A 112,862-nucleotide genomic window follows, 5' to 3' on the forward strand; every position below is an offset into this window, starting at 1 on the left:
CCGCCGTCCTCGCGCTCGCCGGCACCGGGCTTGTCGTTCTGGGCGGCTGGCTCAGGCTCGGACCGCTCGCCGCGGATCTCGGCACCCAGACGGGCCGCGCCGCGCGCGAGTTGCACGAGATCGTCGCCTTCGCCCTTCTCGGGATGATCGCCCTCCATGTCGGCGGCGTGATCTTCGAAAGCCGCCGCGCGCGCGAGAACCTGGCGGGCGCGATGCTGACCGGCCGCAAGGAGGCGCGCCCCGGCGACGCCCGCCCCGTCGAGGCCCGCCCGCAGGGCCGCCGCGCAGTCAAGGTCGTCGCCACGATTGCCGGAATCCTCGTTCTTGCCGCGGCCGCGCTTTCGGCCCGCCCGGTGCCGGACATGCCGGTGTCGCGGATCGACCCGCTCACCGCCGAGGAATGCGGCGCGTGCCACATGGTCTACCACCCCAGCCTGCTGCCGGCCGCCTCGTGGGAGGCGCTGGTCGCCGGGCTCGACGACCATTTCGGCGAGAACGCCTGGATCGACGCGGGCGATGCCGCGGAGATCGAGGCCTGGCTGACCGCGCACGCCGCCGAAACCGTGGACACCGCGCCCGCGCGGATGTTCGCCCGCACCGATCCCGACGCCCCGGCCACGCTGACCGAAACGCCGGCCTGGAAACGTCTGCACGGCGACCTGCCCGACACGCTCTTCGAGGGCGCGCCGGTCTTCAGCCGTGCCAATTGCGCCGCCTGTCACGCCGATGCCGGGTCGGGCCGCTTCAGCCCCTTTGCCATTTCCATTCCAAAGGAGAAGACCGAATGAGACACCTGATCTTCCTCGCGGCCCTCGTGCCCGCCGTGCCCGCGCTGGCGCAGGACACCTCGCCCGCGCAACTGATTGCCAGCTACGAGTCCCAGGCCGGCCGCGCCGCCGACCCGTCTGCGGGCAAGGCGTTCTTCATGGCGCAGCACGCGGGCGGCAAGCCCGAGACGCCCGCCTGCACCACCTGCCACACCAAGGATCCCCGCGCCGCGGGACAGGCCCGCACCGGCAAGACGATCGAGCCGCTCGCCCCCTCGGCCAACCCCGCGCGTCTGACCGAAACCAAGGAGGTCGAGAAATGGCTGGGCCGCAACTGCGACAGCGTGCTGGGGCGCGAATGCAGCGCCGCGGAAAAGGCCGACATCATCGCATGGCTTGCAAGCCTATGACACGAAAGGAGAAAATATGACCCGTTTCCTGACAGTCGCGCTGGCCCTTGCCGCCGCGCCGGCGCTCGCCGACGACGACTACATGCCGCCGGTGACCCATCCCGCCACGCTGGAGGAATGCTCCGCCTGCCACATGGCCTATCCCGCGGGATTCCTGCCCCGGCGGTCCTGGGTGGCGATCATGGGCGACCTGAAGAACCATTTCGGCGAGAACGCCCAGCTCGACGCGGCCACCCGCGCCGAGATCGAGGCCTATCTCGTCGGCAACGCCGCACCGCGCATCCGCGGCGTCTCCGAGAACCAGACGCCGCTTCGGATCAGCGAATTGCCCTGGTTCAAGCACGAGCACCGCGAGGAGGTCAGCCAGCGCATGATGCGGAAGGCCAAGTCGATGGCGAATTGCGCGGCCTGCCATCGCGGCGCCGAACGCGGCTATTTCGAAGACGACTGACGCACGCACCGGATCGGGCTATACCGCCCCGGCGACTTCGAGGGAGTCGCCGGGGCGTCGGTATGTGCGGATGCGCGTGGTGAGTGGAGCGGGATGCCGAAGCTGAACGAAGAGACATGGCCGCTGGTGCTGACCGGCGTGACGCTGGCGGGCATGGTGCTGGCCGCGGTCGCGCATTGGGCGCTGCCCGACGGCCCCTGGACGCAGGCTCTGCTGGGCGCGGCGCTGCTGGCGGTCTACGCGGCGGGCGGCCTCCCGGCGGGGGCGCGGGCGCTCGCCGCCCTCTGGCAGGAGCGCGAACTCGATATCGACCTGCTGATGGTGATCGCGGCGCTCGCCGCGGCGGCCGTCGGCGCGCCGTTCGAGGGCGGCGTTCTGCTGACGCTTTTCAGCCTGTCGACCACGCTGGAACACCGCGCGATGGGCCGGGCGCGCCGCGCCATCGAGGCGCTGATGGAACTGCGCCCCGACCGCGCGCTGCGCCGCACCGCCGAGGGCACCGAGGAGGTTCCGGTCGAGGATCTCTCCCCCGGCGAGGTGGTGATCCTGCGCCCCGGCGCGCGGGTGCCCGTGGACGGGGTGATCGTCGAGGGCGAGGGCGCGCTCGACGAATCCACCATCACCGGGGAATCGGTGCCCGAGCACAAGGCGCCGGGCGCGCTGGTCTTCGAGGCGACGGTCAACATGCACGGCGTCCTCGCCGTCGAAGTGGCCCGGCCGCTTTCGGAAAGCACCGTGGCGCGGATGATCGCGCTGGTGACCGAGGCGCAGGCCGCCCGGGCGCCGTCCGAACGGTTCTCCGAATGGTTCGGCCAGCGCTATACCGTCGCGGTGCTGGTGGGCGCCGTTCTGGCCTTTGCGGTGTTCCTTGGCATCGGCCTCGGCTGGAGCGCGGCGCTCTACAAGGCGGCGACGCTGCTCGTCGCGGCCAGCCCCTGCGCCATCGTGATCTCGGTCCCCGCCGCGATCCTTTCGGCGCTGTCGGTCGCAGCGCGGGGCGGGGTTCTCTTCAAGGGCGGCGCAGCGCTCGAGACGCTGGCCCGGGTCGACAGCTTCGCGTTCGACAAGACCGGCACGCTCACCACCGGGCGGCAGGAGGTGGTCGATCTGCACTGCGAGGGCGACGAGGCGGCGTTTCTCGCCCGCCTCGCCGGGCTCGAGGCGCATTCCGAACACCCCATCGCCGACGCGATCCGCCGCGCGGCCGAGGCGCGGCAGATCGCGCCCGTCACGGTGCGCGAGGCGCGCGCGGTGCCGGGCGAGGGGATGGTGGGGCTCGACGACGAGGGGATGATCTGGGCCGGGAACGCCCGGCTCGCCGCCCGGATGGGCGCCCACGGCGAAGGCGACGCGCTGCCCGAACTCGTCGCCCGGCTGCACGCGACGCCGCAGACGCTGGTGCTTCTGGGCCGCGGGGCAAAGGTGCTGGGCGCGGTCGCCGTCGAGGACCGCCAGCGCGACACCGCGCGCCCCGGGCTCGCCGCTTTGCGCGCCCGCGGCGTTCCGACCATCGCCATGCTGACCGGCGACCGCCGCGCGGTGGCCGAACGCGTGGCCGCCGATCTCGGGATCGCGGCGGGTGACGTCCATGCCGACCTCCGCCCCGAGGACAAGGTCCGCATCGTCGCCGATCTCGCCGCCCGGGGCCGGGTGGCCTTCGTCGGCGACGGGGTGAACGACGCCGCCGCGCTGGCACGGGCCGATGTGGGCATCGCGATGGGCACGGCGGGGTCCGAGGTGGCGCTGCAGGCGGCCGACGTGGCGCTCTTGTCCGAGGATCTGGGCCGGCTCGCCGCGGCGCACGCGCTGTCGCGCCGGACGGCGCGGATCATCCGCCAGAACCTGGTCTTCGCGATGGGCGCCATGGCCGTCCTGGTCATCACGGGGCTGTTCTTCCACCTGCCGCTGCCGGTCGCCGTGGTCGGTCACGAGGGCGGCACCGTGCTCGTCGTTCTGAACGGCCTGCGGCTGCTGGCCGATCCGATCCGGTCGTAGCACCCTTGGGAGGATCTGTGTCGCGCGGCGAATGGCGACCATTCAGCCTGGTTTCCGCGCACCACTTCGACAGGCCCTCGTCCGGCTTGATCGCTCCGATGCCATCGCAAGGGGAAGGTTGCGTCCGTTGATCGGCTGCGGGCTGACAGGGGAAACGGGTCCCCCCGATGCCTCGATGGCATCTTCTGCCATTCGTCGTCCGCGTGCGAAGCGCTGACCTGCCCCACGCTGCGGGCATTGGCCTGCGATCGCATTCCGCAGGCGCAAAGACGGTCTTCATCGGCGCGCTGCGCAGCAGAATCCGAAGACGCCTTCGGGGCCATCCGGGTCATGCAAGGGCATTCGGCAAAGCCCGGGGCCTGCGCCTTGCCGCCCCTCGTCAACGGCGCAGCACACGGGACTTCGGGCTCAAATCAGCCGCCCCACAAAACAAGCACCCCGGACCCAAAGGCCCGGGGTGCCCGATTGTCCGGTCCTGCGGGCCTGTGTCAGCCGCGCAGCGCCTCCAGCATCACGGTGACGTTCTCGGGGTCGGCGTCGGGCGTGATTCCGTGGCCGAGGTTGAAGATGTGCGGGCCCTTGGAAAAGGCTTCCTTGATCCGCTTGGTCTCGTCGATCAGCTTCTGCCCGCCGGTGACCATCAGCTTCGGGTCCATGTTGCCCTGCACGCAGCCGTCTACCTGCACGTTCTCGGCCGCCCAGCCCGCATCGACCGAGTTGTCCAGCGCCACGCAATCCGCCCCCGTCGCCTTGGCGAAGCCGACATACTGCTCGCCCGCCTCGCGCGGGAAGGCGATGCAGGGCAGGCCGGGATGGCGCGATTTCAGTTCGGCGATGATCCGCTTGGCCGGTTCCAGCGCGTAGCGGGTGAAATCCTCGCCCTTCAGCGACCCGGCCCAGCTGTCGAAGATCTTGACCACCTCGGCGCCGGCCTCGACCTGCTTGGACAGGTATTCGATGGTCGACGCGGTCAACAGCTCCATCAGCGCGTCGAAGGTTTCCCGGTCCTCGGCCTTCAGCTTGTGCGCGGGGGCCTGGTCCGGCGTGCCGCGCCCGGCGATCATGTAGGTCGCCACCGTCCAGGGCGCGCCGGCGAATCCGATCAGCGTGGTTTCCTTCGGCAGTTCGCGCGACAGGATGCGCACGGTTTCGTAGACCGGCGCCATGTGCTCGTGGATGTCGTCCTTGCCCTTGAGGGGCGCCAGCCCCTCGGCGCCGGTGATCGTCGACAGCCGCGGGCCCTCGCCCGTGACGAACCACAGGTCGGCGCCCAGCGCCTGGGGAAGCAGCAGGATGTCGGCGAACAGGATCGCCGCGTCGAAGCCGTAGCGGCGGATCGGCTGCAGCGTCACCTCGGCGGCCAGCTCGGAATTGTAGCACAGCGACAGGAAGTCGCCCGCCTCGGCCCGGGTGGCGCGGTATTCGGGCAGGTAGCGGCCCGCCTGCCGCATCAGCCATGCGGGCGGCACGTCCTGAACTTCCCCCGCCAGCGACCGCAACAGTTTTTTGGTTTCCGCCATCGTCTTCCCCGTTTATTGGTGCGGCCTGTCGTCCCCTGACTGCGTCGGCATGTCAAGACGGGGCGAGTTGTCAGGACGACGTGACGCGATTAGAGGTTCGGCGCATGGCTATCACACTTCCTTCCCCCGCTTCACCCCTGAAGATCGGCACCCGCGGCTCGCCGCTGGCGCTGGCCCAGGCGCACGAAACGCGCGACCGGCTGATGGCGGCCTTCGACCTGCCCGAGGACGCGTTCGAGATCGTGGTGATCCAGACCATCGCCGACAAGGTGCTGGACCGGGCGCTGAAGGAAATCGGCGGCAAGGGGTTGTTCACCAAGGAGATCGAGGACGCCATGCTGGAGGGCCGCATCGACATCGCGGTGCACTCGACCAAGGACATGGCGGTGGAACAGCCCGAGGGGCTGGTGCTCGACACCTACCTCCCGCGCGAGGATTTCCGCGACGCCTTCATCTCGCACAAGGTGACGGGAATCGCGGACCTGGAGGAGGGCGCGGTGGTGGGCACCTCGTCGCTGCGGCGCCGGGCGCAACTGCTCAACCGGCGCCCGGACCTGAAGGTGGTGGAGTTTCGCGGCAACGTGCAGACCCGGCTGAAGAAGCTGGAGGACGGCGTGGCGGTGGCCAGCTTCCTCGCCATGGCCGGCCTGAACCGGCTGAACATGAGCCATGTCGCGCAATCGGCCATCGAACCCGAGGAAATGCTGTCCGCCGTCGCGCAGGGCGCCATCGGGATCGAGCGGCGCGCGGACGACGCGACCGCCGCCCACATGCTGGAGGCGCTGCACGACCGCGAGACCGGCGAGCAGATGGCCTGCGAACGCGCCTTCCTCGCCGCGCTGGACGGCTCGTGCGAGACGCCCATCGGCGGGCTCGCCCGCCACGAGGGCGGGAATATCTGGCTGCGCGGCGAGATCCTGCGCCCCGACGGCTCCGAGAGCATCCAGGGCGAGGACCGCGCGCCGATCGCGGACGCCGCCGAGATGGGCTGGGCGCTGGGCAAGCGGCTGCGCGAGCAGGCGGGCGAAGGCTTCTTCGACTGGATCGAGGACTGAGACCCGCTCTTCCCCGCAGCTCTCGATGGCGCCGGAGCGGCAAGCCCGCCCCGGCGCCTTTCCTTTCGCGGATGTCGCAGGAGGCACCGGCAAGGGTCGCGCCCTGACCAGAGACGCCCGAGGCGCGCCCCTAGCCTGACCGGGAAGGAGGCCGCCCATGTCCACCGATCCGCTGCTGACGCCCTACCGCCTGAAGCACCTGACGCTGAAGAACCGGCTGATGTCCACGGCGCACGAGCCCGCCTATTCCGAGGACGGGATGCCGAAGGCGCGCTACCGGCTCTACCACGCGGAAAAGGCGAAAGGCGGCATCGCGCTGACGATGACGGCCGGGTCCGCGGTGGTCTCTCAGGACAGCCCCGAGGCGTTCGGCAACCTCCTGGCCTACAAGGACGAGATCGTGCCCTGGCTGGCCGAGTTGACCGACGCCTGCCACGCCCACGGCACGGCGGTGATGATCCAGCTCACCCATCTGGGCTGGCGCACCGGCTGGAACAAGGGCGACTGGCTGCCGGTGATCGCGCCGTCCGCGCTGCGCGAACCCGCCCACCGCGCCTTCGCCAAGGCGATGGAGGACTGGGATATCGACCGCGTGGTGGCCGATTTCGCGGCCGCCGCCCAGCGGATGCAGGCGGCCGGGCTCGACGGGATCGAGATCGAGGCCTATGGCCACCTGCTGGATGCCTTCTGGTCGCCCCACCAGAACCGGCGCGCGGACGCGTGGGGCGGGTCGCTCGACAACCGGATGCGCTTCACCTGGGCGGTGATCGACGGGGTCCGCGCGGCGGTGGGGCCGGAGTTCATCGTCGGGCTCCGGATGGTGGCCGACGAGCAGTTCGAGAAGGGGCTCAGCCGCGCCGAGGGGATGGAGATCGCCCGGCGGCTGGCCGCGAGCGGCAAGGTCGATTTCCTCAACCTGATCCGCGGCCGCATCGCAACCGATGCCGAGCTGACCAGGGTGATCCCGATCCAGGGCATGGCCTCGGCCCCGCATCTGGACTTCGCCGGAGAGGTCCGGGCCGAAACCGGCCTCGCGGTGTTCCACGCCGCCAAGATCTCCGACGTCGCGACCGCGCGCCACGCCGTCGCCGAGGGCAAGCTCGACATGGTGGGGATGACCCGCGCCCACATGGCCGACCCCCATATCGGCCGCAAGATCGCCGCCGGGCAGGAGACGCGCATCCGCCCCTGCGTGGGCGCCACCTATTGCCTCGACCGGATCTACGAGGGCGGCGAGGCGCTGTGCGTGCACAACGCCGCGACCGGGCGCGAGGGCTGGATGCCGCACGACATTCCCAAGGCCGACACGCCGCGCCGCGCGGTGATCGTCGGCGCCGGGCCCGCTGGACTGGAGGCCGCCCGCGTCGCCGCCGAACGCGGCCACCGGGTGACGCTTTTCGAGGCGGCCGACCGGGCGGGCGGGCAGATCAACCTGCTGACCGGCAATCCGCGCCGCCGCGAGATGGCGGGAATCGTCGACTGGCGGGTGGCGGAACTGGACCGGCTGGGCGTCGAGATCCGCTACAACACCTATGCCGAGGCCGACGACCTGCGGGCGCTGGACCCCGAGGTGGTGGTGATCGCCACCGGCGGGCTGCCCCAGCCGCCCGAGATCGCGGGCGCCGGGCTCGCGGTCTCGTCCTGGGACATCCTCTCGGGCGAGGTGAAGCCGGCGGGCCGGGTGCTGGTCTATGACGACCATGGCGGCCATGCGGGGATGAGCGCGGCCGAGGTGCTGGGCCGGGCGGGCGCCGAGGTGGAACTGGTCAGCCCGGAACGGTTCTTCGCGCCCGAGATGGGCGGCATGAACCACGTGCCCTATGCCGCGAGCTTTGCCGAGACCGGCACGCGGGTGACGATCAACACGCGGGTGACCGCCCTCCGACGCGAGGGCAACGAACTGGTCGCGGAGCTGGGCTCGGACTACGCCCCCGGCTGGTCCGACGCGCGCCGGGTGGACCGGGTGGTGGTGGAGCACGGCACCGAGGCGCTGGACGAACTCTACCACGCGCTCAGGCCCGAGGCGCGCAATCTGGGCGCGGTCGACTACCCCGCCCTGACCGGGCAGGGCGACCCGTTCCCCGAGAAGAACCCGGAGGGCGCCTTCCTGCTCTACCGGATCGGCGACGCCATCGCCGCGCGCAACATCCATGCGGGGATCTACGATGCGCTGCGCTACGGGCTGAGGTGGTGACGCCTGCCAGAATGCGCGCCTTCGGCGCATTCCCTTCCTCTCGGGCCCGGCCTTGCGGCCGGTCCCTCGGGCGGGCGCGCCGCCCCGGTCACAGGATCAGCACGCGGACGGCGAGGAAATAGATCGCGAGGCTCGCGGCGTCCTGGATCACCGTGCAGATCGGCCCCGAGCCCATCGCCGGGTCCGACCCGATCCGCTGGAACGCCCAGGGCAGGGCGAAGCCGACCACCGAGGACACCGCGCCGCCGCCCAGCACGGCGAGACCCACGGCCAGCGCCAGCAGCCCGTCGCCGAAGCTGGCCAGCACGCCGAGCCCCGCGATGGTGCCGAGCGCCGCGCCGATCCCGAGGCCGATCAGCGCCTCGTCGCGCATCAGAGGCCGGAGCGCGACATCCGAGGTCGAGAGCGCCCGGACCGAGACCGACACCGCCTGGGTGCCGATCGCGCCCGCGATATAGACGAGGGCCGGGACGAAGAACGCCACGGCCACGTTCGCGGCCAGCGCCTCCTCGAATCCGACCATCACCAGCGTGACCACGGTCGAGGCCGCGAGGCCCAGCACCAGCCAGGGCAGCCGCCGCGACAGCCGGTCGCGAATCGGCGCGTCCAGCGCCGCCGCCGGCCCGCCCTGATGCGCGCCGATCCCGGCCAGCCGCTGGAGGTCCTCCATGTGCTCGTCGCGCAGGATGCGGAACAGCGCCTCGGGCGGCACCGCGCCGATCAGGCGGCCGGTCTCGTCCACCACCGGCACCACGATCATGTTCAGCCGGATCGCCAGTGTCGCGATCTCCTCCTGGTCGGCCTCGACGGTGACGGCCTCGTGTTCGGGCTCCATGATCTCGCCGATCAGTCGCCCGGCATTGGCGAAGAGATCGTTGATGCGGACGATGCCGATCAGCCGCGTGTCGGCATCGGTGACGAGGATCGTGTCGGCGCAGTCGAAATGCTGCCCGCCCAGCGCCGCGATGAGGTCGGCGGCGCGGGTCTCGGGGCGTGCGGTCGGCACCGAGGCGACGAGGTGGGTCTGCGCGGTCTCGCGCCCGTCCTGGGCCGGGCTCGTGTCATCGGGGCTCATGCTGGTCTCCGCCGCCATCGCTCGCGGCGTTTTCTAGACCCGCGCCGGGGCCGGGGCCAGCCTTTCCGCGGCGGGGTTGGGCCGGGCCGGTCCGAAAAAAGTCCGACGGAATTCCGATGAAAGTCCGATGGAATTCCGATGCCGCGACTCCGCGCTTTCGGCGCCTACCGCGCCCGTTCGACAAGCTCCAGCACCGTCGGCCCCATCGCCTCGACGATCAGGGCGACGCCTTTCGCGGAGGGGTGGATGCCGTCCTCCTGCATGTAGTCGCGCATCGCCTGTCCGCGGTCGGGCAGGTCGCTCAACCCCTTGAGGAAGCTTTCGAAATAGAGGGCGTCATAGTCTTCGGCGAGATCCGGGTACATCGAGTCGAAGGCGGCCTTGTAGTCCGGGCCGTAATTGCCCGGCGCGTCGAGGCCGACAAGCAGAACCTCGACCCCGGCCTTCCGCGCCGCGGTCAGGATGCCTTCCAGGTTGGCGCGTGAGGCGGCCGGGTCGATTCCGCGCAACAGATCGTTCCCCCCCAGCGCCACGATGATCGCGTCCACCTCGGGCGTCAGCGTCCACGCGACCCGCGACAGCCCGCCCGCGGTGGTGTCGCCCGAGACGCCTGCGTTCAGAACCTCGACATCGGCCCCTTGCGCTGCCAGCCAGGCTTCGAGCTGCGGCACGAAGCCTTCGCCCTGGGGCAGCCCGTAGCCCTGGGTCAGGCTGTCGCCGAGCGCGGCAATCGTGACCTCTTCGGCCTGCGCCGCGGTGGCGCTCGCCGCGAGGCTGATGGCCAGGGCAAGCTTGAGCGCGCGCGTCCATGCCCCATATCCCAGAAGACGTGCAATCCCCAGAAGGCCTTCCATGACAGACCCTGTCCTTTCGCTGTCCGACGTCACCCTGACCCTTGCCGGGAATGCCGGGCCGGTCGAGATCCTGCACGGCATTTCGCTGAACGTGGCGAAGGGTGAAACGCTGGGCCTGATCGGGCCGTCGGGGTCGGGCAAGTCGTCGCTCCTGATGCTCATGGGCGGGCTGGAACGCGCCAGTTCGGGCCGGGTCATGGCGCTGGGCCGGGACCTGACCGCGATGAACGAGGATGCGCTCGCCCGGTTTCGCAGGGATCATATGGGCGTGGTGTTCCAGTCTTTCCACCTGATCCCGACGATGACGGCGCTGGAAAACGTGGCCACTCCGCTGGAACTTGCCGGCCACCGCGATGCCTTCGACCGGGCCGAGGAGGAGTTGCGCGCCGTGGGGCTCGGGCCGCGTATCGACCACTATCCCAGCCAGATGTCGGGCGGCGAGCAGCAGCGCGTGGCCCTGGCCCGCGCCGCCGCGCCGCGGCCGCATATCCTTCTGGCCGACGAGCCCACCGGCAACCTCGACGGCGCGAACGGCGCGGCGATCATGGATCTGCTCTTCGGGTTGCGCGACCGGCATGGCGCGACGCTGGTCCTTGTGACCCATGCGCCCGACCTTGCCGGGCGCTGCGACCGGGTGGTGGGCCTGGCCGACGGGCGCATTTCGGGCGAAGAGGCACGGAGGGCGGCGGAATGACCCTCGCCGTCGCGGCCCGGATCGCCCGGCGCGAGTTGCGCGGGGGACTGAGGGGGTTCTACATCTTCCTCGCCTGCCTCGCGCTGGGCGTTGCTGCCATTGCTGCCGTGGGATCGGTGCGCGAGAGCATCGAGGCCGGGTTGAAGCGCGAAGGCGCGGTGCTGCTCGGCGGCGATGCGGAGATGTCGCTGACGTACCGCTATGCCGAACCCGCGGAACGCGCCTGGATGGAGGAGGTCTCGACGGAGCTGTCCGAGGTCGTCGACTTCCGCTCGATGGTGGTGGTCGAGCGCGACGGCGAGACCGAGCGCGGGCTGACGCAGGTCAAGGGCGTGGACGATGCCTATCCGCTCTACGGGGCGGTCGACCTGGAGCCGGCGATGCCGCTGGGCGCGGCGCTGGCGGGCGACGGCGCGGTCATGGAACGCGTGCTGGCCGACCGGCTGGGGCTGGTGCCCGGCGACGGCTTCCGGCTGGGCACCGCGGATTACACGCTTTCGGCGGTGCTGCTGCGCGAGCCCGACGGCGCCGGCGACGGGTTCGGGCTTGGGCCGCGGCTGATCCTGCGCACCGAGGCGCTGGAGGGCTCGGGGCTGCTTCAGCCCGGCACGCTCTTCGAGACGAAATACCGCCTCGCCCTGCCCGAGGGGGCGGACATGGCGGCGCTGGAGGCGCGTGCCGACGCGGCCTTCGCCGACAAGGGCATGCGCTGGCGCGATGCGCGGAATGGCGCGCCGGGAATGACCCGTTTCGTCGACCGGATGGGGTCCTTCCTGGTGCTGGTGGGGCTTGCCGGGCTTGCCGTGGGTGGTGTCGGCGTGTCGGCCGCCGTGCGCGCCTATCTCGACGGCAAGACCGAAGTGATCGCAACGCTCAAGACACTCGGGGCCGAAGGGCGGACGATCATGCTGGCCTATCTGATGCAGATCGGGGCGCTCGCGGGCCTGGGCATCGCGATCGGCCTGGTGCTGGGCGCGCTGGCGCCGCTGGCCTTCGCGCCGTTCATCCAGGCGCGGCTACCGGTGCCGGCAGAGATGACCGTGCATGTGGGGCCGTTGGCCGAGGCGGCGCTTTACGGGGCGCTGACGGCGCTGCTGTTCACGCTCTGGCCGCTCGCACGGACCGAGGAGGTGCGGGCCGCGGCGCTTTTCCGCGACGTGTCCGGTCGGGTGCGGGCCTGGCCGCGGCCGGTCTATGTCGGCGCCACGGTGGCGCTGGCCGCGGCGCTGATCGGGGTGGCGGCCTGGTTCTCCGGGGTGCCGGAACTGGCGCTCTGGTCGGCCTTCGGGATCGTCGCGGCGCTTGGGCTCCTGGTGCTGGCGGCCTGGGGCTTGCGCCGGCTTGCCCGGCGGCTGGCGCGGGCGCGCGCGGTGCGCGGGCGGACGGCGCTGCGGCTTGCGCTTGGCGCGGTCGGCGGACCGGCGGGGGAGACGACCTCGGTTGTCCTGTCGCTGGGGCTGGGGCTGTCGATCCTGGCGGCGGTCGGCCAGATCGACGCGAACCTGCGCAGCGCCATCCAGCAGGAACTGCCCGAGGTCGCGCCCTCCTATTTCGTGGTCGACATCCAGGGCGATCAACTCGACGGGTTCCTCGACCGGCTGGAGACCGACCCGGGCGTGAGCCGTGTCGAGACCGCGCCGATGTTGCGGGGGGTCATCACGCGGATCAACGGGCGGCCGGCCAAGGAGGTCGCGGGCGATCACTGGGTGATCCGCGGCGACCGGGGCGTGACCTATTCCGCGACGCCCCCCGAGGGGACCATCGTGAACGGCGGCGAGTGGTGGCCGGGCGACTATGACGGCCCGCCGGTGATGAGCTTTGCCGACGAGGAGGCCGAGGAGATCGGTCTGGAGATCGGCGACGAGGTGACGGTGAACATCCTCGGGCGAGATATCACCGCGGAGGTCACGAGCTTCCGCGAAGTGGATTTCTCCACCGCCGGGATCGGTTTCGTGATCGCGATGAACCCCGGTGCCTTGCAGGCGGCGCCCCATACCCACATCGCCACGGTCTATGCGGAGCCGGAAGCCGAGGCCGCGATCCTGCGCGACCTCGCCTCGGCCTATCCGAACATCACCGCGATCCGGGTGCGCGACGCGGTCGACCGGGTGGGCGAGGTGCTGGCCTCGCTGGCCGCGGCGATCACCTACGGCGCCTCGGCGACGCTGGTGACCGGCATCATCGTGCTGATCGGCGCCGCGGCGGCCGGAGAGCGCACGCGGGTGTTCGAATCGGCGGTGCTGAAGACGGTGGGGGCGGTGCGGGGCCAGGTGCTGGCCTATTTCGCACTGCGTTCGGCGATGCTGGGCGCGGCGGCGGGCGCGGTGGCCATCGTCGCGGGCGGCTTGGCCGGCTGGGCGGTGATGGAATTCGTGATGATGGGGGGCTATGACTTCGAGCCCGTTTCGGCCCTGGCCATCGTGTTGGGCGGCGCGCTCGCCACCCTTCTGGCGGGCCTTGCCTTCGCCTGGCGCCCGCTGGCCGCGCGCCCCGCCCGCGTGTTGCGCGCGCGCGAATAGGGCTGCGCCCGGCTCTGGGCCGGCCGCACGCTGGTGCGCGCGGCGCCTCCGGCGGGAGTATTGGGACCAAGAAGAAGGTGGCTCACCGCCTGTCCTGCAGCTTGCGCATCCGGGCGACGAGGATCGGCAAGGCCAGGGTGAGCAGGAGCAGCCGGAACACGTGATGCGCCGCGACATAGGCCGGATCTGCGTTCAGGAGCAGGGACATCGCCATCATCGTTTCGAGGCCGCCCGGGGCGAAGGCGATGAGTGCGGTGAGCATCGGGATATCGAGCAGGCGGGAGACCAGCGCCGCGGCGCCGAGCGAGACGATCACGGCGAAACCGGTCAGCAGGCCGGAGGCGCGGAGGGCAGAGACCACCATCCGCGGCGTGACGCCCGAAAACCGTGTTCCGATCAGCATGCCCATGGTCACGAAGGCGGGGGTCGACAGCCAGGCCGGCACCGCGCCCTCGACCAGGCCGCTGGCGTGTCCGCTGGCCGACACGGCCATGCCGCCGAGCAGCAGCGCGGCCGGGATGCCCAGTTTCCGGAAGCCAAGGCCCAGCAGCACCGCGCCGGCCACCAGCGGCCCCAGCGCCGCAAGTGCCATCGGATCGGGGCCGGGCGGCGTCGTCGGCAGCGTGCCCTCCACTAGAAGCGGCGCGAGGAAGGGCACCAGCAGCGTGAGGGCCAGCACCCGGAGCGTCTGGATCAGCGTCACCCGTGGCAGGTCCGCCCGGACGTCGGTCGAGAGGCTGAGCACGAAGCTCAGATGGCCGGGCGTCGCGGCGAGCAGGGCGCTCATCGGGTCGAAGCCGAAGCGGCGGCGCAGGAGTCGCGCGCCCAGGCCGAGGATCGCGGCCAGCGCCGCGGCGAGAAGCAGCAGGCTGACCGGCCAGCGGGTTGCGGTGGCCATGGCCTCGGGCGTGACGCCTGCGCCCATGTTGACCCCGATGGTCACGAAACAGGCATCGCGCAGCCAGGGCGGCAGCCCGACCCGCCCCCCCGCGAGGGCCAGCAGCGTCACGGTCAGGGCCGGGCCGGTGAGGAATGGCGCCGGCACGCCGAGGCGCGTCGCGAGCAGGGCGCCGGCCGCGCCGGCGGCGAGGGTGAAGATGGCAGGGACCATGGCAGGTTCGGATCTTGCGGGCGGGACCGGTCGTGTCCGGTGGGGGTCCAGAATCGAGGGCCGCGCCGGAATGTCAATTCCCGGGCAACGCTGGCGTGTCCGACCGCCACAGGCAAGCCCGCGATGGCCCGGCCCGCTTGACTTGGGCCGCGCCCTGTCGCATCGGCAGGGCGTCTGCATTCGCAACAGGGTATTGCCATGAAGATCGCGATGATCGGGACGGGCTATGTCGGGCTCGTCTCTGGCGTGTGTTTCTCGGATTTCGGCCACGAGGTGGTCTGCGTGGACAAGGACCCGCGCAAGATCGAGATGCTGGAGCGCGGCGAGGTGCCGATCTACGAGCCCGGGCTCGAGGAGGTGATGGCGCGGAACGTGGCCGGCGGGCGGTTGTCTTTCACCGGGGACCTGGCCCGGGCGGTCGACGGGGCGGACGCGGTCTTCATCGCGGTGGGCACGCCCACCCGGCGCGGCGACGGCCACGCCGACCTGACCTACGTGATGGCGGCGGCCGAGGAAATCGCCCGCGCGCTGACGGGCTATTGCGTCATCGTCACCAAGTCCACCGTTCCGGTCGGCACCAATAGTCAGGTCGCGGCCACGGTGAAGGCCGCCAACCCCGCGGCCGAATTCGACGTGGCCTCCAACCCCGAATTCCTGCGCGAGGGCGCGGCGATCGACGATTTCATGCGCCCCGACCGAGTGGTGGTCGGCGTCGAGTCCGACCGCGCCCGCGACGTGATGGCCGACATCTACCGGCCGCTTTTCCTGCGCGAATTCCCGATCGTCTACACCGACCTCGAATCCGCCGAGATGATCAAGTATGCGGCCAACGCCTTCCTCGCGGCCAAGATCACCTTCATCAACGAGATGGCGATGCTGTGCGAGAAGGTGGGCGCCGACATCAAGGCGGTGTCCAAGGGCATGGGGCTGGACGGCCGGATCGGCAACAAGTTCCTGCATGCCGGGCCCGGCTATGGCGGGTCCTGCTTTCCCAAGGACACCTCGGCGCTCGCGCGGATCGGGCAGGATCACTCCTGCCCCTGTCACATCACCGAGACGGTCATCGAGGTCAACGACAAGGTCAAGCGGCGGATGGTCGACAAGGTGGTCGATCTTTGCGGCGGGACGGTCAACGGCAAGATCGTCGCCGTGCTGGGCGTGACCTTCAAGCCCAATACCGACGACATGCGCGAGGCGGCGGCGCTGACCATCGTGCCGTCGCTGGTCGGCGGCGGGGCGCGTGTGCGGGTGGTCGACCCGCAGGGCCGGCGCGAGGGCGAGGCGCTGTTGCCCGGCGTGAGCTGGGAAGACGACCCCTACGAGGCCGCCCGCGGGGCCGACGCGGTGGTGCTGCTGACCGAGTGGAACGAGTTCCGCGGGCTCGACCTTGCACAGATGGCGGGCGCGATGGCCACGCCGCGCATGGCGGATCTGCGCAACATATACCCCGTCGAGGACGTTCGCACGGCGGGGTTCGAGGCCTATATCGCGGTGGGCCGGCGGGGCTTCGGTCTCGCGGACTAGCGCGATGGGGGACGTGTTCTTCGTCGCCTCGAAGATCGCCTGGGGCCTGATGCGGGTGGACAGCCTGATCCTGGCCCTGCTGCTTGTCGGGACGCTGGCGCTTTGGCTTGGGTCCTGGCAGACGGGGCGGGTACTGGTCAGCCTGTCGCTTCTGGTGGCGGCCGTTGCGACGCTCTCGCCCTTGGGGGGCGCGATGCTGGCAGCGCTCGAACGCCGGCACGCCGTGCCCCGGATTTCCGGGCCAGTTGCCGGAATCGTCCTGCTCGGCGGTGCCGAAGACCCGGTGTCGACGGCCCTCCGGGGGCAGCCGTCCGTCAACGAGGCCGGCGAGCGGTTCCTTGCGGCGCTGGACCTTGCCCGGCGGTTCCCAGAGGCGCCGGTCATCTTCACCGGCGGCAGCGGGCGGCTCATCCCCGCCGCGATTCCCGAGGCAGAGGTGGCGCGGGCGCTGCTGACCGGGGCCGGGCTTGCGCCGGAACGTCTGCTTCTGGAAGGCGCGTCGCGCAACACCGCCGAGAACGCGCGGTTGTCGGCAGACCTGGCGCCCGAGCGCGACGGCCAGTGGCTGCTGGTCACGAGCGCGTTTCACATGCCGCGCGCGGTCGAGACCTTCTGCGCCGCGGGCTGGCGCGACATCACCCCCTATCCGGTGGATTTCCGAAGTCGTGCCGGGGCGCCGTTCAGCTGGGACCCGGCCGGTCGGCTGGAGGCGTTCAACACGGGCTTTCGCGAATATGTCGGGCTGGCGGTCTATCGCGCGACGGGCCGCGCGGCGCATCCCTTGCCCCGCGGTTGCCTTTACCGCGGCTGAGCCCCCTTTCGTCGCGGCCGCGCGGCGCCTATAGAAGAGCGCCATGCCGGTCACGCTCTCCACCCTGTCCGATCTCGACGCGCTGGATGTCGACGAGATCATCGATGTCCGTTCGCCCGCCGAATATGCCGAGGATCATATCCCCGGCGCCATTTCCTTGCCGGTCCTGTCGAACGAAGAGCGCGCGCGCGTCGGCACGATCTACACGCGGGAAAGCCCGTTCAAGGCGCGCAAGCTGGGTGCAGCGCTGGTGGCGCGCAACGCCGCGCACCATATCGAGACCGCGCTTGCCGACCGGCCGAAATCCTGGCGCCCGCTGGTCTATTGCTGGCGGGGCGGGCAACGTTCGGGCAGTTTCGCGCTGATCCTGGGCCAGATCGGCTGGCGGGCCGACACCGTTCTGGGCGGGTGGCGCAGCTACCGCCGGCTGGTGCAATCGGCGCTCTACGAGGCGCCATGGCCGTCGCCGGTCGTGGTGCTGGACGGCAATACCGGCACCGCCAAGACCGAACTCCTCGGGCTGCTGAATGCGGCGGGGGTGCAGGTGATCGACCTCGAAGGGCTGGCGAACCACCGCGGGTCGGTGTTCGGGGCGGTTGCGGGCGGCCAGCCCGCGCAAAAGGGGTTCGAGACGGCGCTGGCCATGGCACGGGATCGTCTCGACCCGGCCCGCGCGGTGGTGGTCGAGGCGGAATCGAGCAAGATCGGCCGGATCAACCTGCCGCCCGGCCTGTGGGAAGCGATGAAGGCCGCGCCGCGGCTGGTGCTGCAGGCGCCGCTGGAGGCCCGCGCCGCCTATCTGGCGCGGCGCTACCGCGACCTGACCGACGATCCCGCGCGGCTCCTCGCCACCATCGACGCCCTGGGCGCGCAGCATGCGCGCGAGCGGATCGAGACCTGGCGGGTGCAGGCGGAGGCGGGTGCGTTCGAGGCGCTGGCCGCCGGGCTGATGGCTGCGCATTACGACCCGCGCTATGGCCGCCAGAGGGCGCGTTTCGAGGACCGGCCCGCGCGCGCCGTGCATCTCGACCGGCTCGACCCCGAGGGGCTCGCGGCGGCCCTGCCCGATATCGTCGCGGCACTCGAGGCGCTCAGCCCAGCGTGATCCGGGGTGGGCCGCCGGTAATCGTGCCGACGCGCGCCGCGCCCGGCCCAAGGCGTTCCAGGATCGCCCCGGCCGCCTCGGCGGGCAGCGCCGCGAGCAGGCCGCCCGCCGTTTGCGGATCGAACAGCAGGGCGCTGCGCGGGTCCTCCAGGGTCGCGCCTTCCATTCCGGTCGCAAGCGCCGCGTTCTGCGGAAACAGCGTCGAGCGGATGCCGAGGCGGGAGAGCCGCAGCGCGCCCGGCATCAGCGGGATATCCTTGGGCCGCAGCTCCGCCCCCACGCCCGAGGCGCGCAGCATCGACATCAGATGCCCGGCCAGCCCGTAGCCCGTCACGTCGGTCATGGCGTGTGCCTTGGGGGCCAGAGCCGCCGCGGCGTCGGCCTGGCCCTGCTGCATCGAATCGAGCGCGGCCAGCACCTCGGCCCCTCCGGCGCGCCCTTGCATTTCAGCGGCGAGAATCGTGCCGCTGCCGATCGGCTTCGTGAGGATGAGCACGTCGCCGGGGCGTGCCCCCTCCAGGCCAAGCGGCGCGCCCGCCACAAGCCCCGTCACCATGAACCCGATCGTCAGTTCCGCGCCGGTGGAACTGTGCCCGCCGACGAGATCGGCCCCGGCCGCGCGCAGGACTTCCTCGGCCCCGGCAAGGATCTCGCGCAGGGTGGCGGCCTCCATCGCCTCGGCCATCCGGGGCAGGATCACCGTGGACAGGGCTGCCTGTGGCGTCGCCCCCATCGCCCAGATGTCGCCCAACGCGTGCGTCGCGGCGATCCGCGCCATGGCGTAAGGGTCCTCCGTCACCGCGCGCAGATGGTCGGTCGTCAGCACCTGCGCGCCCACGCCATGGGCCAGGATCGCGGCGTCGTCGCCCGCCCCGCGCACCACCTCGGGCCGCGCCGGTGGGGCAAGGCCCGAGAGCGCGCCGGACAGCGTCGCCGCGCCGGGCTTGGCCGCGCAGCCGCCACAGGGCGGCTGGCCCCCGCCCGCAAGCTCCTCCACGCCGAGGGCGGCGCCGCGGGGCACCTTCGGGCCGGCGTCCATTGGTGGCAACTCGTGAAACTTGCGCATGAACTTGCGGTCGATACGGTCCTTCCACCACCAGACCCAGCGCCCCTCGACGCGCAGCTTCAGCCGGTCGGCGGCCGCCCGTCTGGCCCCCATCGAGATGAGCTTCAGATAGTCCTTCTGCGGGCGGTAGCGGCGCATGCGTGCGCCCGTCGCGGCCGCGCGCAGGTTGGCCAGCAGTACCGGCGCCTCGCGCACCGCGTAGACTCCGGCCTTGGGCCGGGGCGCATGTGACAGGTGCGCGCAGTCGCCAACGGCGAAGATGCGCGGGTCGGTGACCGAGCGCAACGTGGCATCGACCGTGACGAAGCCCCGGGTCAGGTCGAGGCCGGTGCCGCCCAGCCAGTCCTGCGGCCGGGCGCCCGCCGCGCCGATCACAAGCCCGGCGGGAATCGTCTCGCCGCTGTCGAGCACCGGCCCCTCGGCGGCGATCCGGGCGATGCGCGCCCCTGTCCGGAGGGTGACGCCCTGTGCCGCGAGGCTGTCCATAAGCGCGGCCCTTGCGCCGGGGCGCACGTCGCGCAGCACCTCGTCGGCCGCGTCGATCAGCGTGATCTTGGGGGCAAGGCCCGCCCGCGCCAGCCGGTGCCGCGCGGCGAGCGCGAGTTCCACCCCGGCGACGCCTGCCCCGATCACGGCCGCGCGTGGGGCGACCTCTGCGCGCTGCGCCCTTTCGACGAACGCCTCCCAGGCGTCGGCGAAGGCCCCGAGCGGCTTGGCGGGCACGGCATGGGCGGCAAAGCCCGGCAGGTCCGGCAGGTCGGAACTGATCCCGATATCGAGCGAGGCGATGTCGTACCGGATGGGCGGACGCCCGGGCACATGGACGAGACGCGCCTTGCGGTCGATCCCTGCGGCGCGGCCGACCACAAGGCGGGCGCCGGCATGCCGTGCAAGCGGCACGAGGTCGATCTCGAGCTGGTCGCGCAGGTAGTGCCCCGCCACCAGCCCCGGCAGCATTCCGGAATAGGGCGCGGTGGGCCCCGGGTTGATGACGGTCAGCCGCACGCCCGGCACCGGCGTCATGCCCCAGGCGCGCAGCACCAGCGCGTGGGTGTGGCCCCCGCCGATCAGAACGAGTTCGCGGGTCAGCGGCAGGGGGTGGTCCATGCGGGCTCCGGTGACTGCTTCGGCCCCGATATAGGCCGTCCGGTCTACGGAAGACAGGGGCCGCGAGGCGCGCGCCTGCGGCGGCCCGGCGCCGCGGGATCGAATGGGCCGGGCGTCAGGGTGCGCACCATTGCCCCGCCCAAGCGTCCTCGGCATGGAACCGGGCGCGGCGGTGGGGGGCGGCGGCCAGGTGCAGCGTCTCGATCTCGTCGATCATGCCCTGCAGGGCGCAGAACGCGGCCGGGTCGGCTTTTGCGTTGTGTTCTTCGGGCTGGCCGATGGGCGTGCCGGGGGGCGGCATCGCGCCGTAAAGCGCGCGGGCCGCCGCCGGAAGCGCGTCCCAGCGCGCCGCGGCAGGCGGGTCGTCGAGGGGGTGGAACCGTGCGCGCAGCCGGATCTGAAACAGCGCGTCCGGGTCCCAGACCAGCAGGCTGGCCCGCGGTTCGGCGGCGAGATCGCGTATTTTCGCGCTGCGCCGGTCGGTGAAAATCTCGACTGTCGCCTGGGCGCGCTCGGCGGCACGCAGCACCACCATGCGCACCTCCGCCCCGCAGGTGCCGACGGTGGCGAGCACCGGGTGGCGGGCAGGGGCTGCGCGGTCGCGCGGCCCGGCCTCCAGCCGCGCCCATACCGCGTCGAGCGTGCCGGGCAGCGTCGCCAGCGGATCACTCATAGCCGGTCATCTCCAGATAGCCGCGGCCGCCATGGCTCCCCGCTACCTTGACCGGCCCCTCCCAATAGGAAACCAGCGTATCCATCCACGCCTCCGCGTACAGCGCGTCCAGCGTCACGTCGACATCCCGGTCCGGAATCGTGACGCGCCAGCGGACCGGGATGTCGCGCCCCGCCACCTGCGCGGTGTCCAGGGGCGCAAGCGACACCGAGCCGGGCGCAAGCGGCGTTGCCGCGCCGTCCGGCGCGATCCAGGTGCCGGTGGTGTAGTCGCCCGAGTCCGCGCGCAGGCGGAAGGCCATCAGCTTCGCCCCGCCGTCGAGATGCAGCGAAATCCAGTCCCACCCCTCCTGATCGCCGGCCAGCGGCTGGCTGGACCATTCCCGGTCGAGCCAGGCCTCGCCCGTCACCTCGACCGGGCCGTCCGGCAGGGTGAGGGTGCCCGCGACACGGTAGAAAGGCTGGGAATAGTAGTAACTGGCCGTGCCGCTTTCGGATTTCACCGAGTAGCCGTCCTCGCCGTGGCGGACCAGCGGACCCGTCGCCGTCAGCGCAAGGTCATAGGCGAAGTCGGTCCCCGTCGCGGCGAGGTCGAGTGCGGACAGCGGGTCGACGTCGCGGGGCGCGGCGCTGTCCATCCGCCAGTCGTCGATCCACGCCCGAAACGGGTCCAGCGTGACGCCCGCCTGGCCCGTCCCGCCCCGGCCCAGCCGCTCGGCCGAGAAGTGCCGCTCGGGCGTGGTCAGCCCCGCATGCCCCATCCAGGCGCGCGCCTTCTGCCAGCCTGCGCCGGGGTCGCCGGGGGCCAGCGCGTTGCGGAACAGCGTCCACTGAACGCCGTAGTCCCGACCGTCGGCGCCGGTCAGGTTGGCCGTCAGATACCACCACTCGATCCGGAACCCGGGATGCGGGCCGTGATCGCGGGGGAACTCGAGCTCCGTGCCACGCTGCGGCAGGGTGTAGCCGTCGGACGTCTGTCCGAGGCCGGCGAACCCTTGGGCCAGCGCCGGCAGCGGCAGGAAAAGCAGCAGGATCAGGGCTCTAGCGTTCATCGGCAAACACCTTGACCAGCGTCGCGGGTTCGATCCGGGCCAGCCGCCAGGCGGGCCAGGCGGCGGCCAGCCCGCCCGCGGCCAGCGCCAGCGCGCCGAGCCACAGCCAGTCGGCCGGGAAGACATGCATCGGCAGCCGCCAGCCGAAGGCCGCAACATTGACCACGGCCAGCAGCACCCAGGCGAGGACCAGGCCCACCGGCACCGCAAGCACCATCGTCAGCGCCGCCAGCAGCACCGCACGGAGGAGTTCCAGCCGGGCGAGGCGCCTGCGGGTCAGCCCCAGCGCCCAGACCGGAGCGAGCTGGGGCAAGCGCATGGTCGAGAGCGTGAGCAGGCTGGTGAACATCGCGAATCCCGCCACCCCCATCGTGAGCACGTTCAGCGCGGCGGTCACGGCGAAGGTGCGCTCGAAGACGCGGAGCGAGATCTCCTTCACCGCCTGCTGGTCGATCATGTTGTCTTCGGGCAGGCCGAACTCCTCGACGAGCCCGGCGCGCAGGTCCCCCACCGCATCGTCGGCGATGCGGATGGCATAGCGGCGCCGGTCGAGATCGGGGAATTGCGACACGAGATCGTCCACCCCGATGATGACTTGCCCGCGCGGGTTGCCGTAATCGGAATAGACGCCGACCAGCGGGCGGATCGCGCCGCCCGGCAGCGGCACCGGGTCGCCCAAGGAAAGGTCTTCGCGCCGCCAAAGCTGTTCGTTGACGATGGCGCCCTCGCCGCGGGCCAGCCGCGCCCAGACATCGGGCTCGGTCACGAGCATCGGCCAGTTGTCGGAATAGGTCCGGTGGTCGGCCACGCCGTAGATCTCGACCGGCTGGCCCAGCACCGGCCCCTCGACCCGCCAGATCGGCAGGAGCGCATCGACGCGCGGCTCCAGCCAGGCGCGCAGGCGGTCCGCCTCGGCCTCGGTCGATGCGGTCACGTAGAGCTCGGAGGGCAGGCGCTGGTCGAGCCAGGCGGTGAAGGTCAGCCGGAAGCTCGCGACCATCGTGCCCACGCCGATATTGGCCGAAAGCGCGAGCAACAGCGCCATCAGCGCCAGCGACAGGCCCGGAAGCTGTTGGCGCGTGTCGGCCCAGAACCACTGCGAAAGGACGCCGCGGCTGGCGTGCTCTGCCCCGCCGAGGACCAGCGCCAGCGCGACGGGCAGGGCCAGCGCGGCCGACAGAAGCAGCGCGCCGAGCAGGACGAAGCCGCCGACCACGCCCGTTCCGAATAGCCCGGCAAGGATCGCGACCACGGCCAGCGCCGCGGCGAGCCCCCCCTGCCAGGCAAGCGCGCGGGCCGAGGCCCGCGCCCAGGCCCGTGGCTGGGCCGAGGCCAGCAGCGGCATCCGCCAGAGCCGCCAGAGGCTTTGCGCCGCCGCGACGCCCGCCCCCATGAGCGCGATGGCGAGCCCGCCGAGCCACCATTCCGGCCTGAGCGACAGCGAGCCCGACAGCGTCGCGCCGTAGAGCCCGCGCAGGGTCGCGGCGACATCGGGCAGCAGTGCGGCCGCGATGACGTAGCCGAGCGCGATGCCAACGAGCCCGGCGACCAGCGCCAGCAGCATCACCTCGGCGGCCAGAAGCCCCACCAGGGTCTTCAGCGGCAGCCCCAGCGCGCGCAGCGTGCGGAACATCGCCCGGCGCTGCTCGAAGGCAAGGCCGATGGCGGAATGGACGATGAACAGGCCCACGGCGAAGGACAGGAACCCGAACGCGGTCAGGTTCAGGTGAAAGCTGCCGGTCAGTTCGGCCACATCCGCGGTTTCCTGCGGGGCGCGACGCTCCAGCCCAGGGGCGATCTCGTCCAGCGGCCGTCGGCCCAGCGGCTGTTCTTCGGCCAGCAGCAGGCGCGAGACCTCGCCCTCGGCCCGCAAGAGCGTCTGCGCGAGGGCGATATCCATGAACAGGAAGCCCGGCGGCACGCCCTCGGCCGCGACGACCGGTGGCAGGTCTTCGGCGCCCTCTAGCTCGGCCGCGGTCTCGGGCGCCGCGAAGGCTTGGCCCGGTTCGGTAATGAAGCCCAGGATGTCGCCGCTGGCCGCGACCGGCTCGGGCAGGGCGCCCGTTGGCGCCGTGAAGGGGTCGATCCCGTAAACCTGCACCGAGCGTCCCGCCCGGCTCCAACGCCCCTCCACCACCGGCGACACCAGCCACCCCGCTCGGCGAAGGTCGACAAAGAGCTGTTGCTGCACCCGCTGGCCATCGGCGGGCACGAGACTTTCCAGCCGGTCCTGGCCCAGCACCTCGGCCGCTTGGTCATAGCTGGCCCGCGCCTCGGCATTTATGGCCTGCACCCCGGACCAGAGCGCCGTGGCGAGCGCGAGGCCCAGGAGAAGGCTGGCCAGTTGCAGCGGGTGCCGGCGCCAGTGCGAAAGCAGCGCGGAAAGGGCCGCCCGGCGCATCAGGCGAGCTTTCCGCCCGACAGGTGCACCCGGCGCGAGAGCCGGCCTGCCAGCCGCGGCGAATGGGTGACCATCAAGAGCCCCGCACCGGCCTCGGCAACGAGGTCGAGCATCAGGTCCAGTACCTTGTCGCCGGTGGCCTCGTCGAGATTGCCGGTCGGCTCGTCCGCGAGGATCAGCGCAGGGCGCGCGGCGAGCATCCGGCCGATCGCGACGCGCTGCTGCTGGCCGCCCGAGAGCTGTTCTGGGTAACGGTCCATCAGCCCCGACAGCCCCAGCCGGTCGGCCATCCGGGCGGTCCAGTCGGGGTCTTCCCGTCCGGCGAGGCGCGCCTGGAAGGTCAGGTTGGCGGCGACATCCAGCGAGGGGATCAGGTTGAACTGCTGAAAGACGAGTCCCACCGCCTCGCGCCGCAGCCGTGCCAGCGTGCGGTCGTCCGCGCCGGTCAGGTCGCGATCGGCCACCGTGATCGCGCCGCTGTCGGCCCGGTCGAGCCCCGCGCAAAGGTGCAGAAGCGTGCTTTTCCCCGATCCCGATTCGCCGGTCAGGGCCACGGTTTCGCCGGGGGCAAGCGACAGGTCGACCCCGCGCAGGACCTCGACGCGCGCGCCGCCGCTGTCATAGCTTTTGCCAACCTTGTCGAGATCGAGAAGCATCTGCCATCCTCCGCGCCGCCTACCTAGCGCGGGCGGCCGTGGCGGACAGCCCCGAAACGCGGGACGGGGTGCCGCAGGGCGGGCTCACTCGAAGGCGGTGCCGGACTTCACCCCGAGCTTCTTGAACACGATGGCCGCCGGGCAGAAACCGGTGAAGGAACTCTGGATCATGTTCACGCCGATGAAGGCGGTGAAGAGGTACCACCAGCCCGACACCCAGGTGCCCAGGGCAAGCGATAGAAGGATCATGAAGCCTGCGAACATCAGCACGGTACGGTCGAGGGTCATCGGATGTCTCCTTTTGCGCCTAAGGGCCCGGAGGGGCCATTGCGAAAGGATATGCGGGCGCGAAAACAAATTCAAGAACATGAATGTTTTTCTGCGCGTCTGGCCGGCCTTGACCGCGCCGGCGGGAGGCTGTCCCTTGGCGGGCGATGTCAGAAACCGCCTCGGGAGACCCCGCATGAAACTGTTGCCGGCCGCTATCGCCCTGCTCGCCATCGCCGCCGCCCCCGCCTTTGCCGAGACGCGCGTGACCTACAAGTCGGCCAAGTCGGGCTCGTCCTACTACCAGATGGGCGTGCAGATCGCCGAAGCGATGAAGGCCGGCACCGAGGGCGAGATCATCGTCACCGTCGAGGAAAGCCAGGGCTCGGTCCAGAACGTCATGGAGGCGCGCGCGCGGGGGGCCGACTACGTCTTCACCACGCCGCCGGCGCTGGTCGGGCTTGCGCAAACCGGCAAGGCGATGTTCGAGGGCAGGGGCGATCCGAGATTCGACGAGATCCGCGCGCTGTTCCCGATCCCGTCGCTGACCATGCATTTCGTGATGTCCGAGGACAGCGGCGTGACCGATTTCGCAGGGATCGAGGGCAAGACGATCCTGCTGGGCAAGGGGTCCTTTGGCGCGCGCGAGGGGGAGAGGTATCTCGGCCTCTTCGGGCTGGAGGGCAAGGTGGACATCGCCGATGTGGAACTGTCGAACGCCGTTCCCGCGCTCAAGAACGGGCAGATCGACGGGTTCGTGACCACAGGCAGCTGGCCCGCGCCGAACGTGATCGAGGCGGCGGCCTCGACGGGCGTGCACGTGATCTCGATGAGTGACGCGCAGATCGCCGAAACGGGCCGGACGCGGCTGGTGATCCCGGCGGGCGCCTATGCGGGCCAGGACGAGGACATCGTGACGACCTCGCTGCCGGTGGTCGCCTACACGACGACCGCGATGGACGATGACACCGCCTACGAACTGACCCGGACCTACTGGGAGCAGAAGGCGAAGATGGCCGACAGCGCCCGCTGGTGGGATGGTGTGGATCAGGGTCTGATGGAGAACATCCGCGGGAAGATTCACTCTGGCGCGTTGCGCTACTACCGCGAGGCGGGCTTTCCACTGACCGACGGGCAGATGTAAGACGGGTCTGATCCCTCTATACGGCCGGGCCCCGGGCGGTCCGGCCTTTTCCTTGCAGGACGCCCATGCCCGCCGCATCCAACGACATATCTGCGACCAGCCCCGCGCGCTGGCTCTGGCTGGCGCTCGCGGTGCTGCTGATCGCCTTTCACCTGGGGCTGATCTTCTCGGGCCTCGTGCCGAACCTGGTGGCGCGGCCGCTGCACATGGCGCTCATCCTGCCCTGGATTTTCGTCTTTGCGGCCCGGTCCGCCCTGGGGCGGGCCACCGGGCTGCTCTGGTCGGCGCTCGGGATCGGCGCCGCCGGCTGGATCGCCTTGAACCAAGAGCGGCTTGCCGACCAGTACGGCTTCCTGGAGGGCACCGGACAGGTTGCCATCGCCATCGTTCTGCTGCTGACCGTGCTCGAGGCCGCGCGCCGCGCCATCGGTTGGCCGCTGCCCACGGTCGCGGCGCTGGCTTTGGCCTACGGCTTGTTCGGCCAGCACATCCCCGGCGAGTTCGGTCATTCCGGCACGCCGCTGGCCAGTTTCCTGGGCACGCTGACAATCGCCGAGGGCGGGCTTTGGGGCAGCCTGACAGGTGTCTCGGTGGGCATCGTCGCGGTCTTCGTGATCTTCGGGGCAGTGCTGAACGCGGGCGAGGCCGGTCAGGGCTTCATGAACGTGGCGGGTTACGCCGCGGGGCATCTCAGGGGCGGGGCGGCCAAGGTGTCGCTGATTTCCTCGGCGCTGTTCGGGTCGATCTCGGGCTCGGCCTCGGCCAACGTTGCGTCCACCGGCGCGATCACGCTGCCCGCGATGGCCCGGCTTGGCTATCCGAAGCGGCTCGCGGGCGCGGTCGAGGCGGTGGCGTCCTCGGGCGGGCAGATCATGCCGCCGCTGATGGGGGCGGGGGCCTTCGTCATGGTGGAGCTGACCGGCGTGGCCTACACCGGCATCATGGCCGCCGCGCTGATCCCGGCGCTGCTCTACTTCTTCACCGTCTGGGTGGGGATCGACGGCTATGCCCGCCGCCACGATCTGAAAGGCTTGGCCGAGGAAGACCGGCCGCGGGGCCGCGACGTGGCGATCACCTCGCTGTTCTTCTTTGTCCCCTTCACCGTGCTGCTGTGGGGCATGTTCGCGCGCGGCGTGACCGCGCAATACGCCGCCGCCCAGGCGATCTTTGCCGGTGCGGTGCTGTTGCTCTTCAACCGGCGCCTGCGGGTGGTGCCGCTCGAAGCGGCGCAGAGGATGGAGCGCGCCTGCCTGACCGCCGCAAGGCAGGTCTCGATGATCGCCGCGATCATCCTGTGTGCGTCCATCGTGATCGGCGTGCTCGCGATCACCGGGCTGGGGGTCAAGCTCACCTCGCTGATCCTGTCCGGGTCTGGCGGGCTCCTGTGGCCCTCGCTGCTTCTGACCGCGTTGGCCTGCCTGCTCCTGGGCATGGAGGTGCCGACGACCGCGGCCTACGTCATCTGCGTGTCGGTCGCGGGGCCGGCGCTGATCGAGCTTGGCCTCGCGCCCTTGCAGGCGCATCTCTTCGTGTTCTGGTTCGCACTGCTGTCGACCATCACGCCGCCGGTCTGCGGCGCGGTGTTCATCGCCGCGGGCATGATCGAGGAGAACTGGCTGAAGGTCGCGGTCACGGCGATGGCACTGGGCGTGGGGCTTTACGTCATTCCGCTGGGCATGGTGGCGAACCCGGACATCCTCGCGCTCGCCTCGGCCCCTGCGGCGGCGCTGATTGCGGGGTTGCGGCTCGCGCTGGGGCTCGGGCTTCTGTCCTGGGGGCTGATCGGGGCGCGCGGCGGGCTTGCCCGTGTCGCCTCGGCACTGGCGGGCACGGGGCTGGTCTTCGCGGGTCTGTGGCTCTGACCGGCGCTCGGCCCATGCCTGTCAGGGCTGCCGCGCGTGGAAATGGTGCACCGGGCCGTGCCCGCTGCCGACCTGCAGATCGCCCGAGCGTTCGATGGCCGCCGCGGTGTAGTCCTTGGCGCGCCGCGCCGCCTCGGGCAGCGGCAGGCCGAACCCCATCTGCGTCGCCAGCGCCGATGACAGCGTGCAGCCCGTTCCATGCGTGTTGTGCGTGGCGTAGCGCGGCCCTTCGAGCCACTGCGCGCCGTCGGCCGTGACGATCAGGTCGGGGCTTTCTGCGCCGTCGAGATGCCCGCCCTTGAGCAAGACCGCCCGCGGCCCCAACGCAAGCAGCGCGCCCGCCTGGGTCTCGATCTCGCGCGATGATGCGGCCGCCGCCGCGCCCAACAGATCGGCGGCCTCGGGCAGGTTCGGCGTGATGACGGCCGCCATCGGCAAGAGCCGCTCGCGCAGCGCCGCCACAGCCTGCGGCTCCAGCAGGCGGTCGCCGCCCTTGGCCACCATGACCGGGTCGAGCACCACCGGCGCGGCAAGCCCCTCCAGCGCCTCGGCCACCGCCGCGACGATCGGCGCGCTGCCCAGCATGCCGATCTTGATCGCGTCGATGCGGATATCCGCGCGGATCACGGCGATCTGGTCGTCGACCATACCGGGATCGGTGAGTGCGACGCCGTGCACCCCTTGCGTGTTCTGCGCGGTCAGCCCGGTGATCGCGGCCATGGCATAGCCGCCATTCGCCGAGATCGCCTTGATGTCCGCCTGGATGCCGGCGCCGCCCGAGGGGTCGGACCCGGCGATGGACAGAATGTTCGGGATCATGTCTGACTCCATGCGTTCAGTAGCGCGCGGGTCGCGGCCTCGGGGTCGGGGGCGCGGCTGACAGCAGAAACGACGGCCATGCCCGCCGCCCCGGCCCGCCGCAGATCGGGAATATCGCCAGGTCCCAGCGCGCCGATGGCCACGGTAGGCACCGGCGCGGCGGCGACGATCCGGGCAAGCCCGTCGAACCCGATGGGCGCGGCTGCATCGGGCTTCGTCGCGGTCGCGTCGTGCACGGGACCTGCGCCGATATAGTCGACACAATCCGGGATCGCGGCGCATTGCCCGAGCGTCTCGATCGACAGCCCCAAAAGCGCGTGTGGCCCGATCCGGTCGCGCGCGGCCCGCGGGTCGCCGTCGCCCTGGCCGATGTGAAGGTCCGCGCCGGTGGCGCGGGCGACCTCCACCCGGTCGTTGACGAAGAGGCGCACCCTCAGAGGCCCCAGTTCGGCCAGCAACGCCTCGGCCAGCCGCGCGATCTCGGAATCCGGAGCGGTCTTGTCGCGGATCTGCACCGCCCAGGCGCCTCCGCGTGCGGCCGCGCGGGCCTGATCGATATGCGACAGCGGCGCGGCAGCGTCGGTGACGACGTAGACCGGCCCGATCATGCCGCAGCCTCGATTCGCGCGCCCGTGTCCACCGCCTCGGGCGTTAGGGCGTGAAGCGCGTCCAGGAAGGCCGGCTGGAAGCTGCCCGGTCCCGCTGCCGTTGCCCCCGCAATTTCGCCGGCCAGACCGAACGCGGCCAGCGCGGCGGCCGTGGCCTCCAGCGTCGGCTGGCCGACGCAGAAGGCCGCGATCACACCGTTCAGCGAACAGCCCATGACGGTGATACGCGGCATCAGCGGGTGCCCGTTCGCCACTCGGAAGGCGCGGGCCCCGTCGGTTACGTAATCCACCGGGCCTGTCACCGCGACCACGCCGCCCGTGCGCGCGGCGAGGTTGCGCGCCGCGGCCTCGGCGGCCTCGACGCTGTCGCCGGCATCCACCCCGCGCGCCGTGCCGCCAAGCCCAGCCAGCGTCAGGATTTCCGAGGCGTTGCCGCGGACCACCGTGGGCCGCAGGTCCAGCAGCCGGTCCGACAGGTCCTGCCGGAACCGCGTCGCGCCGACGCCGACGGGGTCGAAGACCCAAGGGCGCCCCGCACGCGCCATGACATCCGCTGCCGCCTCCATCCCGGCGGCCCAGTCCGCATCGGCCGTCCCGATATTGACCGTCAGCGCATTTGCAAGCGCCGCGAATTCGGCCACCTCGTCGCGTGCATGCACCATCGCGGGCGAGGCCCCGATGGCCAGCAGCACGTTGGCCATCATGTTCATCGCCACGAAATTCGTGATGTTGTGGATCAGCGGGCCCGTCTCCCGCATGTCCGAAAGATAACGTCCGGGGGGTTCCATCGCGCCTCCCATGGCGGGGGGCATGGCGGCCGGATGCACGAGCGGCGCGGCCACCATACAACTCCCTCCGCCGGCATGATCCGGTTCAGGTTCAAAGGGTGCTTCTCAGCCCGCTTTGCGCGGACGCCCCTGTTGCGTACGCCGGACGATGCAGGGCGCGGCCGGGCTTGTCAACCGGGCGCCGCGGCGGGCCGTCCGGCAACGCGCGATTGCCTTTGCCCGCGGAACCTGCTTGCATTCGTCCATGACGGTTGCCCCGAACGACCCCCTGCGCCTGTCGGCGGTCGACATGTCGCCGCGGCTTGGCAAGAAGCGCTATCACGCGGCTCTCAAAGAATTGCAGTTCAGCCTTCGGGCGATCCAGCAGGCCTATCTTTTCTCCGGCGACAGGGCGGTTCTGGTTTTCGAGGGCTGGGATGCGGCGGGCAAGGGCGGCACGATCCGGCGCATCTCGGCCGCGCTCGACCCGCGCAGCTTCAAGGTCTGGCCCATCGGCGCGCCCCGCGACTACTATCTCGACCGGCATTACCTGCTGCGCTTCATGGAGCGGCTCCCGCCGACCGGCGCGATTTCCGCCTTCGACCGGTCGTGGTATGGGCGGGTGCTGGTCGAGCGGGTCGAGGGGCTGACGCCCGACCACCGGTGGAGCGTGGCCTATGACGAGATCCGCGATTTCGAGCGGATGCTTCTGCGCGACGGCACCCGGCTGGTCAAGCTTTTCTTCCACATCACGCCGGACGTGCAGCTGAAGCGGTTCGAGGCGCGGCTGCGCGACCCGCTCAAGCGCTGGAAGCTGACCTACGAGGATTTCCGCAACCGCGAGAAATGGGACCACTACGTCGAGGCGATCGACGACATGCTGGCCCGCACCTCGACCCCGGATGCGCCCTGGCACGTGGTGCCCGCCAACGACAAGCGCTATGCCCGGATTCACGCGCTGCGCCTCGTCGTCGACGCGCTGAGCTACGGGATGACGCTCGAACCGGTCGTCCCCGACGGCAAGGTGCTGGACGCCGCCCACCGTGTTCTGGATGTCGATGACGACCTGATCGCGGATCTTCGCGGCCGAACCGACTAGGTCCGGAGGGCTGCAATCCCCTCGCGCCGCCCGCCCTCTGCCGGCCGCATCGGCGGGCGCGTCTCAGACCGGAATGAGGCTGAGCGCATGGAACAGCCCCGCCGACAGGAGCGCGGCGGCAGGCACCGTGACGACCCAGGCGGCCACGATGGTCATGAAATGCGACCGCCGGACCAGCTTGCGCCGGCGCCGCTCCTCGGCGGCCAGCCGCCTGGCGGGGGGGCGGCTGCGGTTGATCTGGCGGGCGCGGCGTTCCGCATGCCATTCGCGGAAGAAGCCCACGCCGAAGACCGCGCCCACGGCAATGTGGGTGGAACTCACCGGCAGTCCCAGCCAGGATGCGACGATCACCGTGATCGCCGCGGCCAGCGCCACGCAATAGGCCCGCATCGGGTTCAGCTTGGTGATCTGGCTGCCGACGATTCGGATCAGCCTGGGGCCGAACAGCATCAGGCCAAAGGAAATCCCGAAGGCCCCGATGATCATCACCCAGACCGGGATCGCGACCTCGCCCGCGAAGGCGCCGAATTGCTGCGCGTGCACGATCGCGGCCAGCGGCCCGACGGCATTCGCCACGTCGTTGGCGCCATGCGCGAAGGACAGGAGCGCGGCCGAGATCACCAATGGCACCGCGAACAACGTCTTGAGCGACTTGTTGCGGTTTTCCAGGCCGCGGGATTGCCGCCGTATCATCGGGGTCGCGGCGAGATAGCACGCGACGCCGACGCCGAGCCCGATGGTCAGCGCCGTGGGCAGGTCGATTTCGGCCACGCGCTTCAGCCCCTTCAGCGCGAGATAGGCCGCAAACGTGGCCGCCATCAGCCCGATCAGGACGGGCACCCAGGTCCGCGCCGCGGCGATCTTGTCATCGCGGTAGATGATGCGCCACTTGACGAAGGCCAGGACCGCCGCCGCGATCAGCCCGCCCAGCAGCGGCGAGATCACCCAGCTTGCCGCGATCGCTCCCATCGTGGGCCAGCTGACGGCCGTCAGGCCCGCCGCCGCGACACCCGCGCCCAGAACGCCGCCGACCACCGCATGCGTGGTCGAGACCGGCGCGCTGAACCAGGTGGCGATGTTCACCCAGATGGCCGCCGACAAAAGCGCAGACATCATCGCCCAGGTGAAGATCCGCGCGTCCGCCACGCTCGCCGGGTCGATGATGCCCTTGGAGATCGTCGAGACGACGTCGCCTCCGGCGATGAGCGCGCCCGCGCTTTCGCAGATCGCCGCGATCACGATGGCCCCGGTCATCGACAGCGCCTGCGCGCCCACCGCCGGACCCATGTTGTTGGCCACGTCGTTGGCGCCGATATTGAGCGCCATGTAGGCGCCGAAGGCGGCGGCCGCGACGATGAACAGCATCCCCGGCGTGACCCCCGTCACCAGCCCGGCGACGAGCGCCGCGATCACGATGAAGGCCAGCGAGATGCCCACGCCCACCAGCGGGCGGGAGACGTGCATCGTGGCGTATTCGACACGCGACAGCCGGTTCAGGTCCCGGTCGAGCGTGCTCCACTGGTCGTCCTTGGAGGTATGGGTCACGCGTTTTCCCGGTGGTTGTGCGGTCGGCAGGGGCGGTCGGCGCTCACGTCATGATCCCCAGCGGAAGCGTTCGGAACAGCTCGGCGAGTTCAGGCTCGTCCACCGCCGCGGCGGCCTCGTCCGGCGCCATCCACGCGCGGCGCCGCTCTGCCGCCTCGGGAAAGCGGTCGGCAAGGGCTTTCACCTCGATTGCGTAGACATCCACGTCGGTCGCGACCGGCACGCCGCCCTTCAGCCGCTTGTCGTAGCGGTAGCGCCCGATCCGAAGCGGCGGGCGGGCCGTCGTCGTGACCCCGGCCTCTTCCCAGGCTTCCTCGCGGGCGGTTTCGCCGGCCCCCAGTCCGGTTTTCGGCCATCCCTTGGGCAGGACCCAGCGGCCGGTCTCGCGCGACGTGATCATCACGATCTCGGGAACGCCGCCGGACAGCCGATAGCACAGCGCGGCCACCTGGAACCGGGCAGGGCGGCGCAGCAGCGGCGCAAGGGTCGTCTTCCAGAGCGATCTCAGCATGGATGCCTCACCGGGCGGGCGGAGCCTGTTGCGTAGCATCCCTCGCGGCAAGATGCGAGGGCATGGCGCCTCGGGCATCGCCGGTGCCATGCCCCCGTGTCTCGGGCGCGATGTCCCGGGGAGGCACGCCCTGGCTGCGCAGGGCAGGCCGACGTCGCGCCACGCCGGGCCGGCCTCGGCCAAGGCCGGATCGGTGCCCCGTTCCACGACCCAAAGGACGCGTGCAGGACACCCGGTTTTCCTCCGGGCGCCATTGCGCTACCATGCCGGTATGACCTGAACCGCACAGTCGCAGCGACAGGGTCGGCCTTTTCACCGACACGGTTGCCCCTGGCTATCCGACAGCGCCCCGCGCTGCACGGAGCGCCGCCGCGTGCGTAGGACGAAGGAGCGACGGATGACGAGTTACGATCCCGAAAAGGGCTACATCGCGATCCTGGGGTGGAGCCTCAACGCCATCGACGCGGTCGACCGGTTCGATCGGCGCTACATCGTGGTGGCGCCGCCCTGGGCGGAAGACTACTGCAAGCAGAACGACATCCCCTATATGGCCTGGGACTTCGACCGTCTGAACGAACGGTCCTACGAGCTGGCCACAAAGCTCAAGGACGAGGGCGTCGATGTCGCGATCCCGCTGTTCGAGGAAACCGTGGAATGGGCCGGGGCAGTCAACGCGGTGCTCTTGGAGAATCCGCGCCTTCTGGGGCAGTCGATGCTGTTCCGTGACAAGTCGCTGATGAAGCGGCGTGCCCAGCTTGGTGGCATTCGCGTGGGCGTCTTCGAGGAGGCGCATGACCGGGGCGACGTGATCCGGTTCCTTGTGCGCGTGAACCAGACGCTGCTCAAGCTGGACGGCGACCCGAACGACCCGATCCATTTCAAGGCGTTCGACAAGTCGGGTACCGCGGGCCACCGCGTGATCCGCACGCCCGAGGACGTGGACAACATCCCCGACGAGGAATTTCCCGCGCTTCTGGAAAGCCATCTCGACGGCTGGGAATTCGCGGTCGAGGCGTGGATCAAGGACCGCAAGATCCAGTTCCTGAACATCTCGGAATATGTGACGCTGGGCTATTCGGTCTTCGTGCCCGCCACGCCCGAGCTCGAGAAACATCGCGCACGGATCACCGAGGAGATCGAGAAGCTGATCGAGGCGTTCGACATCGATTTCGGCTTCATACACCCGGAATACTTCCTGACCAACGACAACAAGCTTTACTTCGGCGAGGTCGCCTATCGCCCGCCGGGGTTCAACGCGTTGGAGCTGATCGAGCGGGCCTACGGGTTCAACGGCTACCAGGGCATGGTGCTGATGTTCGACCCGAAGGCCACCAAGGAGGAGATCGACGCCTTCTTTCCCAAGCCCGTCGAGGACGCGAAGGGGCATGCGGGCTGTTTCGGCGTCTATCCCCGGCGCCGGGTTGTCAGCCATCTGGAAATCCCGGAGGAAACGCAGAACCATCCCTATTTCGAGTTCCACGAACTCGCCGAGCCGATGGAACAGAAGGTCACCAAGCGCACGGCCTTCGGCACGCATTGGGGGCTTGCGTATTTCTTCGGCGACGATCCGCACAAATTGCGCGACCTGTTAAAGGCTCAGGAAGAATTGGACTTCTATGTCTGAAGACGGGTATGCGGGTCCTTGAGACGAGGTAAGACAGCCGATGGCGGAAACCGAGCCCGAGGCCGACCGGCTGGGCGGCACGCTGGATGTGGCGCTCGACCGGCTTGAGCAGTCGCGCCCCTTCAACAAGCATCGCTTCCAGCGGCCGGTTCTCGACGTGATCGCACGTCTGATCCCTGTGCCGGGCGGGCTGGAGGCGGTGTTGCGTCGGGCCCCGCGGCTGGAGGCGGCGGGCCTGTTCCACGGGTCGGACTGGGACGCGCCGGCCAGCCTGCAGCCGCAACTGGTGGGCCAGACGCTGGCCGCCGACGACAAGATCATGGTCGCGCTCGAGGTGGCGAGCCTGATGCGGTTTCTCGCGATTGCGCAGGGGCGGGCGGCGCATCACAGCCTGCATGCCGAGTTCGCGCGGCATTTCCTGACCCAGGTTCTCGCGCTGAACCTGCGCCATTTCTTCGCCGGCACGTCCGAAGCCGACCGGCAGCTTGCCAATCCCGGCCTGCGCCAGGCGGTGTTCCGCTTCATCGCCGAGCATACGGGGCTGAAGGATGTGCTCGGCGTTCTGGTCGACGAGATCTGGCGCATCCTCGATCAGCGCCCGGTGCAGACCGGCCCGGTGAAGGAGATGATCACCCAGATCGCCATCGCGATGACGCGGCAGGGCGTCGAGGCCGGACAGGAGCGGCTGGGCGCCGAACGGCTGGTCAGCGCGCTGTTCGGCCCGACCTCGGAATGCCTCGACGATCCCGGCGTGGCGGTCTATGTCGGGCGGCTCGCCCATCTCGACGAAACCGCGCTGCACCGCGAGGCGCTTGGCTTCGCCCGCGCGATGCACGACACCGGGCTGGTATCCGACTACCACGCCGCGTTTCTGCGCTGGGTGGCGCTTCACACCGAGGTCGAGATTCTGCCCGAGGCGTTGGGCCTGGGTCCAACGGGCAAGGAGTGCTGGCGGCGCTGGCACACCCTTGTCGGCGACCTGATCGATGCCGCGATTTCCGAGTGTACGCCGCAGGCCGTCTACGGGCTGGCGATGCTGCTGGAACGCGGGCTTCTCCACCTGCCGCCTATCGGGCCCGCCCTGCGCCGGCAGATGGCGATGAAACTGGCGCCGGAAACCGCGCAGCGTCTGTTGCTGGCCTATGGGGACATGGTCGCGCCCGAGACCCGGCTGCTGGCCGGCGTGCTCGAGGTTCTGGGTCAGCCGCTGGGCGTCGGCCAGGGGGCAAACCCCACCTGCCAGTCGGCCCGTGCCATCGCGATGTGGGCGCTGAACGATCCCGACTATCTGTTGAACCTGATCGCCCAGGCGGGCGAGTTCGACACGCTGCTGATGCATTTCGAGGGGCAGCCGATCAACTCGGCCGATCTGCCCGCAGGGCTCGCGCTTGCCGCGCCGATCGATGCCGACCCGGTTTCGGTGGTGCTGGTGCCCCATCTCGACCGCATCTATGCGCAGATGGGCAAGCTCTGCGCGCCGCGCGGGGGCGATCCGCACCGCTGGGTCAACCCCGAGTTCCACGGCTGGTGGGTGCCACGCGACTGCCTTGTCGCGGTGGATGTCGCCACCGGAAAGCTCGACGGTTTCGACACGTTCCTGACGCGGTTCTTCCAGAGCTACGATCCGCGCTTCAACGGCGGGCGGCCGGTGATCCATCCCCAGCCCGCCGGGATCGCCGTGACCGACAGCGCGGCGCGTTTCGTGGGGTGGCACGCGATCGCGATCCTGCGCGTCACCGAGGATCAGCACGGCGAGATGCGGGTCTATTTCTACAATCCCAACAATGACAGCGGTCAGGACTGGGGCGGCGGCGTGGTCGTTTCCACCGCAGGCCGCGGCGAGCGCCACGGCGAGGCGTCGCTGCCCATCGAGCAGTTCGCCTCGCGCCTTTACCTGTTCCATGACGACCCGATCCGCCCGCCGGGGATCGGCATGCCGGTCCCCGATGGCACGGTCGCGCGCGTCCGGCAGATGGCCACGGCAAGCTGGGCCGCCGCGCGGTTGCCCTTGGACACGCTGGGGGCGGTCGGCAGCGAGTAGCGGTCGGCCCGGTGCGCCGCCCGTTGCGGCCGCGGCGGGTCGAGTGCCGTCAGCCGGGAGTCCGTTTTTCCGCGACCGGCAGGATCAGCAACGGCCCGAGCACGAAAAACACGATCACCACCGACATGCCGGCGCGCTGGCTGCCCGTCAGCGCGGTGAGCCCGGCCACCAGCGCGGGACCGGTGAACACGGCGATCTTGCCGACGTGGCGAAGAAGCCGAACATCTGCGTTTCCACGGCCGGGGGCGCCACCGGGGCGAGCAGAGATCGGCTGGCCGGTTGGACCGGGCCGAGGTAGAAGCCAACGGCAACGGCGAAGGCCCAGAACGAAGCAGCGCCCCCGACAAGCAGGATCGGCACGCCGAACAGCAACGCCTGGTGCACCGCCATGCCGAAGGTCCCCGCCGCGTAGACTCCGCCAAAGGCGAAGAGCGTGCCCGTGCCGTCGGTATAGACCAGCTGGGCGACCGGAAACCGGACGAAATTCGCGTGGTGCCGGAGATCGGTAAGCATGGCGCGCAAACGGCCCAGGCCCTCGCGCGCGGCGCGCCGCAGCCCAAGCCCGCTGCGCGGCCGGTCGGGCGTCAGCACCAAGAGCCGGAGCGAGAAGACGACCAGCCGGGCCGCCACGATAGGTCCCACCAGCGGCATCGCCGTCGCTTCGCCGCCGGGCCGGCCGTCCAGCACAGCGAAGAAGACGAGGCCGAGGCAGGCGATCCCGCCGAAATACCCCATGGCCCATCCCCGTCCCGACAGCCGGCCCAGCCGCTCGGGCGGGACGATCCGCGGCAGCTATCGCGTTGAGACCTTGGAGAGTTCCGGAGGTCCGCCCCATAGCTGCCGAGCGCGACCTGCGTCAGCGCGAGCGGCACCGCCGCCGCGCCCGGCCGAACGAACCACAGTGTCGCGGTGGCCACGGCCACCAGCGCGGTCGCGGCGACCAGCCAGGGTTTCGCCGGGCCGCCGCGGTTCGCGATGGCCCCTGCGAGCGGGGCGGTCAGCGCTGCCGAGACGCCCGCAAGCGCCTGGGCCGCGCCCATTGGGCCATGCCCTTGGCCGCGTTCTCAGCGAGCGCGTGGGTGAAGTAGGCGCTGAAGACGAATGCGATGATCACCGCCGAAAAGCCGTCAGACGCACCGAGGCATAGCGCCCAAGGCGTCCCAGACGGCGCGCGCCGCCCCATGATCCAGCAGCGCAGGGTCCTCCGCGGGCATGGCCGCAAGGGGCATCGGGCTCGGCGCCTCCACGCGGCCCTCCCGCCCCGCGCCCGAACCCTTGTTCCAGCTCGTCGCGCCGGATCTTGCCCAGCAGCCTGCGCGCCAGCGCGTCGCCCGCCATCGTCACCTCGGCCAGGCGCTTGTAGCGGGGCAGCGCGCGGCCCTGTTGCCTGACGGCCTCTTCGCCCTCTTCCGCGACAGTGCTGCCGCCCTGGGCGCGCAGGCCCGCCGGGTCTGCAACGGCCACCGCACAGAGCCGACGGTCGCGTTTGTAGATGCCGATCTCGCGGATCACCTGATGGCGTTCGTAGAATGCCTCGAGGTCTTCCAGCAAGATGTTATCGCCGGCCTCCGTCACAACGAAGAGCGACGACCGGCCAAGGACGTGCAGGTAGCCGCCCTGGTCGAGATAGCCGCGATACCCGGCGCGAACCCGCCATCCGCGGTAAACGCTTAGGCGGTCTTGTCGGGCAGGCCGAGATAGCTGCTGAAGACATTGGGGCCGCGTGCCTCGATTTCGCCGATCCTGCAGCCCGGATCGGTCCCTCAACATGCTTTGCGGCAACGCGCAGCGCCACGCCCGCGACCGGTTGGCCCGCGCTGGCGAAGGTCCTGTCGCCGGGGGGCAGGGTGCTCAGCATCGGTGCCGTCTCGGTCAGGCCGCAGCCGGTCGCGACCGTCCAGCCGAACGCGTCGAGCCGCGAGGCGTGCTCCTGGTCAAGCGGGGCTCCGCCCGAGGCCCGAAGCCGCAGCCGCGGCGCCACCTTCCGATGGACCGGCCGCATCAGAACCCGTCCGACGGGCAACGACAGGCGGCGATGCGCAAACAGGCTGACCCCGGTGAGCGCGCCATGGAGGCGCCGGGCGAGTACGCCGCGCTCGCCGATGCGGCGGTCGATGCCGTCGACCAGCGCCCGGTAGAGCCGGGGAACCCCGAGCAGCGTGGTTACCTGCCCCGCGTGCATGGCCGACCGCATGTCCGGCCCGGTCAGCGACCGCGGAAAGACGATGCCGACGCCATAGCTGAGCGCGGTCAGCAGACCGACCACGAACGGATAGAAATGGTACAAAGGCAACGGCAGCAGCAGGCGTTCGCCCCGCTCCACCAGCCCCATTTCAATCAGGCGGTCGAGCTCGGACAAGAGGTTCGCATGGCCTAGGAGAACGCCCTTGTGTGGCCCCGTCGTGCCCGAGGTATAGAACAGAACCGCCGTGGCCGTGGGCGCGATGCCGGGCAGGTTGCTTTCGGATGCCTCGCCGGGAGATGGCGCCTCGGGGCGCATGTCGCGAATCCTGGCGTTGTCGCCCGGCACCGCAGCCACGCGGTCCCGCGCCTCGTCGGTGAAGACCAAGGAGGGGCGGCGTCTTGCAGGGTATGGGCAAGCGCGTCGCGGCCGAGACTTGCATCCACCGGCACTGTCACCGCGCCTGCATTCACGACCGCGAGGGCGGTGACAAACCAGCCGACCGAGTTCTGCCCGACGAGGGCGACGCGGTCGCCATGGCCGATGCCATCCGTAGACAAGACCGCAGTCATCGCATCGATCTATGCGGCCAGGTCGAGGTAGCTGAGCGCCGTGACGCCGTCATCCTCCTGCGTCAGCATGGCCGGGGAGTCCCCGAACGCCCGGAGGCTCTCCAGAATGCTGCCCAGCGTCTTGCCTGTTCCATCGGCACGGTCGCCGTCGCCGTGCGGATCTGCAGGCGGGTCCGATGCCATGGCCATCTTGCGCCTCGGTCCGAGCGCCTGTTCTGCCGCGTTCCGGGCCGTTCACCGGGCAGGCGTTGCGAGTGTAAAGGATATGCCGGCCCCGCGGCCCGGCCAAGTTCGTCGTTCGGCACGCCGCGTGTGGCAGGCGGGGTCCTCAGCCGCGCCGATGCCGGGGTGCATATCCGGCGCGGACGTATCCGACAGGCCGCCGAGTCGATCTCCGCGTCCGATATTAAAGGCCGTCCGGGTCATCCGCGCGTGCTTGCGGGCACGTTAGCTCGGGGTGTCAGCGCGCCGCCGCCATCGTCTTTCGAAAACGTTTGAGCGCGAGGCCCAAGAACACGCTGCCGATGCAGATCACCGCCAGAAGTTCTTTCCAGACAAGGTGCAGCCCCGCCCCACGGTAGAGGACCGCCTGCGCGAAAGTGGTGAAATGCGTAGCGGGCGAGAGTTGCATCAGGCTGCGTAACGGCTCGGGCATGGCCTCCAGCGGGGTCACCCCGCCCGACAGCAGGTAGAGGACCACGAAGACCGGGATCGCGAGCAGCCCGAATTGCGGCATCGTGGTGGCGAAGGTTGCCAGCATGATGCCGAGCGCGGTCACCGAGAACAGGTAGATGCCCGCGCCGATGGCGAAGATGCCGATCGAGCCGGGCACCGGAATGCCCATGAGCGCCTCGACCACCACAAGCAGCGAGAGGACCGCGGCGCCGACAATGACGAGGCCATTGGCCCAGATCTTGGCCAGCATGATTTCGAGTGCAGTGACCGGCATCACCATCAGGTGCTCGATCGTGCCATGTTCGCGTTCGCGGATCACGGCCGCCCCCGAGAGGACGACCGACAGGATGGTGACGTTGCCGATCACCTGCATGACCGCGAAGAACCACTGCGATTGCAGGTTGGGGTTGAACCTTGCGCGGGGTACGAGGCTGGCGGGCAGGACGGACTGTCCACCAGCGCCGGACAGGAAGTCGGCGATCTCGTCGTCGACGATGCGCTGGATGTAGGCGGTGCCGTTGCCGGCCAGCGTCATCGCCGTGGCGTCTATGCTCAGTTGCAGCGTGGGCTGGCGCCCGGCCAGAATATCGGCCTCGAACCCTGCGGGCACATGAAGCACAAAGCTGTATCGGCCGCGGTCCAGTGCCGGTGCCATCTCCTCCATCCCGATCAGGTCGGCTTGCCGGAAATAGGGGGGCAGAAAGGCTGCGCGGAGCCGGGTCGACAGGGTCGTGCGGTCCTCGTCCACCACGGCGATCGCGGCGTTGCGCACCTCGGTCTGCACGCCATGCGCCACCGCGAACACGGCGCCGGTGAAGGTGTAGAGGACCAGCCCCATTAGCACCGGGTCGCGGAACAGGCTCCACAATTCCTTCAGACCGAGGCGGACTATGTTGCGCAGGCTGCGCATCGTCTCACGCCTCCTGTTTGCGCAGCAGAAGCGCGGCGAGCGTCCAGAACAGCACGCAGAACCCCGCGAGGATCAGGTGGTTGAGCCAGAGATCGGCAAAGCCCAGCCCCTTGTTGAACACGCCCGTGCTGATTCGCTGGAAATAGAGCGGCGGGAACGACTGGCCGATGGCCCGGGTCAGCCCGTCCAGCGTGCTGACGGGGTAGAGCATTCCCGAGAAGTTGACCGTCGGGATCATGACGATGATCGCGCTGCCGAAGATCGCGGCGATCTGCGAGCGCACGAAGGTCGATATCACCAGCCCGAAGGCCGTGGCCGCCGCGGTGTAAAGCGCGGCCCCCGCCACAAGCGCGCCCGGGCTGCCCTCGATCCGCAACCCGAACACCGCCAGCAGCATGCCCAGCAGGATCGTGAAGCTGACCATGGCGACGGCGACATAGGGTGCCTGCTTGCCGACCAGGAATTCCAGCTTGCGCACCGGCGCCGCGTAGAGATTGGTGATCGAGCCCATCTCCTTTTCCCGGACGATCCCGAGCGCGGTCATCATGGTCGGAACCATGATAAGCATCATCATCAGCACACCGGGCGGGATCGCGTAGGCGGATTCGAAGCTCTGGTTGTAGCGGAAGCGGGGCTCGATCCCGGCGGCGGACAGCTCTGGCACGCGGCCCGTTTCGGTTCGGGCGAGTTCGGTCAGGAACCCAGCGAAGGCCGCCTCGGCATAGCGCCGCGCGGATTCGGCCCGGACGGTGTTGGACCCGTCCAGCCAGAGCGCGACCTCCGGGCGGTCGCCGGCCAGCAGGTCGCGCCCGAAACCGGGCGGAATGACCAGCGCCATCGTGATGTCGCCCCGGCGCAGCAGTGCCTCCATCTCCGCCGTCGAGGTCAGTTCGGCCCGCTCGGCGAAATAGCGTGAACTGGCGTATTGGCGCCCCAGCGCGCGACTTTCGGCGCTGCGGTCTTGGTCGACGGTCGCGTAGGCGATGTTCTCCACGTCGAAGGAAATGCCGAAGCCGACCGCGATCATCAGGATGACCGGACCGATCAGGGCGAAGGCCAGCCGGATCGGATCGCGGCGCAGTTCCATGCCCTCGCGCCGGGCGAAGGCCCAGGCGCGCGCCGCGGAGAACGCGCCGCGCCGGCCGCCGGCGCGGTTCTGCGCGGTCTGGGGCGCGGGCCCCTCCTTTGGCGTATCCGCGCCCGCGGCCTCTTCGAGATAGCCGATGAAGGCCGCCTCAAGGCTTTGTGCCTCGCGTTCGGTGCGCAGCGCATCGGGTGCGCCCACGGCCAGCACGCGCCCCGCATGCATCAGCGAGATGCGGTCGCAGCGCTCGGCCTCGTTCATGAAATGGGTCGAGATGAAGATCGTCACCCCGTCCTCGCGGGACAGCGCGATGAGCATTTCCCAGAACCGGTCCCGCGCCACCGGGTCGACGCCACTTGTCGGCTCGTCGAGGATCAGCATTTCGGGCTCGTGCAGCACGGCGACGGCCAGTTGCAGCCGCTGGCGGACGCCGAGCGGCAGGTTGGCGGGGCGGCTGTCGGCGACCTCGCCAAGCTCGAACCGCTTCAGCAACTCGGCCACCCTCTCGCGCTGCCGGGCCGAGCTCAGCTGGAAAAGCTGGGCATGCAGCACGAGGTTCTGCCGCACCGTCAGCTCGGCATAGAGTGAAAATGATTGCGACATGTAGCCGACGCGCCGCCGCGTCGCGAGGTCCGCGCTCTCCACCGGCTTGCCGAACAGCCGCGCCTGCCCCGATGTCGGGTCCAGCAGACCGGTCAGCATCTTCATCGTGGTGGTCTTGCCGCAGCCGTTCGAGCCGAGAAAGCCAAAGATTTCGCCCTTCTCGATCCGGAAGCTGACATCGTCGACCGCGGTGAAATCGCCGAACCGCTTGGTCAGCCCCTCGGCCGCGATCGCGACCGGGCCGCCGATGTCGGGACGCGGCGGCAGACGCACCGTCCCGTGGCCTTTGCGCTTTTCCGGCGGCAGAAAGGCGATGAAAGCCTCCTCCAGCGTCGTTACGCCGGCCTCGGCACGCAACGCGTCCGGCGTGCCGGTCGCCAGCACGCGGCCGGCATCCATCGCCACAAGGTGGTCGAAGCGTTCGGCCTCGGACATGTAGGCGGTCGAGGTCGCCACCGTCATGCCGGGGCGCCGCGCGCGCAACCGGTCGATCAGTTCCCAGAATTGCTGCCGCGACAGCGGATCGACGCCGGTGGTCGGTTCGTCGAGGATGAGGAGGTCGGGATCGTGTACCAGCGCGCAGCATAGCGAGAGTTTCTGCTTCATACCGCCCGACAGCTTGTTCGCCGGCCGGTCGGCGAAGGGCGCAAGGCCGGTGCCGTCCAGAAGCTCGACGATGCGTGACGCGCGTTCCGAGGCACCCTGGCCGAACAGGCGGCCGAAGAAGTCGACGTTCTCGCGCACCGACAGCGTCGGGTAGAGGTTCGTGCCCAACCCCTGCGGCATGTAGGCGATACGGGGGTAAGTGGCGGTGCGGTGTCGGGCGTCGGCCATATCGCCGCCCAGCACCGCGACTTGGCCCCGCTGGATCCGCCGCACTCCGGCCATCAGCGCCAGCAACGTCGACTTGCCCACGCCGTCCGGCCCGATCAGCCCCACCATCCGGCCTTCGGGGAAGCTGACGCTGACCTCATCCAGCGCCGTGACCCCGCCATAGCGGTGAACGAGCCCGGTCAACTCCGCGGCGACGGTCTCACCGGGCATCGGGCAGGCGCACGGCCAGCGCGGCGGGCCAGTCGGCCGAGGGATCGACGCGGACATGGGCGAGGCCGGGCACCCCGGTCTTCACTACCTCTTCGTATTCGGCAAGAACCTCGGGCGGGATGCGCAGCTTGACCCGGAACATCAGGTTCTCGCGTTCCTCTTCGGTCTCTACGTATTTGGGCGTGAACTGCGCCTCGCCGGCGACGAAGCTGACGCTGGCCGGGATGACGTACTCTGGGGCCGCATCGAGCACCAGCCGCGCTTCCGCCCCGTAGGCCAGCCGTCCCGCCGCCGCGGTCGGCAGGTAGACGGTCATCACCACGTCGGTCAGGTCGAGCAGGGTCAGAACGCGCGCGCCCGCCGACAGCACCTCGCCCGGTTCGGCGAGCCGGTACTGCACGCGCCCGGCGCGGGGCGCGCGGAGGGCATAGTCTTCCAGATCGGCACGCAACCGGTCCACGGTGGCCTGTGCGGCCTCCACACGCGCCTCTGCCGCGGCGATGCCGGCCTTGGCGGAATCCACCGCCGCCTCGGCGGCTGCCATTTGCGAGCGGCGCAGGTCGATGGTTTCTTCGGGGGCGAAGCCGCGCTCCCCGAGTTCCTGCGCGCGAAAAAGCTCTTTCTCGGCGAAGGTCAAAGCGCTTTCCTTCTCCGCCAGGATCGCGCGGCGTTCGGCAAGCGCCTGGCGCGCCGAGACGACGCCGGCCTCGGCCTCGCGCAACTGGGCCTGGAGTTGCGCATCGTCGAGCCGGGCGAGGATCTGGCCCGCCTCGACCCTGTCGCCTTCGCTGACGAGTATCTCGCTCAACCGCCCACCGAACTTCGTCGCCACGTCGACGCGCTCGGCCTCGATCCTGCCATTCGCGGTCGCGAAGCCGGGGGGCACCCCATCTTTCTGAAGAAAAAGGACATATCCGGCCCCGGTCGCCAGAAGAACGACAAGAGCGACCGCGATCAGCAGTTTGACTGGCCTCGGCATGGGAATCTGCCTGCTTTGCAATGCGGGTCACAGCTGCAGTCGCAGGGGACCCGGGGATACGACACATCCGTCAAGGTGCAATCGTGGCAATCGCCATGCAAGGCGGAAATCCTTGCGGCCAGTGCATACCGCCCAATCACCCAGGACCGCGCGTGCGGACGGGGCCAAAGGTTGCCGGATCAGGGGGCGGGTCCGAGCATCTGCAATGCCATCGTGGCGGCGAATGCCAACGTGACGGCCGTCGCGCCGGACCCGCTGTCGAAATTCTCGAGTGCGTCCCGGAACACTTCTGAAAACACCAATGCAGATCATGGCCCCGGCCCGACGGGGAGGACCGGGAGGAGCGTTTTGACAAAGAGAGAGGCGTGCCTGGCCATCAAGGGTTGCGGCAGGCCGGTGTAGATCGACTACAGCCCCGCCTTGCGGCTGGCCATGCCGCGCGGCACGAGCAGCAGAGTGATCGCCGGCCCCTCGGGCATATGGTGCAAGGCGATCGCGGCCTTGATGCAGGCCCCGAGCCCTTGGAGACCGCAAAGGAGACGCCCACGCCCTCGGCGAAGGAATGCCCGTCATAATGCTCTGGATCGGGAGCGCCTTGGACGCGCTCGCGACCTGCGGGTCGGCCAGGTCCACCGCGCCGGCACCGGTCATGTCGCCGTGATGAATCCCGCGCGACAACGCTCCCGACAGAGGTCTTCATCATCTCTCGGTCGCAAGCGCGCGCCGACCGAAGGGGCGGCCGGCATACCTTTCGGCGCGGCTACGAGGAGCGCGGCCCGGCCAGCAGCCAGATCAGGAAGCCGAGGATCGGCAGAAGCAGCACCAGCAGAATCCACAAGACCTTGGCGCCGGTTCCTGCGCCGGAATTCACGATCGAAACGATGGCCCAGATATCCAGCACCAGGACGATGAGGCCGCCGAAGCCGGTATATTCCATGATGAGACTCCTCTGGTGGCATACGTGTGGTTTCGTCGCGGCGCCTGTCCGGCCCTGTGCCCGGCGCGGCCTGCAAGTCTGGCTGGACGAGCGCCTGTCCGTTGGCCCGGTTCGCCGCTCGCGCGTTCCGTTCTGGTCGTTGCCGAAGCCCGCGGGTTTGCCCACATTACTCTGCCGGATTCCGGTTCGCTGCATTGACCCAGGATAAGGCGATGCGCAGCGCGGCCGGCGGTGTGCTCGCGCTGCGGGACGCCGGGGATCGACCATCCAGCGTTCAGGATTGGGCGATCCCGGACGACGGAGGGATGGACCGGCGCGGAAGCGAGCCGGATGCCAAAGCTCGCGCGGATCCTTGGGCTATCCTCGCCGACAGGCGGGATCACGCCGCGGTCGCGACGGCGACAAGGCCGACGCCGACGAGGCTGAGCCCCCAGAGCAGATCGAGGTTGAACCAGCCGCGCGACAGGAACTTCAGGCCCAGCCAGCGGTAGACGGCCCAGGCGAGCAGGCCCCCCGACCCCGCCATCGCACCGGTGTGGACCGTGGCCACCAGCACCGCCGTGGCGGCATTGGACGACATCAGCCGGTCGGCCGCCACGTGGCCCGCATCCCCCGATTCGGCTGCGCAAAGGCCCAGGTAGATCGGGACCAGCATCAGCGCCGCGCCATGGGCCAGTGCCACCAGGAACGACCACATCGCGAGGCGAGAAGGTGGCACGCGGGCCAGGAACCGGGGATGCCGCCGGGTGAGCGCGATCCACAGCCCCATGCCGATCACCAGAACTGCCGCTCCGATCTGCACTTCGCGCAGCCACCCCGCCAGCGAAACGAGCAGCGCGAAGGGCAAGAGCAGCGCCGCCATCGCAACAAGGTGCCCCGCAGCGAGCGCCGCCACCGCGCGGGGCAGGGCGCCCTTGCGGCGTTCCATCAGCGCCGACGACACCGCGAGAGGCCAGCCCATGCCGGGGTTCAGCCCGTGATAGAGCCCGCTGGCGAGAACGGCGAGCCATAGGCCCGCCGTCGTCCCGATCTCCATGCCTCAGGCGGAGGGGTAGCAGAAGCTGTCGGTCGAGCAGTCGCCGCCTTCCAGCCGGATCTGGTGGGCGCGATACCCCTTCGGAAATTCCACGAAGAAATCCTTCTTGAGCGCCAACCCCCCATCCGGACCCGCCTCGGCCATGACCATCGCGCCGCCGCGTTCGCCGGGATAGAACTGGTCGTCCCAGGTGGAATAGAGCGAGTTGGTCCAGTAGACGCGCTTGCCGTCGCGGCTGATCTCGACCATCTGCGGGCCGTAGCCGAAGGCCTTACCCGACGGATGCGGGGTGTTCTTGACGATGCCGCCCAGTTCCACCTTGCCCACCAGCTTCGGCGCCATCGGGTCGGACACGTCATACTGGTGCAATTCGCCCGTGCCCCAGCAGGAGACGTAGAGGAACCGGTCGTCCAGGCTGAGGTCGATATCGGTGACCAGCGGCGGGACCGCCTCGAACCCCTTCAAGAGGTCCGGCAGGTCGTCGGCGGCGGCCGGCTGCGGCGGGATCGCGACGGTCTTCTGGGCCTCGAACGTGCCGTCGTCCTTGCGCCACCAGGTCCAGATCGAGCCTTCGAGGTTCGTGGTGTCCACGACGACGCCACAGAACCCGTAATCCTTGGCCGGGTCATGCGCGGGCCGGACCTCCAGCGCCATCTGGTGGTTCTCGCCGAGGTCGATGGTCTGCACGTTCTTGCGCCGGCTGAGGTTCCAGAAATGCAGCCGGTGGCCGTACTTGTTCGACAAGAGGTCCTCGGCCACGAGGCCGTTCTCGAATTGCGGTGGCAGGCCCCATTCGGAACTGACCATGTAATCGCGCGGCAGGTTCCACCAGAAATCGTAGTGCTTGTCCTGCGAGCCCCGGTCGATCTCGTAGCGGCCGATCACGTCGAAGGTCTGGCAGTCGAGGATGAAGATGCCCGGCGGGCCGTCGGTGCCGTCGGGCCCGCCGCCTCCAAGGGTCGAGACGTAGATGCCCTCGGGGCCGCAATGGATGGTGTGGGGGCGCGAGTAGCCCGTCTTCGAGAAGATCTCCTCCGGCTCGATGATCTTGTGGATCTGGGCCTTGCGCGGCTCCTTGACGTCCACGACGTAAATCCGGCTCGACCTTATGCCGGGAATGATCAGGTAGCGGCGTTCGAGGAAAGCGTGCCCCGATAGCGGCGACAGGGCCGAGGAACAGGCGTTCCAGCCGAAATGGTGAAACTCGTCGCCGGTGTTTGGCATGATGACCTGGTGGACGATCTGGCCGTATTCCTTCGAGCCCGGGTCGGCATCCACGACCGCCAGCCCATCGGGCTGAGAGCCGTCGGGGCTCAGCATCAGAACGAAGGCGAGAGTCTCTGGCGGCGCCTCCATGGCAAGCCTGGGTGAGGCGTGAAAGGTTGGGTCCGGTCTGACGGTCATGATGTCCTCCCTGAATGCACAACGCGGCCGACGGCGTGAGTCCGCTTTTGCTGCCACCGCGACGCCCGCGGTTCCCCGGGGGGCCGTCCTCCTCCCGAGAGCCGGTCCCCGCGCGGGCGCGACCGGATGCTAACATGCCTTGCGTTGTCTTCCGAACGCGAAGTTCGGCCTCTCAGCCCAGGTCGCGCGCGCGGTCGGCGGGCTCGGCGTGGGCCGGCATCGGCAGTTGCAGGATCAGGAGGCCCGCAAGCGAGCCGAAGGTCGGCGAGATCGTCTTCGGAACGAGTAAGCCTGCCTGGACGCTTCTCTCGAGAATCAGCCGGAAGACCCGAAAAAAGGTCGTCAGCGTCGTCAGCAGCATCGGGGGAAAACGTTCCAGCGTGGCGCCGACCATGGCCGCGTCCGGGCCATGCGCTCGGCCGTCTTGGCCCGGATGCGGTCCTTGATGAGCCGCCCGCCATTGATCAGGATGCCCGATCATCCCGAAAAGGCTGCGCAGCGTCAGGTTCAGACCCGGCGCGCAATGGCCCACCACAACACCGACAAAGCCGAATGGGACGCTGCCCAGGATCAGCAGCGACCGCCACTAGGACGAGAAGGCAAGCGCCACGATCGCGTAGGCGGCCAGCATCGCCAGCGCGTTTCCGGACGTGCCGTTCCGTGTTCCCATTGAGTAAAAGGTGCCGCGCGGCTCTGGCCGTTGCGGCAAGCCCGTTGACTTCCGCGCCCGGCGCCGTGGGACTGCGCCCTTGCCTTCGCGGCGGGGATGCGATCAGGCTGGCATCGGGCCGCGGCCCGCGCCGCCGCAGGCGAGATCAGACCCGGAGGCCGACATGCCAGACCCAGCCGATGCCGTCACCGAGGGGCGGCTGCTCGCGCTTCGCCAGCTTCTCGTCCAGATCGCGGCGGGGCATAGCCTGCGCGAGATTCTCGCCTTCACCGAGGATGTGGCCCTGGACGGACAGGAGGATCCCGGTGCCGTGCCATCGGAGGCCTTCGCGGTCGCACAGGCGCTGGCCGACGAAAAGCGGGCGATCGCGCGCGCCCTGCGCCAGCTTGTCGAAGCCGGCTGAGCGGACGCGGTTGACGGTGGCTGTGGCCATGCGGTCAGGTCTTGCCCGCGGTCTTGCCGACACCCGCCGGAAGCAGGTCTATCGGCAGAGGGAAGACGATGGTGTTGGTCTTGTCCGTCGATATGTCGGCCAAGGCGTTGAAGTAGCGCAACTGCATCGCGTTGGGCTGCGCGGCCAGCATCTCGCCAGCCTCGACCAGCTTCGCCGCGGCCTGCTGCTCGCCCTCGGCGTTGATCACCCGGGCGCGGCGCAGCCTTTCCGCCTCGGCCTGCTTGGCGATGGCGCGCACCATGCTCTCGTCTATATCCACGTGCTTGATCTCGACATTGGCGACCTTGATGCCCCAGGCGTCGGTCTGCCGGTCGAGGATTTCCTGGATGTCGGCGTTCAGCTTGTCGCGCTCGGCCAGCATCTCGTCGAGCTCGTGCTTGCCCAGCACCGAGCGCAGCGTGGTCTGCGCCAGCTGGCTGACCGCCGCCTCGAAATCGGCGACGTTGATGATCGCCCGCTGCGGGTCGACGATGCGGTAATAGATCACCGCGTTGACCTTGACCGAGACGTTGTCGCGGCTGATCACGTCCTGGCTGGGCACGTCCTCGACGAACATCCGCAGATCGGTCCGCACCAGTTGCTGGATGATCGGGATCAGCAGCACGAAGCCCGGGCCGGAGACCTTGGTGAAGCGGCCCAGCGTGAACACCACGCCGCGTTCGTATTCGCGCAGGATGTAGATGGCATAGGCCAGTATTAGCACGACCAGCGCCAGACCCAGCAGCACGAGCAGCCAGTCGAAAAGCATCATGGGCATCACGTCGCTCCTTTCCGGTTGTGGCCGGCGGGATCGTCCGGCGCGTCGTCCACGCGCAGCGTCAGCCCCTCGATCGCGCGCACCGTCACCGACTGGCCCGGACTGACCGTCTCGGGCCCCGTGGCCTGCCAGCGCTCGCCCTCGACCCAGACATGACCCTCGTCGCCGGACCAGTCGATCACCTGCGCGGTCTCGCCGATCATCCCTGCCCGGCCGCTGACCAGCCGGCCGCGATAGGACCGGATCGCGACCCCCATCAGCAGGATCAGCACCGCGCCGCTGAGCGCGGCGAGCGCGGCGATCATCGTCCAGGAGACCTGGAAGGCCGGCACGTCGGTGTCGATCAGCATCGAGGCGCCGAGCACGAAGGCGACGAGACCGCCGAGCCCCAGCACCCCGAAGGTTGGCGTGAACGCCTCGGTCGCCATGAACGCGACCCCCAGCGCGATGAGCGCGAGCCCCGCAAAGTCGAGCGGCAACTGGTTCAGCGCATAGAAGCCGAGCGTCAGGCAGATCGCGCCGACCACGCCGGGGCCGATGCCGCCGGGATTGAGGAACTCGAAGATCAGGCCGTAGAGACCGATCATCATCAGCACCAGCGCGACATTGGGGTTGGACAACACGCTGAGGATGCGGGTGATGGTGGTCATCTCGACCGTCTCGACGGTCGCGCCGGCAAGGGCGAGCCTGCGCTCGGCGCCCGCGACCTCGACGCTGCGGCCCTCGGCGGCGGACAGCAGCCCGGCCGTGTCCCGCGCGATGAGGTCGATCACGTTCTGCGCCAGCGCCTCGTCGGCGGGCAGGCTGGCCGCCTCGCGCACCGCGCGTTCGCCCCAGTCGGCGTTCCGGCCATGCATCTGCGCAAGCCCGCGGATCAGCGCGACCGCGTCATTCGTCGCCTTGGCCGCCAGCGCGTTGTCGGGCGGCCCGCTGCCCTCGGCCGGGCCGTCCGCGGGCGCCGTCTCGCCGTCGCCCTCGCCGGTCCCGGCATCCTCGGGCGGGCCGCCCGGCTCGGGCAGCCCCTCGGGCATGCCGCCGATCTGCACCGGCGTCGCGGCGCCCAGGTTCGTGCCGGGCGCCATCGCCGCGACATGGGTGGCGTAAAGGATGAAGGTGCCTGCGCTTGCGGCATGCGCGCCCGAGGGCGCGACATGCCCGATCACCGGCACGTCCGAGGCCAGGATATCGGTGATGATGGTCCGCATCGCGTCGGCCAGCCCGCCCGGCGTGTTAAGCCGCAGCACCAGGGCCGCGGCCTGGCGTTCCTCGGCCAGGCCGATGGCGCGCTCGACATGCTGGACGGTTGCGGGGCCGATCGGCCCCTCGATGGCGGCGGTCAGAACCAGCGGCTGCGCGCGCTCCTCGGGGGCCTGTGCCGACACCAGCGAGACGCACAGCGCGAGGCCGACAAGCCCCAGCAGAAGACGGTTCAATCGCAAGAGAAATGGCACGCCACCCTCCCCACCTCGATATAGGGCCGAAACGGCCGTGCGCAATCGTGGCGCGCGCTCAGGTCTCGTAGCGGGTGGCGCCGCGGCGGCGTTCGTCCACCGGGCTGCCGAGGATGATCGCGTGATGGGCGCGCTGGTCGCAATTCGACCGCGGGCAGATCCGGCAATTGATGCCGATGGGGGTCACGCTCGCCCCGGTCAGTTCCTCGGAATAGCCGATCTCGGGCGCATGCTCGATCGCGCAGCCCATCGCCACGGCCAGTTTCAGGTCCTGCGCGTGGCGGGTGAAGGTCGGCCGGTCGACGGTGCGCGAGACCACGAAGAACTGGCTCGAATCCGGCATCTCGACGAATTGCGAGACGATCCGTCCGGGCGTGCGGAACGAGGTGTGGATGTCGAGCCGCGGGCAGGCGCCGCCATGTTCGGCCAGGTGGAAATCGGTGGCGTTGAACCGCTTGGTGACGTTGCCCGCCTTGTCGATGCGCAGGAAGAAGAACGGCACCCCCTGGGCGCCCGACCGCTGCAGGGTGGTGGCGCGGTGGCAGGCCTGTTCGAAGCTGACCCCGAAGCGGGTGGCGAGGTGGTCGAAATCGTACTTGCAGGCGCGCGCCTCGTCGAGGAAGCGCTGGTAGGGCATCATCACCGCGGCGGCGAAGTAGTTGGCAAGCTCGACCCGGCAGCGCGACAGGCCCTGTTCGTCGGAGATGCCGGACTGGTCGAGCAGCTCGTCCAGGGTCTCGCGCTGCTCGATCAGGCAGGCGACATGGACCATCTGGAACACGCGGTTGGGGTAGTCCAGCGCCTCGGACAGATGCACCTCGCGCGCGGGCTCGTCATATTGGCGGAGCGTGCAGGGCAGATCGGCCACCGGCACCACCCGGACGGTCAGGCCCAGCCGCTCGCGCAGCCGCGCCTTGAGCGCGGGATAGGCGTCGTCGGGGGGCACCGGCAGGCCGTGCCAGAACGCGTCGGCCGCGGCCTCGAGCTGGGCGAAGTGGTTGCGGTGGCGGCGGAAATAGTTGTGCACCGCCGCCTCGGGCGAGGCGGTCAGAAGCGCCCGCCCGCCCTCGTCCGAGGCGCCCGCCGCGGCCAGCAGCTGGTCGGTCGCGGCCAGATAGGCGCGGTGGAGATGCAGGAAACAGGCGGCAAGCTCGGGGCTGTGCACCTGGGCGGCGCGCAACTGCTGCAGGTCGGGCCGGCGGCCTTCGAACAGCGGATCGTGGCAGGCGGCGCGCAGGTCGGACAGGACCGTCGTGTCCTCGTCCTCGGCGATCTCGCGCCAGTCGACGCCGTAGACGTCGAACAGCTTGAGCATCAGCGAGGCCGACAGGCTGCGCTCGTTCTTCTCCAGCAGGTTGACGTAGGAGGTGCTGATATCCAGCGCCCTGGCCATCTGCGCCTGGGTCTCGCCGCGTTCCAGCCTGAGGCGCCTCAGGCGCGGTCCGATGAAGGTTTTCTGCATACCGTCGCATGGTGTTTACGTCTGTGTTTTTGACAATTACACAAATTTTCGAACCTGTAAAATCTCGCATTCACAACAGGACCCGGATTCGCTTCGCGATCGGGCGGAAATGTGGCCAAAGGGGCGCCGAACGATCGACGCGCGAGGAGTCACCCCCCATGAAGACCGGCTGCACCCACCTGTTCATCCCCGGGCCCACCAACATCCCCGAGCCCGTCCGCCAGGCCATGAACGTGCCGATGCAGGACATGCGGGCGCCCGATTTCGGCGACCTGACGCTGGGGCTGTTTTCCGATCTCAAGCGCGTGCTGCGCACCGAATCGGGCCGGGTCTTCCTGTTCCCGGGCTCGGGCACCGGCGCCTGGGAGGCGGCGATCACCAACACGCTGAACCCCGGCGACAAGGTGCTGATGTCGCGCTTCGGCCAGTTCTCGCATCTCTGGGTGGAGATGGCCGAACGGCTCGGCCTCGATGTCGAGGTGATCGACGTGCCCTGGGGCGGCGGCTGCCCGGTCAAGGAATACGCCCGCCGACTGGGCGCCGACAAGCATGGCGAGATCAAGGCCGTCTTCGTCACCCATAACGAGACTGCGACCGGCGTGACCTCGGATGTCGCGGGCGTGCGCCGCGCGCTAGACGAAAGCTTCCACGACGCGCTCCTGTTCGTCGACGGCGTGTCCTCGATCGCGTCGATCGACTTCCGGATGGACGACTGGGGCGTCGACCTCGCCGTGACCGGCAGCCAGAAGGGGCTTATGCTGCCCGCGGGGCTCGGCGTCCTGGGGGTCAGCGAGAAGGCGATGGAGGCCTCGAAGACCGCCACCATGCGCCGCGCCTACTTCGAGTTCTCGGACATGGTCAAGCTGAACGAGACCGGCTATTTCCCCTACACCCCGCCCACGCAGCTGTTTCACGGGCTGCGCCGGTCGCTGGACCGGATCTTCGACGAGGGGCTGGACAACGTCATCGCCCGTCACCACCGCCTGGCCGAGGGCGTGCGCCGCGGTGTGCATGCCTGGGGCATGGAGCTGGTGGCCGAGCATCCGTCGCTCTGGTCCGACACGGTGTCGGCGATCCGCGTGCCGGCCGAGGTCGATGCCCGCGACGTGATCCGCATCGGCTATGAACGCTACAACATCTCCTTCGGCACCGGGCTGGCGCAGCTTGCCGGCAAGGTGTTCCGCATCGGCCATCTGGGCGATCTGAACGAGGGCATGTGCCTCACCGCGCTCTCGCTCGCCGAGCTGTCGCTGGCCGCCGCGGGCGCGCGGGTCGAGTTCGGTTCCGGCGTCGCCGCGGCGCAGGACTGGTACGCAAAGAACTCTGCCGCGCCCGACCTCAAGATTGCCGCCGAGTAACAACGAAGTCCCCGAACGGAGCCTTGGCATGAGCCACACCCTGCACCCGCTCAGGCGACAACGCCTGCAGCGTTCCGAACTCGCCGTGCCCGCCTCGAACCCGGGCATGGTCGAAAAGGCCGCCGACAGCGAGGCCGATTACGTCTTTCTCGATCTCGAAGACGCCGTGGCCCCGCCCGAAAAGGAACAGGCCCGCAAGAACGCGATCCAGGCGCTGAACGACATCGACTGGGTAGCCAAGGGCAAGACCGTCTCGGTGCGGATCAACGGGCTCGACACCCATTACATGTACCGCGACGTGGTCGACCTGATGGAGCAGGCGGGCGACCGGGTACACACGCTCCTGGTGCCCAAGGTGGGCGTTCCGGCCGACCTCTACATGGTCGAGGCAATGGTCAACCAGATCGAGCAGGGCAAGGGGTATGAGACGCGCGTCGGGCTCGAGGCGCTGATCGAGACCGCGCTCGGCATGGCCAATGTCGAGGCGATCGCACAGGGCTGCGCCCGGCTGGAAGCGCTGCATTTCGGAGTGGCCGACTATGCCGCCTCGATGCGGGCGCGCACGGTCAATATCGGCGGGCTCAATCCCGATTACCCGGGCGACCAGTGGCACGCCTCGATCACCCGGATGGTGGTGGCCTGCCGCGCCTATGGGCTGCGCGCGGTCGACGGCCCCTTCGGCGATTTCTCCGATCCCGAGGGCTACAAGGACGGCGCGCGTCGCGCCGCGGCGCTGGGCTGCGAGGGCAAATGGGCGATCCATCCCAGCCAGATCGCGCTGGCCAACGAGGTGTTCAGCCCGCCCGAGGCCGAGGTCACCCGCGCCCGGCGCATCATCGAGGAGCTGAAGAATGCCGAGGCCGAGGGCCGCGGCGCGGCCTCGCTCGACGGCAAGATGATCGACGCCGCCTCGGAACGGATGGCGCAGAACGTGATCACCGTGGCCGATGCGATCGCGGCGAAGGGCTGAGCGGCGCCGCCGCGCGTTGCTTGCCGTAACGGAAACCAAGCTTTTCTCACCCTCAGGGAGGTGACAGATGGACATTCACGAACATCAGGCCAAGGAAATCCTCGCGGGCTTCGGCGTGCCGACCCCGCGCGGCGGTCTTGCCTACAGCCCCGAACAGGCGGCCTTTCGCACGCGTGAGTTGGGCGGCGACGCCTGGGTCGTCAAGGCGCAGATCCATTCGGGCGGTCGCGGCGAGGCCGGCGGCGTCAAGCTCTGCAAGTCCCAGCGGGAGGTCTACGACTTCGCGCAGGAGCTTTTCGGCAAGCAGCTGGTCACGCGCCAGACCGGCGCGGCCGGCAAGGGGGTCTACCGCATCTGGGTCGAGGAAGCCTCGGACATCGCGCAGGAGCTCTATCTCGGCTTCGTGCTCGACCGGAAATCCGAGCGGATCATGGTCGTCGCCTCGTCGAGCGGCGGCATGGAGATCGAGGAACTGGCCGAGACCGACCCCGACAGCCTGGTGCGGATGGTGGTGGATCCCGCGCATGGCCTCGTCGAGTACCAGGCGCGCGAACTGGCTTTCGCGCTGGGGCTCAAGGGCGCGCAGATCGGGCAGATGGTCAAGGCGGTGCGCGCCTGCTACCGTGCCTATCGCGATCTCGACGCCACCATGGTCGAGATCAACCCGCTGGTCATCACCGGATCGGGCGACCTGGTGGCGCTGGATGCCAAGATGAGCTTCGACACCAACGCGCTTTACCGCCGCCCGCAGATCGCCGCGCTGCACGACCCCAGCCAGGAGGACGCGCGCGAGGCGATGGCCCATGACAACGGGCTCGCCTATGTGGGGCTCGACGGCGATATCGGCTGCATCATCAACGGCGCCGGGCTCGCAATGGCGACGATGGACATGATCAAGCTCTCGGGCGGCGAGCCCGCGAACTTTCTCGACATCGGTGGCGGCGCCTCTCCGGAGCGGGTGATGACCGCGTTCCGCACGGTGCTGTGCGATCCGAATGTCAGCGTGATCCTCGTGAACATCTTTGCCGGCATCAACCGTTGCGACTGGGTCGCCAAGGGCGTGGTCGAGGCCTACAAGGCCGAGGGCCTGACCCTGCCCGTGGTGGTCCGTCTCGCCGGAACCAATGTCGAGCAGGGCCGCAATATCATCGACGCAAGCGGCCTGCCGCTGATTACCGCCGAGACGCTGGCCGAGGCCGCCGAGAAGGCCGTCGCGGCACGCCCGAAACGCGCTGCCTGAGGGAGGACATCATGGCGATCATCATAGACGAGAACACCAAGGTCGCGGTCCAGGGCATGTCGGGCCGGATCGGCAAGTTCCATGCCCAGGAAATGATCGAGTACGGCACGAATGTCGTGGCCGGAGTAACCCCCGGCAAGGGCGGCGAGACGGTGCTGGACCGGCCCGTCTTCAACACCGTGCGCGAGGCCGTCAACGAAACCGGCGCCGAGGCGGCGCTGTTGTTCGTGCCGCCGCCCTTTGCGGCCGATGCGATGATGGAGGCTGCCGATGCCGGCATCAAGACCGCGGTCTGCGTGACCGACGGCATCCCGGCGCAGGACATGATGCGGGTCAAACGCTTCCTCCGCCGCTATCCGCGGGACCGCAAGATGCGCCTGATCGGCCCGAATTGCGCGGGCGTGATCTCGCCCGGCAAGGGCTTCATGGGCATCATGCCGCCGCATATCTACACGCCCGGCCGGGTGGGCATCGTGGGTCGCTCTGGCACGCTGGGCTATGAGGCGGCGAGCCAGATGCAGGCGCTGGGCATCGGCGTCTCGACCAGCGTCGGCATCGGCGGCGACCCGATCAACGGCTCGTCCTTCCGCGACATCCTCGAGCTTTTCGAGGCCGATCCGGAAACCGATGCGGTGATGATGATCGGCGAAATCGGCGGTCCCCAAGAGGCCGACGCCGCGGCCTTCGTCAAGGCGCACATGAAGAAGCCCGTGGTGGCCTATATCGCGGGGCTCTCCGCGCCGAAGGGCCGCAAGATGGGCCATGCCGGCGCGATCATCTCGGCCTTCGGCGAGAGCGCGCAGGAAAAGGTGGAAATCCTTTCCGAGGTCGGCATCACGGTCGCGCCGAACCCCTCGGCGATGGGCGAGACCGTGGCCAAGGTGCTGGGCAAGAAGGTCGCCGCGTGAGCGGCGCGCTCAGCCCGTGAGCAGCCTGCGCAACTCGAAGGCCGCGCGCATCAGGTTTCGGGTGTACGCGTCCTTCGGCGCCTCGAAGATCGCGGCGGTCGGGCCCTCCTCGACCACCGCCCCGTCCTTCATCACCATCACGTAATCCGCCATCGCGCGGACCACGGCCAGGTCGTGGCTGATGAAGATGTAGGACAGTCGGTGCTCGGCCTGCAGCCGGCGCAACAGGTCGATCGCCTGCTTCTGCACCGACCGGTCGAGCGCCGAGGTGGGTTCGTCCAGCACGATCACCCGGGGCCGCAACACAACCGCGCGGGCGATGGCGATGCGCTGGCGCTGCCCGCCCGAGAACTCGTGCGGGAACCGGTTGCGCATCGCCGGTTCCAGCCCGACATCCTCTAGCGCCTGCGCCGCGCGCCGGGCGCGTTCGCGGCGGGTCAGCCCGGGCTCGTGCACCAACAGCCCCTCGGTGACGATCTCCGAAACCGTCATCCGGGGCGAAAGCGCGCCGTAGGGGTCCTGGAACACCATCTGCAGCCCGTCGCGGAAGGGCTTCATCGCCGCCCGGTCGAGCCCGCCGATCTCGTGGCCCAGATAGACCACGCGCCCCTCGGCCGGCAAAAGTTGCAGCAGCGCCCGGCCCAGCGTGGATTTCCCCGAGCCGGATTCGCCGACCACGCCGATGGTCTGGCCCTGCCGAAGCGTCAGGTCGATGCCGCGGACGGCGGTGAACCGCGTGTCGCGGCGCAGGAAACCCGCGGGCCGGCCGAAGGTCACCTTGACGTCAGTGCCCCGCAGCAGGACCGGCGCGCTGTCGGGCACCGCGTGCTTCTCGCCCTCGGGCTCGGCGTCCAGCAGCATCCGCGTATAGGGTTTCTCGGGCGCGTCGAAGATGCGCCGCGTCGGTCCTTCCTCTTCCACCAGACCGTTCTGCATCACGTAGACCCGGTCGGCGAAGGCCTCGACGATGCCGAGGTCGTGGGTGATGAACAGGATCGACATGCCCAGCCGCTGCTGCAGCTCGGCCAACAGGCGCAGGATCTCGGCCTGGATCGTGACGTCGAGCGCGGTGGTGGGTTCGTCGGCGATCAGCAGGTCGGGATCGTTGGCCAGCGCCATCGCGATCATCACCCGCTGGCGCTGGCCGCCCGAAAGCTCGTAGGGGTAGGACTTCATCCGCCGCGCGGGATCGGGGATCTGCACCAGCTCCAAAAGTTCCAGCACCCGGGCCGAGGCGTCGCGCGGGCTGAGCCCGCCATGGACGCGCAGGGGTTCGGAGAGCTGCGCCTCGATCGTGTAGAGCGGGTCGAGCGAGGTCATGGGTTCCTGGAAGATCATCGTGATCTTGCGCCCGCGCAGCCGGTTGAGCCTGTCGGGCGCGAGGTTCAGGATCTCCTCGCCGCGATAACGCACCGACCCCGTCGCCCGCCCGTTCGCGGCCAGCAACCCCATCGCCGCCATCATCACCTGACTTTTCCCCGAGCCCGACTCGCCCACCACCGCGACCGTCTCGCCCGGCGCGACATGCAGCGACACGCCCCGGACCGCCTCGACCGTCCCGTCAGGCGTGTCGAAGCTCACCCGGATATCGTCCACCTCGAATACGCGGTCGGCCATCTCAGCGGTCCTTCGGGTCGAGCGCATCGCGCAGCCCGTCGCCGATGAAGTTCAGCGCGAACAGCAGAACGGTCATCGTCGCGGCGGGGAAGATCAGCATGTAGGGCGCGTTGCGCATGTTCTTGGCGCCTTCCGCGATCAGCACGCCCAGCGAGGTCAGCGGTTCCTGCACGCCGAGCCCGAGGAAGGAGAGGAAGCTCTCCAGCAGGATCACCTTGGGGATCATCAGCGTCATGTAGATGATGACCGTGCCCAGCGTGTTGGGGATGATGTGGCGGCGGATGATCGCGCCGCCCGACACGCCCATCGCCTCGGCCGCCTGCACGAACTCGCGCCGCCTCAGCGACAGGGTCTGGCCGCGCACGATCCGCGCCATGTCGAGCCACTCGACAGCGCCGACCGCCAGGAACATCAGGACGATGCTGCGCCCGAAGAACACCACCAAGAGGATCACGAAGAACACGAAGGGCAGCGAGTAGAGGATATCGACGATGCGCATCATCAAATTGTCGATGCGCCCGCCAACGAAGCCCGCGGTGGCGCCGTAGATCACCCCGATCGCCAGCGCGACCGCGGTCGCCATCAGCCCGATCAGCAGAGAAATCCGCAAGCTGACCAGGATCCGCGAGAGCAGGTCGCGCCCGTTCGCGTCGGTCCCCATCAGGAAATAAAGCCGTTGAACCTCGGCCTCGGCGACGGCCGATTGCCCGTCCGGCGCGATGTCCACAATGCGCGCGTCGGTGAAGACGTCGGACCGGTCGAGATAGCGGCCGATGCGCGGGTCGATCTCGCGGGCCGAGGAAATCGCGATCCGGACCCGGCCGTCCTCCAGTTCGATCTCGCCCAGCTCCACCCGCGCGCGCCTGAGCGCGCTTTCGGCCGCGGGCACGATCTGGTCCGCCTGGGGGTAGGGGCTGAGGTTCGGCCGCACCTTGACGTATTCGGGATAGACCTCGGAATAGTCGTGCGGCGACAGCTGCGGGCCGACGAGTGCGCAGAGCGCGAAGACGGCCAGCACCACGAGCGACGCCATCGCCGCGCGGTTGCGCCTCAGCCGCAGCATCGCGGTGGCCCAGAGCGAGCGGCCCTCGGTGGCCTCGGCGGTGTCGGGTGTGATGTCACTCATAGCGCACCCGCGGGTCGAGCAGGGCGTAGAGCAGATCCACGATCAGGTTGAACAGCACCACGAAGACCGCGACGATCACCACCGTGCCCATCACCAGCGTGTAGTCGCGGTTCAGCGCCCCTTGCACGAAATAGCGCCCGATGCCGGGCAGGTTGAACACCTGTTCGATCACGATGGAGCCGGTCAGCAGCGCCGCCGCCGCCGGGCCCAGATAGCTGACCGCGGGCAGGATCGCGGCCCTCAGCGCATGTTTCACCACCACCATCCGCGCCGGCAGCCCGTAGGCCCGCGCGGTGCGCACATGGTCGGAACGCAGCGCCTCGATCATCGCGCCGCGGATCAGCCGCGAGATCACCGCGACCTGCGGCAGCGCCAGCGCGATCACCGGCAGGATCATCTGGTTCGGGCTTCCCCAGCCCTGCGCCGGCAGCCAGCCCAGCATCACCGCGAAGACCAGCGACAGCACGGGGGCCACCACGAAGTTCGGCACCGTGATCCCGAAGGTCGCGACCGCGATCACCGCGAAATCGGTGCGGCTGTTCTGCCTCAGCGCCGCGATCGACCCCAGCGCCGCGCCCAGCACGAAGGCCAGCGCCAGCGCCGAGGCGCCCAGCGTGACCGAGACCGGCAAGCCCTCGGCCAGGATCTCGTGTACCCGCTTGTCGCGATAGATGAAGCTCGGCCCCATGTCGCCCTGGGCGAGGTTGCCGAGATAGATCGCGTATTGCTGCCAGAGCGGCTTGTCGAGCCCGAAGGTGGCGTTCAGGTTCGCCATCACCGTGGCCTCCAGCGTGCGTTCCTGGTCGAACGGGCCGCCGGGGGCGAGCCGCATCATGAAGAACGCGGCGGTGACGATGATGAAGAGCGTCGGAATCGCGCCCAGCAGGCGCCTCAGGGCATAGCTCAGCATTGCGGGCCTGTCCCGTTTGGGCGCGGCCCCTTGTGCGGGGCCGCGTGTGGCGCCTTGCCTAGTCCGACAGGCTGAGGAAGCGCGTCGGGTGCACGTTCTGGATGTTGTCCTCCCAGCCCGAGAGCCGGGGCGAGACCAGCGAGCGCGAGGTGTAGTAGAGCAGCGGGATGAAGGGCAGGTCGCGCATGAAGATCGCCTCGGCCTCGCGCAGGATCGCCGCGCGTTCCTCCAGGTCGGTGGTCTTGGCGGCCTGGTCCATCAGCGCGTCGTAGTCGGGGTTGTCGTAGCGGGCGTAGTTGAACCCGTCATTGTCGGATTCGACCATGAACAGGAAGTTCTGCGGGTCGGAATAATCCCCGATCCAGCCCGCCCGCGCGACGTCGAAATCGCCCCGGTCGCGCAGATGCGCGTAATGGGCCGAGGCGTCGCGGACGTTGAATTCGACCTCGATGCCGAGGGTGGACCACATGTCGGCGATCGCGGTGGCCGCGTTCTTGTGGTTCTCGGACGTGTTGTACATCAGCTCCAGCCTGTGCGGGCTGTCGGGGCTGACGCCCTTTTCCTCCATGATCGCGATGGCCTCGTCCTCGCGGTCGAGCATCGACATGTCGAAATAGTCCACCTCCGGCGAACCCTCGTAATTGCCGATCCCCGGCGGCACGAAGCTGGTGGCCGGCGCCATCGTGCCCTGGAAGATCTCGTCGGCCAGGAACTCCCGGTCGATGGCCATCGACAGCGCCCGGCGCACGTCGGGGTCGGACAGGAACTCGTCCTCGTGGTTCAGCGCGTAGTAATAGGTGCCGAGATAGGGCGCCACATGGACCGCCTCGCCATGTTCCTCGCGCAGGCGGTGGATGTCCTCGGCGGGCAGGTCGGAACAGCTGTGCACCTCGCCCGCTTCCCAGCCGCGCACGCAGGTCGCGCGGTCCTCGAAGGGCAGGTAGTTGACGGTCTCGATGGCGACGTTCGCGGCGTCGTGGAACTCGGGGTTCCTGGTCAGCACGATCCGATCGTTGAGGATGTTCTCGGTCAGCGTATAGGCCCCGTTCGAGACCATGTTGCCCGGCTGGACGAAATCGGCCCCGTGTTCCTCGACCGACGCGGGGTGCACCGGCAGGCCGGTCTGGTGGGTCAGCAGCTCCAGGAAATAGGGGGTGGGCTGTTCCAGCGTGATTTCCAGCGTCCGGTCGTCGACCGCGCGCACGCCCATTTCCTCGGGCGGCATCTCGCCCTTGTTCACCGCTTCCGCGTTCTTCACCGGGTAGAGGATGTTGGCGTATTTCGCCCCCGTCTCGGGGGTCATGATCCGGCGCAGCGAATAGACGAAATCGCCCGCGGTGACCGGGTCGCCGTTCGACCAGCGCGCATCCTCGCGCAGCGTGAAGGTATAGACCGTGCCGTCCGCGCCGATCTCCCAGCTTTCGGCGACGCCGGGCATCAGCCCGGCCGCGGTGTCGTAGACGATCAGCCCCTCGTAGAGGTCGCGCAGGATGTTGGCCTCGGCCACGGTCGAGGTCTTGTGCTGGTCCAGCGTCTCGGGATTGCCGTCATTGCCCCGCATGTAGGTCTGGGCGGTCGCGCCGCCCGCCATCCCGGCCAAGAGCGTCGCCCAGAGCAGCACGCGTCGTGTCGAATGCATGAACATGGTGTCTCCGCTGTTGAAACAATCATTGCGCGAAGGCTGCCCGAGCGAGGCAAGCCTGGCAAGCGCCGTGAAAGGGTGACGTCGCGGCGTGGGCGGCGCAATGCCTGGTCCACGGGGCCTAGTCCACGGGCAGCACGGTCGTGGCCTTGATCTCCTCCATCGAGAGCAGCGCGGTGACGTTGAAGATGCGCACATCGGCGATCAGCGCCTGGTAGAACTCGTCATAGGCGGCGGCGTCGGCGACCCGCACCTTGAGGATGTAGTCGATCTCGCCGGCCAGCCGGTGCGCCTCCAGCACCTCGGGGCGGGACAGCAGCGCGGCGAGAAAGCGCCGCTGCCACTCCGCCTCGTGTTCCGAGGTGCGGATCAGCACGAAGAAGCAGGTGCCCCGGTCGAGCGCGGCCGGATCCACGATCACCGTGTTCTGCCGGATCACGCCGGCCTCGCGCATCTTGCGGATGCGGTTCCAGACCGGCGTCTTGGACGAGCCCACCTTCTTGGCGATCTCGTCCAGCGACTGGCTGGCATCGTCCTGCAACTCGCGCAGGATGCGCCGGTCGAGCGCGTCGAGCGCGGAACTGGTCGTCTTGCGCGGCATCGCGACTCCCTTCGCTTTGCGCCGAGGATCGGAAAATTGTCCCGGGCGCGCAACCGGAAACCCGGGCTCGGCGGGATTTCGTTCCGATGGTGGGCGGATGCCCCCTTGACCTTGCCCGCCGCGCCCGCGCAACGTGGCGCGCGAAATCGGGCAAGGGGCGGGGCATGAGCGACGGGCAATGGGAGTTCTGGATCGACCGCGGCGGCACCTTCACCGATGTCGTCGCCCGCGCGCCCGACGGCCGGCTTTCCACCCACAAGCTGTTGTCCGAGAACCCCGAACGCTACGCCGACGCCGCCGTGCAGGGCATCCGCGAGGTGCTGGGCCTCTCCGACGACGACCCGCTGCCCACCGGCGCGATCCGCGCGGTCAAGATGGGCACGACGGTCGCGACCAACGCGCTTCTGGAGCGCAAGGGCGAGCGGGTGCTGCTGCTGATCACCCGGGGCTTCGGCGATCTGCTGCGGATCGGCTACCAGGCCCGCCCGCGGCTGTTCGATCTGAACATCCGCCGGCCCGAGCTGCTCTACGAAGAGGTCGCCGAGGTGGCCGAGCGGCTGGACGCAGAGGGCGCGGTGCTGACCCCGCTGGACGAGGACGCCGCCCGCGCCGCGCTTCGGGCCGCGTATGACCGGGGGCTCCGCGCCGTCGCCATCGCGCTGATGCATGCCTATCTGAACGGCGACCACGAGGACCGCCTGGCCGAGATCGCGCGCGAGGTGGGGTTCACCCAGGTCTCGGTCAGCCACCGCGCCTCGCGCCTGATCAAGCTGGTGGGCCGTGGCGATACCACCGTGGTCGACGGCTATCTCTCGCCGATCCTGCGCCGCTATGTCGACCGGGTGGCCGATGCGCTGGATGTCGGGCAGGGCGGCTGCGATCGGCTGTTGTTCATGCAATCGAATGGCGGGCTGACCGATGCGGCGCTGTTCCAGGGCAAGGACGCGATCCTGTCGGGGCCCGCGGGCGGCATCGTCGGCATGGTCAAGACCGCCGAGGCCGCCGGGTTCGACCGGCTGATCGGCTTCGACATGGGCGGCACGTCCACGGATGTCAGCCACTATGCGGGCGCCTACGAGCGCAGCTTCGAAACCGAGGTGGCCGGTGTGCGGATGCGCGCGCCGATGATGGACATTCACACCGTCGCCGCGGGCGGCGGGTCGATCTGCAAGTTCGAGTCAGGCCGGTTCCAGGTCGGTCCCGAAAGCGCGGGCGCCGATCCCGGCCCGGCCTGCTACCGCCGCGGCGGCCCGCTGACCGTGACCGATTGCAACGTCATGCTGGGCAAGCTGAACCCGGCGCATTTCCCCGCCGTTTTCGGCCCCGAGGGCGACCGGCCGCTTGATCTGGAGACGGTGCGGGGGAAATTCGCCGCGCTGGCGGCCGAGATCGCCACCGAAACCGGCGAAGACCCGCGCAGCCCCGAAGAGGTGGCCGAGGGGTTCCTGAAGATCGCCGTCGACAACATGGCCAATGCGATCAAGAAGATCTCCGTGCAGCGGGGGCACGACGTCACCGGTTATACCCTGCAATGCTTCGGCGGCGCGGGCGGGCAGCATGCCTGCCTGGTGGCCGACGCGCTGGGGATGACGCGGGTGTTCCTGCATCCCTTCGCGGGGGTGCTCTCGGCCTACGGGATGGGGCTGGCCGAGATCAGGGCGATGGAGGAATGCCAACTGGATGCGGCGCTTTCCGAGATCGGACAGGCCGAGGCGGCGTTGGGCGCGCTGCGGTGCAAGGCCGAGGCCGCGGTTGCGGGGCAGGGCGTGCCCGAGGCGGCGATCCGCTCTGTGGCGCGCGCGCATCTGCGCTACGAGGGCTCGCACCAGACACTGGAAGTGCCCTTCGGCAGCCCGGCCGAGATGCAGGCGGCGTTCGAGGAGACGCATCTTGCGCGCTTCGGCTTCACCTCGCCGGAACGCGCGCTCTTCTTCGACATGGCCGACGTCGAGGCGATCGGCGAGACCGGCGAGGCGCCTGCCGCGATGGCGCCCGAGGCGGCCCCGCGGGTGAAGGCCCGCGTGACGGTGCATCTCGACGGCGCGCCCCGCGAGGTGGCCATCTACGACAGGGCGACGCTGAGGGCGGGCGCCCGGATCGACGGCCCCGCGATCGTCACCGAGCCCACGGGCACCAACATGGTGGAACCCGGCTGGGCGGCCGAGATGGACGCGCGCGGCAACCTGGTGCTGACGCGCGTAGAGGCCAAGGCCCGCCCCCGGGCGCTGGGCACCGAGGCCGACCCGGTGCTCCTGGAGGTAATGTCGAACCTCTTCATGTCGGTGGCCGAGCAGATGGGCGCCACGCTCGCCAATACCTCGTGGTCGGTCAACATCAAGGAACGGCTGGATTTTTCCTGCGCGATCTTCGACGCGAATGGCGACCTGGTGGCCAACGCCCCCCATGTGCCGGTGCATCTCGGGTCCATGTCCGACTCGATCAAGACCGTGATGCGCGAGAACCGGGGCAGCATCCGCCCGGGCGACGCCTTCATGCTGAACTCGCCCTACAATGGCGGTACGCACCTGCCCGACGTGACCGTGGTGACGCCGGTCTTCCTCGGCGACGAGATCCCGTTCTGGCTGGGTTCGCGTGGGCACCACGCCGATATCGGCGGGCGCACGCCCGGCTCGTCGCCCCCCGACTCGACCCATATCGAGGAGGAGGGCGTACTGATCGACAATGTGCGACTGGTCGACCGGGGGCGGCTGCTGGAGGCGGAGGCCGAGGCGGTGCTGCGTTCGGGCCGCTATCCCTGCCGGAACGTCGCGCACAACATGGCGGACCTCAAGGCGCAGGTGGCGGCGAACGAGACCGGGCGGCGGGAGCTTCTGAAGGTCATCGGGCAATATGGCCGCGACGTTGTGGTCGCCTACACGGCCCATGTGCAGGACAATGCCGAGGAAAGCGTGCGCCGGGTGATCGGCACGCTTCGCGACGGGAGCTTCCGCTACCCGATGGACCACGGCGCGGTGATCGAGGTGGCGGTGCGGGTGGACCGCAAGGCCCGCGAGGCGGTGATCGATTTCACCGGCACCTCGCCGCAGCATTCGGGCAATTACAACGCGCCTTTCGCGGTCTGCCGGGCGGTGGTGCTCTATGTGTTCCGCACCATGGTGGGGGCCGACATCCCGCTGAACGAGGGCTGCCTGAAGCCGCTGAGGATCATCGCCCCCGAGGGCTCGATGCTGAACCCGGCCTATCCGGCCGCGGTGATCGCCGGCAATACCGAGGTCAGTCAGGCCGCCTGCAACGCGCTGTATGGGGCGTTGGGTTTGATTGCGGGCAGCCAGGCGACGATGAACAACTTTGTCTGGGGCAATGACCGATTCCAGAACTACGAGACCATCGCCGGCGGCACAGGGGCTGGGCCGGGCTTCGACGGCTGCGACGCTGTACAGAGCCACATGACCAACACGCGGATGACCGACCCGGAAGTGCTGGAAAAACGCTTCCCCGTCCGGCTGGACGACTTCTCGATCCGGGCCGGGTCTGGCGGGGCGGGGCGCTGGCGCGGCGGCAACGGGGTGATCCGGCGGCTGCGCTTCCTCGACGGTGTGACGGTGACGACGCTGTGCTCGCACCGCGAGATCCCGCCCTTCGGCGTGGATGGCGGGGCGCCGGGCGCGGTGGGCGAGAACTGGGCTGAGTTTCCCGACGGGCGGCGGGTGCGGCTCCGGGGTAATGACGAGATCGACCTGCCCGCCGGCGGCCTCTTCGAGCTGTGGACGCCTGGCGGCGGCGGCTGGGGCAATCCCTAAGACTGCGACGCTACGATTCGCGACGACTGGCCCGCGCCGAGGCCGCCGCGTCCGCGAGGCATCCCTACCCCGCTCAGTGCCGCCGACGGATGCGCCAGGGCCGCCCGTCCAGCGAAAGCCGGGCATCATTGCGCGCCTTTTCGGCCACCACGCGGCCCTTTGAGATCACCGCCAGCCGGTCGGGGCGCAGGCGGATCGCCTCGACCGGGTCGCCCGCGTCGAGGATTACCAGCGAGGCCAGCGCGCCCTCGTGCAGCCCGTAATCGGCCAGGTGCAGGACCTTCGCGTTCTCCACGGTCACCATGTCGAAGCAGCGCCGCATCTCTTCCGGCGCGGTCATCTGCGCCACGTGCAGCCCCATGAAGGCCACGTCCAGCATGTCGGCGGTGCCCAGCGAATACCACGGGTCGCGCACGCAATCCTGCCCCCAGCCGACCCGGATGCCATGGGCCTGCATCTCCTTCACCCGGGTCAGGCCGCGCCGCTTGGGGTAAGTGTCGTGCCGGCCCTGCAACACGATGTTGATCAGTGGGTTCGGGATCGCGGCCAGCCCGGCCTCGGCCATCAGCGGCAGGAGCTTGGAGACGTAATAGTTGTCCATCGAATGCATCGAGGTCAGGTGGCTGCCCGCCACCCGTCCGTGAAGCCCAAGCCGTCGGGACTCATAGGCCAGGGTCTCGACATGGCGCGAGAGGGGATCGTCGGTCTCGTCGCAATGCATGTCGACGAGCAGACCGCGCTCCGCCGCGATCTCGCAAAGCGCGCGGACGGATTCGCGGCCCTCCTCCATCGTGCGTTCGAAATGCGGGATGCCGCCGACGACATCGACGCCCCTATCGAGCGCGCGCAGCGTGTTGGCCCGCGCCGTGGGGTCGCGCAAGAAGCCGTCCTGCGGGAAGGCGACGAGTTGCAGGTCCAGATAGGGTTTCACCCGCTCGCGGACATGCAACAGCGCCTCGACCCCTTTCAGGCTGTCGTCGCAGGTGTCGACATGGCTGCGGATCGCCAGAAGCCCCATGCTGACCGCCCAGTCGCAATAGGCCAGTGCGCGATCGACCATCTCCTCGACCGTGGTCTCCGCCTTGAGCTCGCCCCAGAGCGCGATCCCCTCCAGCAGGGTTCCGGAGGCGTTGATCCGCGGGGTGCCGTAGGAAAGCGTCGCGTCGAGGTGGAAATGCGGGTCCACGAAGGGAGGGCTGACGAGGTCGCCGGTGGCGTCGATCACGCGGCCCGCCGTCGACCCGGACAAGTCGCCGACGCCCGCGATCCGGTCGCCCTGCGTGCCGATATCGGCGATGCGCCCGTCAGGCAGGGTGCCGCCCGTGACCAGAATGTCGAACTCGGCCATTCAGCGCTCTCCGCGATTGTAGGGCACCATCAACGCCGCCGGCACCTCGGCCCGGCGCGACATCAGCACCAGCGCCACGATCGACAGCACGTAGGGCACCATCAGGAACACCTGATAGGGGATCTGCGCGCCCAGTGGCGTCTGCTGCAGGCGGATCTGCAGCGCGTCGAAGGCGGCGAACAGGAGCGCACCCAACAGCGCCTTGCCCGGCATCCAGGCGCCGAACACCACCAGCGCGATGCAGATCCAGCCGCGCCCGTTCACCATCTCGAAGAAGAACGAGGAAAACGCGCTCATGGTCAGGAACGCGCCGCCCACCGCCATCAGTCCCGACCCCACCATCACCGCCCCCATGCGGATCGTCGTGACCGACAGCCCCTGCGCCTCGACAGCCGAGGGGTTCTCGCCCGCCGCCCGGAGCGCGAGGCCGAGCGGTGTCCGGTACAGCACCAGCGCTACCACCAGCACGGTCGCGAAGGCCAGGTAGGTTAGCGCGGTCTGCGAAAACAGCGCCTCGCCAAGGAAGGGGATATCGGACAGGACGGGAATGTCCAGAGGCTGGAACGGCTCGATGCGGGGCGGGCTGGTGACCTCGGGCAGGGCCAGCCGATAGGCGTAATAGGCCGAGGAGGTGGCCAGAAGGGTGATCCCGAGGCCGACGACATGCTGCGAGAGCCCGAAGGGCACGGTCAGCGTGGCATGGGCCAGCCCGAACAGCGCCCCGCTCGCGAAGGCGACCAGCACGCCGGGCCACAGCCCAAGCCCCGCGTAAACCGCCATCCAGCCCGCGAAGGCGCCGAACACCATGATCCCCTCGATGCCCAGGTTCAGCACGCCCGCCCGTTCGCAGATCAGCTCCCCCATCGTCGCGAAGATCAGCGGCGAGGCGATGCGCAGCACCGCCGCCCAGAAGCTGGCCGACAGCAGGATATCGAAAATCTCCATCAGCCCCCCACCACGCGGAACCGGGTCAGCAGGATCGCCAGCACCATGAACAAAAGCGCCGTGGCGACCGAGATATCGGCGATATAGGTGGGCACCTCGGCGGCGCGGCTCATGGAATCGGCGCCCACGAAGATGCCCGCCACGAACAGCGCCGAGACGACGACGCCCAGGGGGTGCAACAGCGCCAGCATCGCCACCACGATGCCCGTGTAACCAAAGCCGGGCGACAGATCGAGCGTCAGGTTGCCCTTCAGCCCCGCCACCTCGGAAAAGCCGGCAAGTGCTGCCAGCCCCCCCGACAGCAGCGCCGTCTTGACCATGACGCGCCCCACCGGAATCCCGGCGAACCGCGCGGCCTGCGGGTTCTGCCCGACCGCGCGGATTTCATAGCCCAGCGTCGTTTTCACCTGGATCACCCAGACGAGGGTCGCCGAGATCAGCGCAAGGCCAAAGCCCCAGTGCAGGCGCAGCCCGTCCACGATGCGGGGCAGGCGGGCGTCGCGCGGGATCGCCTCGGATTTCGGCCAGCCCATGCCCATCGGGTCCTTCAGCGGGCCTTCCAGCAGCATCGAGATGAACAGCAGCATGATGAAATTGAACAAAAGCGTGGTCACCACCTCGTCCACGCCCAGCCGCACCTTCAACAGCACCGGCCCCAGCAGCACCAGCGCGCCCGCCAGGATCGCGGCAATCGCCATCGCCGGGATCACGACCGGCCCGGGCAGGCCCATCTGCGTGCCGATCAGCACCGTCATCAGGGCGCCCGCGTAAAGCTGCGCCTCGGCGCCGATGTTCCACAGCTTGGCGCGAAAGGCGACGGCAACCGCCAGCCCGGTAAAGATCAGCGGCGTCGCCCGGTTCAGCGTTTCCAAAAGCGCGAATTTCGACCCCGCCGCGCCCTTGACGATCAGACCCAGCGTGGCGAAGGGGTTCGCCCCCGCCAGCATCGCCAGCGCCGAGGCCACGACCACCGTCGCCGCGATGGCCAGCACCGGCAGGCCCAGCGTGCGGGCCAGCCCCGGGGCGGCAACGGGTTCAAGCCGCATCGGAAAACCCCTGTCCGGCCATCCACTGCCCCAGTTCCGCGGGCGTTTTCGACCCCCGCGGGAATTCCGGCGACAGGCGGCCCTCGCTCATCACGTGGATCACGTCCGACAGCGCGCGGATCTCGTCCAGGTCCTCGGAGATCAGCAACACCGCCGCGCCCGCGTCCCGCGCCGCGATCAGGCGTTCCTGCACATAGGTCAGTGCGCCGATATCGAGACCCCGCACCGGCTGGTTGGCCAGGATGATGCGCGGCCCCGCCTCGAGCGCGCGGCCCAGGATCAGCTTCTGCATGTTGCCCCCCGACAGCAGGCGAATGCGCGCCTCGGGCCCTGGGCAGCGCACGTCGTATTTTTCAATGATGTCCGCGGCATGGGTGCGCGCGCGGCGCCAGTCCATCCAGCCCGCGCGGCTGAGGGGGGGGCGGGCATAGCCTTCCAGCACCGCGTTCTCCGTCAACGTGAAATCGGCGATCGATCCGGTCGCGTGCCGGTCCTCGGGGATGCGGCCCACGCCTGCGGCCAGTGCCGCCCGGGGGGACCATCCGGCGACGGTTTGCCCCGCCACGCGCAATTCCCCGCTTTCCGGCGCGATCAGCCCCGACACCAGGTCGGCCAGCGCCCCCTGCCCGTTGCCCGACACCCCCGCCAGCCCGGTGATCTGTCCGGCCTTCAGCGTCAGGGTCACGCGGCGCAGGCCCGTCCGGTTGCCCTCGGGCGGGGTCGAGACGTCGCACAGCTCCATCAGCGCCGCGCCGGGCGTGCCCAGCGGCGGGTGGGGCAGGGCGACCTCCTTGCCGACCATCATCTCGGCGATCCGGTGGCGGTCGGTCCGGTCCGTCGCGACCTCGCCCACGACGCGCCCGTGGCGCAGCACGATCACCCGGTCGCTGACCGCCGTCACCTCGTGCAGCTTGTGCGAGATGAAGATGATCGACAGCCCCTGCGCCACCGCCTTTTTCAGCGTTTCGAACAGCGCATCGCTTTCCTGGGGCGTCAGCACCGCGGTCGGTTCGTCCAGGATCAGGATGCGCGCGTCGCGATACAGCGCCTTGAGGATCTCGACCCGCTGGCGTTCGCCCACCGACAGCGTCTTGACCTTGGCATCGGGGTGGACCGCCAGCCCGAAATCGCGGGACAGCTGTTCCACCCGCGCCCGCGCCGCCGCCCGCCCCAGGCCAGGGGCCAACAGCGCCCGCGTGCCCAGCAGGATGTTCTCCAGCACCGTCATGTTGCCCGCCAGCGTGAAATGCTGGTGCACCATGCCCACCCCCGCGGCCAGCGCCGCGCCGGGCGCCCCGGGCGGCAGGGGCTGGCCGAACACCTCGACCGTGCCCGTATCGGCCGTGTAATGGCCGAACAGGATGTTCATCAGCGTCGTCTTGCCCGCGCCGTTTTCCCCAAGCAGGGCAAGGACTTCGCCCTTGTGCAGGGCGAAGCCGATATCGTCGTTGGCGGTGAGCTTCCCGAACCTCTTGGTGATCCCCGCAAGGCGCAGGACGACCTCGCGCCCCGCCATCAGGAGGATTTGGGTTCTTCGTCGTTGATCTCGACGGTGAATTCGCCCGCCTTGATCGCGGCCTCCTTCTCGGCGACCATGTCAAGCGCCTCTTGCGGGACCTTGCCCTCGAACGTGCCGAGCGGCGCCAGCGAACAGCCGCCTTCCTTCATGAAGGAATAGACCCCGTAATTGTCGGCCTTGAACGTGCCGTCCGCAACGCGGGTAAGCGCCGCCTGCAGCGTCGGTTCGAAATGCCAGATCGCCGAGGCGACCACCGTGTCGGGATAGTCGGACTGGGTGTCGATCACGTTGCCGATGGCCAGGATGCCGCGTTCCTGCGCGGCGTCCGACACGCCGAAGCGTTCGGCATACAGCAGGTCGGCGCCCTTCTCGATCATGGCAAAGGCGGTTTCCTTGGCCTTGGGCGGGTCGAACCACGACCCGATGAAGCTGACCTGGAAGGTTGCGTCGGGGCGGGTTTCGCGCACCCCCGCCATGAAGGCGTGCATCAGCCGGTTGACTTCGGGAATCGGAAAACCGCCGACCATGCCGATATTGCCGGTCTGGGTCATCGCGCCCGCGATGATCCCCGAAAGATAGCTGGCATCCTGGATATAGTTGTCGAACACGGCAAGGTTCGGATAGGCCGGGTCCGGCATGAAGGACGAGCCCAGCAGGAACGCGGTTTCGGGATAGTCCAGCACGACCTCGCGCGCTTCCTGCTCCACCCCGAAGATCTCGCCGATGATCAGTTTCACGCCGCTTTCGGCATATTCGCGCATCACGCGCGGATAGTCGGTGTTCGAGGTGTTCTCGGAAAAGGTATAGGTGATCTGGCCCGCCTCGCGCGCGGCCTCGGCGGCGATGTGGATGCGGCTGACCCATTGCTGTTCCACCGGCACGGTATAGATGCCGGCGACGGAAATCTGCTCCTGTGCCCAAAGACCGCGCGGTCCAAGGCCCAGCCCCGCCGCGGCGGCGGCCCCGGCCGAGCCCAGCAACAGCCTGCGGCGCGCGATGTCGAGCGTGTCGGTTTTCCTGGCAGCCATGTGGATTACCCCCTGATTTTCCCGGATTCTGTTGTGCCCGATCAAGGGCCAATCGCCGATCGTTTGGAACGGCGGCACATTCGCACGGCCGCGCGCGGAAGGGAAGATTGCCTTTTCGTCAGGCAGGCTTGCCGCGGATGCTCAGGAAGCGGGCAGGTGGCGTGCGGGCGACAGCCCCGCCCGGAACCAGCAGACGAAATCGTAGATCGAATAGACGGGCAGGCCCGTCGCCGCCCGAATGTCGGCGGCATAGGGCGTCATGTTGGTGCATTCCAGCACGATCGCGCCCAGCTCCGGGTGCGCGGCGGCCAGCGCGCGGGCGGCCTCGACGTTGTCTGCGCGGGCGAGGTCCACGTCCATTTCGGGCAGGTCGTTCAGAATCACGCGGGTGAATTCCCGTCCGCCCTCTGTGGTGCCGATGGGCGTGCCATCGGGCACCCGTGCGGCGGCCAGGTGCGCGCGGCTCAGGCTGCTTCCCGCAATGGTCAGGATCCCGGCACGTTTCCCCTTTGGCAGCAAGCGGTTGACCAACTCCACCTGCATCAGCGACGAGGTCGCGACCGGCACGCCCACTGCGTCGGCCAGCGCGTCCTGGTACAGCGACAGGAACCCGCAGGTCGTGGTGATCCCGGCCGCGCCCTCGGCCACCAGCTCCCGTGCCGCCGCGATGAGCGCCGCCAGCGTGTCGCCGCCCTCGCGGACGATCCGGACCGGCGAGGCGCCGCGGACCACGCGGATCGCCACCGGAAAGGGCCAGGTCGCGGGGTGCCCCATGTCGCCGGGAAGGCGGGGAAAGCGCGAGTCCAGCATCAGGATGCCGATCGGTGCCGTGCTGTCGTCCATCGCCTTGCCCATGCGTCCCGCCCCTCGTTGACACGGGGCGCCCGGCTTCGCAAGGTCGCGCCGCGTGGGCGCAAGGGGGCAGGGCATGGACAAGGGTAAGACCGTCGCGGTGATCGGCGCGGGGATCGTGGGGGTGGCGACCGCGCTGTGGTTGCTGCGCGACGGGCACCGGGTGATCCTGGTGGACCGGACCGGCCCCGCCGCCGGGGCCAGCCACGGCAATGCTGGGCTATTGGCGTCCAGTTCCGTGGTGCCGGTGACGGTGCCGGCCCTGTTCGCCCACGCCCCCGCCATGCTGTTCGACCCGATGAAACCCCTGTTCCTGAAATGGGGTTACCTGCCGCGGCTGGCGCCGTGGCTGATGCGCTATCTCTCGCACGCCAACGCGCCCGCCGCGCGCGCCCGCGCCCGCGCGCTGTACCCGATCATCGGCGACAGCCTGACCGATCACCAGACGCTGGCCGCGGGCACCGGGGCGGAACGCTGGATCGTGCCGTCGGATTACGTGTTCCTCTACGACAGCCGGCGCGACTATGCGGCCGACGGCTTCGGCTGGGGCATCCGCAAGTCGCTGGGCATCGAGTGGCAGGTTTTGGAGGGCGCCGCCATCGACCCCTGTTTCGCGCCCGGCAAATGCGCGGTGCGCCTACCGGGCCACGGCCATATCACCGATCCGGGGGCCTATGTCGCCGCGCTGGCGGCCCATGCCGAACGGCAGGGCGCGCGGCTGGTCATCGGCGAGGCCACGGACATCGCGCGCGCGGGCGGGCGCGTGACCGGCCTGCGCGTGGCGGGCGAGACGATCCCCTGCGAGGCGGTCGTGATCGCCACCGGCGCGTGGTCGGGGCCGCTCGCGCGCAAGCTGGGGCTGAAAATCCCGCTGGAAACCGAACGCGGCTATCACCTCGAACTCTGGAACCCGTCCGTCATGCCCCGCGCCCCCACCATGATCGCCGCCGGAAAGTTCCTCGCCACCCCGATGGAAGGGCGCCTGCGCCTTGCGGGCATCGTGGAATTCGGCGGGCTGGACGCGCCCCCCTCGCGCGCGCCGCTTCGCCTGCTGGAACGCCTCGTGCGCAAGGTCATCCCCGGCCTGACATGGGACCGCACCGTGGAATGGATGGGCCACCGCCCCTGCATCGCCGATTCCACCCCCTCGATCGGCCCGGTGCCGGGGGTCGCGGGCGCCTTTGTCGGGTTCGGCCACGACCATGTCGGCCTGACCGGCGGGCCCAAGACCGGGCGCCTGCTGGCGCAACTGATCGGCGGCACGCGGCCCAACATTGACCTTGCGCCCTATGCACCGACGCGGTTTCAATGAGCGCCAACAAAAAGAACCGTCCAACCAACAGGGAGAGACAGATGAAAACCCCCGCAACGCTTCTGGCCGCCACTGCGCTGGCCACGCTGGCCACCGCCGCCTCGGCCGAGAAATGGGACATGCCGATGGCCTATGCGGCCACCAACTTCCATTCCGAGGTCGGCGCGAATTTCGCCCAATGCGTGACCGATGGAACGGGGGGCGAACTGGAGATCGTCACCCACCCCTCGGGCTCGCTGTTCGGCGGGGCCGAGATCAAGCGCGCGGTGCAGACCGGCCAGGCCAATATCGGCGAGCGGTTGATGTCGGCCCACCAGAACGAGAACCCGCTTTATGGCGTCGACTCGATCCCGTTCCTTGTGTCGTCCTTCGACGAGCATGAGAAACTGTGGTCGATCGCCCAGCCCGCCGTCGCCGAGGCGCTGGCCGAGGACAACCTGCATTACCTCTACTCGGTGCCGTGGCCGCCGCAGGGCCTGTACATGAATAAAGAGGTCTCGACGCTCGACGACCTCAAGGGCGTCAAGTTCCGCTCCTACTCCGCCGCGACCGCGCGGATGGCCGAGTTGACCGGCATGATCCCGGTACAGGTCGAGGCCGCGGAGCTGAGCCAGGCGCTGGCCACGGGTGTTGCCGAAAGCTTCATCTCGTCGGGCGCCACGGGCTATGACCGCAAGGTCTGGGAACATCTCAGCCATTTCTACGAGGTCGATGCCTGGCTGCCGCGCAACGCGGTCTTCGTGAACATGGATGCCTGGAACAGGCTCGACGACGCCACCAGGGACGTGGTGACCGACTGCGCCGAACAGGCCGCGGCCGAGGGGCTGGAACGCTCCAAGGACTATACCGAGTTCACCCTGAACGGCCTGGAAGAGGGCGGCATGACCGTCACCCGCGCCGGCGACGAGCTTGTCGCGGGGTTGAAGGAGATCGGCGAGACGATGACCGAGGAATGGCTGGAACAGGCTGGCGACGAGGGCCGCGCCATCGTCGAGGAATACAAGGGCGGCATGTAAGGCGGCCGGGCGGGCCGGGCATAGCCCCGGCCTGCATGCCGGGCGTGCGCCGCGCCGCTCCGCCGGACGGGCGAGGCGCGCGCGTCCGCCCAGCCGGGCGTGACGGCGCAACCAGGGGGACGGTCTATGGCGGCAGCGCGGGCGCTCCGGCGCGTTCTGGATATTCTCTATCTTGCGGGCGGCGTGGTGGCGGCGCTGTTTCTGGTGGCGATCCTCGTCATCATCGTGCTGCAGATGCTGGCGCGCTGGACCGGGCAGACCTTTCCGGGCGCGACCGATTACGCGGGCTACTGCATGGCGGCGGCCAGCTTCTTCGCCTTTGCCTACGCGCTGAACCACGGCGCGCATATCCGGGTATCGCTGTTCCTGTCGGTGCTGGGGCGCCACCGCCGCTGGGGTGAGCTGTGGTGTTTCGGCATCGGCGCGATCACCGCCACCTTCTTCGCCCGCTACGCGATCAAGGGCACCTACTGGTCGTGGAAGCTGGGCGAGATCAGCCAAGGGCTCGACAAGACGCCGACCTGGATCCCGCAAATCGCCATGTCGGTGGGCACCGTCCTCCTGGCGATCTGCTTCTGGGATCACCTGGTGCGGCTGATCCTTACCGGCGATCACGGCATTCGCCGCGACCTCGTCGACCAGAGCCACGCGGAGTAGGGGCCATGGAACAACTCGCCCCGATCGCGATCTTCCTGTTCGTGCTGTTCCTGCTCTTGGGCTCCGGCGTCTGGGTCGGCCTTGCGCTGATGGGCGTGGCCTATGTGGGGATGGACCTGTTCACCTCGCGCCCCGCGGGCGACGCGATGATCACCAAGATTTGGTCCTCGTCTTCCTCCTGGACGCTGACCGCGCTGCCCCTCTTCATCTGGATGGGCGAAATCCTCTACCGCACCCGATTATCCGAGGACATGTTCAAGGGCCTCAGTCCCTGGATGGCGCGGCTTCCGGGCGGGCTGGTGCATACGAATATCGTGGGCTGCACGGTCTTCGCGGCCGTCTCGGGGTCGTCGGCGGCCACGCTGACGACCGTCGGCAAGATGTCGATCCCGGAACTTCGCAATCGGAACTACCCCGAGACCATGGTCATCGGCACGCTGGCCGGCGCCGCCACGCTGGGGCTGATGATCCCGCCCTCGCTGACGCTGATCGTCTATGGCGTCACGATCAACGAGTCGATCACCAAGCTGTTCATGGCGGGCGTCCTACCGGGGCTGGTGCTGGCCGCGATGTTCATGGCCTATGTGGCGGCCGTCTCGAAACTGTCCAAGGGGTTCGACCCGACGCCCGAACCGCCGATGACCCTGCTGGAGAGGGTCAAGAACTCGCGCTTCCTGATCCCGGTGATCTGCCTGATCCTGGTGGTGATCGGGTCGATGTACATGGGGTACGCCACCGCGACCGAGGCCGCCGCCTTCGGCGTGATCGGCGCGCTGGTGCTGGCCGCGACCCAAGGATCACTGACCTGGGGCACCTTCACCGAAAGCCTGATGGGCGCGGTGCGCACCAGCGCGATGATCGCGCTGATCCTGGCCGGCGCGGCCTTCCTGTCGCTGTCGATGGGCTTTACCGGGCTGCCGCGCGGTCTGGCCGACCTGATCGCCAGCTGGGAGCTGTCGCGCTTCGAACTGCTGATGGCGCTCCTTGTCTTCTACATCGTGCTGGGCTGTTTCCTCGACGGCATCTCCTCGGTGGTGCTGACCATGGCGGTGGTCGAACCGATGATCCGGCAGGCGGGCATCGACATCATCTGGTTCGGCATCTTCATCGTCGTCGTGGTGGAAATGGCCCAGATCACGCCGCCCATCGGGTTCAACCTGTTCGTCCTTCAGGGCATGACCGGGCACGAGATGAACTTCATCGCGCGCGCCGCGATCCCGATGTTCCTGATCATGGTTGTAATGGTTTTCGTGCTGATCTTCTTCCCGGAGCTTGCCACCTGGCTGCCCGAGAACATCCGCCAGCGGCCGGGGGGCTAGGGCCCGCGGATGGTTGACACCGGCCTGCACCTGGCCACCGCACCCTGGCTGGTGGTGCCGGTACTGCTGATCGTCGTCGCGGCCGCCGTGGTGCAGACCGGGCTTGGGCTGGGCTTCGGGCTGGTGGCAGCACCGCTTCTGGCGCTGCTCGACCCCGACCTTGTCCCCGTGCCGACGCTCATCGTGGGCTTTGCCACGGCAACGCTGGCCGCGTTCCGCGAACGCGACGCCATAGCCTGGAACGAGGTCTGGACCGGCACCGGCGGGCGCATCGCGGGCGCCGCCATCGCCACCGTGATCCTCGCCGCGCTCAGCGACCCCGACGCCTTCGCGCTGGTCTTCGGCGTGATGATCGGGCTGGCGGTCGCGCTGTCGGCAGTGGGGCCGGGGCTGCGGTTCACCCGGCCGCGGCTGGTCGGCATGGCCGCGCTGTCGGGGCTGATGGGCACCATCACCTCGGTCGGCGCGCCGCCCATGGCCATCGTCTACCAGCACCGCCCGGGGGCCGAGGCGCGCCCCACGCTGTCGGCCTTCTTCGCGATCGGCTGCCTGGTCTCGCTTGTCGGGTTGTGGGTTGCGGGCTGGGTCGGCGCGCATGACCTGGTGCTGGCCGCGGTCATGGCGCCGGGCATGGTGGCGGGCGTGCTGGTCGCGGGGCGGCTGAGGGGCCGGTTCGACGCGCGCTATCGCGCGGCGTTGCTGGTGGTTAGCGGAATGGCCGCGCTGGTGCTGATCCTCCGGGGGCTGTGGTGACCCCGGCGGTGCGCGTTCTGGGCGCGGTGGCGCGCCACGGGCGGCTGTTGCTGGTGGCGGGATTGCTGGCGGGGCTGACCCTGCCGGGGCTGGCCCAGGCGATGCGGCCCTGGCTGCCCGAACTCGTCGCCGGGCTGATGTTCGTGGCCGCCCTGCGGATCGGCCCGCGCCAGGCGCTGGGCGCGGTGCGCGAGTTGCCGGGCGTTGTCGGGCTGGTGCTGGTCTACCAGCTGGCCCTGCCGCTGGCGGTGGCAGGGGCGGTCTGGGCCGCGGGGCTGGGCGGCACGGCGGCGGCGACCGCGCTGGTGCTATTGTTCGCGGCCTCGCCGATCTCGGGCGCGCCGAACCTGACCGTGCTGTCAGGCGGCGACCCGGCCCCAGTGCTGCGGATCCTGATCGTTGCCACGGCACTCCTGCCGGTCACGGTGCTGCCAGTCTTCTTCGTGGCCGAGGGGCTGGGCGGGGCCGGCGCGGTCCTCGCCGCGGCGGCGCGCCTGATGGCGGTGATCCTGCTGGCCGCGGGCGCGGCCTTCACCCTGCGCCACCTGGTCCTGCGCGCGCCCCAGCCGCCCACCATCGCGGCGCTTGACGGTCTGTCGGCGCTGGCCATGGCCATCGTCGTGGTCGGCCTGATGTCCGAGGCCGGCCCCACGCTGATCGCCCGGCCCGCCGCCTTCGCCGGCTGGCTGGCGCTGGCCTGCGCGGCCAATCTGGGCGCGCAATTCCTCGCGGCGCGCCTGTTGAAACAGACGCGGTTGCGCGACCAGCGGATCGGGCTGTCTATCGCGGCGGGCAACCGCAACATCGCGCTGTTCCTGGTGGCGCTGCCGCCCGAGGTGACGACGCCCCTGCTGATCTTCATCGGCTGCTACCAGGTGCCGATGTATCTCACGCCGCTGATCATGGGGCGCCTCTACCGGGGCTGAGCCGCGGCTCAGTGCCACGCATCCGGCATCGACGCCTTCCGGCGCGCCATGAAATCGCGCAGCGCCTCGTCGATGCCTTCGTCCAGCGGCGGCGCCTCGTAGCTGTCCAGCAGGTGCTTCCAGCGCCGGTTGGCCCGCTCGGCCATGTCCACCGCGCCCTGTTCGGACCAGGTCTCCCAAGGCTGGTTGTCGTCCAGATCGCTTTCCCAATAGGCCGTGCGATAGTGGCGCAGCGTGTGCGCGGTGCCGAACAGGTGCTGGCCCGGCCCCAGTTCCGCCAGCGCCTCGAAGCCCTGCGTATCGTCATCGACCGGCACGCCCCTAAGATAGCTGTGAAGCGCACCGCAGACGTCGCAATCCAGCACCATCTTTTCATAGCTCATCGACAGCAGCCCATCGAGGAAGCCCGCCGAATGCAGGATGTAGTTGGCCCCCGACTGCAGCGCCGACAGCATCGACATCAGGCTCTGGCTCATGGCTTGGGCGTCGGGCAGCTTGGAATTGGTGAAGCTGCCGGCGCAGCGGAGCGGCAGGTTCAGGCGCCGCGCCAACTGGCCCATCGCCAGCGAGGCGACCGCGGGTTCCGGCGTGCCGAAGGTGGGCGAGCCCGAGCGCAGCGCCATCGACGACATGAACGAGCCAAGGATCGCGGGCGCCCCGGGGCGCACCAGCTGGGTGATCGCCGCCGAGACCATCGTCTCTGCCAGGTTCTGGGCCAGCGACCCGGCCATGGTCAGCGGCGCCACCGCGCCGCCCAGAAGGAAGGGCAGGTGGATGGAGCCCTGCCCGGCGGCGGCATAGGCGCGGATGCCGCGTGTGGTGATCCCGTCCAGCACCAGCGGCGAGGTCGTGTTGAAATTCCCCATGATGACGCAATTGCGGTCCGCCACCTCGGCGCCGAACAGGATGCGCGCCATCTCGATCGAATCCGCGGCCCGGTCGGGATGGGTGATGGACCCCAGGAACGCCCGGTCGGAATAGCGGATATGGGCATAGACCATGTCCAGGTGGCGCTTGTTCACCGGCACGTCGGTCGGTTCGCAGATCGTGCCGCCGGAATGGTGCAGCCAGGAGCTGGATTGGGCCAGCCGCACGAAATTCTCGAAATCCTGGATCGTGCCATAGCGGCGCCCCCGGTCCAGGTCCATCACGAAGGGCGAGCCGTATGCGGGGGCCAGCACCACGCTGTCGCCGCCGATCTCGACGCTGTTGGCCGAGTTGCGCGCCAGCTGGGTAAAGCGGCCGGGTGCGGTGGACAGGATCTCGCGGATCATGCCGGGCGGAAAGCGCAGCCGCCAGGTGTCGGCCGCGGTTTCCGCGATCTCGGCACCGGCGGCGCGGAACAGCCGCACGGTTTCCGCGTCCTCGCGGAACTCGATGCCGATCTCGGCCATGATCCGCTCGGCCGTGGCCTCGATCCGCGACAGCGCGTCGTCGCCGATGATTTCGTAGGGCGGCATGCCGCGGGTTATGAAGGGTACGCCGAAGGGCGGCGTCTCGAGGCCCGCGGTGGCGCGGCGGCGCCGCGTCCGGCGGGTGGCGGGATCGTCGGGTTTCGTGAACATGGCCCGGTTTCCCCCTGTAGTGGCTGTCGTACGCACGCGCGGGCTGACGCGGCGCGTTGTCCAGCCATGCTACCCTGCCAGGTTCGCCGCGTTCCGCCTGAAAACGGCCTTTCCCAAGGGCCGCATGTCGCTGAATGGCAATCCCGGCCGCCCACGTTCAAAGGGTGAGTCGCGCATGCCACATCGTGGGCCCTGTCCCGACGGCGATGTCGGGGGCGCGGAAGGTCGCAACGTGTGTGCTTGGAAACAGTCGCCTGCTGCGTGACCCACTCGGAACACGGCACGACAGCGAGGAATGCCGGCAGGCCGGCGGACGTGGATCAACGCCGGGAGCAGGCGAGATTGTATCGTTTTTGGAGCCGGAACCGGTCGCGGCTGTGGCGTCGTCTCACCATTCCGCCACAAATTAATCACTTTCGATGAAAAATTTAGCTTTCCCGATGGGAAACTGCTAATGGCCCGAGCCACTCGGTCGAGGTAGTAGTTCCGCCCTCGATGTGGGACCTCGCGATCATCGTTGGCGCCCGGGCGAAGCGGCGATTGTTCGGGCGCAGGACTTTGGCAATCCGACCGGGACATCGCCGCAAGGTCCGCACGGCGAAGTGGTGTGGCCGAGGGGGCGTGGGCGTGACGCGGGCACATTGCCAAGTCGGTCAGCCGGGCTTGGCACGGTTGGTGCCGGAAAGACAGTAACGTAGTGCTCGGAGGATGCCCCGGGCGATGACCGTGTCAGACGGGTGCGGCGCGGTTAGTAACGAGTTAGAGAGGGATAGCTGCCATGGCGCATGTGGTCGACGCTCATGTTGGAAGAAGAATTCGCCAGCGGCGCTGGATGCTGGGAATGACGCAGCAGGAACTGGCCGAGAAGGTCGACATCAAGTTCCAGCAGATCCAGAAATACGAGACGGGTGCGAATCGGGTGAGCGCCTCCCGCCTGTGGTTGATCGCGCAAGCGCTTGATGTCGCGGTGAGTTTTTTCTTCGACGGGCTGGAGGTCCCCGGCGAGGGCCAGATCACGGACGTGAACGAGCGTATCCCGGCAGACCTGCTGAGCGACAGGGAGGCCGTTGACCTCTTGCGTCATTTCTACGCCATGTCCGAAAGCCGTCGCCGCCGGTTTCTCGATCTTGCCCGTGCTCTCTCCGAGGTCGAGTGACGCCCGCAAGCCAACCCGTCTCGCACGCGGCGACCAAGGCACGCCCTTCGTTTCAGGCGCGGCAGGCAGGGCGCTTTCTTCAGGTCAGCAGGCGCCGGCGCAGCCGCTCGTCGGCGATGGCGCACATGTCGGACCGGCCGAGGCGATGCCGGTTGCGTGCGATCCGTCGATAGAGCCATTCGCGAAGCCTGCGCGGGAGGATGCGCATCGCGGTGGCAAGGCGCCCCGCAGCCCCAAGCCGTTCCGCAATCCGGATGATCGCCTCCATCCCGCCCCAGGCCTGTCCGTTCTCGAGGAAGAGCCAGGTCTCGGGGTCACCGGGCGCCAGCCCGTAGTGGCGCACGAGCGCTTCGCCGAGCGGCGACTGGACCGGGCAGATGCGGAACTGCCCCGCGCTGTCGAGCCGGGCGATCATGCGCGCACCCCATGAGCACGGCGCGCAGCCTCCGTCCATCACGGCAATCTGCCCACCATCGTCGAAGGTCGGCACGTCTTTGGCCTCGCGGTAGGAGTAGGCCTCCCGGTCAAGCATGTCCGCCATCTTGAAGGTCTCCGCGTGTTCGGTTGTGAGGTTTCTCGTGCTTGCGAGGTGAAGGCCGATCAGTGGCCGCCCGCCGAGGTGCGTTTCGCCGCAGCTGGACGGTCACGTGTCCCGGAAATCGAAGCGGGCCATCGGCAGGCGGCGGACGCGTTGGCCGGTGAGCTTGAACACCGCGTTTGCGAGCGCCGGGGCAACCGGCGGGGTGCCGGGTTCGCCGACGCCGCCCATCTCGCGGTCGCTGGTGACCACCTCGACCACGATCTCCGGCGCTTCCCGCGGTGTCAGGATCGGGTAGGTGTCGAAATTCGCGCGCGTTGCCGCGCCTTTCTCGATCAGCACCTCTTCGTGCAGCGCGGCTGACAGGCAGTAGATCGCGCCGCCTGCGACCTGCGCCTTGACGATCTCTGGGTTGACGACGGAGCCCAGGTCGATGGCGGCCCAGATGCGCGAGACATGGGGACGGCCCGCGCGCATGGAAACTTCGGCGATCTGTGCCACCAGCGAGCCGAAGGATTCATGCAGGGCCACGCCCATGGCTTTTGTCTCGCCCTCGGCGTCGTAGGTCCCGGGCTTGTACCCAGCCATGTCGCGCACCTCTTCAAGAAGCGCATGCTCGTTCGAGCCGACCTCCAGCAGCGACAGCCGGTAGTCCAGCGGGTCGGCTCCTGCCGCATGCGCCAATTCGTCGATGAAGGATTCAAAGGGAAAGGCGTTCAGCGCGCCGCCCACCTAGCGCCAGAAGCCAATGGGCACGGCGTCGTAGCCCGCATTGACCATCTCGGTGCGCTTGGCGTCGATGCGGTAGGGCTTCTTGACAAGCCCTTCGACCGAGGTCGGGTCCAGCCCGTTCGGCTGCACAAGCGACGGCATCAGGCGCGCGCCAGGGCCCTCCGTGACCGTGGTGACAAGCAAGCCCACGGGCCGGCCCTCGGCATCGAGTCCACCGCGCAGGCGCAACGCCGCCATTGGGCGGTAGTAGTCGTTGCGGATGTCTTCCTCGCGGGTCCAGACGACCTTGACCGGCCCGCCATCCGCCATGCTGAGGCGCAGCGCCTGGCCGGCATAGTCGAGCACGAAGCGTCGGCCGAACCCGCCGCCGAGAAACGGGGTATGCACGCTGATCGCCTCGGGCGGCAGATCGGTGACCTCCTGCGCCAGCCCGGCCACGAAATCAGCGCCCTGGTTCGGGGCCCATATGTCGCAGGCATCCTCGCGCACCCATGCGGTGCAGTTCTGCGGCTCCATCGTCGCATGTGCCAGGAAGGGCTGGACGTAGTCTGCGGCAAGCGTCCGGTCGGCGCCCGCGATGGCGGCGCGCGCATCGCCCTCGGCCTCTGCCTCGATCCCGGTCTCGTCCAAGCGTGCCACGGCCGCCTCGATCAGGCCCTCGGAGGAGAGATCGGACGCGCCGCCGGTCCAGGTGACCGACAGTGCCTCCGCCGCCTTCTTGGCGCGCCAGAAGCTGTCGGCGACGACGCCGACCGCGTTACCGAGGTCGACCGCGCGCGGATTGCCGGGCAGGCCGTCCAGGGTGCTTTCGTCGATCGACTCAACGATCGCGCCGAAGCTGGGTGCGTGCCGGACCGCGGCAAATCGCATGTTGTCCACCAAGACGTCGATCCCGAAACCGGCGCGGCCGGTCGACTTCGCCAAGCTGTCGGTGCGGCCGGGCGACTGGCCGATCCGTGTGAACTCCGCGGGATCCTTCAGCGGCGGATCCTCGGGCGGCGTCTTTTCCGCGGCACCGGCTGCAAGCGCGCCATAGCCGGCCGATTGGCCGGAGCCGTCGTGATGGACGCGTGCGGCCTCGGTCCTGAGCTCCTCGACCGGCACGCCGAATTCCTCGGCCGCGGCGGCCAGCAGCATCCGACGCGCCCCGGCGCCGACCTTGCGCATGGTCATGTATGAGCCGCGCACCGACAGCGACACTAGCCAAACCAGGTCGAGAGGCGCGGAGGACCACCTTTGCATCCGCACTCGCGACGCCGGCTGGCCGTCGAGCCGGGGGACGCCCGGATCAGCGCGCGCTTTTCAGCCGCGCAACGAAGGGCGACACCCGCGGGCAACTCATGACCGTGCGGCATGCCAGTCCCGAGACCATCCGGTCGTGGCCGGGCGGGCGTTTGTCACCGTGGTGTCAACGAAGTCGACGAAGAAGCGTCCGCGTTTCGCTTCGTTACTCAGCCCCAAACAGTGAGGTATCCTGATGCACCGTCCCCTGACGATCGCCTGCGCTTTCGGCGCCGTTGTCCTGTCCGCGCCCTTCGCCGCGGCGGCCCCCATCTCTTGGAATACGCTGTCCGGCACCGCGCCGGTCATCATCGGCCATCGTGGCGCCCCCGCCTACCTGCCCGAGAACAGCCTCGGCGGTAACGAACTGGCCGCGGAAATGGGCGCCGACATCGTCGAGACCGATGTCATGCTGACCGCGGACGACAAGCTGGTCGTGATGCATGACGAAACGCTGGAGCGCACCACCGATGTCGAGGATCGGTTCGCGCCCCGCGGCGCGGATGGCGTTTACTACGTTTCGGATTTCACACTCGCTGAGATCCGGACGCTAACCGTCGAGCCGACCGGCGGCGCGGGTCTCGCCTATCCGGGTTTCGTGCCGAGCATGACGGCCCCTTATCGGGTGCCGACGCTGGCCGAGATGCTGGACGAGATCGACGCGTACAACGTGGCGAACGGCACCGACCTCGGCATCCTGACCGAGGTCAAGGGCAGCTATAGCCCGCTGGCCAGCCGGCTGGTCGTCGAGACGATGATCGACAAGGGCTTCACCACCGAGGCGATGAACGGTGCGGCCCAGTCCTTCGACTTCGAAAACGTTTTCGAGATGGCCGGCCTCATCGCGTCTGCCGGCGCCGATATCGACGTGTTCCAGCTTGGCGGCGCGGCGCTCGTGGGTGGCGAATGGTACGTCGCCCTCACCGAGACCAACGCGCGGCCGCTGAACCTGCTGGCGACCTACGTGGACGGCATCGCGATCTACGAGCCGTACCTGAGCGAAAGCCTGATCGACACCGCCCACCGTCTTGGCCTCGAGGTCTACGGCTGGACCTTCCGGCCTTCGGACTTGGCCGCGGCCCAGACGATGGCCGCGTCCTTTCTCGACTGGGGGCTCGACGGCTACATCACCGACAATCCGGACCTCATCGGCGCGGCCGTCGATCTGCACGGCGTTGCGCCGGTTCCGCTGCCCGCTGGGATGCCGCTGCTGCTCGCCGGGCTCGGCGGCTTGTGCGGGGTCGCGCGGAGCCGCCGCCGGACCTGATCGCGCGGGAACAAGGCCGCGGCCGGGGCTGTCTTGCGGTCAGGGTCGCGGTTTCCTGCCGGACGGCGCCCGGTCCTGCACGCTACGGGCCGCAAAGGCGCCGTGCTCGTGGTGGAATTCCCGCCACTGGCCGGTGTGGCAGCCGCTCGGGTTCCTGCGGGTGCGGCTGAGATTCGCGGGATCGCCCCCGGGCGCGAAGTGCACTGCTATCGCCTGTCCTGCCGGGCTAGAGCGTGTCGCCGGCTTTCGGATTCAGGATTCCCAGATTGGCCGTGATGTGATTCCGTCTCTTTGAGGCAGATATGGGGGTCATAGATGGGCAAACCACATCCGATAGAGCTACGCGAGCGTGTCGTCGCGTTCGTGGACGAAGGTCATGGGCATCGCGAAGCGGCACGGCACTTCCGGGTATCGCCGAAGTTCGTGAACGAGCTGATCAAACTGCGTCGCGAGACCGGATCACTCAAGCCCCGGCCCCAAGGCAATGGCGGCGGGCACGGCAAGCTTGCGGGCGTGACCGGCTGGATCGAAGCCCGCGTCGCCGCCAAGGGCGAGATCACGCTCGATGAATTGGCCGTTGAGCTGGCCGAAACCCATGGCATCGAGGTCCATCGCGGCACGATCTGGCGGGTGCTGCGCGGGCTTGGTCTGACGCACGAAAAAAGACCTGCAGGCGCTTGAGCAGAAGCGCAAGGATGTCGCCGATCTGCGGCGCATCTGGATCGCGAAACGCCAGCCCTTCATGGCCAACCATCTGGACCGGCTGGCCTTTGTGGACGAGACCTCGGTCAAAACCAACATGGCCAAGACGACCGGCTGGGCCCCGTTCGGGCAGCGCCTCGTCGATCACGCGCCGTTCGGACATTGGCGCACCCAGACCTTCGTCGCGGCCCTGCGCCACGACCGGCTCGACGCACCATGGATCATCGACGGGGCGATGAACGCCGAGATGTTCGCCCTCTACATCGAAACCCAGCTGGGGCCGACGCTGCGCAAAGGCGACGTTGTCATTCTCGACAACCTGTCGAGCCATAAGGCCCCGGCCGCAGCGGCGTCCCTGCGTGCGATTGGCACCTGGTTCCTGTTCTTGCCGCCTTACAGCCCGGACCTGAACCCCATCGAAATGGCGTTCTCAAAGCTGAAGTCGCTCATAAGGAAGGCAGCCGCGCGAACCTACGATCAACTTTGGGCGGCCGTCGGCCATGTCTGCGACCTCGTCTCAGACCAAGAATGCTACAACTACTTCAAGGCGGCCGGCTATGAGGCCGATTAAATGCGACGCGCTCCAGCGCGCCACCTTGGCGCGGGGACGCTATGCAGTCCGGCGTGAACGCGCCGGATGGGAGTGGGACGACCTCTACAGGCGCGTCGAGCCCGTCGCCCAAGGGGTCCAGCCTTTTCATCATCTCCGGCGAGGCGAGAAGCGCGCCCGTGTCGGTGATCATGAGCACCGCCGGAACACCCATGGCCGCCGCGACCCGTGGCCAGTCGGCCCGTCCGGCCACGCTGAGTGCCGTGGCCGCCGCATCGGCCCGAGCACCCGTCGTGTCCAGCACCGACACCGAGACGATCTCGCGGACGGGATAGCCCGTGCGCGGATCGATGATATGCGCGAATCGGTCACCCTCGTGGTCGAAATAGCGTTCGTAGTTGCCTGAGGTGTACAAAACCTCGCCGGGCTGCAGCGAGACCGCCGCGACCGCGCCCCAGACGAAGGGATCGCGGATCGCGACGCGCCAGAGACGGCTGCCATGGGTGCCGAGGATGTTCACGTCGCCGCCTGCGTTCAGAACGGCGTTCTCGATGCCCAGGGCGCGGAGTTTTGCCGCGGCAAGGTCGAGCGCGGCGCCCTTGGCGAAGCCGCCGAGGTCGAGTTGGACCGCCGCGTTCGCGGCGCCGACGCGGTTGCCCTGCACGCGCAGGTCGGCGATCCGTGGGCGAGCCTCGACAAGCGCGGCGATCTCCGCGGGCGCCGGGGGCGGGCCGGCGGGTGGCGTGTCGGCGTGAAAGCCCCACAGATCGATCAGCCCGCCGATGGCCGGATCGAACAGCCCGCCGCTCTTGCAACTCAGAACCTGCCCGTCGCGCAAAACCCCGGCCAGCCGATCGTCGATCGTCATCGCCTCGCCGCGGGTGATCGCGGCGTTAAGAACGGTCAGCGCGCCCGGCCGCCACGCATGCCAGTCGGTGTGCAACTCCTGCAACAGCCGGCCGACGGCCGCGGTCGCGGCCTCCGCGGTGGCCTCGTCCTCGCCGCGTATCTCGATCTCGACCAGCGTGCCGAAGACATATAGCGTTTCGCGATGGACGTGCGCGTTCCCGGTGCGCAGCACGGCAAGGAAAATGAGAGTGCAAAGCGCAGCCAGGCCGAACGCGAATGGCCGCGGCCCGGTCCGCATCATGCACCGTTCCGGGTGGTTTGGGCGATCACGTCCTCGATCCGCAGAGCCGACCCGACCCGTCCACGGCGCTCGACGAGGCGGGCCGGCAGGAGCGAGAGTGCGAGGGCGGGCAGACAGAGCAGCGCGACCGTCAGGTCGGGCAGGCCGAGCGCCGCGAGTGTCGCGGCGGCCAGCACGACGATGGCGGGCGGCAGCAGATAGAGAAGACCCGCGGCCCGCAGGAAGGCGCCGCCCGACATCGCGACGATCGCCTCGTCGCCGGGCGCGACGGTTGCTGAGCGCGGCAGAGAAATGTCGATCGGGCCGGCTGCGGCCATCTCGGTCAGCGCGCCCGTCCCGCAACCGGCGCGGGCCGCGCAGTGCGCGCACCCCGCCATCCGGTCCGCTTGCAGCCGGACATGCGATCCGTCCACCGCTATGACGCGAAGCCGCTGGCGCAACGCGCGCGGGTCCGTCGCGCCGGGACCGCAGGCGGGGCGCTGGTCTGGCATCCCGCGCCCGCCTACTCGGCCGGAAGGATGCAGCCGTCTTCCATGCACGCATTCATGCATTGCGGCATGTCGTGGTCCGGCTCGCACTCGGTGCACTTGTCAGCCTGAATCATGTAGACGCCCTTGTGAGGGATGATCGCCCCGGTGGGGCAGACGGATTCGCAATCGCCGCAGGCGGTGCAAAGCAAGCTGTCGATCATCATGGCCATGTCTTGGTCCTTTCCTTGGGTTGTCCTGGTCTTGGGCCCTCGCCCGGTCAGCCCGGCCGCACCTTCACGTCGCCACCGAGCAAAAGGCACTGGCAGGCCAGGCGGTCGTTGCGTCCGGCGAGGTTGTCCTTGAGTACGCGGATCTCCAGCGCCGAGGGCTCCGACAGATGCTCCTGCCCCTCCAGGATGCGCGTGATGCAGGTGCCGCATTCGCCCTCGCGGCAGCCATAGGTAATGCCGGAACCGACCTTTTCCGAGATTTCGATGATGCGCGTTCCCGTCGGTACGTTCACCGTGAGCGCGACATCGGCAAAGGTCAGTTTTGCGGCGGCCATGGCAGGTCCTTCTCTTCAGCAACCGGACGGGGCTCTCGTGTCGTTGTTGCAGCCCGCCACCCGGCGTCGAGGGCGACGGCTCCTGTCCGAAGGCAGAAGCACGGAGCGTGCCAAGATCGCCGGGTGCCGCCTTTCCATCGCCACGGACCGCGCCGGGCGTCTTTTGCCGGGACGTCGTTTCGGGCCGCTCGATCCCGCGGCGGGCGTGATGAGGTGGCTGTCCGACAAATTGTCGACTTTGCGTCATTGCGCCGGGCAGAGCGCGGCCTGAGCGAAGGGCGGCGATGCGACGGATCGCCCATGCCACCACGGGCGCGCGCGCCGCGGATCATTGCTTGGCACGCTCCGTGCTTCTCCGTTGGGTGGCGGGCCGCGCGGCCCAGGGGGCATCGTCGCCGCCCGGGTAGGCAGGACCGACCCGCCCAGCGAAGGAGCCACTGATGCCCGAATTCTTCACGATCCTGCTCGGAACGGCCCTGGTGAACAACGTCGTGTTGGTCAAGTTCCTGGGGCTGTGTCCGTTCATGGGCGTGTCGCGCAAGATCGACGCGGCTATCGGCATGGGGCTGGCGACAACCTTTGTCCTCACCCTGGCGGCCGCCGCGAGCTGGGTGATCGAGACCCTGATCCTCGTGCCCCTGGACCTGGGCTTCCTGCGCATTCTCAGCTTTATCCTGGTCATTGCCGCGATCGTGCAATTCACTGAAATCGTGCTGCGCAAGGTCTCTCCGGGGCTGTTCCGGGCGCTGGGCATCTACCTGCCGCTGATCACCACCAACTGTGCCGTCCTCGGCGTGGCGCTTCTGAACATCCAGCAGCGGCACGACTTCGCCCAGAGCCTGCTTTACGGCTTCGGTTCGGCGCTGGGCTTCACGATGGTTCTCGCGATCTTCGCGGGCATGCGGGAAAAGCTCGCGCAGCTTGCCGTGCCGGCGGCCTTCGCCGGCCCCCCCATTGCCTTCGTTTCCGCAGGGTTGCTGTCGATGGCCTTCATGGGCTTCGCCGGCCTGGTGCCAAACTGACGGGAAGGAGGTCGACGCGTGTTGTCTGCCATTGTCTCGATGACCGCTCTTGGCCTTGGGCTGGGTCTGACGCTGGGGCTGGCCGCCCGCAAGTTCCATGTCGAGATGCCGCCCATCGTGGACGAGATCGAGGCGCTACTGCCGGGGACGAATTGCGGCCAGTGCGGCTATCCCGGCTGCAGCGCCGGGGCCGAGGCGCTGGCCGCCGGCACCGCCCCGCTCACCTTGTGTCCGCCCGGCGGGCGCGAACTGGCCCTGGCGCTGGGCGACATCCTAGGGCCCGACAGCGGCGGCGGGGCCGATCCGCGTGCGATGGCCGCCGCCGAACCGATGGTGGCCTTTGTCTTCGAGGATCACTGCACCGGCTGCACCAAGTGTTTCAAACGCTGCCCGACCGACGCCATCGTCGGCGCTTCGAAGCAGATCCACACGGTGATCACCGATGCCTGTATCGGCTGCGATGCCTGCATCGAGGTCTGCCCGACCGAGGCGATCATCCACCGCCCCAAGCCCCGGACCCTGCGCAACTGGTACTGGGACCGGCCCGACCCGGACCGCGATGACGGCGACGCGAGGCTATCCGCATGAGCATCTTTCCCTTCGCCGGACGCTTCGACCCGGCAAAGCTGTTTGCCTTCAAGGGCGGGGTTCACCCCGAGACGCGCAAGTTCCTGACCGCGGAGTGCGCGATCGAGGACATGCCGCTGCCGGCGCTGGTCCGTGTGCCGCTGCAGCAGCATATCGGCGTGGAGGCCGAACCGCTGGTGGCGCGGGGGGATCACGTGCTCAAGGGGCAGCCGATCGGCAAGGCCCGCGGTCCGGTCTCGGCCAACATCCATGCGCCGACCTCGGGGCGGGTCATCGCGGTTGGCCATTTCACTGCCCCGCATCCTTCCGGCCTTCCGGTTCCCACGGTCACGATTCGCCCCGATGGCGCGGACGAATGGGGGCCACGCCTGCCCCGGATGCACGTCGAGACCGCCGAACCCGAGGCGATCGCCGCGCGGGTCGCCGAGGCCGGGATCGTCGGCATGGGCGGCGCGACCTTTCCGTCCGCGGTCAAGCTTAACCTGCGCGCCAAGTACGACCTGCACACCCTGGTCATCAACGCGGCCGAATGCGAGCCCTACCTGACCTGCGACGACCGTCTGATGCGTGAGCGTGCCGAAGAGATCGCCGACGGCGCGGGCATCATGGCGCGGGCGCTTGGCGTTCAACGGATCATCGTGGCCATCGAGACGAACAAGCCCATGGCGATCGAGGCGATGGGCCGCCACAAGCATGTGCCGGGCTACGCCCTGCAGATCAAGATGGTGCCCACCCAGTACCCGATGGGCTCTGAAAAGCACCTGGTGAAGACGCTGACCGGCAAGGAAACCCCGGCGCGCGCCCTGACCGCGGAAATGGGCGTCGTCGTGCACAACGTGGCGACCGCGCACGCGGTGCACCTGGCCGTGCGCTATGGCGAGCCCTCGATCTCGCGCGTGGTCACCGTTTCTGGTCGCGGCGTCGGGCGGCCGGCCAATGTCCGCGCCCTGATCGGCACGCCGGTCAACGAGTTGCTGGCCCATTGCGGCGGGCTGGTGGAAGAGCCCGAGCGGCTGCTCCTGGGTGGGCCGATGATGGGGGTGCCGATCCAGAACCCGCGGGTGCCGGTCGTGAAGGGCACCAACGGCGTGCTCGCCCTGACAGGGGCCGAGAGCCGCGACACCGAGGCCATGCCATGCATCCGCTGCGGGCTCTGCGTGCAGGTCTGCCCCATGGGGCTGACCCCGTTCGAGCTCAACGCTCGGATCAAGGCGGGCGATCTGGAGGGCTCAGCGCGGGTCGGGCTGCTGGACTGTATCGCCTGCGGCTGCTGCTCGTTCACCTGCCCGTCGAACAAGCCGCTGGTCCAGACGATCCAGTACGCCCGCGGCAAGCTGGCCGAAGAGGATAGTCGAAAGCACCAGCAGGAGCAGGCCAAGCGCCTGGCCGAGGCGCGCACCGCGCGGTTGGAGGCCATCGCCGAGGCCAAGCGCGCCGCCATGGCCAAGCGCAAGGCGGAGATGGCCGCCAAGAAGAAACGCGAGGCCGAGGCCGCGTCCGGTACCGGGGAGGCCGTGAAATGAAAACGCCCGTCCTGGTCAGCGGCCCGCACACCCATTCCCGGTTCAACGTCTCGCGTACGATGATCGCCTTGATGGCGTGCCTTGCCCCCGCGACGGTTTTCGGCCTCTACCAATTCGGCTGGCCTGCAGTGTTCTTGTTCTTGGTGACGATAGTGTCGGCGCTTCTGTTCGAGGTCCTGTGCCTTGCGCTGGCGGGCAAGCCGATCCTGCGCTTCGCGACCGACGGCTCGGCGGTGCTGACCGGCTGGATCCTGGCGCTGACCCTGCCGCCCTGGGCGCCGTGGTGGGTAGGCATGGTCGGCGCGGGCATTGCCATCGTTCTGGGCAAGCATGTCTTTGGAGGGCTGGGCCAGAACCTCTTCAACCCGGCCATGGTCGCACGCGCCATGCTTCTGGTGGCGCTGCCGGTGCACATGACGACCTGGGTCGCCCCGGTGGGCCTCGCCGATGGCCCCGGCCTTGTGCAGTCTTTGCAGGTCACCTTCGGCGCGGGCGCCTCGGTCGACACCGTCAGCAGCGCGTCGATCCTCGGCCAGGTCCAAAGCGAGCTCGACGCGGGCCGCGCGATGGAGGCGATCCTTGCCGAAGCCGGTGGTTTCCGGGATCAGATTTACGGTTTGGTGCCGGGGTCCATGGGCGAAACCAGCGCGCTTCTGCTGCTGCTCGGCGGGATATGCCTGATCCTGCTGCGGATCATCACCGTCGTGATTCCGCTCAGCGTCCTGGGTGCGCTCTATCTGTGCGCGGGCGCCGCCTGGGTGATCGCCCCCGACCAGTTTCTGCCGCCGCACTGGCACCTGGCCTCGGGCTCGGTGATGTTCTGCGCCTTCTTCATCGCCACGGATTACGTGACCTCGCCGGTGACCGGCACGGGCAAGATGCTCTATGGCATCGGCATCGGCGCGCTGATCTTCGTCATCCGAAGCTGGGGCGCCTTCCCCGAGGGCGTCGCCTTCGCCGTGCTCCTCATGAATGCCTGCACCCCGCTGATCGACGAATATGTCCGGCCGCGCATCTTCGGGCGCACCCGCGCGGGCAAGCCGCTCGAACTGGGAGAAAAGCCATGACCGGCACCACGCCGTCCGGCCCGGTTTCCCGCCTTGATGCGCTGCGCCGCTCGCCGGGCTGGCATGGCATGCTGCTGGGGCTGCTCGCGTTCGCCACGGCGCTGGTCCTGTCCACCTCCGACGAACTCACCCGCGGCCCCATTGCCGAGCGCGCCGGCGAAGACCTGTCCGCCTCGCTCGCGCAAGTGATCCCGCCCGCAGGGCATGAAAACGACCTGACCGCCGACAGGCGCACCGTCGAGGACGAGAGCGAGGGCGCCGTCCCGGTCTATATCGGCACGAAGGGCGGCGCGGTGACGGGCGTGGCCTTCGTGCTGACGGGCCAGGGCTATTCCGGCGCGATCCGGGTGCTGATGGGCGTCGCGCCCGACGGTGCGTTGCTGGGGGTGCGGGTGCTGTCCCATACCGAGACCCCCGGTCTCGGCGACAAGATCGAGATAGCCAAGGACGACTGGATCGGGGGCTTCGCGGGCCGATCGCTGACCGATCCGCGCCCCGGGGACTGGAAGGTTAAGAAGGACGGCGGTGTCTTCGACCAGTTCTCGGGCGCCACGATCACCCCCCGGGCCGTAGTCGCCACGGTGCATCGCGGCCTGTCCTTCTTCGCGCGCCACCGCGGCGCGCTTTTGACCCCCACGCCCGAGACGGAGGCCAGCTGATGGCGACGAACTACGGCACCATCGCCCGCAACGGGATCTGGGACAATAATGTGGTCTTCGGCCAGCTTCTGGCGCTTTGCCCGCTCCTGGCGGTCACCGGCACGGCCACGAACGGGCTGGGCATGGGGCTGGCCTCGACCGCGGTGATGGTGGGCGCGGGGCTGGCGGTGTCGCTCTTGCGCAATGTCATCACGCCCGAGATCCGGATTCCCGCCTTCGTGCTGCTGATCGCCTGCCTGGTCACGATGGTCGACATGATCATGAACGCTTGGCTGCACGATCTGCACAAGGTACTGGGCCTGTTCATCCCGCTGATCGTGACCAACTGCGCGATCCTTGGGCGGGCCGAATCCTATGCCTCCCGCCAGCATGCTTTGGCCGCCGCGTTTGACGGGCTGATGATGGGGCTGGGCTTCACGTTCGCCCTGGTGCTTCTCGGCGCCGTGCGCGAGGTGATCGGCTCGGGCACGCTGTTTGCCAACGCCTCTCTCCTGCTGGGCGACTGCTTCGGCTTTCTCGAACTCACGGTGATTCCCGACTACCGGGGCTTCCTGCTGATGATCCTGCCGCCCGGAGGGTTCATCGTGCTGGGCTTCCTGCTGGCCCTGAAAGCCATTGTCGAAAGCCGCAGCCGCGACGAGGGGCAAGGCGCCGTCCGCGAGAGGCGAGAAAGGGTGTTCACCGCCGCAGGCGTGCTGACCCAGACAAACGACGCCGGAGACCAGCCATGATCGTCAGCGCCGCCTTCGCCAAGGCAACTACGCAGGTCTGGAAGAACCTCGACATGCCCGAAGGGTCTACCGTGCGCGACGTGATCGAAAGCTCGGGCCTGCTGGAGCAGTTTCCGGAAATCGACCTCGACACCAACAGGGTCGGCATCTTCGGGTCGCTCGCCAAGCTCGACAAGCCTGTGAAGGAAGGCGACCGGGTCGAGATCTACCGCCCAATCCATCCCGATGCCGAACTGCTGGAGAAGAAGTGAGCCCGCAAGACGCCCGGCCCAACGCCCTGGAGACATGAAGATGCGCAAGATCAACCGCCGTCGCTTCGTCGAATACCTTGCCGCCGGGACCGCCGCGGTCAGCGCCTGCGGCCTGGCCGCAACGGGGTCCCGGGCGCGTGCCCAGGCCGTCATCGTGGGTGGGGGACCGGCCGGCGCCGCCGCCGCTTTGGCGTTGCGGCAGGTCCACCCGGACAACCCGGTCGTCCTTGTCGAGCGTGATCCCCGCCGGCTCGGACGCGCCGTCGCGGCGCCGTTCGACCGGCCCGGGCCCGGACCGGACCTGGGCGCCCTGCGCCGCGCCGGGGTCGAGGTCCTGCTCGACGATGTCACGGGACTCGACTGGGCAAACGGGCGCGTGCGTCTGTTTAGCGGACGCGCGATAGCCTTCGACCGGCTGATCCTTGCCCCCGGAACCGCCGCGATGGAGGAGGATATTCCCGGGCTCGATCCCGTGGCGCGCCATCTTTGGCCCGCGGCTTGGGGCAGCACCCGCGAAGCGCGCCGCCTGGCCGCCCGCCTTGGCGCGCTGCCAGCGGCAGGCCATGTCGTCCTGCGGCTGCCTCGGGTGTGCAGCCATCCGGGCGCCGCGCTTGCCCGTGCCGTGCGACTTGCCGGCACCCTGAATGCGATGCGGCCCGAGAGCCGCCTGACGATCCTCGATGGTTCCGCCACGACGGAGCTGGCCGAACGCTTCGAGCGAGAGATCGCCGAACGGCGGCTGCGCATCGCCGCCGGCTGGCGGACGGCGGCGAACGGCGGCACGGTCTTGAGGGTGGATGCGTCGCGGGGGCATCTGGAAACCACGGCGGGCTGCGTGCGCGCCGATGTCGTGAATTTCGTGGGCCTTCAAGGTGCCGGCGGGATCGCCCGGGATGCGGGGCTGGTCGACGTGTCCGGCTGGTGTCCCACCGATGCGCACGGCCGGTCCGCGCAGCGGCCAGAGGCGATCATCCTCGGCGACGCGCGGAAAGGGGCCAGGCGGACCGTGGCCGACTCCGTTCTGTTCGCGGAGGCCGCGGCCTCCGCGCTGCCGTCGGTGTAGTCTCTCCAGCGACCCGCTCCGTTTCGTGTCTGGCACCGGCGCTCCGGCACAACGGGAACATGCAGCAGGGGCCGCCCCCCCCCCGCGCGGCCGATATGCCCGCCTTTCGAATGTCTATCCGGTTGAAGGCCTTGCGCCAGGCCCGGCCGGGTGCGCTCGTGCAGGTGGTGCGCGCCTGCGGCAATAGCCGAATTGGCCGGCAGCGTGGCCCCGGCGAGTGGTGCGAGACCGGTGGGCGATAGCCCGCGCCCGAAGACGCTCGGTCTCCATTGCAGATCCTGCCCGACCGAGGCAAAAGGTTGGCAAGTTGCCCGGCGGCGGCAGTAGTGTCCCGAGCTATGGTCGGCAAGTGTCATTGAGATGCGTCGCCATGCGGGGACACACCTGTTTCGGCGGCCGGGCTTACACGCCCGACCTTTCCCGTCACTCGGACCGCCGGGGGGACCTCTGGGCGCTCGGATTCTCGCCGGTGCGCAGCTTCCTGGTCAAAGCGCCTACGGGGACGGAGCGGGACAAGCACGGACATACCGAGGGCGTCCAACTCCTGCTGCGGTCGAGCGGCGAGATTCGGGTCGACATGATTCTCGACGGGGAGGATCACAGAGTGACGCTGAACGCGGCGCAACCCACGCTGATGGTGATGTCGCCGGTCTGGGCGCGACAGACCTATCTCGGCAGGCGCCGTCGCTCGTGGTGTTTTGCGACACGCCCTACAATTCCGACCGTATGGCGCCGAACCGGGCCTTGCCTCCCGCGCAACGCGGCGCCCGGCATGACCGGTCCACCCCGCCGGATAGCCGTTCTGGGGGTGAAACCATGGGCACGTGCAGCGCGCTCTTCTTGGCTCGCCACGGTGCGCGTGTCACGCTGTTCGAACAGATGGCCGCGTCGATGGAAGGGGCAAGCCGTTTGAACGAGGGCAAGGTCCATCGGGGCTATTGACCTGCCACTGATCTTTCATCCAGCCGCGACCGGAGCCCGGTTGGTGTTTACGCCAAATGGCGCGGGTTGAGCAATCGCCCGACGCGCGGAGCTCTCATCTCGCGCAGCGGGTCGGGCGATTGCGGTGGTCAGGGTCTGCGCGTAGTCAGCCGGGGTCTGATAGCCCAAGGCCGAATGGGGGCGCTCGGTGTTGTAGTCGGCGACCCAGGCGGCGATCAGGTCGCGGGCATGGGCGAGGTTACGAAACAGCGTCTCGTTCAAGAACTCGTCCCGCATCCGGCCGTTGAAGCTCTCGACAAAGCCATTCTGCATCGGCTTGCCCGGCGCGATGTAGTGCCATTCGATCCGGTTCTCGGCGCACCACTTCAGGATCGCGTTCGAGGTCAGTTCCGTCCCGTTGTCCGACACGATCATTCCCGGCTTGCCGCGACGTTCGATCAGCGCCGTCAGCTCCCGCGCGACGCGCCGGCCGGAGATCGACGTGTCCGGGATCGCGGCGAGGCATTCGCGCGTGACGTCATCGACGATGTTCAGCACCCGGAACCGCCGCCCGCACGCGAACTGGTCATGGACGAAATCCAGTGACCAACGGGCATTTGCGCGCGCCTCGACCAGGATCGGGGCGCGGGTGCCGATGGCCTTGCGCCGCGCGCGCCGCTTGCGGACGGTCAGCCCTTCCTCGCGGTAAAGCCGGTAGATACGGTTGATCCCCGAGGGCTCGCGGATTTACGCCGCGACAATGGCCCCACCATCCGACGAACCTGTGCGCAGTTCGTCGAGCTCTGCCGCCGGATCGGCACTCTCAAAGGTGACTGCGTCGCGATCGACGGGAGCAAGTTCAAGGCGGTGAACAATCGCGACCGCAACTTCACCAAGGGCAAGACCGCAAGCCGGTTGGTCCACCTCGAAGCCGATGTCGAGCGATGCATCGACGAGATGGTCCGGATCGACCGCCAGGAAGAAGACGAGGCACGGACCGGGAAGGTGGCACAACTCGCTCGTCGCTACGGGCGTGTCCGCCAGGAGATCAAGCGCCTGAAGGCAATGGACAAGGCCTTGGCCGACGCGCCCGACGGGCAGATTTCGCTGACCGATCCGGATGCCCGCGCCATGGCGACCAGCGCGCGGCACAGCGGACTCGTCGGCTACAGCGCCCAGTGCGCGGTGGATGCCGGGATCCGCGATGGCCTCGGCGGTCATGTGCCCGGTATCGGACGGATCTTCGACGCCGCCTCCGAGGTGTTGATCGAAGGGGGAAGCGTTTTTGCCGAGGACGGGACGGGGCGCATCGACCAGCGCTCCTCGACCCTTCCTGCAGGGGCACTATCGGGTTGTCGATGACATGCGGCAGCTTGGCGCCGAACGGTTCATCGGACCCTGTGTGATCGGTTCTCTGGCGCTAGGTCCCGGCGAGGCCCAGCAGGCATGTTTGGCCGAGGGAGAGGCGCTACTTGCGAAAGACGCGATCGGGCGCGACCACTTTCAGTTTCGCCGGCTGGCGGTCGGCGCGGCCATTGCGCGCGGGGACAGAGCCGAGGCGCGCCGCCATGCCGAGGCGTTGGCCTGCTTCAGTCGCGAGTAACCGACGGAATGGAGCGCGGCCCTGGCCCGATGGGCGGTCAGTATGCGGGTGCGCCCTTGGGACGGCTGAACGCAACGGGCCTGGGTCTTGCGCCGCGGTACCTGTCGCCTGTGCCCAATTGTAGCCAGAACTGGCGCGCCGGTTCCGGCCTTGCAGCAGAGGCGATGCGCCGTCATTCCAAGAACCCGGCCGGTGCCCGTGGCGAGCCATATGCCGGGGCGAATCTTTCAGAATGTCAGTGCACGATTTGCTCTTCGCGCACGAACATGTTGGCCCAGGCGCGGTCAATCAGGTCGGGGTTCATTTGGTAGGGGATGCCTTCGAACTCGCAGACCGAGATCATCTGGTCGATGAGGAAGACCGGCTGGTAGTTCGCGTATTCGTTGTCGATGGTCGAGTACTTCTCCTTCAGCAGGTAGATCAGCGTCTCCTCGTCGATGGGCATCTTCTTCTTGCGCGCCACCAGGGCGAAGATCTTCAGGAAATCCTCCTGGCAGGGGCCGTCGATCTTGATCTTGAAGAAGATCCGGCGCAGCGCGGCGCGGTCGAAGATTTCGTTGGGGTGGAAGTTGGTCGAGAAGATCACCAGCGTGTCGAAGGGCACCTCGAATTTCTCGCCCGATTGCAGGGCGAGGATGTCCTTGGATTCCTCCAGCGGCACGATCCAGCGGTTGACCAGCGACTGCGGCGGTTCCTCCTGGCGGCCAAGGTCGTCGACGATGAAGATGCCCCCGGTCGATTTCAGCTGCAAGGGCGCCTGGTAGGTGCGCGCGGTCGGGTTGTAGACGAGGTCGAGCATCGACAGTGACAATTCGCCACCGGTGATCACCGTGGGCCGCTCGCACAGCACGTATCGGGTGTCGAACCGGCCCGAGGTGCGGCGCAGCGAGGTCGGATCGTCGACGATTTCCTCGGCCGCGGAATGCACGATCGGGTCGTAGACGGTTATGACCTGGCCGGAATACTCGATGGCGCGGGGGATGTAGATCTTGTCGCCCAAGGCATCGCGGATGCCGTTCGAGATCGACGATTTACCATTGCCGGGGGGGCCGTACATCAGGATCGAGCGGCCAGCGCTGACCGCCGGGCCGAGATGGTCCAGAAGCTCGTTGGGCAGGATCAGGTGGCCCATCGCGCCGGTCAGCTGCTCGCGGGTGATCTGGATGTTGCGGATCGACTGGCGCTTGACCTGCTCGGAATAGACCTCGAGCGGGACCGGCATCGCCCCGTAATACTCGGACTGGCTCAGGGCATCCAGCGCGCGGGCCTTGCCCGAGTCGGTCAGTTGGAACCCCATTTCGTTGCCCGCCCCTGCATGGAGCGTGCCGGTAGCCTCGACGAGTTTCTGGCTGCGCGCAAGGTCGACGAGCTCCTGAGTGACGGGCACGGGCAGGCAGATCGCCTTGGCAATTTCGGTGACCGTGTCGACATTCTTGCGAAAGATCGTCTTGAGCAGGATATCGCGCATCATCACCATGGGCAGGCGCATCTCGCCCAGCGTTCGGGGGGCCGGCGGTGCGATCACCGGGGAAGTGTGCATATTCATGGGCTTGCCCTGAAACTGTTGCGATCTGTGCCCGAGACTTACCGGTTTCTGGGGCATTTCTTGGGCAACAGGCCGGGGGTTTTGGGACAATCGGGCGCGTGGTCCTCATGCGGCGGCGGAGCGCGTGCGGCGTCTGCGTTGACGCAAGGCGGGCGCGGTTTCGGCGGTGGGATTGGCCGGACCTGACGCCGGCGGGCCGGTCAGTTACACCCGGCCAGGTGCGGTGCTGCCAATGAGTGAGAGCACGAGGTAGAAAAGCAGCGCCCCGGCGAGCGCGAGACCCATCGGAAAATCGCGGCGCTCCCAGGACTCCCAATCGGGCAGGGCGCGGCGCACGGTCGGGACGCGCCGGATCAGGCGGTGGGTGACGAAGGCTGCGATGACGACCACCGAGAAGAGGAGCAGGAAACGCCCGGCATCGGCCGCGGCGATGAACGGGGCCATGGCCGCCGCGAACTTGGCGTCGCCCGCGCCGACCATGCCGATCGTGCTCATCCCGAAGCCGATCACCAGCACCGCGCCGAAATGGAGCCAGCGCCAGGCCCAGATCTCGGGCGTGAGCGCGAACAATCCGGCCACGGCGAAGACGGCGATCAGTGTCATCACCGCCTTGTTCGGGATCTTCATGTACTTCATGTCGCTCCAAGCGACCCAAAGCGCGACCGGCAGCACGAAGGGAAGGAACGCCCCGGCGCCGAGCGGGTGGCCAAGGAGGACGGTTAGTCCGGCGAGTGCCCCAAGGCCGGCGAGGAAAAGGCCCCAGACCATACGCGTGAGACGTCGCCCCGACATGACGGGCCCTTCGAAAACAACGGTTGCACTCACTCGGACACCCCGGTGCTCAAGTCCTTGGGCGAAAGCCTGCGTCGCGAATTGGGCGGGCGTAAGGAACGGGCGTGACGGCGGAGGGGCGCCGCGCCCCTCAGCTTCGACCTTCGAGCGCCTTGAGAGCCCGCACCGCGGCGTCGAAATGCTGCGGATGGGTGTCGATTGCGTCCTGCAAGAGCCCCTTGCCGATGCTGATATCGCCCTGCTTGATCGCGGTCAGCGCGAGCGTGTGGTAGAGTTGCGCGCGCTCTGTCGGGGTCATCTCGATGACCGGCAGGTCGTAGTTGCGCTGGGCGCCGCGGGCGAGCACGAGATTGTTCTTGGCGGTAAATAGCGACGGGTCGTAGGTGATCGCGTCGATGAACAGCCGCTCGGCCCCGGGATAGTCGCCCCGAGTCAGCTTGGAGTAGCCCCAGTTGTTGAACACGCCCGAGGGTCGGGTGGTCAGCCCGGCCGCCGTCTCGTAAAAACTGTCGGCCTTTCCCCATTCCTCGTTGCTGTCGGCGATCATCGCCTCGAGCCGGTACCGCTTGTAGGTCTCGAAGGTGGGGGGAATGGCGTCGAGGACGGCCTCGGCCTCATCCCATTTCCCGACCCGGACCAGCGCGTCGGCATGGTTCACGCGGTCTTCGTCGGTCGCCTCGGGATGTTTGACCACACGGGCCCAGGCGGCGGCCGCTTCGGTGTTGTGCTGGCCGCGCACCAGCGACTTGGCCAGCCCGCGCTGGAACGCGATCTTGTCGGGCTGCTCCTCGAGGTTGCGGCGGAAATAGGCGATCGCCTCGTCGGGGTCGGCCGCCGTCATCATGATTGCGTTGAGGCTGCTTTCGTCGCTCGAGATCACGTCCTGAACGGCGCGCTCGACCTCGGCTTCACCCGACTGCCCACACCCCGACAGGGCAAGCGCCCCGACAAGGCATATCGGAACAAGAATGGAATGGCGCATTTGTTTGCGTCCTTCGCTGCTCTGTCCTCATGGCGTGGCGAGCAGAAGGTACCTGTCGCTGCCGCGCCTCACCAATTCGAAGGCATTATCATTATCTTCATCATAGACAAAATTCCCGGTTCTCGCGATAGCCACACGCAGATTTTCGCGGATTTCGTCCGAACGGCCACTATCGAGCGCGAAGGCGGTCTCGAATACGCGCCGCGCCTCGCCGACCTCGCCGGTTTCCATCAGCACGACGCCGAGATTGTTCCAGGCCGGGACGAAGCGTTCGTCCTGTTCCAGGGCGCGGCGCAACTGGGTCTCGGCCTGGCCAAGGCGTCCGAGCCGCAGGTTCGCCGAACCGATCGCCGAAAGCGCGTCGGCCGTCAGCCCGCTTTCCGCGGCGCCGCGGTAATATGCCTTGAGGGCGAGTTCGTATTCGCCTGCGGCCATCAGCCGGTGGCCCACCACCAGCCCGTCGACGGCCTCGGTGACCTCGGGCGTGCCGGGCGGCGGGGGCGGTCCGCGGAAGCCGGGACTCAACCCGCTGCTTTGCTGGCAGGCTGCCAGCGCGAGGACCGCGACCAGGAGCGGGCCGCGGGCGATCGCGTCAGAAATTCGAGTTCGAGAGCGTCTCGTAGATGGCATAGACCGATGGGCCGATCAGGATGATGAGCAGCGGCGGGACCGTGAACATCATCGTGCCCAGTGTGAGCTTCGTCGGCAAGACGTTCGCCTTTTCCTCGGCCCGCATCACGCGTTTGTCGCGCATCTCGGCCGAGAAGACGCGCAGCGCCTCGGCGATCGAGGTGCCGAAGGTGGCCGACTGCACCAGCACGGTCACGAAAGAGGCGATGTCCGCCACGCCGCAGCGTTCGGACATGTCCTTTAGCACCTGCACCTTGTCCTTGCCGGCCTTCATCTCGTTGGCGACGATCTCGAACTCGGCGGCGAGGTCGGGGAAACCCGCGCGCATCTCCTTGGCGACGCGGACGATCGACTGATCCAGAGACTGGCCGGCCTCGACGCAGACCAGCATCATGTCGAGCGAGTCCGGAAAACCGTTGGTGATTTCCTGCTGGCGCGTCTGCACGCGCCGTTCGACCCAGTATTTCGGCAGGTAGTATCCGACGCCGCCGGGAATGATGATCGACAGGATCAGGCTTGTCGTGCCGATCTCGCCGGTGGCGCTTTTCACGACGGTGTAGACGACGCCGAGGATCAGCAGGCTGATGCCGAGGGCGAACTGGGCGAAGTGAAACGTCCGGACGGCCGATTTCGACCGGTAGCCGGCTTGCATCAGCTTCAGCCGGATGGCGGAGAACTCTTCCTCGTCCTGTGGTTCGAGGAAGGTTGAGAACCGGTCGAGCTTATCCGCCCGGGAGGTGGGCCGAAGCGTGGCCGAGGGCTCGCGGCCTGCGCCCTCGTTCATCGCACGGGTCTCGCGCTTGAGCTTGTCGAGCGGATCGACCTGCTTGCGCAGCAGGGCCGGCAGGGTGAGGGCCACCATGAGAAGCCCGAGAACGCCCACCGCGTAGAGCGGCCCGAGTTCGCCGAAGCGATCGGTTAGCAGGGTGTTGATCGTGTTGATGATCTCCATGGAACCGGCTCCTCAGACCTTGATGTTGACCATGATCCGCATGAAGATCACGTTCACGACGAGGAACACGCCCACGGCGATCGCGGCCGGGATGAAGGCCGCGGTTTCCTTCACTTCGTCGTAGTAGTCCGGCTTGATCACCGAGATCATGACGATCGCGACGATCGGGAAGCCGGACAGGAACATGCCCGACCATTTCGCCTCCGCCGTGATCGCCTTGACCCGGCGGAACAGCTTGAAACGCGAGCGGATGACCTTGGCCAGCCCGTCGAGGACTTCAGCGAGGTTGCCGCCCGATTGCTGCTGGATCAACACCGCCACCGCAAGGAAGCGCAAATCCTGCATGTCCACGCGCGCGGCCAGATCCTTCAGCGCTTCGCCGATGTCGCGGCCGTAGGCGGCCTCGTCTGCGATGATCCCCATTTCCGAGCCGAGCGGGTCGGGCACCTCCTTGGCCACGATATTGATCGCCGAGACGAACGGGTGACCGACGCGGAGCGAGCGGACCATCAGTTCCACCGCGTCAGGCAGCTGTTCCTCGATCAGCCCAAGGCGCTTCTTGGCCTTCTTGTTGACCCAGACATAGACACCGCCGACCCCCATCGCGACCGCGACGAGCAAGCGCACCGGGAGCGCGGCGGCGGTGCCGACGGTGAGCCCCAGGAAGGCGATGCCCGAAAGCAGCACCATGATCATGATCAGCTGCACCGGCGTGAAGGCGATGTTGGCCTTTTGCGCCTTTTCGGCGAGTATCGAGTAGAGGGGGATGCCGCGCGCGTTCATGTGCTGCGACATCTCCTTGCGGAGTTGTTCCAGCACCTGTTCGCGGTCGACCCCCTTTTCCAGCATCTCCAGCCGGCGGTTGACCTTGGCGTTCAGGCTGATCGACTTGCCGAACACCGTGAGATACAGGCCCTCGACCAGCGCCAGAACAGCGACGAAGATCAGGCCGTAGATGATGGGCTCCGCGCTGATCTGCATGGCTCACATCCCTCTGTTGGGTTCGAAGATGCTGGCCGGCAGGTCGTAGCCCCACTGGCGGAAGCGCTCGGAATAGTGGCTGCGCACGCCGGTGGCGGTGAAGCGGCCGATGATTTTGCCGTCGGGTTCCAGCCCGAGGCGTTCGTAGCGGAAGACCTCCTGCATCGAGATCACCTCGCCTTCCATGCCCGTCACCTCGGTGATCGAGACCATCCGGCGCGAGCCGTCCTGCAGGCGGCTGGCCTGCACGATCAGGTGCACGGCCGAGGCGATCTGCGCACGCACCGCCTTCAGCGGCATTTCGATCCCGGCCATCGCCACCATGTTTTCCAGGCGCGAGACCGCGTCGCGGGCGTTGTTGGCGTGGATCGTCGTCATCGAGCCGTCATGGCCGGTGTTCATCGCCTGCAGCATGTCGATGACTTCCTCGCCGCGGGTCTCGCCGACGATGATGCGGTCGGGGCGCATCCGGAGCGCGTTCTTCAGACAGTCGCGCTGGGTCACCGCGCCCTTGCCCTCGACGTTGGGCGGGCGGCTTTCCATCCGGCCCACATGGGTCTGCTGCAGCTGGAGTTCTGCCGTGTCCTCGATGGTCAGGATGCGTTCGGCGTTGTCGATGAAGGAGGACAGCGCGTTGAGTGTGGTCGTCTTGCCCGAGCCCGTCCCGCCCGAGACGATGACGTTCAGCCTGCAGGCAACGGCGGCCTGCAGATAGGCGGCCATCTCCTCGGTGAAGGCGCCGAACTTCACCAGATCCTCGATGCCCAGCTTGTCCTTCTTGAATTTCCGGATCGAGACCAGGGAGCCGTCCACCGCGATCGGCGGCACCATCGCGTTGAAGCGCGAGCCGTCGGCGAGCCGGGCGTCCACGTAGGGGTTCGATTCATCGACGCGCCGGCCCACGGCGGAGACGATCTTGTCGATGATCCGCAGCAGGTGGCGTTCGTCCTTGAAGGTGGTATCGGTCAGAGTGAGCTTGCCCGCGCGTTCGACGAAGACCTGCTTGGGGCCGTTGACCAGGATGTCGTTGACCGTCTCGTCCTTCAGGAGTGGTTCGAGCGGGCCGAGGCCCGTCACCTCGTCGAACAGTTCCTGGTTCAGCTGGCCGCGGTCCTCCTTGTTGAGGACGATGCCCATCTCTTCGAGCGCTTCGCTGGCGATCGCCTGGATCTCGGCGCGCAGTTCTTTCTCGTCGGCATGTTCCAGCGCGGCGAGGTTCAGGTTTTCGAGCAAGCGCTTGTGCAGTTCGACCTTCAGTTCGGCCAGCCGTTCCCTGCGTTTGCGCTCTTTCTCGCCGGCCTCGGGTTTGACGGGTTGCGCGCGCGGGGTCACCGCCGGTACCGGCGTCTGGGTCGTCGGGGCGGGCTGGGGGGCGGTCGCGGGGCGCGCGGCGCCGGCATCGGCTTTCTTGTACCTGGAGAACATGGGCGTTGCGCCTCCGGTCTAGCGTTCGGCCGCCGCGGGCGCCTGGCCCAGCTCGTAGAGCGACACGGCGAGTTTCTGGATTTCCTTGCGCAGCGGGGCCTTGTTGGCGGTTTCGGCCAGCGGCAGGCCATGGTCGCCGGCCTGGGCGACGATCTTGCCGCCATCGGGCAACTGCAGTTCGATGTCGATGTCGAGGCTTTCGGCCATGCGCTTGACCCGACTCTTTCCCGAAAGGTCGGCGAATTTCGGCGCGCGGTTCATCGCGTAGCGCAGCCGTTCGTGCGGCAGGTCCTCGGATTTCAGCGCGCGGATCAGCCGCAGCGCGTTCTGCGCCGAGCGCATGTCGAGCTCGAGCAGCGCGAAATAGACATGGGCATGGCTCAGCACGGTCTCAGTCCACTGCACCAGCGTCGTCGGCATGTCGATCACCACGAACTCGAACTGCGAGCGTGCCATCTCGATCAATGCTCTCACCTCGTCGGGTGAAATCAGGTCGAGGGGAAGGATGTCGGCCGGCGCCGTGAGCACGTGCAGGTCGTCGTTGTAGGTCTGCAGCGCCTGCATGAAACTCTCGCTGTCGAGCGAACCGATGTCCGAGAGAAGCTCGAAGACGATGTCCCTCCGGGGCAGGTCGAGATACGTCGAGACGGAGCCGAATTGAAGATCGAGGTCGATCAGGCAGACGCGGTGCCCCGATTTCTTGCCCGCCCGGGCGAGTTCCCAGGCGAGATTGACTGCGAAGGTCGACGCGCCCACCCCGCCGGCGAGGCCATGGACGGGGAAGATCGCCCCGTCGCGGTCGGAACTGGACACGCTGGGCGCAGTCTGGCCGGCAGGGCCGTTCGCCGCAGCGGGCACCGGGTCGGGTCGGCGCACCCGGTTGATCGCCTCCTGCAGCGCGCGTTCGGGCAGGGGGTAGGGCACGAAATCGTCTGCCCCGACCCGCATCAACTGGTGAAGCGCGATCGGGCTGAGTTCCTCGGCGATCACGATCACCTTGATGCCGTGCGTCTTGGCATTGCGGACGATCTCGCCGATGAAGCCGATGTCGTCCTCGTCCTGATCGTCGACTGCGACGGCGATGAATTCCAGCGACCGCGCGTCGGGCTGGTCGAAGAAGCTGTCCGCATCCTGAAAGCCGAGATCGCCCCACGCTTCCCCGAGTTCCGTCTCCATGTCCTCGATCAGAAGATCGAAGTTCTGAATGTCCCGGGACACGGTGCAGGCGATTACCGGGGCCGGATCGGAGTCCAAGGCAGCCGTACTCGTCATGTTGTCCAATTCCCTTCTTGCGGACGTGACCCCGGCCGTCCTGGCCATGTCCGACCCGCCGGCGCACGACTCGCCGTCGGGCGCACTGCTCTCAAGAAGGGAATGTGAAGACCAATCTAGGCAACATTACGGCCCAAAAGCCGAAATTGTTGGAAAAGCCGGTCGGGTCGCGCCCCGGATTGGTTCAGACAGGGCGCGACCGCGTCGAGGAGATCACTCCGAGACGTGTTCTTCCTGGGCGCTCTGCACGTAAATGCCGTAGGTGTTGCGCATGTACTTGCCGTCGAAGATCAGGCGCTTGGGCTCGAGAAAGCCCCAGACCTCGGTCGCTGTGCGCCGGTTTCGCCGTTCCCGGCCCTCGGTGACGATCAGCGGCTGGGTCTCGCCATAGGAGACCACCGCCTGGAGGCGGGAACGGGAGATGCCCCGTGAAACCAGGTAGTTGACCGTCGCCTGCGCGCGACGCATGCCCAGCGCCTTGTTGTACGCGGCACTGCCGACCTTGTCGGTGTGGCCGTAGACGCGGAACTTGACATACGGGTATTGCACGATCCACCGCGCCTGCTCGTCGAGCGCGGCGCGGGCCGTGCCGTCGAGCGCGGCGCTGTCGAAGGGGAAGGTGATCATCGCCGGCACCTCCTCCGCGAAGCGCCGGTTGAGGCTGATCGCCATCGCGCGTTCGCCGGACATCAGCATCGTGTTGTCCATCGTCGCGTTGCCGAAGCCGCCGTCGTCCAGGCTGGCGCCGGCCTCACGGTGGAAATCGGCGCTGCAGGCGGAGAGCGCGACCGCGGCGCCGAGGGTCAGAGCTGTCAGTTTGGCGCGCATGGTCTCACTCCATCACATATCCGTAGGAGCCGCTGAAATCCTGCCGGGCGACCTCGCCCGCCGCACCGGTCCTCGGCGCGTTCGGAGCGGAAAGATCTCCGAAGAGGAACAACTCGCGTTCGCTGGGCGGGCGCACCCGGTCGGTCGGGATGGCGAGGGCCTCGCCGCGTGTCGGCGTGACCTTGTGGGCGGTGACGATGATGACGAGTTCGCTCTTCTGGCGCTCGTAGTCCGAACTGCGGAACAGCGCCCCGAGCACCGGCACGTCGCTGATCCACGGCACCTGGCTGTTATTGGCGAAGAAATCGTCCTGCAGCAGGCCCGCGATGGCAAAGCTCTCGCCGTCGCGCAGTTCCACCGTGGTTGAGGTGCGGCGGGTCCGGAAACCCTGAACGCTGATATCGCCCACGTCATAGCTCGCTGTGTCGTCGAGGCCGCTGACCTCGGCGTCGAGGCGCAGGTTGATGTTGTCGCCGACCACACGCGGGGTAAAGCCCAACTGGATCCCGAAGGGCTTGTACTCGATCGACAGGCCGTCCTCTTCCTGGATCGGAATCGGATACTCGCCGCCCGCCAGGAACGCGGCCTCCTGGCCGGAGAGCGCGGTCAGGTTGGGCTCGGCAAGTGTGCGCACGAAGCCCTTGGTTTCAAGCGCTTCGAGCGTGAGTTCCAGCCCAAGGGCACCAAGGTCGCCGGCGATCGTGAGGCTACCGATCTCGCCGGTCAGCCCGGCGCCGAAGCTGCCGTCGACAGTGCCCTCGCCGCCGTCGAACGCGCCGCCGCCGAGCGAGCGATTGCCGATGACGCTGAGTTCGGAGCCCAGTGCCTTGGTGACGTTGCGGGACATCTCGGCGAACCGAACCTTGAGCATGACCTGCTGGCTGCCCGCGACGGTCAGGAGGTTGGAGATGCGTTCCGGCGCGTAGCGCGAGGCGAGGTCGAGCGCACGGTCGACGGCCTGCGCCGAACTGACCGTGCCCGAGAGCACCAGCCCGTCATTGGCCGAGCGCACCTCGATCGGCTCGCCCGGCAACACCTCGCGCAGGCGTTCCTTGAGTTCGCTCATGTCCGGCGTCACACGGACCTCGACATTCGTCAGCAAGCTGCCATCGGGTCCCAGAACAGTGAGCGTCGTGCGGCCCGGTATCTTCCCGAGAACGTAGATCGTGCGGTCCGACAGCGTGGAGATGTCGGCGATCTGCGGGTTGGAGATCGAGAGTTCCGCGAACACCTCGTCGCTTTCGACGACGACCGCGCGGTTCATCGGAATGGTCAGCGTGCCGGTCGCCTGCCCGTCAAGGGTGCGCAGCGTCTGGGCCTCCCCCGGCACGGTCGGGGCTGCGAAGGCGGCAAGCCCTGCCAGGCCGGCCGCCAGTAACGTCCTGATGTTCATGTGATCCTGCCTTTCCGATCACGCCTCAAGGTCGGGGTTCTTGTGCCCGTTGGGCGACACAATGCGGCAGGAGCCGTTTTTTTGCAAGAATCAGACGATTACCGAAAAGGCTTGATGTGGATATCGGGCAACAACCCAAGATTGGATACGCGAACGCGCCGGAGGCCCAAGATGAAGTCCGGCACGCGCAGATGTTGCGGGAGCTCGTGCCCGGCCTCAGTTCGTGCAGGGGATCGGGATTTCCACGACCTCCGCGCCGCGGCGTGTGCGGATGGTGCAGACCTCTTCCTTTTCTTCGACCACTACCGGGGCGTCCTCGATGCCGAGCAGGGTCTTCTGGTCGACCTGGACGACCTCTGCCACCAGATCGTCGTCGGCACCCACCAGCGAGAGCGAAAGGCGCCCCGTAGACTGGGCCTGGGCCAGCGCGGCGACCTGCTGCGGCGAGACCTCGACCGTCACGGTGCGGGCGATCACGGGGCGCGAGGTGTCCTCGTCGGCAATCTGGTCGACCGCGATCAGGCGCACGCCGGACTCGATCAGCTTGGTCACCTGCTTCTGCCTTGACTGGCCGGTCCAGTAGACGTCCACGCGGTCGCCCGGACGCAGGAAGCCCGAGACGCCCGACGTCACGTCGACCCGGATCGCGAAGGCCCGCATGCCGCGGGTCAGGCGCGAGGTCAGGCCGGCATCGGCCCCGGGTTCGGTCACTTTGACCGCAAGCAGCGGCTCGCCCGCCTCCATCGCGCGCAGCACGGTGCGGAATTTCGGCTTGCCTTCGGGAAACAGCTCTTCCGCCGTCTGGAAGACGCCCTCGGGCAGAGACGTCTTGGGCCATTGCACACGACGGAGGTTGTCCAGCGTGACCTGCTGGCCGTAACGGAGGTGTTCCTTGGCGACCACTACGGGCACCAGATCCACCTGTTGCGTGCGCGCGGCGCGTTCCGCGGCCAGTTGCCGTTCATACTGGTCGATATAGCCCTGCGCCATGTACACGGCGAAGCCCGCAAGGCCGAGCCCCACCAGCAGCACCAGACCGAAGATCATTCGCATGGCATGTCCTCTCTGTCTCATGCCCGTGCAGTGCGCCGGACATGTTTCCTTTCGCGACGTCCATGGCAATCTGATCGGGAAATGCGGCGAAAACGCGATGAACTGTGGGCCGCGCTGCGGACATTGTGGGAAATCGAAACAATCTTCGCGGGTCGGTGCGACCGGTCGCCTTCGGGTAAAATGGAAAGGCCGCATCCGAAGATGCGGCCTTTCCTTTGGCCTTCATCGAGGCGGCGTGGATCGAGGATATTAGCCGTCGCCGCCGCCGAAGTTGCCGTCCGCGTCGAAGCCCAGGGTGCCGATATCCTGCACCTGCGTGCCGGACAGTTCGGTCGAGATGTTGGTGGCCAGACCCTGAACGCCGTTGCCCACGGTGCTGAGAACCGCGATGCCCAGGCCCACGATCGCGGCGGTCAGCACGACCCAGTCCACGGTAACGGCGCCCGATTCATCGCTGTGGAAGCGCTTGATCAGTTCGAACAGTTTCATGTCGGTCCCTCCAGTAGGATGCTCGCTCACTTCAACGTGCCGTCTCGGAAGTAAGGGCCGGCCTCTCGCTTGACCCATCACCGCCGTGGCATAGGGGTATAAGGCCAGCCGAATCGGGCAAGAGTTGGGCTAGGGCTTGTCAATTTCAGCCCGATGTTAAAAACTGGCTAAGGGTGGCCTAAGTATTCGTAATTAGAATACAAAAAGCTAAAATTCTTAGGGGGTGACGGCAAATGGCCGAGTCGCTTCGCCGAGGGACACATCGGGAAGCGAGCAACGATCGTCCATCGGATGTGGTTTTTATTAACAGATTCTGCATAGTCCTTGCCATGAAACGGTGTGCCGGCAGTCCAGGGGCAAAATTCGCGCTGCGCATCGTCGCTGGCGGTGTTGCGGCGGTGTTGTTTTGCGCGGTTCCCGCCGCGGCCGACCCCCCGCCCTGGCCGGAGTTCACCTTCAAGCGGGTCAAGCCGCCAGGGCCGGGCGCAAGCAAGCGGATCAAGGTGCAGATCGCGCCCGCGGAACCGGAAGTCGCCAGCCCCTTGCCGCCTGAGGTGGATGAGACCCCGCCACCGGCGGGCCCCGGCCCCGCCTGGTTCTGGGCCCGCGTCTCGCCGGCCCTCGCCGACAGGGCCCCCGGGCGTCTTGCCCGCGCGTTGGACGCCCTGGCAGAGGCGCCGGAAGGCGCCTCGGTGCCGGTGCCGCGGCTTCAGGA

Annotated in this window: 103 protein-coding genes, 4 pseudogenes and 1 riboswitch (2 of these 108 cut by a window edge); of the genes and pseudogenes, 45 read left to right on the plus strand and 62 right to left on the minus strand. The window is 68.6% G+C overall.

Features of this window, described 5'->3' with window-relative positions; translation table 11 throughout:
- The 4 genes from BUR28_RS15685 to BUR28_RS15700 form a co-directional block, all read left to right on the plus strand.
- On the plus strand, window positions 1-788 hold the 3' portion of the coding sequence (locus BUR28_RS15685) for a cytochrome b/b6 domain-containing protein (RefSeq protein ID WP_074220980.1). It extends 337 nt beyond the left edge of the window; 788 of the gene's 1,125 nt are visible here — the last part of the coding sequence; the start codon falls outside the window, past its left edge; its stop codon occupies window positions 786-788.
- On the plus strand, window positions 785-1,177 hold the full coding sequence (locus tag BUR28_RS15690) for a DUF1924 domain-containing protein (RefSeq protein WP_074220981.1): 393 nt from the start codon (window positions 785-787) through the stop codon (window positions 1,175-1,177). Before BUR28_RS15685 ends, BUR28_RS15690 begins: the two co-directional genes overlap by 4 nt.
- Before the next feature lie 16 nt (window positions 1,178-1,193).
- Window positions 1,194-1,628 (plus strand): diheme cytochrome c, encoded by a 435-nt coding sequence (locus BUR28_RS15695; protein ID WP_074220982.1) that lies wholly within the window; start codon window positions 1,194-1,196, stop codon window positions 1,626-1,628.
- Between the two features lie 93 nt (window positions 1,629-1,721).
- Window positions 1,722-3,623 carry a heavy metal translocating P-type ATPase gene (locus BUR28_RS15700; protein WP_074220983.1) on the plus strand — a complete coding sequence of 634 codons (1,902 nt, stop codon included), beginning with the start codon at window positions 1,722-1,724 and terminating at the stop codon, window positions 3,621-3,623.
- A 488-nt stretch (window positions 3,624-4,111) separates the two neighbouring features.
- On the opposite strand, the gene hemE is transcribed toward BUR28_RS15700, so the two are convergent.
- Entirely contained in the window at window positions 4,112-5,143 is a 1,032-nt protein-coding gene (hemE, locus tag BUR28_RS15705) for a uroporphyrinogen decarboxylase (protein WP_074220984.1), read from the minus strand.
- A gap of 104 nt (window positions 5,144-5,247) precedes the next feature.
- Between hemE and hemC the strand changes: the two genes are divergently transcribed.
- Together hemC and BUR28_RS15715 are read left to right on the plus strand one after the other, a co-directional pair.
- Window positions 5,248-6,198, plus strand: a complete 951-nt coding sequence (gene hemC / locus BUR28_RS15710; RefSeq protein ID WP_074220985.1) for a hydroxymethylbilane synthase — start codon at window positions 5,248-5,250, stop codon at window positions 6,196-6,198.
- A gap of 157 nt (window positions 6,199-6,355) precedes the next feature.
- On the plus strand, window positions 6,356-8,392 hold the full coding sequence (locus BUR28_RS15715) for an oxidoreductase (RefSeq protein WP_074220986.1): 2,037 nt from the start codon (window positions 6,356-6,358) through the stop codon (window positions 8,390-8,392).
- A gap of 88 nt (window positions 8,393-8,480) precedes the next feature.
- Here the strand turns inward: BUR28_RS15715 and BUR28_RS15720 are convergent, their stop codons facing one another.
- Entirely contained in the window at window positions 8,481-9,467 is a 987-nt protein-coding gene (locus BUR28_RS15720) for a magnesium transporter (RefSeq protein WP_175566964.1), read from the minus strand.
- Window positions 9,468-9,631: 164 nt separating this feature from the next.
- On the minus strand, window positions 9,632-10,321 hold the full coding sequence (locus BUR28_RS15725) for an arylesterase (protein ID WP_074220988.1): 690 nt from the start codon (window positions 10,319-10,321) through the stop codon (window positions 9,632-9,634).
- On the opposite strand from BUR28_RS15725, the gene BUR28_RS15730 reads away from it, so the two are divergent.
- On the plus strand, window positions 10,320-11,015 hold the full coding sequence (locus BUR28_RS15730; RefSeq protein WP_074220989.1) for an ABC transporter ATP-binding protein: 696 nt from the start codon (window positions 10,320-10,322) through the stop codon (window positions 11,013-11,015). The genes BUR28_RS15725 and BUR28_RS15730 overlap by 2 nt on opposite strands.
- A complete protein-coding gene (locus tag BUR28_RS15735; RefSeq protein WP_074220990.1) occupies window positions 11,012-13,534 on the plus strand; it encodes an ABC transporter permease in 2,523 nt (840 codons plus the stop codon). The genes BUR28_RS15730 and BUR28_RS15735 overlap by 4 nt, the downstream gene beginning before the upstream one ends.
- A gap of 82 nt (window positions 13,535-13,616) precedes the next feature.
- On the opposite strand, the gene BUR28_RS15740 is transcribed toward BUR28_RS15735, so the two are convergent.
- Window positions 13,617-14,645: an AbrB family transcriptional regulator gene (locus BUR28_RS15740; RefSeq protein WP_074220991.1), complete on the minus strand. Its 1,029-nt coding sequence runs from the start codon at window positions 14,643-14,645 to the stop codon at window positions 13,617-13,619.
- A gap of 198 nt (window positions 14,646-14,843) precedes the next feature.
- Here BUR28_RS15740 and BUR28_RS15745 point away from each other — a divergent pair, with 198 nt between their 5' ends.
- Genes BUR28_RS15745 through mnmH form a run of 3 tightly spaced genes read left to right on the plus strand, consistent with a single transcriptional unit; the run spans window position 14,844 to window position 18,085 of the window.
- Window positions 14,844-16,169, plus strand: coding sequence for a UDP-glucose dehydrogenase family protein (locus BUR28_RS15745; RefSeq protein WP_074220992.1), 1,326 nt, complete (start codon window positions 14,844-14,846; stop codon window positions 16,167-16,169).
- A gap of 4 nt (window positions 16,170-16,173) precedes the next feature.
- Complete coding sequence (locus BUR28_RS15750) at window positions 16,174-16,980, plus strand: YdcF family protein (RefSeq protein WP_074220993.1); 807 nt, start codon at window positions 16,174-16,176, stop codon at window positions 16,978-16,980.
- 43 nt (window positions 16,981-17,023) lie between these two features.
- Complete coding sequence (gene mnmH, locus BUR28_RS15755; protein WP_074220994.1) at window positions 17,024-18,085, plus strand: tRNA 2-selenouridine(34) synthase MnmH; 1,062 nt, start codon at window positions 17,024-17,026, stop codon at window positions 18,083-18,085.
- On the opposite strand, the gene selD is transcribed toward mnmH, so the two are convergent.
- The 6 genes from selD to BUR28_RS15785 form a co-directional block, all read right to left on the minus strand.
- Window positions 18,072-20,258: a selenide, water dikinase SelD gene (selD, locus tag BUR28_RS15760; protein WP_074220995.1), complete on the minus strand. Its 2,187-nt coding sequence runs from the start codon at window positions 20,256-20,258 to the stop codon at window positions 18,072-18,074. The genes mnmH and selD overlap by 14 nt on opposite strands.
- A gap of 115 nt (window positions 20,259-20,373) precedes the next feature.
- The gene (locus BUR28_RS15765; RefSeq protein ID WP_074220996.1) at window positions 20,374-20,931 is read right to left on the minus strand and encodes a pyridoxamine 5'-phosphate oxidase family protein; all 558 of its coding nucleotides are present in this window, start codon (window positions 20,929-20,931) and stop codon (window positions 20,374-20,376) included.
- Entirely contained in the window at window positions 20,924-21,982 is a 1,059-nt protein-coding gene (locus BUR28_RS15770; protein WP_074220997.1) for a lipocalin-like domain-containing protein, read from the minus strand. The genes BUR28_RS15765 and BUR28_RS15770 overlap by 8 nt, the downstream gene beginning before the upstream one ends.
- A complete protein-coding gene (locus BUR28_RS15775; protein ID WP_074220998.1) occupies window positions 21,972-24,383 on the minus strand; it encodes an ABC transporter permease in 2,412 nt (803 codons plus the stop codon). The genes BUR28_RS15770 and BUR28_RS15775 overlap by 11 nt, the downstream gene beginning before the upstream one ends.
- Window positions 24,383-25,039: an ABC transporter ATP-binding protein gene (locus tag BUR28_RS15780; RefSeq protein ID WP_074220999.1), complete on the minus strand. Its 657-nt coding sequence runs from the start codon at window positions 25,037-25,039 to the stop codon at window positions 24,383-24,385. Before BUR28_RS15780 ends, BUR28_RS15775 begins: the two co-directional genes overlap by 1 nt.
- Before the next feature lie 84 nt (window positions 25,040-25,123).
- A complete protein-coding gene (locus BUR28_RS15785) occupies window positions 25,124-25,327 on the minus strand; it encodes a YgaP family membrane protein (protein WP_074221000.1) in 204 nt (67 codons plus the stop codon).
- Window positions 25,328-25,502: 175 nt separating this feature from the next.
- Here BUR28_RS15785 and BUR28_RS15790 point away from each other — a divergent pair, with 175 nt between their 5' ends.
- Together BUR28_RS15790 and BUR28_RS15795 are read left to right on the plus strand one after the other, a co-directional pair.
- On the plus strand, window positions 25,503-26,450 hold the full coding sequence (locus BUR28_RS15790) for a TAXI family TRAP transporter solute-binding subunit (protein WP_074221001.1): 948 nt from the start codon (window positions 25,503-25,505) through the stop codon (window positions 26,448-26,450).
- A 65-nt stretch (window positions 26,451-26,515) separates the two neighbouring features.
- On the plus strand, window positions 26,516-28,312 hold the full coding sequence (locus BUR28_RS15795) for a TRAP transporter permease (RefSeq protein ID WP_074221002.1): 1,797 nt from the start codon (window positions 26,516-26,518) through the stop codon (window positions 28,310-28,312).
- Window positions 28,313-28,333: 21 nt separating this feature from the next.
- Here BUR28_RS15795 and thiD read toward each other — a convergent pair whose 3' ends face one another.
- Genes thiD through thiM form a run of 3 tightly spaced genes read right to left on the minus strand, consistent with a single transcriptional unit; the run spans window position 28,334 to window position 30,527 of the window.
- On the minus strand, window positions 28,334-29,131 hold the full coding sequence (gene thiD / locus BUR28_RS15800) for a bifunctional hydroxymethylpyrimidine kinase/phosphomethylpyrimidine kinase (protein WP_074221003.1): 798 nt from the start codon (window positions 29,129-29,131) through the stop codon (window positions 28,334-28,336).
- Window positions 29,128-29,739, minus strand: coding sequence for a thiamine phosphate synthase (thiE, locus tag BUR28_RS15805; RefSeq protein ID WP_074221004.1), 612 nt, complete (start codon window positions 29,737-29,739; stop codon window positions 29,128-29,130). Before thiE ends, thiD begins: the two co-directional genes overlap by 4 nt.
- Window positions 29,736-30,527, minus strand: coding sequence for a hydroxyethylthiazole kinase (thiM, locus tag BUR28_RS15810; RefSeq protein WP_074221688.1), 792 nt, complete (start codon window positions 30,525-30,527; stop codon window positions 29,736-29,738). Before thiM ends, thiE begins: the two co-directional genes overlap by 4 nt.
- 45 nt (window positions 30,528-30,572) lie before the next feature.
- Window positions 30,573-30,668, minus strand: a riboswitch (TPP riboswitch).
- Window positions 30,669-30,771: 103 nt separating this feature from the next.
- On the opposite strand from thiM, the gene BUR28_RS15815 reads away from it, so the two are divergent.
- Window positions 30,772-31,605, plus strand: a complete 834-nt coding sequence (locus BUR28_RS15815; RefSeq protein ID WP_074221689.1) for a polyphosphate kinase 2 family protein — start codon at window positions 30,772-30,774, stop codon at window positions 31,603-31,605.
- A gap of 63 nt (window positions 31,606-31,668) precedes the next feature.
- Here BUR28_RS15815 and BUR28_RS15820 read toward each other — a convergent pair whose 3' ends face one another.
- Together BUR28_RS15820 and BUR28_RS15825 are read right to left on the minus strand one after the other, a co-directional pair.
- Entirely contained in the window at window positions 31,669-33,150 is a 1,482-nt protein-coding gene (locus tag BUR28_RS15820; RefSeq protein ID WP_074221005.1) for an inorganic phosphate transporter, read from the minus strand.
- A 43-nt stretch (window positions 33,151-33,193) separates the two neighbouring features.
- A complete protein-coding gene (locus BUR28_RS15825; RefSeq protein ID WP_074221006.1) occupies window positions 33,194-33,661 on the minus strand; it encodes an NUDIX hydrolase in 468 nt (155 codons plus the stop codon).
- Between the two features lie 397 nt (window positions 33,662-34,058).
- Between BUR28_RS15825 and BUR28_RS15830 the strand changes: the two genes are divergently transcribed.
- Both BUR28_RS15830 and BUR28_RS15835 read left to right on the plus strand, forming a co-directional pair.
- A complete protein-coding gene (locus BUR28_RS15830) occupies window positions 34,059-35,285 on the plus strand; it encodes an ATP-grasp domain-containing protein (protein ID WP_074221007.1) in 1,227 nt (408 codons plus the stop codon).
- A gap of 40 nt (window positions 35,286-35,325) precedes the next feature.
- Window positions 35,326-37,326 (plus strand): hypothetical protein, encoded by a 2,001-nt coding sequence (locus BUR28_RS15835; RefSeq protein ID WP_074221008.1) that lies wholly within the window; start codon window positions 35,326-35,328, stop codon window positions 37,324-37,326.
- A 147-nt stretch (window positions 37,327-37,473) separates the two neighbouring features.
- Here the strand turns inward: BUR28_RS15835 and BUR28_RS15840 are convergent, their stop codons facing one another.
- The 12 genes and pseudogenes from BUR28_RS15840 to BUR28_RS15890 form a co-directional block, all read right to left on the minus strand.
- Window positions 37,474-38,061 carry an MFS transporter gene (locus tag BUR28_RS15840; protein ID WP_074221009.1) on the minus strand — a complete coding sequence of 196 codons (588 nt, stop codon included), beginning with the start codon at window positions 38,059-38,061 and terminating at the stop codon, window positions 37,474-37,476.
- A 375-nt stretch (window positions 38,062-38,436) separates the two neighbouring features.
- Window positions 38,437-38,877 (minus strand): hypothetical protein, encoded by a 441-nt coding sequence (locus BUR28_RS15845; RefSeq protein ID WP_074221010.1) that lies wholly within the window; start codon window positions 38,875-38,877, stop codon window positions 38,437-38,439.
- A gap of 4 nt (window positions 38,878-38,881) precedes the next feature.
- The gene (locus BUR28_RS15850) at window positions 38,882-39,895 is read right to left on the minus strand and encodes an AMP-binding protein (protein ID WP_254813759.1); all 1,014 of its coding nucleotides are present in this window, start codon (window positions 39,893-39,895) and stop codon (window positions 38,882-38,884) included.
- 14 nt (window positions 39,896-39,909) lie between these two features.
- Window positions 39,910-40,080, minus strand: a pseudogene (locus tag BUR28_RS20830) (AMP-binding protein); the annotation flags it as partial.
- A 9-nt stretch (window positions 40,081-40,089) separates the two neighbouring features.
- Window positions 40,090-40,269, minus strand: a complete 180-nt coding sequence (locus BUR28_RS19580) for a hypothetical protein (RefSeq protein ID WP_139307590.1) — start codon at window positions 40,267-40,269, stop codon at window positions 40,090-40,092.
- Window positions 40,270-40,540: 271 nt separating this feature from the next.
- Window positions 40,541-41,665: an ABC transporter permease gene (locus tag BUR28_RS15860; protein ID WP_074221013.1), complete on the minus strand. Its 1,125-nt coding sequence runs from the start codon at window positions 41,663-41,665 to the stop codon at window positions 40,541-40,543.
- A gap of 4 nt (window positions 41,666-41,669) precedes the next feature.
- Entirely contained in the window at window positions 41,670-44,396 is a 2,727-nt protein-coding gene (rbbA, locus tag BUR28_RS15865) for a ribosome-associated ATPase/putative transporter RbbA (RefSeq protein WP_074221690.1), read from the minus strand.
- Complete coding sequence (locus BUR28_RS15870) at window positions 44,386-45,375, minus strand: HlyD family secretion protein (RefSeq protein WP_074221014.1); 990 nt, start codon at window positions 45,373-45,375, stop codon at window positions 44,386-44,388. Before BUR28_RS15870 ends, rbbA begins: the two co-directional genes overlap by 11 nt.
- 760 nt (window positions 45,376-46,135) lie before the next feature.
- Window positions 46,136-46,312, minus strand: coding sequence for a PLDc N-terminal domain-containing protein (locus BUR28_RS15875; RefSeq protein WP_074221015.1), 177 nt, complete (start codon window positions 46,310-46,312; stop codon window positions 46,136-46,138).
- A gap of 379 nt (window positions 46,313-46,691) precedes the next feature.
- Window positions 46,692-47,348 (minus strand): hypothetical protein, encoded by a 657-nt coding sequence (locus BUR28_RS15880; RefSeq protein ID WP_074221016.1) that lies wholly within the window; start codon window positions 47,346-47,348, stop codon window positions 46,692-46,694.
- Between the two features lie 3 nt (window positions 47,349-47,351).
- A complete protein-coding gene (locus tag BUR28_RS15885; RefSeq protein ID WP_074221017.1) occupies window positions 47,352-48,752 on the minus strand; it encodes a selenium-binding protein SBP56-related protein in 1,401 nt (466 codons plus the stop codon).
- Between the two features lie 172 nt (window positions 48,753-48,924).
- Window positions 48,925-49,146 carry a hypothetical protein gene (locus BUR28_RS15890; RefSeq protein ID WP_074221018.1) on the minus strand — a complete coding sequence of 74 codons (222 nt, stop codon included), beginning with the start codon at window positions 49,144-49,146 and terminating at the stop codon, window positions 48,925-48,927.
- 439 nt (window positions 49,147-49,585) lie between these two features.
- Between BUR28_RS15890 and BUR28_RS15895 the strand changes: the two genes are divergently transcribed.
- Complete coding sequence (locus BUR28_RS15895; RefSeq protein ID WP_074221019.1) at window positions 49,586-49,825, plus strand: hypothetical protein; 240 nt, start codon at window positions 49,586-49,588, stop codon at window positions 49,823-49,825.
- Window positions 49,826-49,859: 34 nt separating this feature from the next.
- Here the strand turns inward: BUR28_RS15895 and BUR28_RS15900 are convergent, their stop codons facing one another.
- The 3 genes from BUR28_RS15900 to BUR28_RS15910 form a co-directional block, all read right to left on the minus strand.
- Window positions 49,860-50,633, minus strand: coding sequence for a slipin family protein (locus tag BUR28_RS15900; protein ID WP_217693529.1), 774 nt, complete (start codon window positions 50,631-50,633; stop codon window positions 49,860-49,862).
- A complete protein-coding gene (locus tag BUR28_RS15905; protein ID WP_175566965.1) occupies window positions 50,633-52,066 on the minus strand; it encodes an NfeD family protein in 1,434 nt (477 codons plus the stop codon). Before BUR28_RS15905 ends, BUR28_RS15900 begins: the two co-directional genes overlap by 1 nt.
- A gap of 76 nt (window positions 52,067-52,142) precedes the next feature.
- A complete protein-coding gene (locus BUR28_RS15910) occupies window positions 52,143-53,546 on the minus strand; it encodes a helix-turn-helix domain-containing protein (protein ID WP_074221021.1) in 1,404 nt (467 codons plus the stop codon).
- Between the two features lie 158 nt (window positions 53,547-53,704).
- On the opposite strand from BUR28_RS15910, the gene BUR28_RS15915 reads away from it, so the two are divergent.
- From BUR28_RS15915 to sucD, 4 genes are all read left to right on the plus strand, one after another.
- Window positions 53,705-54,904 carry a pyridoxal-phosphate-dependent aminotransferase family protein gene (locus BUR28_RS15915; RefSeq protein ID WP_074221022.1) on the plus strand — a complete coding sequence of 400 codons (1,200 nt, stop codon included), beginning with the start codon at window positions 53,705-53,707 and terminating at the stop codon, window positions 54,902-54,904.
- 28 nt (window positions 54,905-54,932) lie between these two features.
- Entirely contained in the window at window positions 54,933-55,874 is a 942-nt protein-coding gene (locus BUR28_RS15920) for an HpcH/HpaI aldolase/citrate lyase family protein (protein ID WP_074221023.1), read from the plus strand.
- A gap of 67 nt (window positions 55,875-55,941) precedes the next feature.
- Window positions 55,942-57,114, plus strand: a complete 1,173-nt coding sequence (locus BUR28_RS15925; RefSeq protein ID WP_074221024.1) for a malate--CoA ligase subunit beta — start codon at window positions 55,942-55,944, stop codon at window positions 57,112-57,114.
- An 11-nt stretch (window positions 57,115-57,125) separates the two neighbouring features.
- Window positions 57,126-58,022, plus strand: a complete 897-nt coding sequence (gene sucD, locus BUR28_RS15930; RefSeq protein ID WP_074221025.1) for a succinate--CoA ligase subunit alpha — start codon at window positions 57,126-57,128, stop codon at window positions 58,020-58,022.
- Window positions 58,023-58,031: 9 nt separating this feature from the next.
- Here sucD and BUR28_RS15935 read toward each other — a convergent pair whose 3' ends face one another.
- The 5 genes from BUR28_RS15935 to BUR28_RS15955 form a co-directional block, all read right to left on the minus strand.
- Window positions 58,032-59,639, minus strand: a complete 1,608-nt coding sequence (locus tag BUR28_RS15935; RefSeq protein WP_074221026.1) for an ABC transporter ATP-binding protein — start codon at window positions 59,637-59,639, stop codon at window positions 58,032-58,034.
- Between the two features lies 1 nt (window position 59,640).
- On the minus strand, window positions 59,641-60,765 hold the full coding sequence (locus tag BUR28_RS15940) for an ABC transporter permease (protein WP_074221027.1): 1,125 nt from the start codon (window positions 60,763-60,765) through the stop codon (window positions 59,641-59,643).
- A complete protein-coding gene (gene oppB / locus BUR28_RS15945; RefSeq protein WP_074221028.1) occupies window positions 60,758-61,675 on the minus strand; it encodes an oligopeptide ABC transporter permease OppB in 918 nt (305 codons plus the stop codon). The genes BUR28_RS15940 and oppB overlap by 8 nt, the downstream gene beginning before the upstream one ends.
- Before the next feature lie 58 nt (window positions 61,676-61,733).
- On the minus strand, window positions 61,734-63,320 hold the full coding sequence (locus BUR28_RS15950; protein WP_217693530.1) for a peptide ABC transporter substrate-binding protein: 1,587 nt from the start codon (window positions 63,318-63,320) through the stop codon (window positions 61,734-61,736).
- Window positions 63,321-63,438: 118 nt separating this feature from the next.
- Window positions 63,439-63,918 carry an Lrp/AsnC family transcriptional regulator gene (locus BUR28_RS15955; protein WP_074221029.1) on the minus strand — a complete coding sequence of 160 codons (480 nt, stop codon included), beginning with the start codon at window positions 63,916-63,918 and terminating at the stop codon, window positions 63,439-63,441.
- Window positions 63,919-64,082: 164 nt separating this feature from the next.
- On the opposite strand from BUR28_RS15955, the gene BUR28_RS15960 reads away from it, so the two are divergent.
- The gene (locus BUR28_RS15960; RefSeq protein WP_074221030.1) at window positions 64,083-67,679 is read left to right on the plus strand and encodes a hydantoinase B/oxoprolinase family protein; all 3,597 of its coding nucleotides are present in this window, start codon (window positions 64,083-64,085) and stop codon (window positions 67,677-67,679) included.
- 73 nt (window positions 67,680-67,752) lie between these two features.
- Here the strand turns inward: BUR28_RS15960 and BUR28_RS15965 are convergent, their stop codons facing one another.
- The 6 genes from BUR28_RS15965 to BUR28_RS15990 form a co-directional block, all read right to left on the minus strand.
- Window positions 67,753-69,027, minus strand: coding sequence for an amidohydrolase family protein (locus BUR28_RS15965; protein WP_074221031.1), 1,275 nt, complete (start codon window positions 69,025-69,027; stop codon window positions 67,753-67,755).
- Window positions 69,028-69,972, minus strand: a complete 945-nt coding sequence (locus tag BUR28_RS15970) for an ABC transporter permease (protein ID WP_074221032.1) — start codon at window positions 69,970-69,972, stop codon at window positions 69,028-69,030.
- A complete protein-coding gene (locus BUR28_RS15975) occupies window positions 69,972-71,018 on the minus strand; it encodes an ABC transporter permease (RefSeq protein ID WP_074221033.1) in 1,047 nt (348 codons plus the stop codon). The genes BUR28_RS15970 and BUR28_RS15975 overlap by 1 nt, the downstream gene beginning before the upstream one ends.
- Window positions 71,008-72,534, minus strand: a complete 1,527-nt coding sequence (locus tag BUR28_RS15980; protein ID WP_074221034.1) for an ABC transporter ATP-binding protein — start codon at window positions 72,532-72,534, stop codon at window positions 71,008-71,010. Before BUR28_RS15980 ends, BUR28_RS15975 begins: the two co-directional genes overlap by 11 nt.
- On the minus strand, window positions 72,534-73,565 hold the full coding sequence (locus BUR28_RS15985; protein ID WP_074221035.1) for a BMP family protein: 1,032 nt from the start codon (window positions 73,563-73,565) through the stop codon (window positions 72,534-72,536). The genes BUR28_RS15980 and BUR28_RS15985 overlap by 1 nt, the downstream gene beginning before the upstream one ends.
- Before the next feature lie 141 nt (window positions 73,566-73,706).
- Window positions 73,707-74,420, minus strand: a complete 714-nt coding sequence (locus BUR28_RS15990; protein ID WP_074221036.1) for an aspartate/glutamate racemase family protein — start codon at window positions 74,418-74,420, stop codon at window positions 73,707-73,709.
- A gap of 73 nt (window positions 74,421-74,493) precedes the next feature.
- On the opposite strand from BUR28_RS15990, the gene BUR28_RS15995 reads away from it, so the two are divergent.
- The 6 genes from BUR28_RS15995 to BUR28_RS16020 all read left to right on the plus strand — a co-directional run bounded on the left by BUR28_RS15995 (window position 74,494) and on the right by BUR28_RS16020 (window position 80,400).
- Window positions 74,494-75,729 carry an NAD(P)/FAD-dependent oxidoreductase gene (locus BUR28_RS15995; protein ID WP_074221037.1) on the plus strand — a complete coding sequence of 412 codons (1,236 nt, stop codon included), beginning with the start codon at window positions 74,494-74,496 and terminating at the stop codon, window positions 75,727-75,729.
- A gap of 41 nt (window positions 75,730-75,770) precedes the next feature.
- Entirely contained in the window at window positions 75,771-76,745 is a 975-nt protein-coding gene (locus BUR28_RS16000) for a TRAP transporter substrate-binding protein (RefSeq protein ID WP_074221038.1), read from the plus strand.
- 126 nt (window positions 76,746-76,871) lie between these two features.
- The gene (locus BUR28_RS16005; protein ID WP_074221039.1) at window positions 76,872-77,402 is read left to right on the plus strand and encodes a TRAP transporter small permease; all 531 of its coding nucleotides are present in this window, start codon (window positions 76,872-76,874) and stop codon (window positions 77,400-77,402) included.
- 5 nt (window positions 77,403-77,407) lie between these two features.
- Window positions 77,408-78,721 carry a TRAP transporter large permease gene (locus tag BUR28_RS16010; protein ID WP_074221040.1) on the plus strand — a complete coding sequence of 438 codons (1,314 nt, stop codon included), beginning with the start codon at window positions 77,408-77,410 and terminating at the stop codon, window positions 78,719-78,721.
- Window positions 78,722-78,730: 9 nt separating this feature from the next.
- Entirely contained in the window at window positions 78,731-79,474 is a 744-nt protein-coding gene (locus BUR28_RS16015; protein ID WP_074221041.1) for a sulfite exporter TauE/SafE family protein, read from the plus strand.
- Window positions 79,471-80,400, plus strand: coding sequence for a hypothetical protein (locus BUR28_RS16020; RefSeq protein WP_254813760.1), 930 nt, complete (start codon window positions 79,471-79,473; stop codon window positions 80,398-80,400). Before BUR28_RS16015 ends, BUR28_RS16020 begins: the two co-directional genes overlap by 4 nt.
- An 8-nt stretch (window positions 80,401-80,408) precedes the next feature.
- On the opposite strand, the gene BUR28_RS16025 is transcribed toward BUR28_RS16020, so the two are convergent.
- Window positions 80,409-81,965, minus strand: coding sequence for a trimethylamine methyltransferase family protein (locus BUR28_RS16025; protein ID WP_074221042.1), 1,557 nt, complete (start codon window positions 81,963-81,965; stop codon window positions 80,409-80,411).
- Window positions 81,966-82,743: 778 nt separating this feature from the next.
- On the opposite strand from BUR28_RS16025, the gene BUR28_RS16030 reads away from it, so the two are divergent.
- Complete coding sequence (locus tag BUR28_RS16030; protein ID WP_074221043.1) at window positions 82,744-83,121, plus strand: helix-turn-helix domain-containing protein; 378 nt, start codon at window positions 82,744-82,746, stop codon at window positions 83,119-83,121.
- Between the two features lie 79 nt (window positions 83,122-83,200).
- Here BUR28_RS16030 and BUR28_RS16035 read toward each other — a convergent pair whose 3' ends face one another.
- The 3 genes from BUR28_RS16035 to BUR28_RS16045 all read right to left on the minus strand — a co-directional run bounded on the left by BUR28_RS16035 (window position 83,201) and on the right by BUR28_RS16045 (window position 85,564).
- Complete coding sequence (locus tag BUR28_RS16035) at window positions 83,201-83,662, minus strand: thiol-disulfide oxidoreductase DCC family protein (protein ID WP_074221044.1); 462 nt, start codon at window positions 83,660-83,662, stop codon at window positions 83,201-83,203.
- Between the two features lie 102 nt (window positions 83,663-83,764).
- The gene (locus BUR28_RS16040) at window positions 83,765-84,391 is read right to left on the minus strand and encodes a molybdopterin cofactor-binding domain-containing protein (RefSeq protein ID WP_074221045.1); all 627 of its coding nucleotides are present in this window, start codon (window positions 84,389-84,391) and stop codon (window positions 83,765-83,767) included.
- Window positions 84,392-85,564, minus strand: coding sequence for a xanthine dehydrogenase family protein molybdopterin-binding subunit (locus tag BUR28_RS16045; RefSeq protein ID WP_074221046.1), 1,173 nt, complete (start codon window positions 85,562-85,564; stop codon window positions 84,392-84,394). It abuts the gene before it with no gap.
- A 304-nt stretch (window positions 85,565-85,868) separates the two neighbouring features.
- Between BUR28_RS16045 and BUR28_RS16050 the strand changes: the two genes are divergently transcribed.
- The 3 genes from BUR28_RS16050 (at window position 85,869) to BUR28_RS20470 (ending at window position 88,212) form a co-directional block, all read left to right on the plus strand.
- On the plus strand, window positions 85,869-86,939 hold the full coding sequence (locus BUR28_RS16050; RefSeq protein ID WP_074221047.1) for a glycerophosphodiester phosphodiesterase family protein: 1,071 nt from the start codon (window positions 85,869-85,871) through the stop codon (window positions 86,937-86,939).
- A gap of 315 nt (window positions 86,940-87,254) precedes the next feature.
- The gene (locus BUR28_RS20465; RefSeq protein ID WP_074218878.1) at window positions 87,255-87,620 is read left to right on the plus strand and encodes a helix-turn-helix domain-containing protein; all 366 of its coding nucleotides are present in this window, start codon (window positions 87,255-87,257) and stop codon (window positions 87,618-87,620) included.
- A 40-nt stretch (window positions 87,621-87,660) separates the two neighbouring features.
- Window positions 87,661-88,212, plus strand: a complete 552-nt coding sequence (locus tag BUR28_RS20470) for an IS630 family transposase (RefSeq protein ID WP_254813792.1) — start codon at window positions 87,661-87,663, stop codon at window positions 88,210-88,212.
- Here BUR28_RS20470 and BUR28_RS16065 read toward each other — a convergent pair.
- The 4 genes from BUR28_RS16065 to BUR28_RS16080 all read right to left on the minus strand — a co-directional run bounded on the left by BUR28_RS16065 (window position 88,184) and on the right by BUR28_RS16080 (window position 90,376).
- Window positions 88,184-89,215, minus strand: a complete 1,032-nt coding sequence (locus BUR28_RS16065; protein WP_371441621.1) for an FAD:protein FMN transferase — start codon at window positions 89,213-89,215, stop codon at window positions 88,184-88,186. The two genes, BUR28_RS20470 and BUR28_RS16065, sit on opposite strands and share 29 nt — an antisense overlap.
- 122 nt (window positions 89,216-89,337) lie before the next feature.
- A complete protein-coding gene (locus tag BUR28_RS16070) occupies window positions 89,338-89,832 on the minus strand; it encodes a SoxR reducing system RseC family protein (RefSeq protein WP_074221049.1) in 495 nt (164 codons plus the stop codon).
- A gap of 11 nt (window positions 89,833-89,843) precedes the next feature.
- Window positions 89,844-90,041, minus strand: coding sequence for a 4Fe-4S binding protein (locus BUR28_RS16075; RefSeq protein WP_074221050.1), 198 nt, complete (start codon window positions 90,039-90,041; stop codon window positions 89,844-89,846).
- Window positions 90,042-90,088: 47 nt separating this feature from the next.
- A complete protein-coding gene (locus BUR28_RS16080) occupies window positions 90,089-90,376 on the minus strand; it encodes a 2Fe-2S iron-sulfur cluster-binding protein (protein WP_074221051.1) in 288 nt (95 codons plus the stop codon).
- Between the two features lie 440 nt (window positions 90,377-90,816).
- On the opposite strand from BUR28_RS16080, the gene rsxA reads away from it, so the two are divergent.
- The 10 genes and pseudogenes from rsxA (at window position 90,817) to BUR28_RS20635 (ending at window position 98,222) form a co-directional block, all read left to right on the plus strand.
- Window positions 90,817-91,398, plus strand: coding sequence for an electron transport complex subunit RsxA (gene rsxA / locus BUR28_RS16085; RefSeq protein WP_074221052.1), 582 nt, complete (start codon window positions 90,817-90,819; stop codon window positions 91,396-91,398).
- Between the two features lie 18 nt (window positions 91,399-91,416).
- Window positions 91,417-91,986 carry an RnfABCDGE type electron transport complex subunit B gene (locus tag BUR28_RS16090; RefSeq protein ID WP_074221053.1) on the plus strand — a complete coding sequence of 190 codons (570 nt, stop codon included), beginning with the start codon at window positions 91,417-91,419 and terminating at the stop codon, window positions 91,984-91,986.
- Window positions 91,983-93,509, plus strand: coding sequence for an electron transport complex subunit RsxC (gene rsxC, locus BUR28_RS16095; protein ID WP_074221054.1), 1,527 nt, complete (start codon window positions 91,983-91,985; stop codon window positions 93,507-93,509). The genes BUR28_RS16090 and rsxC overlap by 4 nt, the downstream gene beginning before the upstream one ends.
- Entirely contained in the window at window positions 93,506-94,576 is a 1,071-nt protein-coding gene (locus BUR28_RS16100) for an RnfABCDGE type electron transport complex subunit D (RefSeq protein ID WP_074221055.1), read from the plus strand. The genes rsxC and BUR28_RS16100 overlap by 4 nt, the downstream gene beginning before the upstream one ends.
- Window positions 94,573-95,235, plus strand: coding sequence for an electron transport complex subunit RsxG (gene rsxG, locus BUR28_RS16105; protein ID WP_074221056.1), 663 nt, complete (start codon window positions 94,573-94,575; stop codon window positions 95,233-95,235). Before BUR28_RS16100 ends, rsxG begins: the two co-directional genes overlap by 4 nt.
- Window positions 95,235-95,966 (plus strand): electron transport complex subunit E, encoded by a 732-nt coding sequence (locus BUR28_RS16110; protein WP_074221057.1) that lies wholly within the window; start codon window positions 95,235-95,237, stop codon window positions 95,964-95,966. Before rsxG ends, BUR28_RS16110 begins: the two co-directional genes overlap by 1 nt.
- Window positions 95,963-96,217 carry an RnfH family protein gene (locus tag BUR28_RS16115; RefSeq protein ID WP_074221058.1) on the plus strand — a complete coding sequence of 85 codons (255 nt, stop codon included), beginning with the start codon at window positions 95,963-95,965 and terminating at the stop codon, window positions 96,215-96,217. The genes BUR28_RS16110 and BUR28_RS16115 overlap by 4 nt, the downstream gene beginning before the upstream one ends.
- A gap of 40 nt (window positions 96,218-96,257) precedes the next feature.
- The gene (locus BUR28_RS16120) at window positions 96,258-97,280 is read left to right on the plus strand and encodes an FAD-dependent oxidoreductase (protein ID WP_074221694.1); all 1,023 of its coding nucleotides are present in this window, start codon (window positions 96,258-96,260) and stop codon (window positions 97,278-97,280) included.
- Window positions 97,281-97,650: 370 nt separating this feature from the next.
- A pseudogene (locus BUR28_RS20835) lies at window positions 97,651-97,941 on the plus strand (WxcM-like domain-containing protein); the annotation flags it as partial.
- 155 nt (window positions 97,942-98,096) lie between these two features.
- Window positions 98,097-98,222, plus strand: coding sequence for an FAD-dependent oxidoreductase (locus BUR28_RS20635; protein ID WP_254813762.1), 126 nt, complete (start codon window positions 98,097-98,099; stop codon window positions 98,220-98,222).
- 15 nt (window positions 98,223-98,237) lie between these two features.
- On the opposite strand, the pseudogene BUR28_RS16125 reads toward BUR28_RS20635, so the two are convergent.
- Window positions 98,238-98,942 (minus strand): annotated as a pseudogene (locus tag BUR28_RS16125) (IS3 family transposase); the annotation flags it as partial.
- 3 nt (window positions 98,943-98,945) lie between these two features.
- On the opposite strand from BUR28_RS16125, the pseudogene BUR28_RS19595 reads away from it, so the two are divergent.
- Window positions 98,946-99,392 (plus strand): annotated as a pseudogene (locus tag BUR28_RS19595) (IS5/IS1182 family transposase); the annotation flags it as partial.
- Window positions 99,393-99,564: 172 nt separating this feature from the next.
- The gene (locus tag BUR28_RS20190) at window positions 99,565-99,804 is read left to right on the plus strand and encodes a hypothetical protein (RefSeq protein WP_074221060.1); all 240 of its coding nucleotides are present in this window, start codon (window positions 99,565-99,567) and stop codon (window positions 99,802-99,804) included.
- Between the two features lie 235 nt (window positions 99,805-100,039).
- Here the strand turns inward: BUR28_RS20190 and BUR28_RS16140 are convergent, their stop codons facing one another.
- From BUR28_RS16140 to BUR28_RS16195, 12 genes are all read right to left on the minus strand, one after another.
- Complete coding sequence (locus tag BUR28_RS16140; protein WP_074221061.1) at window positions 100,040-101,350, minus strand: P-loop NTPase family protein; 1,311 nt, start codon at window positions 101,348-101,350, stop codon at window positions 100,040-100,042.
- A gap of 204 nt (window positions 101,351-101,554) precedes the next feature.
- Entirely contained in the window at window positions 101,555-102,118 is a 564-nt protein-coding gene (locus BUR28_RS16145; RefSeq protein WP_074221062.1) for an A24 family peptidase, read from the minus strand.
- A gap of 154 nt (window positions 102,119-102,272) precedes the next feature.
- On the minus strand, window positions 102,273-103,124 hold the full coding sequence (locus BUR28_RS16150) for a tetratricopeptide repeat protein (RefSeq protein ID WP_074221063.1): 852 nt from the start codon (window positions 103,122-103,124) through the stop codon (window positions 102,273-102,275).
- A 27-nt stretch (window positions 103,125-103,151) separates the two neighbouring features.
- The gene (locus tag BUR28_RS16155) at window positions 103,152-103,712 is read right to left on the minus strand and encodes a tetratricopeptide repeat protein (RefSeq protein ID WP_074221695.1); all 561 of its coding nucleotides are present in this window, start codon (window positions 103,710-103,712) and stop codon (window positions 103,152-103,154) included.
- Window positions 103,713-103,716: 4 nt separating this feature from the next.
- Window positions 103,717-104,706 carry a type II secretion system F family protein gene (locus tag BUR28_RS16160; protein WP_074221064.1) on the minus strand — a complete coding sequence of 330 codons (990 nt, stop codon included), beginning with the start codon at window positions 104,704-104,706 and terminating at the stop codon, window positions 103,717-103,719.
- Between the two features lie 12 nt (window positions 104,707-104,718).
- Window positions 104,719-105,687 (minus strand): type II secretion system F family protein, encoded by a 969-nt coding sequence (locus tag BUR28_RS16165; RefSeq protein ID WP_074221065.1) that lies wholly within the window; start codon window positions 105,685-105,687, stop codon window positions 104,719-104,721.
- Window positions 105,688-105,690: 3 nt separating this feature from the next.
- Window positions 105,691-107,112 carry a CpaF family protein gene (locus BUR28_RS16170; RefSeq protein WP_074221066.1) on the minus strand — a complete coding sequence of 474 codons (1,422 nt, stop codon included), beginning with the start codon at window positions 107,110-107,112 and terminating at the stop codon, window positions 105,691-105,693.
- Between the two features lie 18 nt (window positions 107,113-107,130).
- A complete protein-coding gene (locus BUR28_RS16175) occupies window positions 107,131-108,384 on the minus strand; it encodes an AAA family ATPase (protein ID WP_074221067.1) in 1,254 nt (417 codons plus the stop codon).
- 213 nt (window positions 108,385-108,597) lie between these two features.
- The gene (locus tag BUR28_RS16180; protein WP_074221068.1) at window positions 108,598-109,212 is read right to left on the minus strand and encodes an OmpA family protein; all 615 of its coding nucleotides are present in this window, start codon (window positions 109,210-109,212) and stop codon (window positions 108,598-108,600) included.
- A 4-nt stretch (window positions 109,213-109,216) separates the two neighbouring features.
- Window positions 109,217-110,605 (minus strand): type II and III secretion system protein family protein, encoded by a 1,389-nt coding sequence (locus BUR28_RS16185; protein ID WP_074221069.1) that lies wholly within the window; start codon window positions 110,603-110,605, stop codon window positions 109,217-109,219.
- 216 nt (window positions 110,606-110,821) lie between these two features.
- On the minus strand, window positions 110,822-111,658 hold the full coding sequence (cpaB, locus tag BUR28_RS16190; protein WP_074221070.1) for a Flp pilus assembly protein CpaB: 837 nt from the start codon (window positions 111,656-111,658) through the stop codon (window positions 110,822-110,824).
- 249 nt (window positions 111,659-111,907) lie between these two features.
- Window positions 111,908-112,147, minus strand: coding sequence for a Flp family type IVb pilin (locus BUR28_RS16195; protein WP_074221071.1), 240 nt, complete (start codon window positions 112,145-112,147; stop codon window positions 111,908-111,910).
- Window positions 112,148-112,515: 368 nt separating this feature from the next.
- Here BUR28_RS16195 and BUR28_RS16200 point away from each other — a divergent pair, with 368 nt between their 5' ends.
- Window positions 112,516-112,862: the beginning of a lytic transglycosylase domain-containing protein gene (locus BUR28_RS16200; RefSeq protein ID WP_371441622.1), read on the plus strand. The gene runs 463 nt beyond the window's last position; the window shows 347 of its 810 coding nt (coding positions 1-347); the start codon lies at window positions 112,516-112,518; its stop codon lies beyond the right edge, outside the window.

The organism is Rhodovulum sp. ES.010 (assembly GCF_900142935.1).
In the GTDB taxonomy this organism is placed as follows: Bacteria; Pseudomonadota; Alphaproteobacteria; order Rhodobacterales; family Rhodobacteraceae; genus Rhodovulum.

Coding starts and splice junctions, on each gene's coding strand:
- BUR28_RS16010 (WP_074221040.1), top strand. CDS start 77,408: ATGGAACAACTCGCCCCGATCGCGATCTTCCTGTTCGTGCTGTTCCTG.
- BUR28_RS15935 (WP_074221026.1), bottom strand. CDS start 59,639: ATGGCCGACCGCGTATTCGAGGTGGACGATATCCGGGTGAGCTTCGAC.
- BUR28_RS15790 (WP_074221001.1), top strand. CDS start 25,503: ATGAAACTGTTGCCGGCCGCTATCGCCCTGCTCGCCATCGCCGCCGCC.
- BUR28_RS15740 (WP_074220991.1), bottom strand. CDS start 14,645: ATGGTCCCTGCCATCTTCACCCTCGCCGCCGGCGCGGCCGGCGCCCTG.
- BUR28_RS15890 (WP_074221018.1), bottom strand. CDS start 49,146: ATGGTCGGCGCCACGCTGGAACGTTTTCCCCCGATGCTGCTGACGACG.
- BUR28_RS16075 (WP_074221050.1), bottom strand. CDS start 90,041: ATGGCCATGATGATCGACAGCTTGCTTTGCACCGCCTGCGGCGATTGC.
- rbbA (WP_074221690.1), bottom strand. CDS start 44,396: ATGCCCGGTGAGACCGTCGCCGCGGAGTTGACCGGGCTCGTTCACCGC.
- BUR28_RS16180 (WP_074221068.1), bottom strand. CDS start 109,212: ATGCGCGCCAAACTGACAGCTCTGACCCTCGGCGCCGCGGTCGCGCTC.
- BUR28_RS15815 (WP_074221689.1), top strand. CDS start 30,772: ATGACGGTTGCCCCGAACGACCCCCTGCGCCTGTCGGCGGTCGACATG.
- BUR28_RS16035 (WP_074221044.1), bottom strand. CDS start 83,662: ATGGCGGACATGCTTGACCGGGAGGCCTACTCCTACCGCGAGGCCAAA.
- BUR28_RS15770 (WP_074220997.1), bottom strand. CDS start 21,982: ATGAACGCTAGAGCCCTGATCCTGCTGCTTTTCCTGCCGCTGCCGGCG.
- cpaB (WP_074221070.1), bottom strand. CDS start 111,658: ATGCGAATGATCTTCGGTCTGGTGCTGCTGGTGGGGCTCGGCCTTGCG.
- BUR28_RS16195 (WP_074221071.1), bottom strand. CDS start 112,147: ATGAAACTGTTCGAACTGATCAAGCGCTTCCACAGCGATGAATCGGGC.
- rsxA (WP_074221052.1), top strand. CDS start 90,817: ATGCCCGAATTCTTCACGATCCTGCTCGGAACGGCCCTGGTGAACAAC.
- BUR28_RS16165 (WP_074221065.1), bottom strand. CDS start 105,687: ATGCAGATCAGCGCGGAGCCCATCATCTACGGCCTGATCTTCGTCGCT.
- BUR28_RS15835 (WP_074221008.1), top strand. CDS start 35,326: ATGGCGGAAACCGAGCCCGAGGCCGACCGGCTGGGCGGCACGCTGGAT.
- BUR28_RS15830 (WP_074221007.1), top strand. CDS start 34,059: ATGACGAGTTACGATCCCGAAAAGGGCTACATCGCGATCCTGGGGTGG.
- BUR28_RS15955 (WP_074221029.1), bottom strand. CDS start 63,918: ATGCCGCGCAAGACGACCAGTTCCGCGCTCGACGCGCTCGACCGGCGC.
- BUR28_RS16005 (WP_074221039.1), top strand. CDS start 76,872: ATGGCGGCAGCGCGGGCGCTCCGGCGCGTTCTGGATATTCTCTATCTT.
- BUR28_RS15775 (WP_074220998.1), bottom strand. CDS start 24,383: ATGCGCCGGGCGGCCCTTTCCGCGCTGCTTTCGCACTGGCGCCGGCAC.
- BUR28_RS16000 (WP_074221038.1), top strand. CDS start 75,771: ATGAAAACCCCCGCAACGCTTCTGGCCGCCACTGCGCTGGCCACGCTG.
- BUR28_RS15695 (WP_074220982.1), top strand. CDS start 1,194: ATGACCCGTTTCCTGACAGTCGCGCTGGCCCTTGCCGCCGCGCCGGCG.
- BUR28_RS15735 (WP_074220990.1), top strand. CDS start 11,012: ATGACCCTCGCCGTCGCGGCCCGGATCGCCCGGCGCGAGTTGCGCGGG.
- BUR28_RS20465 (WP_074218878.1), top strand. CDS start 87,255: ATGGGCAAACCACATCCGATAGAGCTACGCGAGCGTGTCGTCGCGTTC.
- BUR28_RS15995 (WP_074221037.1), top strand. CDS start 74,494: ATGGACAAGGGTAAGACCGTCGCGGTGATCGGCGCGGGGATCGTGGGG.
- BUR28_RS15915 (WP_074221022.1), top strand. CDS start 53,705: ATGAAGACCGGCTGCACCCACCTGTTCATCCCCGGGCCCACCAACATC.
- BUR28_RS15875 (WP_074221015.1), bottom strand. CDS start 46,312: ATGGAATATACCGGCTTCGGCGGCCTCATCGTCCTGGTGCTGGATATC.
- BUR28_RS16080 (WP_074221051.1), bottom strand. CDS start 90,376: ATGGCCGCCGCAAAACTGACCTTTGCCGATGTCGCGCTCACGGTGAAC.
- BUR28_RS15720 (WP_175566964.1), bottom strand. CDS start 9,467: ATGAGCCCCGATGACACGAGCCCGGCCCAGGACGGGCGCGAGACCGCG.
- rsxG (WP_074221056.1), top strand. CDS start 94,573: ATGACCGGCACCACGCCGTCCGGCCCGGTTTCCCGCCTTGATGCGCTG.
- hemE (WP_074220984.1), bottom strand. CDS start 5,143: ATGGCGGAAACCAAAAAACTGTTGCGGTCGCTGGCGGGGGAAGTTCAG.
- BUR28_RS15860 (WP_074221013.1), bottom strand. CDS start 41,665: ATGCGCAGCCTGCGCAACATAGTCCGCCTCGGTCTGAAGGAATTGTGG.
- BUR28_RS16120 (WP_074221694.1), top strand. CDS start 96,258: ATGCGCAAGATCAACCGCCGTCGCTTCGTCGAATACCTTGCCGCCGGG.
- mnmH (WP_074220994.1), top strand. CDS start 17,024: ATGCCGGTCACGCTCTCCACCCTGTCCGATCTCGACGCGCTGGATGTC.
- BUR28_RS15925 (WP_074221024.1), top strand. CDS start 55,942: ATGGACATTCACGAACATCAGGCCAAGGAAATCCTCGCGGGCTTCGGC.
- BUR28_RS15965 (WP_074221031.1), bottom strand. CDS start 69,027: ATGGCCGAGTTCGACATTCTGGTCACGGGCGGCACCCTGCCTGACGGG.
- BUR28_RS15980 (WP_074221034.1), bottom strand. CDS start 72,534: ATGGCGGGGCGCGAGGTCGTCCTGCGCCTTGCGGGGATCACCAAGAGG.
- BUR28_RS16170 (WP_074221066.1), bottom strand. CDS start 107,112: ATGTTCTCCAGGTACAAGAAAGCCGATGCCGGCGCCGCGCGCCCCGCG.
- BUR28_RS16070 (WP_074221049.1), bottom strand. CDS start 89,832: ATGCCAGACCAGCGCCCCGCCTGCGGTCCCGGCGCGACGGACCCGCGC.
- BUR28_RS15885 (WP_074221017.1), bottom strand. CDS start 48,752: ATGACCGTCAGACCGGACCCAACCTTTCACGCCTCACCCAGGCTTGCC.
- BUR28_RS16140 (WP_074221061.1), bottom strand. CDS start 101,350: ATGAATATGCACACTTCCCCGGTGATCGCACCGCCGGCCCCCCGAACG.
- BUR28_RS15730 (WP_074220989.1), top strand. CDS start 10,320: ATGACAGACCCTGTCCTTTCGCTGTCCGACGTCACCCTGACCCTTGCC.
- rsxC (WP_074221054.1), top strand. CDS start 91,983: ATGAGCATCTTTCCCTTCGCCGGACGCTTCGACCCGGCAAAGCTGTTT.
- BUR28_RS15970 (WP_074221032.1), bottom strand. CDS start 69,972: ATGGAGATTTTCGATATCCTGCTGTCGGCCAGCTTCTGGGCGGCGGTG.
- BUR28_RS16015 (WP_074221041.1), top strand. CDS start 78,731: ATGGTTGACACCGGCCTGCACCTGGCCACCGCACCCTGGCTGGTGGTG.
- BUR28_RS16110 (WP_074221057.1), top strand. CDS start 95,235: ATGGCGACGAACTACGGCACCATCGCCCGCAACGGGATCTGGGACAAT.
- BUR28_RS16145 (WP_074221062.1), bottom strand. CDS start 102,118: ATGGTCTGGGGCCTTTTCCTCGCCGGCCTTGGGGCACTCGCCGGACTA.
- BUR28_RS15975 (WP_074221033.1), bottom strand. CDS start 71,018: ATGCGGCTTGAACCCGTTGCCGCCCCGGGGCTGGCCCGCACGCTGGGC.
- BUR28_RS15750 (WP_074220993.1), top strand. CDS start 16,174: ATGGGGGACGTGTTCTTCGTCGCCTCGAAGATCGCCTGGGGCCTGATG.
- selD (WP_074220995.1), bottom strand. CDS start 20,258: ATGGACCACCCCCTGCCGCTGACCCGCGAACTCGTTCTGATCGGCGGG.
- BUR28_RS15745 (WP_074220992.1), top strand. CDS start 14,844: ATGAAGATCGCGATGATCGGGACGGGCTATGTCGGGCTCGTCTCTGGC.
- BUR28_RS15780 (WP_074220999.1), bottom strand. CDS start 25,039: ATGCTTCTCGATCTCGACAAGGTTGGCAAAAGCTATGACAGCGGCGGC.
- BUR28_RS15900 (WP_217693529.1), bottom strand. CDS start 50,633: ATGCCCATGATGCTTTTCGACTGGCTGCTCGTGCTGCTGGGTCTGGCG.
- thiM (WP_074221688.1), bottom strand. CDS start 30,527: ATGGAACCCCCCGGACGTTATCTTTCGGACATGCGGGAGACGGGCCCG.
- BUR28_RS16160 (WP_074221064.1), bottom strand. CDS start 104,706: ATGGAGATCATCAACACGATCAACACCCTGCTAACCGATCGCTTCGGC.
- BUR28_RS15785 (WP_074221000.1), bottom strand. CDS start 25,327: ATGACCCTCGACCGTACCGTGCTGATGTTCGCAGGCTTCATGATCCTT.
- BUR28_RS15985 (WP_074221035.1), bottom strand. CDS start 73,565: ATGGCTGCCAGGAAAACCGACACGCTCGACATCGCGCGCCGCAGGCTG.
- BUR28_RS16115 (WP_074221058.1), top strand. CDS start 95,963: ATGATCGTCAGCGCCGCCTTCGCCAAGGCAACTACGCAGGTCTGGAAG.
- hemC (WP_074220985.1), top strand. CDS start 5,248: ATGGCTATCACACTTCCTTCCCCCGCTTCACCCCTGAAGATCGGCACC.
- BUR28_RS15765 (WP_074220996.1), bottom strand. CDS start 20,931: ATGAGTGATCCGCTGGCGACGCTGCCCGGCACGCTCGACGCGGTATGG.
- BUR28_RS16175 (WP_074221067.1), bottom strand. CDS start 108,384: ATGACGAGTACGGCTGCCTTGGACTCCGATCCGGCCCCGGTAATCGCC.
- BUR28_RS16150 (WP_074221063.1), bottom strand. CDS start 103,124: ATGCGCCATTCCATTCTTGTTCCGATATGCCTTGTCGGGGCGCTTGCC.
- BUR28_RS15700 (WP_074220983.1), top strand. CDS start 1,722: ATGCCGAAGCTGAACGAAGAGACATGGCCGCTGGTGCTGACCGGCGTG.
- BUR28_RS15870 (WP_074221014.1), bottom strand. CDS start 45,375: ATGCCGAGGCCAGTCAAACTGCTGATCGCGGTCGCTCTTGTCGTTCTT.
- BUR28_RS15690 (WP_074220981.1), top strand. CDS start 785: ATGAGACACCTGATCTTCCTCGCGGCCCTCGTGCCCGCCGTGCCCGCG.
- BUR28_RS16185 (WP_074221069.1), bottom strand. CDS start 110,605: ATGAACATCAGGACGTTACTGGCGGCCGGCCTGGCAGGGCTTGCCGCC.
- BUR28_RS15910 (WP_074221021.1), bottom strand. CDS start 53,546: ATGCAGAAAACCTTCATCGGACCGCGCCTGAGGCGCCTCAGGCTGGAA.
- BUR28_RS19580 (WP_139307590.1), bottom strand. CDS start 40,269: ATGGCCATGGCATCGGACCCGCCTGCAGATCCGCACGGCGACGGCGAC.
- BUR28_RS15990 (WP_074221036.1), bottom strand. CDS start 74,420: ATGGGCAAGGCGATGGACGACAGCACGGCACCGATCGGCATCCTGATG.
- BUR28_RS15895 (WP_074221019.1), top strand. CDS start 49,586: ATGCCAGACCCAGCCGATGCCGTCACCGAGGGGCGGCTGCTCGCGCTT.
- BUR28_RS20190 (WP_074221060.1), top strand. CDS start 99,565: ATGCGGCAGCTTGGCGCCGAACGGTTCATCGGACCCTGTGTGATCGGT.
- BUR28_RS15825 (WP_074221006.1), bottom strand. CDS start 33,661: ATGCTGAGATCGCTCTGGAAGACGACCCTTGCGCCGCTGCTGCGCCGC.
- sucD (WP_074221025.1), top strand. CDS start 57,126: ATGGCGATCATCATAGACGAGAACACCAAGGTCGCGGTCCAGGGCATG.
- oppB (WP_074221028.1), bottom strand. CDS start 61,675: ATGCTGAGCTATGCCCTGAGGCGCCTGCTGGGCGCGATTCCGACGCTC.
- BUR28_RS20635 (WP_254813762.1), top strand. CDS start 98,097: ATGGGCACGTGCAGCGCGCTCTTCTTGGCTCGCCACGGTGCGCGTGTC.
- BUR28_RS16045 (WP_074221046.1), bottom strand. CDS start 85,564: ATGACCATGCGCAAGGTCGGCGCCGGGGCGCGTCGGATGCTGCTGGCC.
- BUR28_RS15960 (WP_074221030.1), top strand. CDS start 64,083: ATGAGCGACGGGCAATGGGAGTTCTGGATCGACCGCGGCGGCACCTTC.
- BUR28_RS15795 (WP_074221002.1), top strand. CDS start 26,516: ATGCCCGCCGCATCCAACGACATATCTGCGACCAGCCCCGCGCGCTGG.
- BUR28_RS15940 (WP_074221027.1), bottom strand. CDS start 60,765: ATGAGTGACATCACACCCGACACCGCCGAGGCCACCGAGGGCCGCTCG.
- BUR28_RS16050 (WP_074221047.1), top strand. CDS start 85,869: ATGCACCGTCCCCTGACGATCGCCTGCGCTTTCGGCGCCGTTGTCCTG.
- BUR28_RS15880 (WP_074221016.1), bottom strand. CDS start 47,348: ATGGAGATCGGGACGACGGCGGGCCTATGGCTCGCCGTTCTCGCCAGC.
- BUR28_RS15725 (WP_074220988.1), bottom strand. CDS start 10,321: ATGGAAGGCCTTCTGGGGATTGCACGTCTTCTGGGATATGGGGCATGG.
- BUR28_RS15950 (WP_217693530.1), bottom strand. CDS start 63,320: ATGTTCATGCATTCGACACGACGCGTGCTGCTCTGGGCGACGCTCTTG.
- BUR28_RS15715 (WP_074220986.1), top strand. CDS start 6,356: ATGTCCACCGATCCGCTGCTGACGCCCTACCGCCTGAAGCACCTGACG.
- BUR28_RS15840 (WP_074221009.1), bottom strand. CDS start 38,061: ATGGGGTATTTCGGCGGGATCGCCTGCCTCGGCCTCGTCTTCTTCGCT.
- BUR28_RS16100 (WP_074221055.1), top strand. CDS start 93,506: ATGAAAACGCCCGTCCTGGTCAGCGGCCCGCACACCCATTCCCGGTTC.
- thiE (WP_074221004.1), bottom strand. CDS start 29,739: ATGATCGGGCCGGTCTACGTCGTCACCGACGCTGCCGCGCCGCTGTCG.
- thiD (WP_074221003.1), bottom strand. CDS start 29,131: ATGATCCCGAACATTCTGTCCATCGCCGGGTCCGACCCCTCGGGCGGC.
- BUR28_RS16025 (WP_074221042.1), bottom strand. CDS start 81,965: ATGTTCACGAAACCCGACGATCCCGCCACCCGCCGGACGCGGCGCCGC.
- BUR28_RS16030 (WP_074221043.1), top strand. CDS start 82,744: ATGGCGCATGTGGTCGACGCTCATGTTGGAAGAAGAATTCGCCAGCGG.
- BUR28_RS15920 (WP_074221023.1), top strand. CDS start 54,933: ATGAGCCACACCCTGCACCCGCTCAGGCGACAACGCCTGCAGCGTTCC.